The 112,930-nt window shown below is 60.9% G+C and carries 108 protein-coding genes, 6 tRNA genes and 1 pseudogene (1 of these 115 cut by a window edge); 56 read left to right on the top strand and 59 right to left on the bottom strand.

The window, feature by feature from the left end; translation table 11 throughout:
- The 6 genes and pseudogenes from xdhA to guaD all read left to right on the top strand — a co-directional run.
- Positions 1-1,021 carry the 3' portion of a xanthine dehydrogenase small subunit gene (gene xdhA, locus GNZ12_RS12755; protein ID WP_172310663.1) on the top strand. Its footprint begins 527 nt before the window's first position, so the window shows 1,021 of its 1,548 coding nt (coding positions 528-1,548); its start codon lies off the left edge, out of view; the stop codon is at positions 1,019-1,021.
- The gene (xdhB, locus tag GNZ12_RS12750; protein ID WP_172310662.1) at positions 1,021-3,468 is read left to right on the top strand and encodes a xanthine dehydrogenase molybdopterin binding subunit; all 2,448 of its coding nucleotides are present in this window, start codon (positions 1,021-1,023) and stop codon (positions 3,466-3,468) included. Before xdhA ends, xdhB begins: the two co-directional genes overlap by 1 nt.
- A gap of 117 nt (positions 3,469-3,585) precedes the next feature.
- Positions 3,586-4,614: a xanthine dehydrogenase accessory protein XdhC gene (gene xdhC / locus GNZ12_RS12745; RefSeq protein ID WP_235993706.1), complete on the top strand. Its 1,029-nt coding sequence runs from the start codon at positions 3,586-3,588 to the stop codon at positions 4,612-4,614.
- Positions 4,602-4,739, top strand: a pseudogene (locus GNZ12_RS45010) (xanthine dehydrogenase accessory protein XdhC); the annotation flags it as partial. The gene xdhC and the pseudogene GNZ12_RS45010, both read left to right, overlap by 13 nt.
- 96 nt (positions 4,740-4,835) lie before the next feature.
- Positions 4,836-5,888 (top strand): adenosine deaminase, encoded by a 1,053-nt coding sequence (locus GNZ12_RS12735; RefSeq protein ID WP_172310661.1) that lies wholly within the window; start codon positions 4,836-4,838, stop codon positions 5,886-5,888.
- A gap of 106 nt (positions 5,889-5,994) precedes the next feature.
- Positions 5,995-7,341, top strand: coding sequence for a guanine deaminase (gene guaD, locus GNZ12_RS12730; protein WP_172310660.1), 1,347 nt, complete (start codon positions 5,995-5,997; stop codon positions 7,339-7,341).
- Positions 7,342-7,445: 104 nt separating this feature from the next.
- Here the strand turns inward: guaD and GNZ12_RS12725 are convergent, their stop codons facing one another.
- Complete coding sequence (locus tag GNZ12_RS12725; RefSeq protein WP_172310659.1) at positions 7,446-8,699, bottom strand: NAD(P)/FAD-dependent oxidoreductase; 1,254 nt, start codon at positions 8,697-8,699, stop codon at positions 7,446-7,448.
- A 106-nt stretch (positions 8,700-8,805) separates the two neighbouring features.
- Here GNZ12_RS12725 and GNZ12_RS12720 point away from each other — a divergent pair, with 106 nt between their 5' ends.
- A complete protein-coding gene (locus GNZ12_RS12720; RefSeq protein ID WP_172310658.1) occupies positions 8,806-9,534 on the top strand; it encodes a class I SAM-dependent methyltransferase in 729 nt (242 codons plus the stop codon).
- Between the two features lie 79 nt (positions 9,535-9,613).
- Here GNZ12_RS12720 and GNZ12_RS12715 read toward each other — a convergent pair whose 3' ends face one another.
- The 19 genes from GNZ12_RS12715 to GNZ12_RS12625 form a co-directional block, all read right to left on the bottom strand.
- Positions 9,614-10,057 carry an excinuclease ABC subunit A gene (locus tag GNZ12_RS12715; protein ID WP_172310657.1) on the bottom strand — a complete coding sequence of 148 codons (444 nt, stop codon included), beginning with the start codon at positions 10,055-10,057 and terminating at the stop codon, positions 9,614-9,616.
- A gap of 53 nt (positions 10,058-10,110) precedes the next feature.
- Positions 10,111-10,533 carry a signal peptidase gene (locus GNZ12_RS12710; protein ID WP_172310656.1) on the bottom strand — a complete coding sequence of 141 codons (423 nt, stop codon included), beginning with the start codon at positions 10,531-10,533 and terminating at the stop codon, positions 10,111-10,113.
- A 36-nt stretch (positions 10,534-10,569) separates the two neighbouring features.
- Positions 10,570-11,799 (bottom strand): beta-ketoacyl-[acyl-carrier-protein] synthase family protein, encoded by a 1,230-nt coding sequence (locus GNZ12_RS12705; RefSeq protein WP_172310655.1) that lies wholly within the window; start codon positions 11,797-11,799, stop codon positions 10,570-10,572.
- Positions 11,796-13,022 carry a beta-ketoacyl-ACP synthase gene (locus tag GNZ12_RS12700; RefSeq protein ID WP_172310654.1) on the bottom strand — a complete coding sequence of 409 codons (1,227 nt, stop codon included), beginning with the start codon at positions 13,020-13,022 and terminating at the stop codon, positions 11,796-11,798. The genes GNZ12_RS12705 and GNZ12_RS12700 overlap by 4 nt, the downstream gene beginning before the upstream one ends.
- Positions 13,022-13,747 (bottom strand): 3-ketoacyl-ACP reductase FabG2, encoded by a 726-nt coding sequence (locus GNZ12_RS12695; protein ID WP_172310653.1) that lies wholly within the window; start codon positions 13,745-13,747, stop codon positions 13,022-13,024. The genes GNZ12_RS12700 and GNZ12_RS12695 overlap by 1 nt, the downstream gene beginning before the upstream one ends.
- Entirely contained in the window at positions 13,744-14,229 is a 486-nt protein-coding gene (locus GNZ12_RS12690; protein WP_172310652.1) for a hotdog family protein, read from the bottom strand. Before GNZ12_RS12690 ends, GNZ12_RS12695 begins: the two co-directional genes overlap by 4 nt.
- Before the next feature lie 8 nt (positions 14,230-14,237).
- Positions 14,238-15,434, bottom strand: a complete 1,197-nt coding sequence (locus GNZ12_RS12685) for a beta-ketoacyl-[acyl-carrier-protein] synthase family protein (RefSeq protein ID WP_172310651.1) — start codon at positions 15,432-15,434, stop codon at positions 14,238-14,240.
- On the bottom strand, positions 15,431-17,842 hold the full coding sequence (locus GNZ12_RS12680) for an MMPL family transporter (RefSeq protein WP_172310650.1): 2,412 nt from the start codon (positions 17,840-17,842) through the stop codon (positions 15,431-15,433). The genes GNZ12_RS12685 and GNZ12_RS12680 overlap by 4 nt, the downstream gene beginning before the upstream one ends.
- Positions 17,842-18,543 carry a LolA family protein gene (locus GNZ12_RS12675; RefSeq protein ID WP_172310649.1) on the bottom strand — a complete coding sequence of 234 codons (702 nt, stop codon included), beginning with the start codon at positions 18,541-18,543 and terminating at the stop codon, positions 17,842-17,844. Before GNZ12_RS12675 ends, GNZ12_RS12680 begins: the two co-directional genes overlap by 1 nt.
- Positions 18,531-18,962 carry an acyl-CoA thioesterase gene (locus GNZ12_RS12670; protein WP_074282518.1) on the bottom strand — a complete coding sequence of 144 codons (432 nt, stop codon included), beginning with the start codon at positions 18,960-18,962 and terminating at the stop codon, positions 18,531-18,533. The genes GNZ12_RS12675 and GNZ12_RS12670 overlap by 13 nt, the downstream gene beginning before the upstream one ends.
- Positions 18,959-20,566, bottom strand: a complete 1,608-nt coding sequence (locus GNZ12_RS12665; RefSeq protein ID WP_172310648.1) for an HAL/PAL/TAL family ammonia-lyase — start codon at positions 20,564-20,566, stop codon at positions 18,959-18,961. Before GNZ12_RS12665 ends, GNZ12_RS12670 begins: the two co-directional genes overlap by 4 nt.
- Positions 20,553-22,349, bottom strand: a complete 1,797-nt coding sequence (locus GNZ12_RS12660; RefSeq protein ID WP_172310674.1) for a glycosyltransferase family 2 protein — start codon at positions 22,347-22,349, stop codon at positions 20,553-20,555. Before GNZ12_RS12660 ends, GNZ12_RS12665 begins: the two co-directional genes overlap by 14 nt.
- On the bottom strand, positions 22,349-24,055 hold the full coding sequence (locus GNZ12_RS12655) for an AMP-binding protein (RefSeq protein ID WP_172310647.1): 1,707 nt from the start codon (positions 24,053-24,055) through the stop codon (positions 22,349-22,351). Before GNZ12_RS12655 ends, GNZ12_RS12660 begins: the two co-directional genes overlap by 1 nt.
- Complete coding sequence (locus GNZ12_RS12650; protein WP_172310646.1) at positions 24,052-24,714, bottom strand: COG4648 family protein; 663 nt, start codon at positions 24,712-24,714, stop codon at positions 24,052-24,054. Before GNZ12_RS12650 ends, GNZ12_RS12655 begins: the two co-directional genes overlap by 4 nt.
- Complete coding sequence (locus GNZ12_RS12645) at positions 24,714-24,965, bottom strand: acyl carrier protein (RefSeq protein ID WP_020069032.1); 252 nt, start codon at positions 24,963-24,965, stop codon at positions 24,714-24,716. The genes GNZ12_RS12650 and GNZ12_RS12645 overlap by 1 nt, the downstream gene beginning before the upstream one ends.
- 3 nt (positions 24,966-24,968) lie before the next feature.
- The gene (locus GNZ12_RS12640) at positions 24,969-25,268 is read right to left on the bottom strand and encodes a phosphopantetheine-binding protein (protein WP_074285858.1); all 300 of its coding nucleotides are present in this window, start codon (positions 25,266-25,268) and stop codon (positions 24,969-24,971) included.
- The gene (locus tag GNZ12_RS12635) at positions 25,243-26,037 is read right to left on the bottom strand and encodes a lysophospholipid acyltransferase family protein (RefSeq protein WP_172310645.1); all 795 of its coding nucleotides are present in this window, start codon (positions 26,035-26,037) and stop codon (positions 25,243-25,245) included. Before GNZ12_RS12635 ends, GNZ12_RS12640 begins: the two co-directional genes overlap by 26 nt.
- The gene (locus GNZ12_RS12630) at positions 26,021-26,755 is read right to left on the bottom strand and encodes a beta-ketoacyl synthase chain length factor (protein WP_172310644.1); all 735 of its coding nucleotides are present in this window, start codon (positions 26,753-26,755) and stop codon (positions 26,021-26,023) included. The genes GNZ12_RS12635 and GNZ12_RS12630 overlap by 17 nt, the downstream gene beginning before the upstream one ends.
- A gap of 648 nt (positions 26,756-27,403) precedes the next feature.
- Entirely contained in the window at positions 27,404-28,105 is a 702-nt protein-coding gene (locus GNZ12_RS12625; RefSeq protein WP_172310643.1) for a DUF4136 domain-containing protein, read from the bottom strand.
- 216 nt (positions 28,106-28,321) lie between these two features.
- On the opposite strand from GNZ12_RS12625, the gene pepN reads away from it, so the two are divergent.
- From pepN to GNZ12_RS12600, 5 genes are all read left to right on the top strand, one after another.
- The gene (gene pepN / locus GNZ12_RS12620) at positions 28,322-31,018 is read left to right on the top strand and encodes an aminopeptidase N (RefSeq protein ID WP_172310642.1); all 2,697 of its coding nucleotides are present in this window, start codon (positions 28,322-28,324) and stop codon (positions 31,016-31,018) included.
- A 199-nt stretch (positions 31,019-31,217) separates the two neighbouring features.
- The gene (locus tag GNZ12_RS12615; RefSeq protein ID WP_120303252.1) at positions 31,218-31,499 is read left to right on the top strand and encodes a type II toxin-antitoxin system RelE/ParE family toxin; all 282 of its coding nucleotides are present in this window, start codon (positions 31,218-31,220) and stop codon (positions 31,497-31,499) included.
- Positions 31,474-31,971: a HigA family addiction module antitoxin gene (locus tag GNZ12_RS12610; protein WP_216673194.1), complete on the top strand. Its 498-nt coding sequence runs from the start codon at positions 31,474-31,476 to the stop codon at positions 31,969-31,971. The genes GNZ12_RS12615 and GNZ12_RS12610 overlap by 26 nt, the downstream gene beginning before the upstream one ends.
- A 122-nt stretch (positions 31,972-32,093) precedes the next feature.
- Positions 32,094-33,110, top strand: coding sequence for a class 1 fructose-bisphosphatase (locus GNZ12_RS12605; RefSeq protein WP_172310641.1), 1,017 nt, complete (start codon positions 32,094-32,096; stop codon positions 33,108-33,110).
- Between the two features lie 55 nt (positions 33,111-33,165).
- A tRNA-Thr gene (locus GNZ12_RS12600) sits at positions 33,166-33,241 on the top strand.
- Positions 33,242-33,322: 81 nt separating this feature from the next.
- Here GNZ12_RS12600 and GNZ12_RS12595 read toward each other — a convergent pair.
- Together GNZ12_RS12595 and GNZ12_RS12590 are read right to left on the bottom strand one after the other, a co-directional pair.
- Positions 33,323-34,339: a phage integrase gene (locus GNZ12_RS12595; RefSeq protein WP_172310640.1), complete on the bottom strand. Its 1,017-nt coding sequence runs from the start codon at positions 34,337-34,339 to the stop codon at positions 33,323-33,325.
- Between the two features lie 88 nt (positions 34,340-34,427).
- On the bottom strand, positions 34,428-35,054 hold the full coding sequence (locus GNZ12_RS12590; protein WP_172310639.1) for a hypothetical protein: 627 nt from the start codon (positions 35,052-35,054) through the stop codon (positions 34,428-34,430).
- Between the two features lie 91 nt (positions 35,055-35,145).
- Between GNZ12_RS12590 and GNZ12_RS12585 the strand changes: the two genes are divergently transcribed.
- The 4 genes from GNZ12_RS12585 (at position 35,146) to GNZ12_RS12570 (ending at position 37,928) form a co-directional block, all read left to right on the top strand.
- Entirely contained in the window at positions 35,146-35,388 is a 243-nt protein-coding gene (locus GNZ12_RS12585) for a hypothetical protein (protein ID WP_172310638.1), read from the top strand.
- A gap of 3 nt (positions 35,389-35,391) precedes the next feature.
- Complete coding sequence (locus GNZ12_RS12580) at positions 35,392-35,580, top strand: hypothetical protein (RefSeq protein ID WP_172310637.1); 189 nt, start codon at positions 35,392-35,394, stop codon at positions 35,578-35,580.
- Between the two features lie 603 nt (positions 35,581-36,183).
- Positions 36,184-37,374: a phage/plasmid replication protein, II/X family gene (locus GNZ12_RS12575; RefSeq protein WP_172310636.1), complete on the top strand. Its 1,191-nt coding sequence runs from the start codon at positions 36,184-36,186 to the stop codon at positions 37,372-37,374.
- Positions 37,375-37,388: 14 nt separating this feature from the next.
- Positions 37,389-37,928, top strand: coding sequence for a plasmid mobilization protein (locus tag GNZ12_RS12570; RefSeq protein WP_172310635.1), 540 nt, complete (start codon positions 37,389-37,391; stop codon positions 37,926-37,928).
- Here GNZ12_RS12570 and GNZ12_RS12565 read toward each other — a convergent pair.
- The gene (locus tag GNZ12_RS12565; protein ID WP_172310634.1) at positions 37,925-38,218 is read right to left on the bottom strand and encodes a hypothetical protein; all 294 of its coding nucleotides are present in this window, start codon (positions 38,216-38,218) and stop codon (positions 37,925-37,927) included. The two genes, GNZ12_RS12570 and GNZ12_RS12565, sit on opposite strands and share 4 nt — an antisense overlap.
- 150 nt (positions 38,219-38,368) lie before the next feature.
- Between GNZ12_RS12565 and GNZ12_RS12560 the strand changes: the two genes are divergently transcribed.
- The 6 genes from GNZ12_RS12560 to drt3b all read left to right on the top strand — a co-directional run bounded on the left by GNZ12_RS12560 (position 38,369) and on the right by drt3b (position 45,932).
- A complete protein-coding gene (locus GNZ12_RS12560; RefSeq protein WP_172310633.1) occupies positions 38,369-38,677 on the top strand; it encodes a hypothetical protein in 309 nt (102 codons plus the stop codon).
- Positions 38,678-38,820: 143 nt separating this feature from the next.
- The gene (locus GNZ12_RS12555) at positions 38,821-39,864 is read left to right on the top strand and encodes a type IV secretion system protein (RefSeq protein ID WP_172310632.1); all 1,044 of its coding nucleotides are present in this window, start codon (positions 38,821-38,823) and stop codon (positions 39,862-39,864) included.
- A 65-nt stretch (positions 39,865-39,929) separates the two neighbouring features.
- Positions 39,930-40,994 carry a relaxase/mobilization nuclease domain-containing protein gene (locus GNZ12_RS12550; RefSeq protein ID WP_172310631.1) on the top strand — a complete coding sequence of 355 codons (1,065 nt, stop codon included), beginning with the start codon at positions 39,930-39,932 and terminating at the stop codon, positions 40,992-40,994.
- A gap of 444 nt (positions 40,995-41,438) precedes the next feature.
- Positions 41,439-42,098, top strand: a complete 660-nt coding sequence (locus GNZ12_RS12545) for a histidine phosphatase family protein (protein WP_172310630.1) — start codon at positions 41,439-41,441, stop codon at positions 42,096-42,098.
- Between the two features lie 569 nt (positions 42,099-42,667).
- Positions 42,668-43,906: an antiviral reverse transcriptase Drt3a gene (gene drt3a, locus GNZ12_RS12540; protein WP_172310629.1), complete on the top strand. Its 1,239-nt coding sequence runs from the start codon at positions 42,668-42,670 to the stop codon at positions 43,904-43,906.
- On the top strand, positions 43,899-45,932 hold the full coding sequence (gene drt3b / locus GNZ12_RS12535; RefSeq protein WP_172310628.1) for an antiviral reverse transcriptase Drt3b: 2,034 nt from the start codon (positions 43,899-43,901) through the stop codon (positions 45,930-45,932). The genes drt3a and drt3b overlap by 8 nt, the downstream gene beginning before the upstream one ends.
- Before the next feature lie 1,112 nt (positions 45,933-47,044).
- Here drt3b and GNZ12_RS12530 read toward each other — a convergent pair.
- Positions 47,045-47,245 (bottom strand): hypothetical protein, encoded by a 201-nt coding sequence (locus GNZ12_RS12530; protein WP_172310627.1) that lies wholly within the window; start codon positions 47,243-47,245, stop codon positions 47,045-47,047.
- 220 nt (positions 47,246-47,465) lie between these two features.
- Complete coding sequence (locus tag GNZ12_RS12525) at positions 47,466-48,377, bottom strand: LysR family transcriptional regulator (protein ID WP_216673193.1); 912 nt, start codon at positions 48,375-48,377, stop codon at positions 47,466-47,468.
- 128 nt (positions 48,378-48,505) lie between these two features.
- Between GNZ12_RS12525 and GNZ12_RS12520 the strand changes: the two genes are divergently transcribed.
- The 3 genes from GNZ12_RS12520 to GNZ12_RS12510 all read left to right on the top strand — a co-directional run bounded on the left by GNZ12_RS12520 (position 48,506) and on the right by GNZ12_RS12510 (position 51,162).
- A complete protein-coding gene (locus GNZ12_RS12520) occupies positions 48,506-49,621 on the top strand; it encodes an aldo/keto reductase (RefSeq protein ID WP_172310625.1) in 1,116 nt (371 codons plus the stop codon).
- A gap of 509 nt (positions 49,622-50,130) precedes the next feature.
- Positions 50,131-50,280, top strand: a complete 150-nt coding sequence (locus GNZ12_RS12515; protein WP_028200145.1) for a hypothetical protein — start codon at positions 50,131-50,133, stop codon at positions 50,278-50,280.
- Positions 50,281-50,565: 285 nt separating this feature from the next.
- Positions 50,566-51,162, top strand: a complete 597-nt coding sequence (locus GNZ12_RS12510) for a chorismate mutase (protein WP_074282501.1) — start codon at positions 50,566-50,568, stop codon at positions 51,160-51,162.
- A gap of 4 nt (positions 51,163-51,166) precedes the next feature.
- Here GNZ12_RS12510 and GNZ12_RS12505 read toward each other — a convergent pair whose 3' ends face one another.
- Complete coding sequence (locus GNZ12_RS12505; RefSeq protein WP_172310624.1) at positions 51,167-52,321, bottom strand: exonuclease domain-containing protein; 1,155 nt, start codon at positions 52,319-52,321, stop codon at positions 51,167-51,169.
- A 352-nt stretch (positions 52,322-52,673) separates the two neighbouring features.
- Complete coding sequence (locus GNZ12_RS12500) at positions 52,674-52,877, bottom strand: cold-shock protein (RefSeq protein WP_054037310.1); 204 nt, start codon at positions 52,875-52,877, stop codon at positions 52,674-52,676.
- 444 nt (positions 52,878-53,321) lie between these two features.
- Between GNZ12_RS12500 and GNZ12_RS12495 the strand changes: the two genes are divergently transcribed.
- Positions 53,322-53,570, top strand: coding sequence for a hypothetical protein (locus GNZ12_RS12495; protein ID WP_172310623.1), 249 nt, complete (start codon positions 53,322-53,324; stop codon positions 53,568-53,570).
- 528 nt (positions 53,571-54,098) lie between these two features.
- Positions 54,099-55,247 (top strand): porin, encoded by a 1,149-nt coding sequence (locus GNZ12_RS12490; protein WP_172310622.1) that lies wholly within the window; start codon positions 54,099-54,101, stop codon positions 55,245-55,247.
- 117 nt (positions 55,248-55,364) lie between these two features.
- Here the strand turns inward: GNZ12_RS12490 and greB are convergent, their stop codons facing one another.
- Entirely contained in the window at positions 55,365-55,934 is a 570-nt protein-coding gene (greB, locus tag GNZ12_RS12485; RefSeq protein ID WP_172310621.1) for a transcription elongation factor GreB, read from the bottom strand.
- Between the two features lie 120 nt (positions 55,935-56,054).
- Here greB and GNZ12_RS12480 point away from each other — a divergent pair.
- Both GNZ12_RS12480 and GNZ12_RS12475 read left to right on the top strand, forming a co-directional pair.
- A tRNA-Arg gene (locus tag GNZ12_RS12480) sits at positions 56,055-56,131 on the top strand.
- Positions 56,132-56,230: 99 nt separating this feature from the next.
- A tRNA-Arg gene (locus GNZ12_RS12475) sits at positions 56,231-56,307 on the top strand.
- A 106-nt stretch (positions 56,308-56,413) separates the two neighbouring features.
- Here GNZ12_RS12475 and GNZ12_RS12470 read toward each other — a convergent pair.
- From GNZ12_RS12470 to GNZ12_RS12450, 5 genes are all read right to left on the bottom strand, one after another.
- Positions 56,414-56,902, bottom strand: a complete 489-nt coding sequence (locus GNZ12_RS12470; RefSeq protein WP_172310620.1) for a phage protein NinX family protein — start codon at positions 56,900-56,902, stop codon at positions 56,414-56,416.
- A 116-nt stretch (positions 56,903-57,018) separates the two neighbouring features.
- A complete protein-coding gene (locus GNZ12_RS12465) occupies positions 57,019-59,373 on the bottom strand; it encodes a RelA/SpoT family protein (protein WP_172310619.1) in 2,355 nt (784 codons plus the stop codon).
- 108 nt (positions 59,374-59,481) lie between these two features.
- On the bottom strand, positions 59,482-59,685 hold the full coding sequence (gene rpoZ, locus GNZ12_RS12460; RefSeq protein WP_006025620.1) for a DNA-directed RNA polymerase subunit omega: 204 nt from the start codon (positions 59,683-59,685) through the stop codon (positions 59,482-59,484).
- 60 nt (positions 59,686-59,745) lie between these two features.
- Entirely contained in the window at positions 59,746-60,426 is a 681-nt protein-coding gene (gene gmk / locus GNZ12_RS12455; protein ID WP_172310618.1) for a guanylate kinase, read from the bottom strand.
- Between the two features lie 18 nt (positions 60,427-60,444).
- Entirely contained in the window at positions 60,445-61,368 is a 924-nt protein-coding gene (locus GNZ12_RS12450) for a YicC/YloC family endoribonuclease (protein ID WP_172310617.1), read from the bottom strand.
- A gap of 291 nt (positions 61,369-61,659) precedes the next feature.
- Between GNZ12_RS12450 and rph the strand changes: the two genes are divergently transcribed.
- From rph to GNZ12_RS12415, 7 genes are all read left to right on the top strand, one after another.
- The gene (gene rph, locus GNZ12_RS12445; RefSeq protein ID WP_172310616.1) at positions 61,660-62,400 is read left to right on the top strand and encodes a ribonuclease PH; all 741 of its coding nucleotides are present in this window, start codon (positions 61,660-61,662) and stop codon (positions 62,398-62,400) included.
- Positions 62,393-63,040 carry an RdgB/HAM1 family non-canonical purine NTP pyrophosphatase gene (rdgB, locus tag GNZ12_RS12440; protein ID WP_172310615.1) on the top strand — a complete coding sequence of 216 codons (648 nt, stop codon included), beginning with the start codon at positions 62,393-62,395 and terminating at the stop codon, positions 63,038-63,040. The genes rph and rdgB overlap by 8 nt, the downstream gene beginning before the upstream one ends.
- Positions 63,037-64,266: a radical SAM family heme chaperone HemW gene (hemW, locus tag GNZ12_RS12435; RefSeq protein WP_172310614.1), complete on the top strand. Its 1,230-nt coding sequence runs from the start codon at positions 63,037-63,039 to the stop codon at positions 64,264-64,266. The genes rdgB and hemW overlap by 4 nt, the downstream gene beginning before the upstream one ends.
- Positions 64,267-64,321: 55 nt before the next feature.
- Positions 64,322-64,411 (top strand) — tRNA-Ser (locus GNZ12_RS12430).
- A 469-nt stretch (positions 64,412-64,880) separates the two neighbouring features.
- On the top strand, positions 64,881-65,591 hold the full coding sequence (locus GNZ12_RS12425) for an SDR family NAD(P)-dependent oxidoreductase (protein ID WP_172310613.1): 711 nt from the start codon (positions 64,881-64,883) through the stop codon (positions 65,589-65,591).
- 73 nt (positions 65,592-65,664) lie between these two features.
- Positions 65,665-65,901 (top strand): tautomerase family protein, encoded by a 237-nt coding sequence (locus GNZ12_RS12420; protein WP_172310612.1) that lies wholly within the window; start codon positions 65,665-65,667, stop codon positions 65,899-65,901.
- 482 nt (positions 65,902-66,383) lie between these two features.
- Positions 66,384-67,295 carry a LysR family transcriptional regulator gene (locus tag GNZ12_RS12415; RefSeq protein ID WP_172310611.1) on the top strand — a complete coding sequence of 304 codons (912 nt, stop codon included), beginning with the start codon at positions 66,384-66,386 and terminating at the stop codon, positions 67,293-67,295.
- A 76-nt stretch (positions 67,296-67,371) separates the two neighbouring features.
- Here GNZ12_RS12415 and GNZ12_RS12410 read toward each other — a convergent pair whose 3' ends face one another.
- Entirely contained in the window at positions 67,372-68,628 is a 1,257-nt protein-coding gene (locus tag GNZ12_RS12410) for an MFS transporter (RefSeq protein WP_172310610.1), read from the bottom strand.
- 119 nt (positions 68,629-68,747) lie between these two features.
- Positions 68,748-69,674, bottom strand: a complete 927-nt coding sequence (locus GNZ12_RS12405; protein ID WP_172310609.1) for a LysR family transcriptional regulator — start codon at positions 69,672-69,674, stop codon at positions 68,748-68,750.
- Between the two features lie 161 nt (positions 69,675-69,835).
- Here GNZ12_RS12405 and mug point away from each other — a divergent pair, with 161 nt between their 5' ends.
- Both mug and GNZ12_RS12395 read left to right on the top strand, forming a co-directional pair.
- On the top strand, positions 69,836-70,393 hold the full coding sequence (mug, locus tag GNZ12_RS12400; protein ID WP_172310672.1) for a G/U mismatch-specific DNA glycosylase: 558 nt from the start codon (positions 69,836-69,838) through the stop codon (positions 70,391-70,393).
- A gap of 470 nt (positions 70,394-70,863) precedes the next feature.
- Complete coding sequence (locus GNZ12_RS12395) at positions 70,864-71,322, top strand: hypothetical protein (protein ID WP_172310608.1); 459 nt, start codon at positions 70,864-70,866, stop codon at positions 71,320-71,322.
- A gap of 28 nt (positions 71,323-71,350) precedes the next feature.
- Here GNZ12_RS12395 and GNZ12_RS12390 read toward each other — a convergent pair whose 3' ends face one another.
- The 3 genes from GNZ12_RS12390 to GNZ12_RS12380 all read right to left on the bottom strand — a co-directional run bounded on the left by GNZ12_RS12390 (position 71,351) and on the right by GNZ12_RS12380 (position 73,508).
- Entirely contained in the window at positions 71,351-71,755 is a 405-nt protein-coding gene (locus tag GNZ12_RS12390) for a RidA family protein (protein ID WP_172310607.1), read from the bottom strand.
- Between the two features lie 85 nt (positions 71,756-71,840).
- Positions 71,841-72,068, bottom strand: a complete 228-nt coding sequence (locus GNZ12_RS12385) for a hypothetical protein (RefSeq protein ID WP_172310606.1) — start codon at positions 72,066-72,068, stop codon at positions 71,841-71,843.
- Positions 72,069-72,287: 219 nt separating this feature from the next.
- The gene (locus GNZ12_RS12380) at positions 72,288-73,508 is read right to left on the bottom strand and encodes a Bcr/CflA family multidrug efflux MFS transporter (RefSeq protein WP_172310605.1); all 1,221 of its coding nucleotides are present in this window, start codon (positions 73,506-73,508) and stop codon (positions 72,288-72,290) included.
- A 247-nt stretch (positions 73,509-73,755) separates the two neighbouring features.
- On the opposite strand from GNZ12_RS12380, the gene GNZ12_RS12375 reads away from it, so the two are divergent.
- The 4 genes from GNZ12_RS12375 to GNZ12_RS12360 all read left to right on the top strand — a co-directional run bounded on the left by GNZ12_RS12375 (position 73,756) and on the right by GNZ12_RS12360 (position 77,940).
- Positions 73,756-74,352: a hypothetical protein gene (locus GNZ12_RS12375; protein ID WP_172310604.1), complete on the top strand. Its 597-nt coding sequence runs from the start codon at positions 73,756-73,758 to the stop codon at positions 74,350-74,352.
- A 411-nt stretch (positions 74,353-74,763) separates the two neighbouring features.
- Positions 74,764-76,047, top strand: coding sequence for a glutamate-1-semialdehyde 2,1-aminomutase (hemL, locus tag GNZ12_RS12370; protein ID WP_172310603.1), 1,284 nt, complete (start codon positions 74,764-74,766; stop codon positions 76,045-76,047).
- A 72-nt stretch (positions 76,048-76,119) separates the two neighbouring features.
- The gene (gene ribD, locus GNZ12_RS12365; protein WP_172310602.1) at positions 76,120-77,289 is read left to right on the top strand and encodes a bifunctional diaminohydroxyphosphoribosylaminopyrimidine deaminase/5-amino-6-(5-phosphoribosylamino)uracil reductase RibD; all 1,170 of its coding nucleotides are present in this window, start codon (positions 76,120-76,122) and stop codon (positions 77,287-77,289) included.
- Positions 77,290-77,304: 15 nt separating this feature from the next.
- Positions 77,305-77,940: a riboflavin synthase gene (locus tag GNZ12_RS12360; protein ID WP_172310601.1), complete on the top strand. Its 636-nt coding sequence runs from the start codon at positions 77,305-77,307 to the stop codon at positions 77,938-77,940.
- Between the two features lie 33 nt (positions 77,941-77,973).
- On the opposite strand, the gene GNZ12_RS12355 is transcribed toward GNZ12_RS12360, so the two are convergent.
- From GNZ12_RS12355 to GNZ12_RS12305, 10 genes are all read right to left on the bottom strand, one after another.
- The gene (locus GNZ12_RS12355; RefSeq protein ID WP_172310600.1) at positions 77,974-79,407 is read right to left on the bottom strand and encodes a TolC family protein; all 1,434 of its coding nucleotides are present in this window, start codon (positions 79,405-79,407) and stop codon (positions 77,974-77,976) included.
- A 5-nt stretch (positions 79,408-79,412) separates the two neighbouring features.
- Positions 79,413-81,581: a peptidase domain-containing ABC transporter gene (locus tag GNZ12_RS12350; RefSeq protein ID WP_172310599.1), complete on the bottom strand. Its 2,169-nt coding sequence runs from the start codon at positions 81,579-81,581 to the stop codon at positions 79,413-79,415.
- Positions 81,582-81,595: 14 nt separating this feature from the next.
- Positions 81,596-82,855 carry an HlyD family secretion protein gene (locus GNZ12_RS12345; RefSeq protein WP_172310598.1) on the bottom strand — a complete coding sequence of 420 codons (1,260 nt, stop codon included), beginning with the start codon at positions 82,853-82,855 and terminating at the stop codon, positions 81,596-81,598.
- 274 nt (positions 82,856-83,129) lie between these two features.
- On the bottom strand, positions 83,130-83,411 hold the full coding sequence (locus GNZ12_RS12340) for a hypothetical protein (RefSeq protein ID WP_172310597.1): 282 nt from the start codon (positions 83,409-83,411) through the stop codon (positions 83,130-83,132).
- Positions 83,408-83,602: a hypothetical protein gene (locus GNZ12_RS12335; RefSeq protein WP_172310596.1), complete on the bottom strand. Its 195-nt coding sequence runs from the start codon at positions 83,600-83,602 to the stop codon at positions 83,408-83,410. Before GNZ12_RS12335 ends, GNZ12_RS12340 begins: the two co-directional genes overlap by 4 nt.
- A gap of 104 nt (positions 83,603-83,706) precedes the next feature.
- Positions 83,707-84,345 carry a hypothetical protein gene (locus GNZ12_RS45760; protein ID WP_235993705.1) on the bottom strand — a complete coding sequence of 213 codons (639 nt, stop codon included), beginning with the start codon at positions 84,343-84,345 and terminating at the stop codon, positions 83,707-83,709.
- A gap of 987 nt (positions 84,346-85,332) precedes the next feature.
- A complete protein-coding gene (locus GNZ12_RS12320) occupies positions 85,333-85,587 on the bottom strand; it encodes a hypothetical protein (RefSeq protein WP_172310594.1) in 255 nt (84 codons plus the stop codon).
- Positions 85,588-85,745: 158 nt separating this feature from the next.
- Positions 85,746-87,110, bottom strand: coding sequence for an MFS transporter (locus GNZ12_RS12315; RefSeq protein WP_172310593.1), 1,365 nt, complete (start codon positions 87,108-87,110; stop codon positions 85,746-85,748).
- A 4-nt stretch (positions 87,111-87,114) separates the two neighbouring features.
- The gene (locus GNZ12_RS12310; RefSeq protein ID WP_407947694.1) at positions 87,115-87,981 is read right to left on the bottom strand and encodes an alpha/beta hydrolase; all 867 of its coding nucleotides are present in this window, start codon (positions 87,979-87,981) and stop codon (positions 87,115-87,117) included.
- Positions 87,982-88,062: 81 nt separating this feature from the next.
- A complete protein-coding gene (locus tag GNZ12_RS12305; protein WP_172310592.1) occupies positions 88,063-89,196 on the bottom strand; it encodes a C45 family autoproteolytic acyltransferase/hydolase in 1,134 nt (377 codons plus the stop codon).
- A 284-nt stretch (positions 89,197-89,480) separates the two neighbouring features.
- Here GNZ12_RS12305 and GNZ12_RS12300 point away from each other — a divergent pair, with 284 nt between their 5' ends.
- On the top strand, positions 89,481-90,359 hold the full coding sequence (locus GNZ12_RS12300; RefSeq protein WP_235993704.1) for a LysR family transcriptional regulator: 879 nt from the start codon (positions 89,481-89,483) through the stop codon (positions 90,357-90,359).
- 100 nt (positions 90,360-90,459) lie between these two features.
- Here GNZ12_RS12300 and ilvD read toward each other — a convergent pair whose 3' ends face one another.
- Positions 90,460-92,322 carry a dihydroxy-acid dehydratase gene (ilvD, locus tag GNZ12_RS12295; RefSeq protein ID WP_172310591.1) on the bottom strand — a complete coding sequence of 621 codons (1,863 nt, stop codon included), beginning with the start codon at positions 92,320-92,322 and terminating at the stop codon, positions 90,460-90,462.
- Between the two features lie 201 nt (positions 92,323-92,523).
- On the opposite strand from ilvD, the gene ribBA reads away from it, so the two are divergent.
- From ribBA to GNZ12_RS12275, 4 genes are all read left to right on the top strand, one after another.
- A complete protein-coding gene (gene ribBA, locus GNZ12_RS12290; RefSeq protein ID WP_172310590.1) occupies positions 92,524-93,660 on the top strand; it encodes a bifunctional 3,4-dihydroxy-2-butanone-4-phosphate synthase/GTP cyclohydrolase II in 1,137 nt (378 codons plus the stop codon).
- 50 nt (positions 93,661-93,710) lie between these two features.
- Entirely contained in the window at positions 93,711-94,217 is a 507-nt protein-coding gene (gene ribH, locus GNZ12_RS12285; protein WP_006050161.1) for a 6,7-dimethyl-8-ribityllumazine synthase, read from the top strand.
- Positions 94,214-94,648, top strand: coding sequence for a transcription antitermination factor NusB (gene nusB, locus GNZ12_RS12280; RefSeq protein ID WP_054037337.1), 435 nt, complete (start codon positions 94,214-94,216; stop codon positions 94,646-94,648). The genes ribH and nusB overlap by 4 nt, the downstream gene beginning before the upstream one ends.
- A gap of 89 nt (positions 94,649-94,737) precedes the next feature.
- Positions 94,738-95,934 (top strand): pyridoxal phosphate-dependent aminotransferase, encoded by a 1,197-nt coding sequence (locus tag GNZ12_RS12275; protein WP_172310589.1) that lies wholly within the window; start codon positions 94,738-94,740, stop codon positions 95,932-95,934.
- A 191-nt stretch (positions 95,935-96,125) separates the two neighbouring features.
- Here the strand turns inward: GNZ12_RS12275 and GNZ12_RS12270 are convergent, their stop codons facing one another.
- Positions 96,126-97,295 (bottom strand): lytic transglycosylase domain-containing protein, encoded by a 1,170-nt coding sequence (locus GNZ12_RS12270; protein ID WP_172310588.1) that lies wholly within the window; start codon positions 97,293-97,295, stop codon positions 96,126-96,128.
- Positions 97,296-97,902: 607 nt separating this feature from the next.
- Between GNZ12_RS12270 and GNZ12_RS12265 the strand changes: the two genes are divergently transcribed.
- Positions 97,903-99,471 (top strand): UbiD family decarboxylase, encoded by a 1,569-nt coding sequence (locus GNZ12_RS12265; RefSeq protein WP_172310587.1) that lies wholly within the window; start codon positions 97,903-97,905, stop codon positions 99,469-99,471.
- A gap of 126 nt (positions 99,472-99,597) precedes the next feature.
- A complete protein-coding gene (locus GNZ12_RS12260; RefSeq protein ID WP_172310586.1) occupies positions 99,598-100,275 on the top strand; it encodes a LysE family translocator in 678 nt (225 codons plus the stop codon).
- Positions 100,276-100,351: 76 nt separating this feature from the next.
- On the opposite strand, the gene GNZ12_RS12255 is transcribed toward GNZ12_RS12260, so the two are convergent.
- Positions 100,352-101,317, bottom strand: coding sequence for a threo-3-hydroxy-L-aspartate ammonia-lyase (locus GNZ12_RS12255; protein WP_172310585.1), 966 nt, complete (start codon positions 101,315-101,317; stop codon positions 100,352-100,354).
- Positions 101,318-101,463: 146 nt separating this feature from the next.
- Positions 101,464-101,763, bottom strand: coding sequence for a hypothetical protein (locus tag GNZ12_RS12250; protein ID WP_172310584.1), 300 nt, complete (start codon positions 101,761-101,763; stop codon positions 101,464-101,466).
- Between the two features lie 766 nt (positions 101,764-102,529).
- On the opposite strand from GNZ12_RS12250, the gene GNZ12_RS12245 reads away from it, so the two are divergent.
- From GNZ12_RS12245 to GNZ12_RS12230, 4 genes are all read left to right on the top strand, one after another.
- A complete protein-coding gene (locus GNZ12_RS12245) occupies positions 102,530-103,468 on the top strand; it encodes a Rossmann-like and DUF2520 domain-containing protein (RefSeq protein WP_172310583.1) in 939 nt (312 codons plus the stop codon).
- Between the two features lie 77 nt (positions 103,469-103,545).
- Entirely contained in the window at positions 103,546-103,866 is a 321-nt protein-coding gene (locus tag GNZ12_RS12240) for an EthD family reductase (RefSeq protein ID WP_121112413.1), read from the top strand.
- Positions 103,867-104,085: 219 nt separating this feature from the next.
- Positions 104,086-104,649 (top strand): YggT family protein, encoded by a 564-nt coding sequence (locus GNZ12_RS12235; RefSeq protein WP_172310582.1) that lies wholly within the window; start codon positions 104,086-104,088, stop codon positions 104,647-104,649.
- Between the two features lie 84 nt (positions 104,650-104,733).
- Positions 104,734-104,807, top strand: a tRNA-Gly gene (locus tag GNZ12_RS12230).
- A gap of 174 nt (positions 104,808-104,981) precedes the next feature.
- On the opposite strand, the gene GNZ12_RS12225 is transcribed toward GNZ12_RS12230, so the two are convergent.
- Positions 104,982-105,461: a hypothetical protein gene (locus tag GNZ12_RS12225; RefSeq protein WP_172310581.1), complete on the bottom strand. Its 480-nt coding sequence runs from the start codon at positions 105,459-105,461 to the stop codon at positions 104,982-104,984.
- A 3-nt stretch (positions 105,462-105,464) separates the two neighbouring features.
- Positions 105,465-105,848 carry an aggregation-promoting factor C-terminal-like domain-containing protein gene (locus tag GNZ12_RS12220; RefSeq protein WP_172310580.1) on the bottom strand — a complete coding sequence of 128 codons (384 nt, stop codon included), beginning with the start codon at positions 105,846-105,848 and terminating at the stop codon, positions 105,465-105,467.
- Between the two features lie 386 nt (positions 105,849-106,234).
- On the opposite strand from GNZ12_RS12220, the gene trmB reads away from it, so the two are divergent.
- A complete protein-coding gene (trmB, locus tag GNZ12_RS12215) occupies positions 106,235-107,023 on the top strand; it encodes a tRNA (guanosine(46)-N7)-methyltransferase TrmB (protein ID WP_172310579.1) in 789 nt (262 codons plus the stop codon).
- Between the two features lie 88 nt (positions 107,024-107,111).
- Here trmB and GNZ12_RS12210 read toward each other — a convergent pair whose 3' ends face one another.
- The 3 genes from GNZ12_RS12210 to GNZ12_RS12200 all read right to left on the bottom strand — a co-directional run bounded on the left by GNZ12_RS12210 (position 107,112) and on the right by GNZ12_RS12200 (position 109,040).
- Positions 107,112-107,948 (bottom strand): undecaprenyl-diphosphate phosphatase, encoded by an 837-nt coding sequence (locus GNZ12_RS12210; RefSeq protein WP_074282455.1) that lies wholly within the window; start codon positions 107,946-107,948, stop codon positions 107,112-107,114.
- A gap of 81 nt (positions 107,949-108,029) precedes the next feature.
- Positions 108,030-108,623: a DUF1439 domain-containing protein gene (locus GNZ12_RS12205; protein ID WP_172310578.1), complete on the bottom strand. Its 594-nt coding sequence runs from the start codon at positions 108,621-108,623 to the stop codon at positions 108,030-108,032.
- 87 nt (positions 108,624-108,710) lie between these two features.
- A complete protein-coding gene (locus GNZ12_RS12200; RefSeq protein ID WP_172310577.1) occupies positions 108,711-109,040 on the bottom strand; it encodes a YkgJ family cysteine cluster protein in 330 nt (109 codons plus the stop codon).
- A gap of 220 nt (positions 109,041-109,260) precedes the next feature.
- Here GNZ12_RS12200 and hemN point away from each other — a divergent pair, with 220 nt between their 5' ends.
- Together hemN and GNZ12_RS12190 are read left to right on the top strand one after the other, a co-directional pair.
- A complete protein-coding gene (gene hemN / locus GNZ12_RS12195; protein WP_172310576.1) occupies positions 109,261-110,643 on the top strand; it encodes an oxygen-independent coproporphyrinogen III oxidase in 1,383 nt (460 codons plus the stop codon).
- Positions 110,644-110,750: 107 nt separating this feature from the next.
- Positions 110,751-110,835 (top strand) — tRNA-Leu (locus tag GNZ12_RS12190).
- Between the two features lie 125 nt (positions 110,836-110,960).
- On the opposite strand, the gene GNZ12_RS12185 is transcribed toward GNZ12_RS12190, so the two are convergent.
- Together GNZ12_RS12185 and GNZ12_RS12180 are read right to left on the bottom strand one after the other, a co-directional pair.
- Positions 110,961-111,185, bottom strand: a complete 225-nt coding sequence (locus GNZ12_RS12185) for a DUF6900 domain-containing protein (RefSeq protein ID WP_172310575.1) — start codon at positions 111,183-111,185, stop codon at positions 110,961-110,963.
- 141 nt (positions 111,186-111,326) lie between these two features.
- Positions 111,327-112,712, bottom strand: a complete 1,386-nt coding sequence (locus GNZ12_RS12180; RefSeq protein WP_172310574.1) for an amino acid permease — start codon at positions 112,710-112,712, stop codon at positions 111,327-111,329.
- Positions 112,713-112,930 lie beyond the last annotated feature (218 nt).

The raw sequence follows: 112,930 nt of genomic DNA, 5'->3' as shown, positions 1-112,930 counted from the left end.
GCTGGACCGCAAGGCGGTCGCCGACACGCTGCGTGAGATTCAACGCCGCGACACCTTCGAATACAGCGCGCCCGACACGCGCGGCGCCGGGTTCGGCTCGCCCACCTTCCACGCACCGGTCACGCTCGACGCGTTCGCTAAACTGCGCGCCGAGCATCCGCGGGCGCGCCTGCTGGCCGGCAGCACCGACGTCGGCCTGTGGGTCACCAAGCAGTTCCGCGATCTCGGCGACATCCTGTATATCGGCAACGTCGCCGAATTAAAGACGATCGAACGCGACGCGCAGATGCTCACGATCGGCGCCGCTGTCACGCTCGAAGACGCCTACGCGGCACTCGCCGTCGATTACCCGGAAATGGCCGAGTTGTGGACGCGTTTCGCGTCCCTGCCGATCCGCAATGCCGGCACGCTTGGCGGCAACGTCGCGAACGGCTCGCCGATCGGCGATTCTATGCCGGCGCTGCTCGCGCTCGGCGCCGAAGTCATGCTGCGCCACGGCGCTAAAACCCGCACGCTGAAGCTCGATTCGTTCTACCTCGGCTATCAGAAGACCGCGCTTGCGCCTGGCGAATTTGTGACGGGGCTGCGTGTCCCGCGTCCGGCGCGCGATCTGCGTTTTCGCACGTACAAAGTGTCGAAGCGCTACGATCAGGACATCTCCGCGGTGTGCGCCGCGTTCGCGCTGCACATCGGCGAAAACGGCGCGATCAGGGAAGCCCGTATTGCATTCGGCGGCATGGCCGCGACGCCTAAACGCGCCGCGCAAACCGAGGCCGCGCTGAACGGCGCAACATGGAACGAAAGCACGGCGCGGCAAGCGATGAACGCACTCGTCGCCGACTACCAGCCGCTCACCGACATGCGCGCCTCGAGCGCCTATCGACTGAAGGTGGCGCGCAACCTGCTGTGGCGCTTCCACCTCGAAACGCGCGATGACGCGCCGCTCGCCCTCTTCGACGTGAATGCGTTCGCGTTCGAAAACGGTGTGCCGGACGCGGCCGTTGCGAAGGAGTCGTCGTGATGAACCGGACTGATGCTTTCGTCGAACATGCTGCAAAGCACGCCGTGGCTCAGGACAATGGGACCGCGATCGGCGTGTCGTTGCCGCACGAATCCGCCACGCTGCATGTGAGCGGCGAAGCGACCTACACCGACGACGTCCCCGAATTGCAAGGCACGCTGCACGCGGCGCTTGGACTCTCGCGGCACGCGCACGCGCGAATCGTGTCGCTCGATCTGGATGCCGTGAAAAAAGCGCCCGGCGTAATCGCCGTGCTGACCGCCGAAGATATCCCCGGCGAGAACAATTGCGGGCCCGTGCTGCACGACGATCCGATTCTCGCGGTGGACGAAGTGCTGTATCTCGGCCAACCGGTGTTCGCGGTGATCGCCGAAAGTCATGAGCTCGCGCGCCGCGCCGCCGCACTGGCCAAAAGCGATGACGTCGTGCGCTATGAGCCACTCGAAGTCGTCCTTATGCCCGCCGAGGCGAAAGCCAAAAAGCAGTTCGTCCTGCCGCCGATGCATCTGAAGCGCGGCGAACCCGATGCGAAAATCGCCGCCGCGCCGCATAAAATTCGTGGCACCTTCGAAGTCGGTGGCCAGGAACAGTTCTATCTCGAAGGCCAGATCGCCTACGCCGTGCCGAAGGAAATGGACGGCATGCTCGTTTACAGTTCGACGCAGCATCCGAGCGAAATGCAGCAGGTCGTCGCGCATATGCTCGGCTGGCCGGCGCACAACGTCGTGTGCGAATGCCGGCGGATGGGTGGCGGGTTCGGCGGCAAGGAATCGCAATCGGCGGTGTTCGCGTGCGTGGCGTCGCTGGCGGCGAAACTGCTGCGCCGCCCGGTCAAACTGCGCGCCGATCGTGACGACGATTTCATGATCACCGGCAAGCGCCACGACGCGGTCTACGAGTACGAAGCAGGCTTCGACGATAGCGGCCGCATTCTCGGCGCGCGCGTTGAAATCGCCTTGAGAGCCGGCTATTCCGCTGACTTGTCCGGTGCGGTCGCCACACGTGCGGTCTGCCACTTCGACAACGCGTACTACCTGTCCGACGTCGACATCGTCGCGCTGTGCTGCAAGACCAACACGCAGTCGAACACCGCGTTTCGCGGCTTCGGCGGCCCGCAAGGCGCGCTGGTAATGGAAGTCATGCTCGACAGCATCGCGCGCCAATTGAAGTGCGATCCGCTCGATGTGCGGCTCGCCAACTACTACGGCATCGGCGAACGCGACACGACGCCCTACGGACAACGCGTCGAAGACAACATCATCGCGCCGCTGACCGATACGTTGCTTGAAACCAGTGACTATCGCGCGCGCCGCGAAGCGATCGCCACATTCAATGCTAAAAGTCCGGTGCTCAAACGCGGCCTCGCGTTCTCGCCGGTGAAGTTCGGCATCTCGTTCAATGTGCCGTTCCTGAATCAGGCCGGCGCACTGGTGCACGTGTACAAAGACGGTTCGGTACTCGTCAATCATGGCGGCACCGAAATGGGCCAGGGGCTGAATACGAAGGTCGCGCAAGTCGTCGCGAACCAGCTCGGCTTGCCGCTTTCGCGCGTGCGCGTAACCGCGACCGATACGTCGAAGATCGCCAACACCTCGGCAACCGCCGCTTCAACCGGCAGTGACCTGAACGGCAAAGCCGCCGAAGCCGCTGCCCGGACCATTCGCGACCGGCTCGCCAAACTCGCGGCGAAGCAACTCGGCGGCACCGCCGACGCGGTGGAATTCGCCAACAGTGAAGTATCGGTGAACGGCGGTGCGATGCCGTTCGAGCAACTGGTCGCGGCAGCGTATCTGGCGCGCGTGCAGCTGTGGTCAGACGGGTTCTATACGACGCCGAAAGTGCACTGGGATGCGAAAACGCTGACGGGTCACCCGTTTTATTACTTTGCGTACGGCGCGGCGGTGTCGGAAGTGGTGATCGACACGCTGACCGGCGAATGGAAACTGGTGCGCGCGGATGTCCTGCACGACGCTGGTCAGTCGATCAATCCGGCGATCGATATCGGCCAGGTGGAAGGCGGCTTCATTCAGGGCATGGGCTGGCTCACCACGGAAGAATTGTGGTGGAACCGCGATGGCCGCCTGATGACGCACGCGCCGTCGACGTACAAGATTCCCGCCGTCAGCGATACCCCCGCGGCGTTCCACGTGCAGCTCTATCAGAATCAGAACGCCGAGCCGACCGTGTTCCATTCGAAGGCCGTCGGCGAGCCGCCGCTGCTGCTGCCGTTCTCGGTGTTCCTCGCGATTCGTGACGCGATCGCGGCGGCGGTGCCGGGCGCGGACAATGCACCATCGTTGCGCGCGCCGGCAACGCCCGAAGCGATTCTCGATGCGCTGGACGCGTTGCAATTGCCTGGGACGACGACGGAACCCGCGACAGGACAACCGGCCGAACAAGCAACGGAAGCGGCAATCACAGCCACAACCGCTACCACGCCGATCTAGCAACTTGACGAAACGTTAAGCAACTTTAAGCAACGGCGCGACGCGACACGAACGCGTCCCGCCACACTCAACCGGCCGCACGGACACCCCGCGCGGCCACGTATGGAGAACCGCCGGATGCAAGCCTGGCTACCTGACCTGCAACAACTGCTCGCGCACGGCGACGCCGCCGTGCTGGTGACGGTCGCGCGCGTCGAAGGTTCGGCGCCCCGCGAAGCCGGCACCAAGATGATCGTCACGCGTGATTCGGCCAAGCACACGATTGGCGGCGGGCACCTCGAATGGAAAGCCATCGAGACCGCACGTCAGGTGTTGCGCGACGGCATGCGCTCACCGCATATGCGCCGCCTCGAACGCTTCGCGCTTGGCCCGAGTCTCGGCCAATGCTGCGGCGGCGCCGTGATTCTCGCTTTTGAGCGCCTCGACATCGGCGACCTCGGCTGGATTACGTCGCTCGCGAAACGCGTGGCCGCGGGCCTTTCGACGGTGCGTAGCGTATCATTCGGCCCCGCACCGGATGCGGTGATGCTGTCCGACCCCGAACCGGGTGTCGATGCCACCGACTGCCTGCTGTGGGACGGCGCCGGCTTCGACGACAGCGGCGCGCTGCTCACCGAGACCATCGCGCCAGGCGACTTCCAGGTCGTGCTGTTCGGCGCCGGCCACGTGGGTGCCGCGCTGGTTCGCGTGCTCGCCACGCTGCCTTGCATCGTGCGCTGGGTCGACGAGCGCGACGCGCAGTTTCCGCCAGCGGAAACGCTCCATGCGCCGAACGTAAAGATCGATCCGAACGACGCGCCCGACGAAGCCATCGACCAGGCCGCGCCGCACACGTACTTCATCGTGATGACGCACAACCATGCGCTCGATCTCGAGTTGGCCGAGCGCATTCTGCGGCGTGGCGATTTCGCGTTCTTCGGCATGATCGGCTCGCACAGCAAGCGCAAGCAGTTCGAACATCGGCTGGCCGCGCGCGGCATCGATCCCTCCCAGATTTCGCGGGTGGAGTGCCCCCCCCGTGTCGGCGGGATCGTCGGCAAAGCGCCGGGGAACATCGCGATCTCCGCAGCCGCCCCGGGGTTGCCGGGCGGGGGGGGGAAAGCGGGCCCGCGCGCGGCATCGATCCGTCGCAGATTGCGCGGATGAAGTGCCCGCTCGGTGTCGACGGTATCGTCGACAAGTCGCCGGAGATCATCGCGATCTCGGCAGCCGCCCAGGTGTTGCAGGCCGTGGAGGCGAATGCGGGCGCGCATGCAGCGCAGACGGTCTGATTTGCCGCACAATCGACCTGCCGCCTCAACGCGATTGCATCCTGTCCTGCATCCCGCATCCGGCGCGAACCGACTCCAACGAACGGCTGACCGACCATGAATACAACGACCGCTACCCCTACGCCACTCATCGAGAAAACCGCTCGCGCGCCGAAGGCCGAGCTGCACATCCATATTGAAGGCTCGCTCGAACCCGAGCTGATCTTCGCGCTCGCCGAACGCAACGGCGTGAAGCTGGCGTACGACTCGATCGAAGCGCTGCGCGCCGCGTACGCGTTCACCGATCTGCAGTCATTCCTCGACATTTACTACGCCGGCGCGAGTGTGCTGCTGCACGAGCAGGACTTCTACGACATGACGATGGCGTATGTCGAACGCTGCCTCGCCGATAACGTGATTCACAGCGAAATCTTCTTCGATCCGCAGACGCATACGGAACGTGGCGTGCCGATCGCAACCGTCGTGGCCGGCATCGAACGCGCGCTCGCCGATGCGGAAAGGCGCGGCATGTCGAGCAAACTGATTCTGTGCTTCCTGCGCCATCTGTCTGAAGAAGATGCGCTCGCCACGTTTGAAGAAGCGCGGCCGCTGTTCGACCAATACAAGCATCGCCTGATCGGCGTGGGTCTCGATTCGTCCGAGCGTGGTCATCCGCCGTCGAAGTTCGAACGCGTATTCGCCCAGGCACGCGCGCTCGGTCTGAAGCTGGTCGCGCATGCGGGCGAAGAAGGCCCGCCGTCGTATATCTACGAAGCGCTCGATCTGCTGAAAGTGGACCGCGTCGACCACGGCGTGCGCAGCATCGAAGATCCGGCGCTCGTCACGCGCCTCGCCGATACGCGCGTCGCGCTGACCGTGTGCCCGCTATCGAACCTCAAGCTCTGCGTGTTCGACGACATGACCAAGCACACGCTGAAGGACCTGCTCGATCGCGGCGTCGCCGTCACGGTGAATTCCGACGATCCGGCTTATTTCGGCGGTTACGTGAACGCCAACTATTTCGCCACCATCGACGCGTTGAAGCTCAACGATGCCGAGGTCTACACGATCATCCGCAACAGCTTCGAAGCGTCGTTCGTCACGCCCGAGGAACGCAGCGAACTGATCGCGAAGCTCGACGCGCACTGGCACCCAGGCGGCCCGCATTGACGGGCCAATGAATAGCAGCCGGCGGCGGCACGGGTTCGTTTCAGACCCAGAGTAAAGCCGCCGTCTGCGCTGTTTAGCTCCTCACAAATACGGAGACGGTTTTTCCATGACTCAATCGACACAATCAGCGTTCCGCGCACAACTGCTGACCTTCAACGGCGACCCTGCGCAATCGCCCAACGCAGCAGTCTTCAACGAGGACGGCTTGCTGATCGTCGAAGACGGCCATGTCGTCGCAGCGGGCCCGTATGCCGCGCTCGCGTCGCAACTCGCGCCGGGCACCCAGGTGCAGGAGATGCGCGACAAGCTGATCGTGCCGGGTTTCATCGACACGCACATTCACTATCCGCAGACCGACATGATCGCCTCGCCGGCGCCGGGTCTGCTGCCGTGGCTCGACACGTACACGTTCCCGACCGAGCGCCGCTTCACCGATCCGGCCTACGCGCGCGATACGGCGAGCTTCTTCGTCGAAGAGCTGCTGGCGTGCGGCACGACCACCGCGCTCGTGTATTGCACGGTCCACAAGGAATCGGCCGATGCCCTCTTCACCGAGAGCGAAGCGCGCAATCTGCGCATGGTGGCCGGCAAGGTACTGATGGACCGCAACTGCCCCGAGTTTCTGCGCGACACCGCGCAATCGGGTTATGACGACAGCGCCGAGTTGATCGGACGCTGGCACAACCGTGGCCGCCAGATGTACGCGCTCACGCCGCGTTTCGCGCCGACCTCGACCGAAGCGCAACTCGAAGCGTGCGGCGTGCTGGCCGGCAAGCATCCGGACATCTTCATCCAGAGCCACGTCGCCGAGAATACCGACGAAGTGAAATGGGTTGCCGATCTGTTCCCGGGCCACCGCAGCTATCTGGACATTTACGATCATTACGGCCTGCTGCGCCGCCGCGCCGTGTACGGCCATTGCATCTACCTCGACGAGGAAGACCGCAAGCGCATGGCGCAAACCGGTACCGTCGCCTCGCACTGCCCGACCTCGAACCTGTTCCTCGGCAGCGGCCTGTTCGACTTCGACAAGGCCGACGAAGCCGGCATGCCGATCGCGCTGGCGACGGACGTCGGCGGCGGCACGTCGTTCTCGATGCTGCAAACGATGAACGAAGCGCACAAGGTCGCGCGTCTGACCGGCCATCATCTGACGGCCACGCGGATGTTCTATCTCGCCACGGCGGGCGCGGCCGAAGCACTTGATCTGGCCGACAAGGTCGGCACGTTGAAGCCGAAGTCGGAAGCCGACTTCGTTGTGCTCGATCCGCAAGCCACGCCGCTGCTCGCGCGCCGTACCGCACGCACCGAGTCGCTCGAAGAACTGCTGTTCGCGTTCGCGCTGCTCGGCGACGACCGCGCGATCTACGAAACGTATGCCGCGGGCAAGCGCGTGCATCGTCGCGACGACGTGCGTCAACCTGCACCGCGTGTGGCAAAAATCGCAGCTTGAGTGGATTCCCGAGCTGACGCCTGATCTGATTCAGGCGGTCGAATGAAAAACGGCGCTTCCTGAGGGAAGCGCCGTTTTTCATTGGCTCGTGCCGTGCAGTCCGATCAATGGTGAGTGCACACTTCGTGCAACGCATTCAGACGGCGCACCGGATCGGCGACATACGGATTCGATTCATCCCATGCGTAACCGGCCAGCACCGCGCTGATCATGCGGCGGATCGACCGCGTCTGGTCCGGATAGAAAATGATGTCCTGCAGCTCGCCCGTGTACCAGCGCTCGACAAAGGCACGGAACGTATCGATCCCCTTGCGCAACGGCACGTCGTAAGCGGCCGACCAGTCGACCTGCTCGCCATCCAGTTGCCGGTTCAACGTCTGCACCGCGAGATGCGCGGAACGCAGCGCAATCGTCACGCCGGACGAGAACACCGGATCGAGAAATTCACCGGCATTGCCGAGCAACGCATAGCCCGGTCCATGCAAACGTTCGACATTCGCCGCGTACCCGCCGATTTGACGCACCGGCATCAGGAACGGCGCGTTGCCGATCAATGGACCGAGGGTCGGCTCCTGCTGAATCAGCGCGCGCAGTTTCGCGTCGCGCTCGGCTTCCGGCACATCGAGGAAACTGGCCTCGGCCACGCACCCCACCGACGAGCGGCCGCCCGCTAGCGGAATCATCCAGAACCACACGTCGCGGCGCTCCGGGTGCGTCGCCACGCAGATTTTGTTACGGTCGGTCGCGCCGGCCGGAATGCCATCCTGCACATGCGAGAAGATCGCGGCACGTGTGGGCATGCGCGTGGGCGCTTCGAGATTCAGCAAACGCGGCAGCACACGGCCGAAGCCGCTTGCGTCGAACACGAAATGCGCCTCGACTTCATAGGCGTTGTCCGCTGCGTCGATCACGTCGAGCACCGGCTTGTTGTCCTTCCCGGCAGGTTGCATTGCGCGGACCGTATGACCGAAGCGCACCTCGGCGCCCTGCTCCGCCGCGCAGCGAATCAGAATGTCGTCAAACACCGCGCGCTCGACCTGGTACGTGGTGCCCCACCCCGGCGAATGCTTGTCGCGGAAATCGAACGCCGACGATTGGTCGCGGTAAACGAAATGCGCGCCGTTCTTGTACTGGAAACCGGCTTCGACCACCGCCTGCAGCATGCCGGCCTCTTCGAGGTAGGCCATGCTTTGCGGCAGCAGACTTTCGCCGATCGAGAAGCGCGGAAAATGCTGGCGCTCCAGCACCAGCACAGAGCGGCCTGCTTTGCGCAATAGCGCCGCTGCGACGGCGCCTGCCGGACCCGCGCCGATGATCGCTACATCGACGCTCATGCGCTTTGACGAATGTGTACTCAAGGTTGCCTCAATCGTTTGCTTGCTCTGAGCAGCGTTACGCTGCATCCTTACTTCTCGTTACAATTACGCGTCACAGCAAGAACAATATTTCGTCGGGGAGCCCAGCGTGTCGCCATCCGAAACATCCAGTGTGCCTTTCGTGCCGGAAACGGCCTTCGGGATCTGGTTCCTGCGTACTTATACGTGGGAACATCATGTTCTGCGGGTCGCGATCAACGACCTCAAACGCCTGATCGATGCGCCCTTGCCTGCCGCACCGGTCATCGTCGACGTCGGCTGCGGGCAAGGCATTTCGTTCCGCCTGCTCGCCGAGGCGTTCAAGCCCCGCCGCATTGTCGGTGTCGATTTTCACGAACCGTCGCTAACGCTTGCCGCCAATGCAGCCAACGCGTGCCGCGACAAGCTCGCCGATATCGAAGTGCTGCACGGCGACTGCGCACAATTGCCGTTGCCCGACGCCAGCGCCGACATCGTGTTCTGCCATCAAACCTTTCACCATCTCGTCGAGCAGGACCGCGCACTCGGCGAATTCCGTCGTGTGCTCAAACCGGGTGGCATCCTGCTGTTCGCCGAATCCACCGACGCGTACATCAAATCGTGGGTGATCCGACTGCTGTTCCGCCATCCCATGCACGTTCAGAAAAGCGCCGACGGCTACCTCGACATGATCCGCCGCGGCGGTTTCCGCTTCGATCAGCGCAACGTCTCGCTGCCGTATCTCTGGTGGAGCCGCGCGAAAGACTTCGGCCTGCTTGAACGCCTCGGCCTGACCCATCCGCAGCCTGGCAAGCGTCGTGAAACGCTGGTCAATGTCGCGGCGATCAAGGCCGATTGAATCTCGCCAGGGCGGTGGCAGGCTATCGCCCTGGCAAGCATCACAGCGCGCTGACTTGTGTCGCTCGCTATTTGCGTGACTACTTGCGCAGCGTCACCACATCACCCTTCAGCGCCACACCGGCGATCACCGCACCCGCACCACATGTGAACTCCGTCGCGCTCTCGCGCACTTCATTCTTGTAGTTGCTCTTGATGTTGATCACCGCGTTGCCGCCTTCCTTGCGCGCGCGTTCCTGCAATTCGATCACGGCCGAAAGGAACACGTGCTGGCACGCTTCCAGATCGCTCTTGCCGAAGGCGTTGGTCTTCTTGTTGGTCGCGAATTCACCCATCGTTTTCTCCACGGCCGGATGCGGCTGGCCAGCGAAATACAGCGCGACGTCGTCACTGACTTTGCCCGGTTCGCTTTGCAGCGCCGGCGCGACCGGATAGTTGGCGACCGTGTCGCGGGCAAAAGCCTGCGTAGCGCTCAGCGTGGCGAGCAAAGCGAACAGCGCGACAAACAGCACATTGCGTTTCATTGAGACTCCTTGGTGGTTTTTGTTGCTCTAGTGAGTTCTAAATTGGATTTGCCTTAGTTCGCTTCCAGCACGACAAGCTGGCCTCTCACCGCAATAGCGGCAGCGCTGGGGCTCACGCCGCACGTGAAGTCGGTCGACGAGTTGGTCTCGGTGCTATGAAAGCGCGTCGATACGTCGATCACGGCGTTGGCGTTGCGTTCCTGGGCGGCCGCACGCAGCTTCTGCACAGCTTCGGCAAGCGCTTCATGGCATGCATCTTCCGGGCTCAACACCTTGCGCGCGATCCGCACCGAGTAGGACACGTCGCCCAACTTGGCCGTCACTGCCGGGTGGCTCTGCTCGCCGAAATAGACCGGCACGCCGCCGCGCGACTGGCCGCCGGCCGCCGCGAGCGGCAGCGACTTCACGTCCGTGGCGCATCCCGCCTGCGTCAGTACCACCACTGCCAGCGCAGCCAGTACAAAACGTTTTTTCATTTTTATTGCCCTCGTTTTTTTAAAATCGTGGCCGTTTCAACCGCCCTGCCACCCTTCAAACATCAGGCTTGCGCAACTGCCGCCGAACCCGAATGAAATCGACATCGCCGTACCGATGCGCGCGTCACGCGTCGTGCGCACGAGCGGCATGCCATCGACGCCCGGCTCCGGCGTCTCGATGCCCGCCGTCCCCGCGATGAAACCGTCACGCATCATCAGCAACGTGTAGATCGCCTCGTGCGCGCCGCACGCGCCGAGCGGGTGCCCGGTCATGCCTTTAGTCGACGAGAACGCGGGGACGTCGCCGCCAAATACATCGATTAGTGCGCGCAGTTCCTCGACATCGCCAAGCGGTGTCGACGGTGCGTGTGTGTTGATGTAGTCCGGGCGTTTGCCCGCTTCGCCCAGCGCGCCGCGCATCGCCCGTGCGATGCCGGCCGCATGCGGCGTGACCATGCCAGCGGTGTCCGTGCAATCGCCGAAACCGGTCAGTTCGGCGTAAATACGGGCGCCGCGCGCCAATGCGTGATCGAGCGACTCGAGCACCAGCACGCCGCCGCCCGAAGCGATCACGAAGCCGTCGCGCGCCGTATCGTAGGGACGCGAAGCGTGCTGCGGCGTGTCGTTGAAACCGCGCGACAGCGCGCCCATCGAATCGAACAGCAGCGTCGTGTTGTCGTGCAGCGCCTCGCTGCCGCCGGCCAGCACGATCTGCTGGCGGCCGGTCTGGATCAGTTGCATCGCCTGGCCGATGGCGAGCGCCGACGTCGTGCAAGCCGACGACGGCGAATAGCTCACGCCTTCGAGTCCGAACACCTGCGCGACATTGGCCGACGCGGTACTGCTCATCGCGTGCGGGACCGTGTACGGCGGCACTTTGTCGACGCCGCGGGCAATCGCAATCGCAATCGCCACGTCGTAACTCGACAACGTGCCGACGCCCGAGCCGATCACCGTACCGGCGCGCGGCGAGCGCAACGTGCCGGGGTCGAGACCGGCATCGTCGATCGCTTTCTTCGCGGCGTGGCATGCAAAGCGCGCGGTGTCGCCCATGAAGCGCTCGAGCTTGCGCGCGAATGGCGGCTCCTGCGCGACCGAGGCAACGCCCGCCACCTGCGATGCGAAACCGCGCCCACGCCACGCGTCGATCCGCTCGATGCGCGAGCGGCCAGCACGCAGTGCGCCGGATACTTCGTCGAGCGTATTGCCGAGGCACGACACGATCCCCATGCCGGTGACGACCACGCGTTGCAGCGCCACGCTCATCGAACGCGCCGGAAAATCAGCGACGTATTGATCCCGCCGAAAGCAAAGTTGTTGCTCATCACATGTTCGGCGTCGATCTCACGACCTGTGCCGACGATGTAATCGAGCGGCGCACAGGCCGGATCGACGTTCTCCAGATTCAGGTTCGGCGCATACCAATTGCGTTTCATCATCTCGATGGTCCACCACGCTTCGAGCGCGCCGCACGCGCCGAGCGTATGGCCGACATAGCTCTTGAGCGAACTGATCGGCATGCGCGCACCGAAGGTCTGCGCGGTCGCATGGCTTTCGGCGATGTCGCCACGGTCCGTGGAGGTGCCGTGTGCGTTCACGTAGGCGATCGCCTCGGGCGGCAGTTGCGCGTCTTTCAAAGCGAGCTGCATGGCAAGCGCCATGGTTTCGGCGGTCGGCTGGGTCATATGCGCGCCGTCCGAATTGCAGCCGAAGCCGACGATTTCCGCGTGAATCCGCGCGCCGCGCGCCACCGCATGTTCGTATTCTTCGAGCACCAGCGTGGCCGCGCCCTCGCCCACCACGAGACCATCGCGCGCGGCATCGAACGGGCGCGGCGTGAGATGCGGCTCATCGTTGCGCGTGCTGGTCGCGTACAGCGTGTCGAACACGGCGACCGCCGGACCCGACATCTCTTCCGCGCCGCCCGCCAGCATCAGCGTCTGCTTGCCCGCCTGAATCGCTTCATACGCGTAGCCGATCGCCTGGCTGCCCGACGCGCACGCGCACGAGGTCGGGATGATGCGCCCTTTCAGATCCCAGAACAGGCTGACGTTGACCGCGGTGGTGTGCGGCATCATCTGCACGTAGCTGTTCGACGTGACGTCGCTCATCGAGCCGGTTTGAAGCATCGTGCCGAACGCGCGAATCGGCTGCACCGAGCCCGACGACGAGCCGTAGGCGACGCCCATGCGGCCGTCCTTGATGAGCGCGTCATCGGCGAGGCCCGCGTCGGCGAGCGCCAGTTCGCTCGCGCGCACCGAATACATCGACACCGGCCCCATCGAACGGGTTTTCTTGCGCGGATAGTGCGCAGGCGCGGTGAAGCCCGGCAACGGACACGCGAGCCGCGTATGCAGCGACTCGAAGTAATCCCACTCGGGCATGCGCCGGACCGCGTTCACACCCAGCCTCAGGCGCGTTTCGATTTCGTCCCAGTTGTCACCAAACGCTGTGACGCCCCCCATGCCGGTAATGACGACGCGCTTCATCACACCATCCCGCCATTGACGCCGATCACCTGACGCGTGACGTACGAGGCCGCATCCGACATCAGGAAGCCGACCACGGACGCCACTTCGGCAGGCTGGCCGACGCGGTTCATCGGCACCGTCTTCAACGCTTGCTCGAGCGGCATCTGGTCGAGCATGCCGGTTTCGATCAAACCCGGCGCGACGCAATTGACGGTGATGTTGCGCGTCGCCAGTTCGACGGCGAGCGCCTTGGTCGCGCCGATCAGGCCGGCCTTCGCCGCGCTGTAGTTGACCTGGCCGCGGTTGCCCATCACGCCTGAGACCGACGCGATCGTGACGATGCGCCCGCCCTTCCTCGCCCGCACCATCGGCATGGTCAACGGATGGACAACGTTGTAGAACGAGTCGAGACCGGTTTCGATCACGATGTCCCAGTCTTCTTCGGTGAGCGCGGGAAACGCGGCGTCGCGCGTCACGCCCGCGCTGCACACGATGCCGTAGTACGGACCGTGCGCCGCGACATCAGCTTCGAGCACCTCGCGGCACACCGCGCGCTCACGCACGTCGAATTGCAGCACGCGCGCCGTGCCGCCCTGCGCGGCGATGCCCGTTGCGACGGCTTCGGCTTCGGTGCGGCCCGTGCGGCAATGCACGGATACCGCGAAGCCGTCGGCGGCCAACTTGTACGCAATCGCACGGCCGATGCCGCGGCTTGCGCCGGTAACGAGAACACGCCGGCTCATGAACTGAAACTCCCTTCGATGAATGACTGGAAATCGGGCGGTTGAAAAACCTTGATCACGGCCTCGGCGCAACACACGTCGCCGTGGTGGATCGTGCATTCGTAGGCGCCGTGGCCTTCTTCGCTGCGCAGTAATTCTGTTGCGTGGATCAGCAACTGGGCACCGCTCGCGAACGACGGTTGCAACGCTTTGTAGCTGCGCGAGCCAAGCAGCACGCCGGGGCGCGCTCTGCCGCCGCCGCGCATGGCGAGCAATGCGACGTGCGCCGCGATGGCCTGCGCCATCAATTCGATGCCGATCCATGCGGGCATCGCGCCGTCGGCGCCAGCATGCCAGGCGTCGGCCCGTACGGTTGCTCGCGCGCTCAACGCGTCTTCGCTGAAGGTGTTCACGGCATCGATCAGCAGCATGGTGCCGCGATGCGGGATGATCGCTTCGATCGGTTGCAGGGCGAGATCCTGCATGGTGGGCGTCGGGGTCATCGCGCGTGTCATCGTCCAAGGATCAGGCTGACATTGCTACCGCCGAACGCAAACGAATTGCTCATCACATATTGCGAGCCAGCGCCGCGCGGCAGGAAGCGTTCGCTTTCGACCAGATCCAGCACCGGCAGCGCGGGATCGGCTTCGCCGTCCCACAGATGACGCGGCAGCGGCACGGGCAGTGTCACATTCCCGTGCGCCAGCGTCAGCCATGCGAAGGCGAGTTCGGTTGCGCCCGCCGCGCCGAGCTGGTGACCCGTGAGCGGCTTGGTGCCGCTCGTCGCTACACCGTTGGGGAACACCCGCGCCATCAACTTCGCTTCCATGTCGTCGTTCTTGCGTGTGGCGGTGGCGTGCAGGTTCACATAGCCAATCGCCGACGATGCGACGCCCGCATCGCCCAGCGCCGCGTGCAACGCGATTTCGCCGCCCGCGCCTAGCGGGTCGGGCGAGGAAATGTGATATGCGTCGCTCGATTCGCCGACGCCCGCGAGTCGTACTTCTGCTTCATCGCGGCTCATCAGGAACACGGCGGCGCCTTCGCCGACGTTGATCCCGCAGCGATTGCGGCTCATGGGATTGGCGCGCACGCCACTGGTCGATTCGAGCGAGGCGAAACCCTGCACCGTCAACTCGCACAACGAATCGACGCCACCCACCACGACCGCATCGCACAGTCGCAATTGCAGCAGCCGGCGCGCCGACGCAAAGGCCTTCGCGCTCGAAGTGCAAGCGGTCGAGATCGTGAACGCCGGACCCTGCACACCGAGGGCGGCGGCAGCAAACGGCGCGGCGGTGCCGATCTCCATCTGCCGGTAATTGAAATTGGCGGGCAGGCCGCCCGCCTGCGCCTGATAGACGAACGCGGCTTCGGCCGCTTCGATACCCGACGTGCTGGTGCCGAGCACCACGCCGATCCGATGCGCGCCGTAACGCTCGCGCGCCGCCTCGACGGCGGGCGCGATCTGTGCCAGCGCGGCTAGCAGCAAGCGGTTGTTGCGGCAGTCGTAACGCGCGAGCCCGGCCGGCGGCGCCAGCTCCAGCGGCGCGAGCACACTGCCGACAAACGCTTCGCCAACGCCTGTATGCGCGTTCGCCATGCCGGGTGCGTGACCAGCGGCAAGCGCTGGGACGATTGCATCGAGGTCGCCGCCGAGCGCGTTGATCATGCCTAGCGCGTGCAAATAAACTGATGGCGCCTTCATGCGACCCTCCTTGATTCCGATGGCATGCCGATCGGCGCGAGCAGCACCGATACCGCAATGCCGAGCGCGAGCGTGGCGCCGAAACTCTTCAGCGCAGGCATCGCGCTCATGCCGAGCATGCCGAACGACAACAGCGTGGTGGCTGCCGACAGCAGCACGCCCGTCCACACCGCGCCGAGATCCGCGTCCGCGCGCAAGCAGCCTTCGCGCAGAAACACCGCATAGTTTGCGCCAACGCCGAGCACCAGCATCAGTGCAAGGCAGTTGAAAAGATTGAGCGGCACGTGAACGTAGCCGAACACAGCGAGCGTGACGCCGACCGCGAGCAGCACCGGCAGCGTCACGGCAATGCCGCCGCGCACGGTGTATCGCAGCATCAGCAGGACGAGCACAAGCGCCAGCGCGCCGCCGAGCCACCAACCGCTATCCACACGATACGCACCGAATAGCTTCGAAACGCTCGCCGCCTTGTCGACAAATACGACGCCGGGCAGTGCCTGTGCGGTGGCGATCAGTGCGGGTTCATTCTGCGGCGTCACGCTTTGTGGCATCACGACTGCTGCATACGCCTTGGTTGTCGAATCGACAACGCCCAGCCACAGATGTTTGTACGGCTGCGACCACGGCGCGGCGAGCCACGTGTCGACCGTGAGCAGCGGATGCGGTTTCGCATACGCGGCGAGCCAGGCATCGGCGACTTCGTCTTTGAAGCCCGCTTGCAGCAGCGTCGCACGCAATGCGGTGGGATCGTTGAATAGGTGCTGCGCGAGCAAAGCCCGGTCTTCGTTTTGCTGTTTCGCGGACGGCACGAATTGCGCCACCGACTGATAGCTGCCGACCTGGTTCGCGGTGCCGTTCAACCCGTCGAGTTTCGCGCCCAGCGCTTCGGCGCGTTGCAAAACGATTTCCGGCGTCTCGCCGCGCACGACAAAAAACTGCGCGCTGTTATCGACGCCGACCGCCTCGCGCACTTTGTCTTCCTGCGCGACCAACGAAGGATCGCGCTGGATCAGCAGATGGATATCGTCGTCGCTCGTCAGACGCAGCCAACCGGGAATCGCCACGATCAGCAGGAGCGCCGCCACGAACCATGCGCGCTTGCCGCCGATCGTGCGGTGCCAGACCGTCAGCACACGCGCCGCCCTGGCGAACACGCGTTGCGGACTGCGCTTCGGCGCGCGCGTGAGCAGCGCGGGCAACAACCACAGCACGGACGCAAACGCCGTCGTAATGCCCGCAATCGCGAAGCATGCAATCTGCTTGAGCGCGGGGAACGGCACCCACGTGAGGATCGCGTAGCCAAGCAGGCTGGTGGCAAGCGCAACCGTCAAGGCCGGACGTACCGCACGCGCACCGCGACGCGAATCCCAATCGCGCCCGGCACCGAGATAGACCACGAAATACTGAATCGAATAGTCGACTGCTTCGCCGATCAGGCTCGCGCCGAACACCAGCGTCAACAGATGCAGTTGGCCGAACACCAGCATGGTCACCGCGAGCGCGCAGACGATGCCGAGCGCCGTCGAAACAAAACCGAGCAGCAACAGACGTGGCGAGCGGAACACCCACATCATCAGCAACGCAATCCCGCACAGCGACGCGACGCCGATCAGGTGCACCTCGTGTTCCGATGCACTGCGTGCCGATTCCGCGTAGAACACCGCGCCGGTCCTCGCCACCGACACGTCGGGAAACGCCTGCCTCAATGCGCTTTCGCCTTGTGCGAGCGCGGCGAGCACGGCGTGCTGCGTCTTCGATTCGTAGGCCGAGCCGGGCAGCGTGGCGACGATCAACACGCTGGTCGCGGTGCCGCGATGCGACACCAGCATGTTGTCTTCCAGTTCGAGATTCGACGTGGCGAGCGGCAAACCGCCGAGCCAGTGTTCGAGCCAGCCGAACGGATCGTCGGCGAGCGGCGTGGTCAGACCGCCGCGTAGCGGGCTGTAGATGCGCTGCGCGAGCGCGTCCCGCAACGTGGGGCTTGAAGCACTGCTCTGCGCAAGCGCCGCGCGGTCAGCAGGCGACAGCAAACCGAAGCGATAGGGCATGTACAACGCCGCGATCTGCGACAGATCGAACGGCGGCAATTCCGCCGTCACCGAGCCGAACGCCCCACTCTTCTGCAATGATGCGCCGAGTTGTTTCGCTGCCGCTTTCGCGTGCGCGCCATCGTTACTGGTGACCAGAAAAACCGTGCGATCACCCAGCGCGCTCGCCAGTGTATCGACCGCCTTTTCGGCGACCGGATCCGCTTCGGTGGCGGGAAGCAATGCCAGCAAATTGGTCTGCAGCGGCGACGGCCCTGCGAAACGCCAACCGCAATACAGTGCAGCGGCGAGCGCGATCAGCAGCCACGCGGCGCGCACGCCCCATGCCTGTTTCGCGGACCGCTGTTGCAGCACCTGCATTACGGCGCTCCGAGCAATCCGCGCTCGGCGGGCGTCGGTTCGGTCACCGCCACGCTCTTCGCGAAGTCGAGTTTCGTGATGTCACCATTGGCGAGCGTGATGCGCAAGCTTTGGAGGTAGTCGCCGCCATTCATTTGCAAGGCTTTGATCGACTGCGCGATTTGCGGCTGGTTCGGCGTGAGTTGCATGCGCCACTGCGCGGCGCTGCCTTCGGCCTGCACGTCGAATTGAGAGTACAGCGCCGACAGATCGCCGCCGAGCATCGCGCGCATCATCTTCGAGACCTGCGCGACGCCACGCGTGCCCTGGGCGCTGTGAGCCGTTACGCGCTGGCCGTTGGCGTCGACTTCGGCGATGCCCGCATCGGTGATCACGTAAGTGGCTTTGTACGGCGTGTCGATCTGCCAGATCACGCCACGATCGCGGAAGAACAGCAACGAGCCCGTGCTGACGAGCGGCTGCTTCATCGCGGCGAGCGTTTGCGTTTGCGTGAATTGCGCGCGGACGCCCTTGGCTTGTGCGAGGTGCGAGGCGATCTGCGAGACGAGAGCCGGGTTGCCGGCGGACTGCACGGCTTCTGCCGCGGACGCCGGGGTCTGCCATGCGGCCACGCTCAATACGCTCAATACGCTTAGCGTGCCTAGCGTGCTTAGTGCGAGCAACCCGCCCGCCGCCACACCGCGCAAGTTCATCGTCCCCATACGCGCTCCAGCTTTTCAAATACGACCGGCGGCGACACGAACTGCAATTCCTGCGTCGCGGCATCGACCGCGACCTGGATCGTGTAGCCCTTCGTCAGTCGCGTACCGGATGCGCAATCGACAATTTCGTAGCCTATTTTCAGGCGGTTCTCATGTTCGAGCAGTTGCGCGCGCACTTCGATCGCCTGGCCGTAGGTGGCCGGGCGCACATACTTCAGATGCGCCTCGACGATCGGCCACAGGTAACCCGAGGCCTGCATCTCGCGGTAGTCGTAATCGAAGGTGCGCAACAGCGCCGCGCGGCCAATCTCGAAGTACTTCAGATAGTGGCCATGCCAGCACACGTTCATCGCGTCGACGTCGTGAAACGGCACTTCGACCGTCGCGCTGGCTGTCAGCACTTTAGGGGAGCCGGTCATGCGTTCGAGCCTCCACGATAGTCGTTCAACAGATCGCACGCGGCGATGCGCGCGGTCAGCGCGCGCAGGTCGCTCTCCAGCGCGCGGTCTTCGTCGACGAACGGCGACTGCGCCGTCACGCTGTCGATAAATGCTTGCAGCGGCGCGGGAACCGGCGTGGCGCTGTCGATCTTCAAACGCAAACGGGCGGCTTGCACCGTCGCGAGCGTATGCGCGGCGGCGACCTGCTCGGTCAACTCCAGCACGCGCAAACAGTCGCGCGCGGCGATCGTGCCCATGCTGACCTTGTCCTGATTGTGCGCCTCGGTCGAACGCGAGAAGACGCTCGCGGGCATCGTGTTCTTCAACGCCTCGGCCGTCCATGCGGACGATGAAATCTGCACGGCCTTGAAGCCATGATTGATCGCGGCACGCGCGGGAGCCGCACCCGACAGATTGCGCGGCAGGCCGTTGTTGAAATTCACGTCGACCAGCAGCGCGAGCTGACGGTCCATTAGGTCAGCCAGATTGGCGACTGCGACTTTCAGCGAATCCATCGCGAACGCGATATGGCCGCCGTAGAAGTTGCCGCCGTGCAGCACGCGCTCGTTGTCGGGATCGATCAACGGATTGTCGTTCGCGCTGTTCAGTTCGTTCTCGACGTCGCGGCGCACCCACGACAAGGCATCGCGCGCAACGCCGATCACATGCGGCGCGCAGCGAATCGAATAGCGGTCTTGCAGACGATGCCCGGGCGTATCGTCGCGCCCGGTCAGATCGTCGCGAATCCATGCTGCGGCTTCGGCCTGGCCTGCGTGCGGCTTCACTTCGAACAGAGTGGCGTCAAAATGCGCGGCGCGGCCGTCGAGCGCAACGGTAGAGAGCGCCGTGAGACGTGCGGTAAGGCGCGTCAGATGATCGGCGCGCGCGAACGCGAGACAGGCGAGGCCCGTCATCACGGCGGTGCCGTTCATCAGCGCGAGCCCTTCTTTCGGCGCGAGCGTCAAGGGTGTATGACCGAGTTCGGACCAGACCTCACCCACGTTGCGCAGGGAGCCGTCAAACATCACATCGCGCTCGCCGGCAAGCGCGGCGGCCACATACGAGAGCGGCGTCAGATCGCCACTTGCACCGACCGAGCCTTCCGACGGAATGCGCGGCAACACACGATGATTGATCAGATCGGCGAGGCGTTCGAGCAACACAGGGCGTACGCCGGAAAAACCGTAAGCCAGCGAGTTCAGCCGCGCGGCGATCACCGCGAGCGTTTGCCCGTCGTCGAGATACTGGCCCATCCCGCAGCCGTGGTAACGCGTCAATTGCAACGGCAAGGCTTCGACGAGTTCCATCGGCACGTCGACCACGCACGCATCGCCATAGCCGGTGTTGACGCCGTACACGGTCGCGCCCGACGCCAGATGCCGGCGCAGAAAATCCGCGCCGCGCTGAATGCGCGCGCGCCATGCCGGATCGGCACTCAACGCAACCGGCGCGCGATGCTGCGCGATCGCGACGACCTCTTCGATCGTCAGCTTGCGCCCGCCGATCGTCACCGACGCCGCGTTTGCGCGGGCGCTCTCTTTTGCGCTGGTGTTCGGCGCCTCAATCAGATCATGTTCGGCCATGTGTGCCTCGCTTGGGGCTGGCCCAGAAATCGAAGAAGTTGAACCATTGATAAGGTGCCTTGCGGCAATAGTGTTCGAGGCGCGCCGCGTAACGCTGCGCCCACGCGGCAAGATGCTGCGCGCGTTCGCGGCGCGGCAACTCGATGCGCTCGGCGAACGGCTCGAAATACAGACGATAACCGTCGTGCTCTTTCAGGCAGAAGAACAGATAGACGGGGCAGCCCAACGCATGCGCGAGCACGTAGGGGCCTTGCGCGAACGGGGCGGTCGAGCCGAGAAATTGCGCTTCGGTCGTGCGGCCCGCTTCGCGTGCCGGCACGCGGTCGCCGACGATCACCAGCAGCTCGCCCGCATCGACGCGCTCCTGCATCATCATCGCGGTCTCGGGACCGAAGTCGCTGACTTCGAGCAGATGCCGCGCGAATTGGCTATTGGCCGACGCCAGCACGCTATTGAAGCGCCGTGCGTGTTCGGTATAGACCACGGCCGTGACTTTCGCGTAGGCACCCTGCGCGGCAAGCGCGCGGGTCATCTCCAGATTGCCGAGATGCGCGCCGATCACGAGCGCACCTTTGCCACTTGCCACCAATGCTTCGAATGCCGAAGGATCTTCGAATTTAACGTCGGTGTTGTTGACGCGGCCTGACCATGCTGCAAGCTTGTCGAAGCCCGATTGCGCGAACGCCAGCATGTGGCGATAGGCGGACAGCCAACCTGGACGTGGCGTATCGCCGTGCGGTGCGGCTTGGCCGAGATGCGTGAAATAGTTGCTCGACGCCTCACGCGCGGCGCGGCCGGTCAGCAGAAAATACGCGACGATCGGATGCAGCCAGAGCGCGGTGAAACGACGGCCGAACAGCTTGCAACTGAGCGCGAGCAACGACATGCCCAGATGGCTGCCGCGCTCGGCGATCCGCCACCAGTCCTGGGGGCTTGGTTCGCGTGATTCAGCGCGCTGGCCGGGTTCGCTCAGGTTGCTCGACTCGCCCGCTTTGTTCTGGTCGCCCTGCTTGACCGCCTCACTTGCGATAGCCGTGCGGCGTGGCATCACTTTGTGCGCGAGCAGCATCGGCAAACGCCACAGCATGCCGAACACAAGCCGTGTATGGCTGCGGCTGATGCGCACGTTGTCCCACAGCACGTCGAAATGCGAGACGCCGTCGGTTGCGTAGGTGACGCGCGTGGGAATCGAGCGGAACGCCGCGCGCCGCCAGTAGAGCCGCACGAGAATTTCGATGTCGAAGTCCATGCGCGTCGGCAATTGCACGCTGTCGATCAGCTCGCAGGCCAGCGCCAAGGGATAGAGACGGAAGCCGCACATCGAATCGCGAATCGTCAGCGAGAGCGTTTCGATCCACACCCACACATGCGTCAGATAGCGGCCGTAGAGGCGCGATTTCGGCACGCTCTCGTCGTAGACCGGGCGGCCGAGGATCACCGCGCCCGGTTCGGCAAGCGCGGCTTCGATGAAACGCGGTACGTCCGTCGCGTCGTGCTGGCCGTCGGCGTCGATCTGCAGAGCGTGGCTGTAACCCGCAGCGCGCGCGGCACGCAGTCCCGCCATCACGGCCGCGCCCTTGCCACCGTTGACCGGCAAGCGCAGCAGCGTGAGCTTCCCCGCGTACTGTTGCGCCAGCGCGGCGAGCACTTGCTGGGTCGCCTCATCGCTGCCGTCGTCGACGACAAAAATCGGCAAGCCGTGCACCGCGAGGTGGGCAACGGTCGCGCCGATCGCATCCTTGTGGTTGTAAATCGGAATGACAATGCACGCAGCGATGCCCATCATGCAGGCTCCCGATAGACGATCACGCCGGATGCGCATTCACGTCCGCCCAGCCGGTACGCGAACTGCACGCGCCCACGCGCGGCGTCGTGTGCGAGCGTGAGATTCAGCACCGCGCCCGGCGACACCGGCGCCATGAACTTGAGGCGGTCGACCGATACCAGCTCGCGCACGGCGGGCAATTGTTCGGCGGCCAGACGCATGACCCAGTGCACCTGAACGACGCCCGGCAGAATCGGCAGACCGGGGAAGTGGCCGGCGAAATGCACGAGCGTCGGCGGCACGCGCAGTTCGTAATGCAACGTGTCGGCGCTGCGGGCTTCGGCGAGCACTTCCACACCGTCCGTGCGCGGTTCGAATGCCGCCGCGACCGCGGCCACCGGTAGTTTGCCGCGCGAGTCGAACGGCAATGTGAGGCGAAAACGCCAATGACGCGGCAGCACCACCACGTCGAAATACTCAGCAAGATGCCGGCGCAGGGTTTGCGCGAGCAGCACGCGGCCTTCGGCGCGCAATGCCTCGCTGCCCGCTTCGGTCAGCGCCACCACCGCGCCGACGCGCTCGCGCGAGGCGCCTTCCAGCGGCACGATCGCCGCTTGCGCGACATACGGATGCAGCGCGAGACGTGCTTCGAGTTCCGGCAGCGACACGCGCTTGCCGTCCAGCTTGAGTACGCGATCGAGCCGGCCTTGCAGACGGAAGCGTCCGTCGGCGTCAAACGCGATTTTGTCGTCCGTACGATGCCAGCCGGTGTGATCGAGATGCGGCGAACGAACATTCAGCGCACCATCTTCGTCGCGGCGTACTTCGATGCCGGTCACCGGTTGCCACGCTTCTGTCTGGTCCTGACGGCGCCACGCAATGCCGCCGGTTTCCGTACTACCGTAGATTTCAAGCGGCGCAGCGCCATACGCGGTGGCGTATTCCTGCGCGGCTTCCACGGCGAGCGGGCCGCCTGAAGAAAAGAATGCGCGCGGCGGCGGCTTCAACGCGGCGAAGCCAGGCAATGCGGGCCAACGCGACAATTGCGCGGGCGTCGAAACGACGACCGTCGCACCGCATTGCTCGATCTGCGTTTGCAAATGCAAAGGTTCGATGCTGATCGCGCGGTCGAACGCGCGGCCTGCGGCAAGCGGCCACAACACGCGAAACAGCAAACCGTAGATGTGATGATGCGGCACGCTCGCCAGCATCGTCGCATCGCCGACCAAAGCGCCCCACTGCTTTTCGAGCGTGTGCACTTCGGCATTGAATTGCGCGAGGGTCTTGCGGATCGGCTTGGGGGTGCCGCTGCTACCCGACGTGTAGAGCGTCAACGGGGCTTGCGGATCGATCGTGTGTGAGGTGTCTAGCGCGTGTGCGACGTCGGCGTCGGCGTTTCGCACAGCAGGCGGCAGGTCGGCGTCGGTCAGCACGGCGTCGTACGCGTCGGCAAGATCGGCGAGATAGCCCGGCGTCGCATTGGCTGGAATCACCGGCTCCTTGCCGCACGCGAGCAACGCAAACAGCGCGCAGGCGAAATCGAACGGATCGTCGATACATAACGCGTAGCGTCGCGCGGCTTGCGCTTGCATCAGCGTGACCAGCGTCGAGACGCGCGCGCGAAACGCCGCGCGATCGAGCACCGTAGCGCCGTCGCGGCATACCGGCGCATTCACGACTGAGGACTCATGGCCCGCCGACAACAAATCATGCAACGCGATCATGCCGCCTCCGAACGCGCCGCTCGCGGCAGCACCACCAGATAGCGCCAGATGACCTCGGCCACCAGCAGCACGCCGATCAACCCGTAAGCGATCGCGCCGTTGTAGAGCGACCAGCTTGCACGGCTCCAGTACAGCGCCGTATAAGCGGAGAACGCGCCGTTCAGCGCGAAGAAACCGCACCACACCTGAGTCACGCGCCACGTATGGCGCACGGCGCCAGGCGGCAAATTCGGATTGCCCAGCCGTGCGAATTTTTCAATCATCGACGGCCCGCGCACAAGCGTCGCGCCGAACGCGATCAACAGACCCAGATTGACGAGCGACGGATAGAGGCGCAGCAGCAACTCGCTATTGGTGAACACGATCGCCGCCGAGGCGCAGCTCAGCAAGCCGACCACGGTCCAATCGATCGTGGAGAGCCGGCGCAGCGAGGTCGCCACCGGACCGCTGCCGGCCCAGCGTTGCAGCCACAGAATCGCAAACAGCATGCAGCCGACATAGCGCGGCGTGTCCCAGCGCCAGGCACACAGAATCAACGCGGGATAAGCGAGTTTCAGCAGGACCTGCACCACCGTTTTGGCCCAGTGGCGCTCCGTGCCGGGCGATGCCCCGGCGAGCTGGCTCGCCGTCACTTGCATTCGCGAGCGCACGGATGGCATCAGCCTTGCGCCGCCAGCAGGGATTCGACCGCACCGATCACGTCACCCACCGTGCGCACCGACTTGAACTCTTCCGGCTTGATACGGCGGCCGGTCATTTCCTGCAGTTTGATCGCGAGGTCGACAGCGTCGATGCTGTCGAGATCGAGGTCTTCGAAGAGATGCGCGTCGGGCGTCACGCGCTCCGGCTCGATCGCGAAGTTCTCTTTGAAAATGGCGCGGATGCGTTCAAGAATCTCTGCCTCGGACACGATTTATTCCCCTTTTTTTTCGATTTCGTTCACAGCGTGCGCCGCTTCGCGTTGACTCGCAACCAGCGCGGCCAGCGTGCTGATCGAGCGGAAGTGATCACGGGTGCGTTCGTCGTTCGCTGCGATGGTCAGTTGGTATTGTTTGCGCAGCACGATGCCGATCTCGAGCGCATCGATCGAGTCGAGACCGATGCCGTCGGTATCGAACAGCGGTGCATCGTCGTCGATATCGGCCGGGCTCAGGTCTTCCAGATCGAGGGCTTCGATCAGAAGCTGTTTAATTTCCAGTTTTAAAGAATCCATAATCGAACAGGTGCTGAGTAATGTGTGCTTCGATGGCGCTGGTCACGCTGCGCGCCGCGAGAGACGGTGAAGTGTCGAGGTCCGCGAATTGCTCGACGCCAAGCGGCTCGAGCACGTTCACGCGCATCCGGAAAGCACGCGCCGGCACGTCGTACCAGCGCATCTGCTTGGTGAACGCCGGCGGATCGCAATCGATCAGCACCGGCACGATGGGCGCGCCGGCCTTCAACGCCATATGCGCGAACCCGCGTGAAAACGCGTGCAGCCGGTTCGGCGCGGGGCTGCGCGTGCCTTCAGGAAAAATAATCATCGTATAGCCTGCTGCGAGCTGCCGCGCGCCGGCTTCGACGAGCTCCGAAGGGTCGGCATTGCTCACATACTCCGCCGAGCGCACGATTCCCCAGAAACACGGGTTGCCCCAGTGCGCGTTTTTCACCACGCAACACGCATGCGGCGTAAGCGACAACAGCACCATCACGTCCAGGTACGTCGGGTGATTGGCGACCACGATCGCTGGGCCGCCGACGCGCAATGCCTCGGCGCCCGACACCTCGAGTTCCATCACGCCGATGAACCGCAACACCGCGACCAGCGTGCGAAAGAACCAGTGAATCACGGTCGTCACCGCGCGCTGACGCGACGTACGATGCGGCCACAGCCAAGCAAGCGGGAACACCAGCACCGAAAACAGCACACCGCAGATGCCGAACACCACGAAGGCCATGCCCGTCGCGCAGAACCGCCAAAGGTAATCAAGCCGCGCGTTCATGCCACCTCCAATGCCAGGCCGCGCCGGCGCCTTGCCAGACGGCAGGCCGGCCCGTTTCCAGACAATGCAGCAGCGCCTGGCTCTGGGTCGCGAAACTTTCGTCCGCGCTTTCCTGGCCTGCATGGCTTGCCGCCTGCCCGCCCTCCGCGGCCTCCGGCTCACCTGCGCCGGACAACGTGCAGACCAGCTGCCGCGCCGCCGCTTCGCCGTTCAGTAGGACCGCGATCGCGCCGCCCTGCACTTCGTCTTCAATCGTGCCGTACGCTGGATCGGCGGGTTCGTCAGCGTACACCAGCAACCCCGGCGAGCCAGGCTGCGTTGCGTATTGCGCGTACGCTTCAAGCAGCGCGTAGCCGAGCGTCTCGGCACCCGCCGAGATCGCGCTGGCAGAGGAACGGTCGCCACGCGCGATGCCAAACACACCCGTCATTGCGTTCAGCACTGACAGGCTGAACGCCGTCGGCGAGACCGGCTCGCCCGCGCTGATGGTGCGCAGGATGTCCGTAGTACGCCGCAATTCGCCGTGGCGTGAAGCGAACACGACGCGGACCTCGTCCTGCGATACGCAGTCGTGCGCGACCTTCAGCGCCACCTTGGACAGCGTGCTCAGGCGACGCCGCACGATCGGCTCGATAAAGCCGATATCGGGTGCGGCAGATGCGGCAGCAGGCCAGCTAGACCAGCGAGCGACCGGAATGGTCCAGTGCAGATCGGGCATATCGGTGTTCGCGCGTAGAAGCGAGGAGAGGCTAAGGGCGCCTGACGGAATACGCAACCGTCACAGCGTATGCGCGCCGCGCGGAACGACAATCTCCAGCCGGGGGTCAATCCAATCTTCTTATCTTATATAGGGTTCAGCGAATTAACGGCACTTGACCCCGATTATTTAGGCGCCTTCGCCAATTAATCTGGTGGATTGTCTCAGGCTCCCTGTGGTCGCCGGGATCATACTGAATATTGTGGATTAAATCAGCCACAAAAGACGTATCTATCTGTATCCGTATCGCTGGTACGACCGGGACTGGACAGCGCCAAAGTGCAGGCCTGGCGGCCCTTGCACCGCCTGTGACCAGGCCGCGAAGCCGCCTGCAGCACGCTTCGCGGCCCGGCCGGACGCGAGCGGCATCCACAAATAGGCACACATGCTTTCATTTAACTTTCTGAACAAGTGTTTCGTTTCGGAACACTTCAATGCTTCGGGACCTGCCTGCTGAGTTAAGCGCCGCGTTTCCGATTTTGAGCGAAGCCGTCTTACGCAACGCTCGCCACCCGTGCTGTTAACAAAGGAAAGCGGCCCGGCAGGGATCCCCTGCCGGGCCGTATTCGATGCGCCTCGGCGAATGCCGTTGGGTGCGCCGCTCGACGCTTACTGCACGGCCTTCGCGCCCGAAGCTGACGCCGGCGCGGCCGCGGCGCCCGTCGCAGCGACTTCGTTCGACACCCCGCCGTTCTTGTCGACGGGAATCTTCACGGTATGGACCACGCCGTTGCCGAGGGGGAAGTCGGCCAGCGCACTGCGTGCCAGGTACGGCATCGCCCTCACCAGCGACGACTCGCCGTCCGAATTGCGCGCCGTCACGTTATAGACCTCCTTGCCGCTAGCCCGCTCGGTGATCCGCACGCCGAGCAGGTGCGTGAAAATCGGGTAGCTCTGATTCACGTACGCGCTCGGATACGGACCCCACGGGCCCCATGGCCCCCACGGATCGAACGGCCGGCCCCAGTACGGTGCCGGCCAGGGGTTGTAATACACCGGCTGCGCAACCGTCACCATGTCCGAGCGAATCCCGTACGACAGCCCAACCAGATAGCGCGCCGCTGAAGCGTCGACCTGACGGAACGCGTGCGTGGCGAGTTCGTTGGCAACGATACGCTCGTACGTGGTGAGTTCGAGATTGTTCTGCTGATCCGCTGCCCGTGTGAAGGCATAGGTACGGGTGGCGTCGTTGCCGCTCCAGTCGGAGAACGCCGTGACCTGGCTCGTCACGTAGGTCGTGCAGCCGGACAGCAGCACCGTCAGCGCGCCGAGCAGCAGCGCGGCCCGGCGGGTCCATCGATCGAATTTCATGGTCTACCTCGTGATGCCTGTTTTCGCCATTCTTGAGCGGGTCGGTCCGTGCACACGCTTTGCTGCGCAAAGCGGCCCCGATAATACGCTGACCAGGCGATTCGGTAAAAAGTTCGCCCCGCACAATCGGCCGAGCCTTTGTACAATGGCTCGACAAGCCCGGCTCGCGCGCCATAAGCACGCGTGACGGCTCGAGTCCCATCACTACAGAACGCCATGGCCGATACCGCAACGCCCAATGTGATCCGCCGCGCCGATTACGCGCCGCCCGCCTTCCTGATCGACACCGTCGCCCTGGAGTTCGATCTGGTCCCCGAACGCACCGTCGTCAGGAACACGATGCGGGTGCGCCGCAACCCGGACGCGTCCCACGCTTCGAATCTCGAACTGATGGGCGAACAACTCGAGTTTGTCAGCGCCGCGATCGACGGCGCCCCGTTCGCCAACGCGCATGCGCACGAGCACGGCCTCACGCTCGAGAACGTGCCGGAGAACTTCGAACTCACGCTCACCAGCATCTGCAATCCGGCGGAAAACACCACGCTGTCGGGCCTGTATGTGTCGGGCGGTAACTTCTTCACGCAGTGCGAGGCCGAGGGCTTTCGCCGCATCACTTATTTCCTCGACCGTCCTGACGTGATGGCGACCTTCACGGTCACGCTGCGCGCCAGCAAGGCCGACTATCCGGTGCTGCTGTCGAACGGCAATCTGCTCGAAGAAGGCGATCTGCCGGACGGCCGCCATTTCGCCCGCTGGGAAGATCCGTTCAGGAAGCCAAGCTATCTGTTCGCGCTGGTCGCGGGCAAGCTGGTCGCCCTCGAAGAACGCGTGAAGAGCGGCTCGGGCAAGGAAAAGCTGCTGCAGGTGTGGGTCGAACCGCACGATCTGGACAAAACCCGTCACGCCATGGATTCGCTGATCAACTCGATCCGCTGGGACGAGTCGCGCTTCGGGCTGGAACTGGATCTGGACCGTTTCATGATCGTCGCGGTGAGCGACTTCAACATGGGCGCGATGGAGAACAAGGGGCTCAACATCTTCAACACGAAGTACGTGCTGGCGAACCCCGAAACGGCAACGGACACCGACTTCGCGAACATCGAGGCAGTGGTCGGCCACGAGTACTTCCACAACTGGACCGGCAACCGCGTGACCTGCCGCGACTGGTTCCAGCTGAGCCTGAAAGAAGGCCTGACGGTGTTCCGCGATCAGGAGTTCTCGGCCGACATGGCGGGCGGCGCGACGGACGAAGCCGCACGCGCCACCAAACGCATCGAAGACGTGCGCGTGCTGCGCCAGATGCAGTTCGCCGAAGACGCGGGTCCGATGGCGCACCCGGTGCGTCCGGAAAGCTACGTCGAGATCAACAACTTCTACACGATGACGGTCTACGAAAAGGGCTCCGAAGTCGTGCGGATGTATCAGACGCTGTTCGGCCGCGACGGTTTCCGCAAGGGCATGGACCTGTACTTCAAGCGTCATGACGGCCAGGCTGTGACCTGCGACGACTTCCGTCACGCGCTCGCCGATGCGAACGGCCGCGATCTCGCGCAATTCGAGCGCTGGTACAGCCAGGCCGGCACGCCGCGCGTGTCTGTGCGTACGAAGTACGACGCCGCGCAACAGCGCTACAGCGTGACGCTCACGCAAGGCTACGGCGACGCCGCGCCGGCCGCGCGTGAAACGCAGAAGGGCCCGCTGCTGATTCCGTTCGCGATCGGTCTGATCGGCAAGGACGGTGCCGACCTGCCGCTGCAACTGGAAGGCGAAACCAAAGCTTCGGGCTCCACCACGCGCGTGCTGGATTTCACGCAGACCGAACAGACCTTCACATTCGTCAACGTCGCACAAGAACCGCTGCCCTCGCTACTGCGTAATTTCTCGGCGCCGGTGATCGTCGAATACGACTACTCGGCAGACGAGCTCGCCTTCCTGCTCGCGCACGACAGCGATCCGTTCAATCGCTGGGAAGCCGGCCAACGGCTCGCCACGCGCGAGCTGCTGACCCTCGCCGGACGCGCCACGACGGGCGTGCCGCTGCAGCTCGACGACTCGGTGGTCGCCGCGTTCGCCCGCGTGCTGACCGACGAGTCGCTCTCGCCTTCTTTCCGCGAACTGGCGTTGATGCTGCCGTCGGAAGCGTACCTGGCTGAACAGATGGCCGAATCAAATCCGGCTGCCGTACACGCCGCGCGGCAATTCGTGCGCAAACGCCTCGCGAATGCACTCAGGAAGGACTGGCTCGCCGTGTACGAAAAGCACCGCACGCCGGGTGCCTATGAAGCGACGCCGGAGGCCTCGGGTCATCGCGCATTGAAGAATCTTGCGCTTTCGTATCTCGCGGAACTGGACGATCCGGCTGAAGCCGTGCGCCTCGCGTCCGCGCAATACGACGCCGCCAACAACATGACCGACCGCTCGGCGGCGCTCTCGGCATTGCTCAATGCAGCGGCGGCGAATGGCGGCAGCGTTGAGGCGCAGCAGGCGCTGGACGACTTCTACCGGCGCTTTGAAAAGGAGCCGCTCGTCATCGACAAGTGGTTTGCCTTGCAAGCCACGCAACGCGGCAGCGCGCAACGTCCGGTGATCGAGATTGTGCGCAAGCTGATGGCGCACCCGGCGTTCAACCTGAAGAACCCAAACCGCGCACGCTCGCTGATTTTCAGCTTCTGTGCGGCGAACCCCGCGCAGTTCCACGCCGAAGACGGCTCGGGCTACGCGTTCTGGGCCGACCAGGTGATCGCGCTCGACGCCATCAATCCGCAAGTGGCCGCCCGCCTCGCCCGTTCGCTGGAACTGTGGCGCCGCTTTACGCCGACGCTGCGTGATGGCATGCGCGCGGCGCTGGAGAAGGTGGCCTCGCAGGTGAAATCGCGCGACGTGCGCGAGATCGTGGAGAAGGCGTTGGCGTGATGATCATCTGAAACTGCTTCCCACATCGAAAAGCCGGCACGTGTTGCCGGCTTTTTTTCGTCCTGAATTTCGCCATGAGGCCGCAGCGTGCGGACATCAACTTTAGCCATCTGGACGACTGTTCGGGTCGGTCTGGCAGGGTGAATGTAAACGCATTCATTTAACGGTTTACGTTTAACGCGATGCGTTATATCATCCCATGATCACGACATTCGGCGACAAGGCTACGGCGGCAATCTTTCAGGGCAAGTTCGTGCATTCACTGCCGCTTTACATGCAGGCGCTCGCACGCCGCAAGCTGCTGATGATCGATGCCGCCGAATCCATCCGCAATCTGCATGCGCCGCCGGGCAACCGGCTCGAAGCCTTGCAAGGTCAGCGCAGCGGACAGTGGAGCATTCGTATCAACGCGCAGTGGCGCATCTGTTTTCATTTTGTCGACGGGGAGGCGCTGAATGTCGAAATTGTCGACTATCACTGATTATTGGGAGACCGGCGTGGTCATCAAACGCTCCGATCTGGGCAGCATCGATTTCTCCGACATCAGCACCGGCGAAAGCATCCCGGAGATTCATCCGGGGGAGATTCTGCGCAGCGAGTTCCTCGAACCGCTCGGCATGTCCGTCAATGCGCTCGCACTTGCGCTGCGTGTACCGGCGCCGCGCATCAACGACATCGTGCGCGGCAAACGCGCCATCTCGGCAGACACCGCGCTGCGGCTCGAACGCTACTTCGGGGCGAGCGCGCAGTTCTGGCTGAATCTGCAGATCGCCTACGACCTGCGCGTCGCCACCGCGGCAGCCGGCGAGCAGATCGAACGCGAGATCGAACCAATGCCCAAGGCGAACCGCCCGAAAATGCCGAAAGTCCCTGCCGAACACGCCCGCGCCGCAGCGCTTGCCACCCGCCTCGCCGACCATGTCACGGCCATCAAGACGCGCCGCAAAGCCTGAATTTCACGGGCGTTTACAGCGCTCAGCAACACGGACGCACGCCCTTCTATCTCAAAAGCACTGAACCGACACGGCGAGCGGTTAAAATCGAGACATTCCCTAAGCCTTCCCGGAGTACAGCAATGGCTTTGCAACGTCGTACCACTCTCACGAAGTATCTGATCGAGCAGCAGCGCGAGACCAACAACCTGCCTGCCGACCTGCGCCTTTTGATCGAAGTCGTCGCGCGCGCGTGCAAGGCGATCAGCTACCACGTCAGCAAGGGCGCGCTGGGCGATGCGCTCGGCACGGCGGGCAGCGAGAATGTCCAGGGCGAAGTGCAGAAGAAGCTCGACATCCTGTCGAACGAAATCCTGCTCGAAGCGAATGAATGGGGCGGCAACCTGGCGGGCATGGCGTCCGAGGAAATGGAGCAGTTCTTCCCGATCCCGGCCAACTACCCGAAGGGCGAATACCTGCTGGTGTTCGATCCGCTCGACGGTTCGTCGAACATCGACGTCAACGTGTCGATCGGCACGATCTTCTCGGTGCTGCGCTGCCCGGACGGCCAGCAGCCCACCGAACAGTCGTTCCTGCAACCCGGCACGCAGCAGGTCGCGGCAGGTTATGCGGTGTACGGCCCGCAAACCGTGCTGGTGCTGACCACCGGCAACGGCGTGAACTGCTTCACGCTGGACCGCGAACTGGGTTCCTGGGTGCTCACACAAAGCGATATGCGCATTCCGGTCGAAACGCGTGAATACGCGATCAACGCTTCGAACGAGCGCCACTGGTATCCGCCGGTCGAGAAATACATCGGCGAGTTGAAGGCCGGCCAGGAAGGTTCGCGCCAGAGCGACTTCAACATGCGCTGGATCGCGTCGATGGTGTCCGACGTGCACCGTATCCTGAACCGCGGCGGCATCTTCATGTACCCGGCTGACAAGCGCACGCCGGACAAGCCAGGCAAGCTGCGCCTGATGTACGAGGCGAATCCGATGGCCTTCATCGTCGAGCAGGCGGGCGGCGCCGCGACCAACGGCGAGAAGCGTATTCTGGACATCCAGCCGAAAAGCCTGCACGAGCGTGTGGCGGTGTTCCTCGGCTCGAAGAACGAAGTCGACCGCGTCACCCGCTACCATCTCGAAACAAAAAAGTGATCGCAGGGGCTTGCCAAGTTCGTAAAGAAGTCCCTATAATCTCGTTTCTCCTGATGCCGGAATAGCTCAGACGGTAGAGCAGCGCATTCGTAATGCGAAGGTCGGGGGTTCGATTCCTCTTTCCGGCACCAAAAAGCATCGCAAAAACAAAGGCTTACCAAATCGGTAAGCCTTTGTTGTTTCTGCCCTGTCAACGAAGTGTCAACGCAAGCTCAAGCCGCTTCGGCCTCGCTCATCTTTGCTAATGGGTTTAACCGCTTGGCCTCCTGAAGATGCTCTGGCGACAGATGCGCATACCGCATGGTCATCGTCAGATTCGAGTGCCCGAGAATTCGTTGCAGCGTCAGGATGTTGCCGCCGTTCATCATGAAATGACTCGCGAACGTATGGCGCAAGACATGCGTGAGCTGGCCGGCAGGCAGATCGAGTGCAGCGCGCTCGACGGCCTCGCGGAAGGCGGAAAACGCCGACGAAAAAATCCGCAGTCCCCGGCCGTGCTTGTCCGCATAGGCCGAGATACGTGCCAGTAGTAGATCGTCAATCGGAACCGAGCGGGTCCTCCCGCTCTTGGTACGCGCGAACTGAATCTGACCGTTGCGAACCTGACTGCGTGTTAGCCGCTCCGCTTCCGACCAGCGAGCGCCGGTCGATAGGCAAATTACAGCGATAAGCTCGACTCCCGAATTACGCGACGCCCGTAGCTCAAACAGAAGCGTCCGAATGGACGCATCATCAAGAAACGAAAGTTCTTGCTGCTGCACCTTGAACTGCCGTAGCTTGCCTAACGGATTCTCTCGCGTCCACAGCTCCAAACGGGACAGCTCGTTAAACACGGCCCGCATCGTCGCGTGCTCGCGATTCATGTTCGACGCGCTTATCCCGGCTTCGATACGCTTCGCGCGATAGCTCGCGAACATATCGGCCGAGAAGGTATCAGCGGTTGGCTCGCCCATGTACTCGCACGCCGCGAGCAAACGGGTCTTCGTACCCTCCCCCGAATTAAGCTCGCGCCCGTGGCGGTCATACCAAAGCTCGACAAGCTTCCGCAGTGGGCGAGCATCCTTGCGTGTTGGCTCCCAATCGGGATCTTGAGCCACCTGGGTGCGCAGCCAGTTGTCATAGGCCTTTGCTTCCGCTTGCGTCTTGAACGATTTCCGAATTCGCTTCCCGCCTCGGCCACCCGGTTGTGCGTCAACCTGCCATCCACTCTCAATTCTTTTTATCGCCATGTTGGTTCAGATGTTCGGCCATTGACCGAAGTTGTTCGATTGGGTCTGCTGCACGGACGTGATCGAGTCGCTGTCGCATGAATTAGTGTTAGGGCTTGCTCCGCGTGTGTTTCCGTTTCTTTTCTCGCAAGTCAGCCATCTGCTCTCGATAGAGACGTTCTTTGTGTTCGTTTAGCAATGCTTTCGCACTGACGAGCTTCTCCGCGTACTCGGGGTCTTCAGGTTCGTCCAGCACACTGATGTCGATAGGTGCGGGCGTGCCGACGCGCTCTCTGGCTCGTGGGTTGGGAATGCCGCCGACGAACTCTCCCGCTTCCTCGCGCAGCATTGCTTCGTCTAGGCCGGCAAGGTCGAGACGTGTTGTCTTGTATCGCCGTGGGATTTGGTCGAGCTGGAAGCGAAAGTAGTCGTTCGCATTTAAGTTGACGTCCGCAAGCGTTTCCTGAACAAATTCTTCAGCCGCGCCTGGCGCTGTATGCCCGGCGTCTACGTCGGTGATACCCGTGCTCAGCCAAAACGCATAAGTTGGCCATTGGCGCGATAGCGCTTCGATCATCGGCCCAGATGGATATGTTTCGCGGTTCCAAAAACCTCGCCATGTTGCAGCAGGTATCCGCGTAATTTCCTCCAGTTCCTTATACCGGCGGTCGGCGCGGACCATGCTTTCTATGAGCATGCGAGTTCTTGCTTTTATGTCTGGAAAATTAGTTGACATGCTTTCACTGCCTAACTTAGAGTACCTATAGAGCGCTACATATGTAGCGCTCTATAGGTACTCTTGGATTGTGTCCATCGATGGAGCAATTATGGGCGATTTCCCTTCTGGTCAACAGCTTGCCGAGTCAGCTCAGTTTGTGGCTCCGGTCCCTTTTATGTCGCGCGAACGTTTCGCGAGTGTCGTCGGCCTTCCTGTCGGTGTGATCGTTGGGATGATCAACAAGGGCTATCTGCCGACCGTGGATGTTGGTCGCTACTCGTGCGTGAACGTTGCGCTCCTGATGCGTCGCTGTGGCGACGCGTCTCTCAAGCTCAGCCTTTGGGAGCTTTGATCAATGACAACGACCCTTTACCGCGTGCCCGTTCCGTATGGCGAGGACACGATCGAGGTGTATGGCGAGATGGATATGGGTTGGTACGAATGGCGCGTCGTTACGCCGACTGGAGTTACGCGTCGGGACACCAAAAACCGCGGCTACGGATGCGCTGAGATCGCGCTACGTGATGCCCTGACGGAGGCATGACTGTGGCGAAACAGCTTGCGGATAAATACACGGGCGATTTGTTGGGCAATCGTCGTGGCCGTACCGCGAAGCCCGACTCTCTTACTGGCGCGCAGCGTGCGCGCCGCTTCCGTGGAAAGCATCGGTTAATTCCCGTTACGCGTAGCGAATATTGCGAGTGGTGTGGCGCTGATCGCGCTGGCCAGTGCAGTGCATGCTCACAGGGGTGCTGACATCCATGCCAGCTTCCCCACCCGAGAAGGCGAAGCCGTTTCCCGTTCCTGCCGCGTCAGCCGGCACATCGCTTCCAGCGTGGCTTGTCCAGTTGCGCGCCGAGCGCTCGGCGGCGCTTCACGTCGTTGCGTCTGAGCGCGCCTATCGCGAAGCCACGGGCGGTCGCGTCGCCTCGCTCCCAGCGGAGAGAGGACGGACGACGCGAACGAACGAGGCTGAGCCAGTGTCACGGACATCGCTCGATGAGGCCAATGCAGAGCTGCGCGGCATGCTTTCGGACGGTTTTTTTGCCTCGCCGGGCGAGGCGGTTTTTTTTCAGGCGGGCGTGGTAGCACCGCCTGAAGGTCTCAAGTTTGAGACTCGGCATGACTCTGGGGAGGGTGTTTAAACGTGGCGTACGACACAGTGCGGTTGCGCTCTCCTTTTCTCGATCGCTCGGTGGTCGAGCGCATAGAAGGACAGTGTCTGCTGCGCTCCGGGGTGGACTGCTCAAGCGGTGAAGTCCTCTATGAGCTCTTCACGGGCGATCTGCTTGGGTCGTGGGATTCGCGGATCTCGGTGGTGCCGAAGCATGAGGAGTGGGTGGTGGACAAGAACGGTCGTCCGTCGCTGATGCTCTGCGAGCCGTACATCGTGATCGAGGCGTCGGTGCATAAGATCGTTCTCGGCCACAACGTGTACGGCGGCCCGACTGATTTTCTACGCGCTTGTCGCGACTTTGTGTGTCTCGTGTCGGATCTGTTGCAAACCGACCTGCCACCGGCTGACTGGTGGACGGTCCATCGGGTTGATGTGTCGTCCGTGTATCGGCTGTCGAAGGCTGCGTGCAAGGAGTTCTTTGACGGCGTGCAGTTGATCAATTTCCCGCGACGCAAGAAAGGGGCAGCGAAATATGCGATGGCCGTCTACTTCGCGGGCAAGACGACGACGGTGAAGTTTTATCACAAGGGCACTGAATTTCAGGTGCATGAGCGTAGCCGATTGCGCGGTTTTTTCAGGCAGGTTTTTAACCATCTGTATGGGTGCGAGGATCAGGGCAATCGTGCACGGGTGGAACGCAAGATCGATGCGCTGCAACGTCTGGCGGACAGACGTCTGCGCGCAGAGGTGGAAATTCATAGCGACAAGTTGCAATACGACTTTGGCAAAAATCCGCGAGTGGATGAGGTGTCGGACGCCTATCTAGAAAGGCTGTTCGACTCGGAGATCGAGAAGCTGCTCCGTGAGGGGAAACAAGGTATGGACACGGTTCGCGATAGCAAGTCGGTAATGCACCGGCTCAAGGCGGTTTACGGAGACCGGGCCGGAAAGCATATGTACAGCTTCTGGTCGTTTTTGTCGGTGCACGGCGATGAGGTGACGCGCGAAGAATTCAGCAAGGCGACGTTCTATCGTAATCGCAAGCGGCTCGAAGATGCGGGTGTGTCGTGGCGTGGCACGAACATCCACGTTATCGCCAATGATGGAGTGCTGCCCCACGATTTCAGTCCGGTTCGGACGGACCCACGTGTGTGCAGACTCCCGGCGCGCACCCGTGAGGAATACCAGGTAAGCCGAGAGCAATTGCGCTTAGCCGCTTGACGGTGATATCGAACATGTCAAACCGTAGCAACGGCGTACTCAGCGTTTACCTTGGACCACTTAAGCACGAATGGCAGAACTACTGCCGTTCTCATGGCGTGTCGCCTAGCGACGCGACCAAACAGGTAATTCGCAAGCTAGTCGGTCGCGAGGTGCAAGGGAAAAGTCAGATTGAGGAAGACATCTCAGTAGGTTCCGAGCCAAAAAAACGGATCGAAATTCGCTTGACGGCAAGGGAGTATCAAGCTGCCTCAGATTCGGCTGAGCGGAGTGGCTTCTCAGTGAACTCCTGGATAGTTGCTCTCTTGCGTACCCGCATGACAGAGACTCCGCAACTAGGCCAGTTCGAGCTTGAACAGCTTGCTGCATCGAACAGTCGCCTTCTCGCCATCGGGCGAAACCTCAACCAGATAACCCGCGCGCTAAACGCCCGGCCGACCGAGACGGCAAATTTTCGACCTGAAATTATTGTCGCGCTCTCCGACGCAATCCAATCGCATACGGCAGAAGTCGCCGCACTAATCCAATCAAATGTTCAACGCTGGTCCCGCTAGCCCAGGAGGTTCGTATGCAGTCGCAACTTCATTTCAGATGGTCTGATCTCAAGACGCTTGTTCCCCGAAAAAACCATCCCGTCGCACGGACGGGCGTCGCAGGCTGTCATATTGAACCAGTCTCGACCCTCCTCCTGCGAGCGAATCGCTATCGGGGATTTGGCCTGTACGTCATGACCTCTTCCGGTCCAGTCCCTGTGTTGCGCGAAGGTACAGCAGTATGGTTCAAGTCCATTACAGAAGGTGCCGATGAATTGCTCGATCTGGACGTTGACCTTGATTTCGAGCATGTTCTGCTCGACCTCGGTATGTGGGACTGCCACTTGATGCCACCGCGAGCCGATGAGCCTCGCCCTGCGAGGCCTCAATGCAGTCGCTTTGCAAGATCGGGCCTGCGGCCGTTGCGCCCCCTGGGCGCTCAATGAAAGGAGGAAGATGCCATGTTTTCGCTTTGGTTCCTGATACTGGCAACAGCAAGCTTTTTGTTTTTTATTCATTGTCTCGACTGGGCCTTCCTGATACGAAATCGCCAGCTTCTCGGCTACTTCGTCCATACCCCCACTCACTTTGCCGGTGATCTAGCGTCGATGGTCGCCTACTTCGTTTTACTAGCCTTGTGTGCACGACAGGCCCTCGGCATTGCTCATGCCGACGGGTTGTACGTAATGGCAGCTCTTACCGTTGAATTTATCGTCGGCCATCGTCGCGCGAATGCCGGGCTGCGTGCAGCAGAGGAGGAATATCAATGAAAGCGCTCCTCATATGTGCCGTGATTATGGCTCTCGTAGCGTGCAAGAAAGACGACGATGTTTCCAAAAAAGCCCGCGCGCAGGACAACCTAGCGCCGATGTCAGCAAGCCAGTTTCGCGGGAACAAATAGACAGGGAGCACCATGCCACAGACCGGACTATTCCAGTTTATTTCAGGCTCGATTGACAGTGCACTATCGGTGTTCGTCACGGGCCTCTCGTCATCCATTGCGAGCGCAATTGAACCGCTGGTCTTCGCCGCCGTCACCATCTGGATCATCATGTTTGGGTGGGCGACGCTCCGGGGGGAGGTTCAGGAGCCCGTTAGTCAGTTCGCTATTCGCGCGTTCAAGTTGTCCGCATTGCTGACGCTGGCATTGAACGCGGCTATCTACCAGGCCAACGTCGTCGTGTTTGTGAACGGATTGACTTCGGGGTTGGTGCAGACCGCGATGCCTGGCTCGAATGCAAACATATTTTCCGCGATCGATCTGGTAGACACCAAAGCGTACAACTACATGCATATGCTTTGGGAGCGAGGCACAAACCTCTTCCCGATAGGCGGGTATGCGGACCTCTTTTCTGCGGCGATAGTATTGTTTTCGGCGGGTGCCATTGAGATCGTAATGGGTGGTCTGCTGTCGCTAGCGAAAGTCGCAATTTCGCTCATGCTGGCAGTGGGGCCATTGTTTCTCGCGTGCATGGCTTTTGGGCCAACCAAGCGATTCGGAGAGGGATGGTTCGCGAAAGTAGCAAACTATGTGCTCCTCATTTTCTTTCTCGCCACGGCGGCGGCCATGTGCCTATCGATCTACTCAACGTTTGTCGACAGTATGACCGCTGCGTCCGCGAACGACAGCGCACTTGGCGATGCAATGAGTTTCCTGATTCTGTGTGGCACTCTCGTTCTCGTGGTAGTGCAACTGCCCGGCATGGCGGCAGGTATAGCGGGTGGTGCAGCAATTTCCGGCGGAACTGCAATCACGTTCGTTTCCCTCATGAGTCGCATGCTCCGAGGAAACGGCGGCGGCAAACAGAGTGAACCGTTTCCGAAGAACGGTGCAGAGGGTGGCTCCGTCGCGCGAGACGGAGGTGGAAATTCTGGACGGGCCTCTGGCGGTGGCAGCGCGCCGACTCCAGCGTACCAACGAGCCACGATCGATCGTCTGTTGGGAGGCAAGCGTTGAAAGACTGTGAACAATGTATCGATACGTTGTCTGGGACAAGAAGCGTGCACGCAGAGAGGTAATGCATGACGCTACCCAAGATCTACGTCAACGGAGTACTGCGGACATGGGGCGACGAGTTGTATGGCGACGATGTGCATGCCGTCAGGCCGCGTAAATCGGGAACGGGTCTGAAGCTTCCCCCCCGTCGTCCATCGTCCCGCACACAGCGCCGGGCATCCGGGGTCGTAAGGATTCGACAGGCGCTTGAGGCGACGACCCGGAAAGCACCGGAGGTCGTCGTCAAGATCAGTGGCGGCGGCAAGGGCATGAAGGCTATTCGCGCGCACCTCGACTACATATCGCGTAACGGTCAGGTGGCCTTGGAGAATCAGGATGGCGATATGCTTGCAGGCCGCGACGACATACGGGACCTCAAGAACGAGTTTCGATCTGGCGGCTTCGGCATTCCGGAGGAAAGTACGGTCCGTGAAGCGTTCAACATTATTTTGTCGATGCCACCGGGCACCGACAGGAACGCGGTTCACGATTCGGTGCGTAGCTTTGCCGCCGAAGAGTTCGGGGAGAACTTTCGCTATGTGTTCGCGTGCCACACGGATGAGGCACATCCCCATGTACACCTTTGCGTCATCGCCCGGTCGAACGACGGTACGAGGCTCAATCCGCGCAAGGCTGACCTGCAGGACTGGCGCGAGTCGTTCGCGGCCCACCTGCGCGAACACGGTATCGATGCCAATGCCACGCGACGCCTAGCGCGTGGGGTGACGAAAGTCCCGGTACCGCAACCTGTCGTGAACATGCAGAAGAAACGTGGTACGGAACCCGAGCGTCCACAAGCAGCTCAAGATTTGGAGGCAAGGCGCGCCAAGGCAAGAAACTGTTCAGGGACCGAGCAGAAGGTCCTGCGTGCATATGGCGCGATAGCGAGAGCTATGGCCGAGTCGGAGGACGTGCGCGACCGGAAGATGGCCATCGAAATCGTGCAATTAGTGAAGCAAATGCCTGCCGTTCAGCTCGAACAGTGCCGATCTCAACCGAACCAGCCGGACAGGCTCGCAACGCAGCTTTCCGGGGCAAAGAGGTCTCTCGAAGGGCCGCGGAGTGACGGGTCTGAGGAGCCGTCAAGGTAGCGCCCTGTCGGGAAATTTTCGACAACCCAGCGACATCAGTGCGGGCGACAATCTGTTTTAGCGCCCACCATACCGCAAACCAATTACGAAACTCGGACGCAGCATCGATCTAAGCGAATATGATAAATACCGGCGCAAGCCTATCCTGCCTTAGAACCAAACCAACCGTATTTCTTGCGCTGTCGCAATTTTTTAGCCGGTTCTCTGACTTCGGTTCTGTGGTGCCCGGCCCTGCCGAGCATTCTGAAACTAGCTCGGCAAAAGTAGGAAGGCTCCCGCCTTCCATGCGCGCCCTGCGCGACCGCTAGATACGGTCGGGACATGGTCCGGCTACGTCTGGATTTGTATTGCACAATGCAGCCCGAAACCTACGGACGCCGTTTCTTGCGCTGGCGCAATTTCTCGTGGTCCGCGACGCTGTCGAATCCCTAAACACTCGCAAATATGTCCCTACTTCGAGTTCTATCCTTCCGGCACGGTGAGAGCGCCGCTAACGCCGGACATGCGACCAGCGACCCAGCATCGATCCCTCTGACTGAAACGGGCGAAGAGCAGGCCCGTGCGATCAGCCAGCGTCTTGCCGAGCCCCCAGCCGTCGTGATCTGCTCGCCCTTTCGCCGCGCACAACGGACAGCCGCTCCGACGTTGACCAAATTTCCCACAGTGCCAAGTGAGATTTGGTCGGTTCAGGAATTCACCTACCTTGCACCGGCCAGATGCGTAGGCACGTCGGCGGAGCAGCGGCGGTCGTGGGTCGACGCATACTGGGATGCATCCAATCCAACGCTCGTGGATGGACCGGGGGCCGAGTCGTTCGCCGCCTTCATCGGGCGAGTACGCACCGCGCTGGATTGCTTCAGGCTGCTCCACGGCGCGTCAGACGTCACAGTAGCGATGTTCGGGCATGGTCAGTTTCTCCAGGCAATGCGATGGCTGATCTTGAACGGCATCGAGGTAATCGACGCTGACGCCATGCGCTCGTTCAGAATTGTCGATCAGCACTGCCCTATTCGCAATGCGGACGGCTTTGTGGCCACGTTTGACGGGCGATCATGGACGGTCGAGCAGAAATATACCGCGCTGAACAACTACCGGTTTCGTTGACAAGCAAATCGTCTTTCTTGTCAGCACGCCGCTCGGGCGGTAGTTCTTCAGCGCATCCGACGTCCACAAATTCGGAGATCGAGCTGGCCACGGCGGTAACCAAACGCAGCTAATTCGGCCATGTTCACAATCTGCGGCGCCAGCGAGCTGCAGGTTGTGAACACAGTATCAAAATCCCACCCGCTCAATTGCTGCGGTAGTTGTTCAGCGCACGCGGACGCCCCGATCCGGCGCGGCCTACGTGCTCGCGCATTCCGTGGTTGATTTTCGCTTGCGCAGTACGGCAATGATTACGAGAGACAATGCTGCGACCAAGGACCACAGCCCCGCCATCACCCGCCTTCACATGCGTCGTCGGTCGGACGGTCAGGCGTCAGCTCTACGCAGCAACCGGCCAATCGATTTTTAAAGACGAACGCTCCTTCGTCGGCCTTCGCGGACGTCCCCCAATTATTGTGCGCAAGCGCGCGTGGCGCTATATTTCTGGTGGCCGGCCGGAAACCCGGCACTCGACTCAGGCGTCAATATCAATTACGGGCGCTGGCTCCAGCGAAAGCTAGCGAAAATGCATGATCGATCAGACATTCTCAGCACGCAATTTTTTGCGCCTGACAACTCGATTAGACCCAAAGAAATACAAACTCGGACGAAATCGCCACGACTATCTCGTATCGCTCGAAAAGATAAGTGCAGAGATCCTCTCTGAGGATTTCACGTTCTCCGGCTTTTCCGTCTCCAACAGAGGAGGGAAACCGGTCTATTCCGTCACAAGTCACATTGATGATTTTGCGATTAGAAAACTGAGCGACAATCTGTCGCGCGTTTATGGAGTACAGCAGGCGAATCGGTCGGAAATAATCGGACAAGTAATTCCCCTTCTTCGCGAAAAGGTCCCTTTCTATTTGTTAAAGCTCGATATCAAGAGTTTCTACGAATGCATTGATCGTTCGGCATTATTGGAGAGAATTTCCAAGGATTCTTCTCTCTCGTTTCGTAGCAAATTACTACTCGATCAGCTACTGGGAAGCACTCGGCATTTTTCAGGCCCGGGGCTTCCTCGAGGAATAAGTCTCAGCGCCACGTTGTCGGAACTGTACATGAAGGAGTTCGATGCGAATGCTCGGAACATTGATGGCGTGTACTTCTACGCGAGATTTGTAGACGATATTTTGATATTCTCTTTTTCGAACTCCGAACCATTAAAATCTATGTTAGCCAAAGGCCTCCCTGCGGGCATGCAATTTAACGATGACAAAGAATGCCTCCTAGGATTTGATCGTAACGGGAATTGCGCAATTTTCGATGACGCGCCAGAAATTTCCTATCTTGGCTATAAATTTATCTTTCGGCCGCCGGGAACTCCGGCTTCACCTCCACATCCTCGGCTGACCATAAAGATAGCAGAATCGAAGCTCATGAAAATGAGAAGACGAATAATGCTGTCACTTTTTTCCTTCATTAAAAATAAAGATGCATCCCTTCTGAACGATCGAATCAGATTTTTGACCGGAAACTGTCAAATGAAACGTGATGGTGATGATGGAAAATTATTAACAGGGATATACTACAACTATATTCATATAGATGAATCCGGAATTCGAGAACTAAAATCCCTGACAGAGTTCTTGCGCAAAGCAATTTTATCGAAGAGAGGGGCATTCGGAAAAAATCTGCAAGCGCACCTGACACGCGAACAGCGAAGATTATTGATCTTGTATTGTTTTGAAACTGGGTTCAGAAAGAGGATTACGCACAAATCCACCCCAGAACGCCTCAAACAAATCAAGGAGTGCTGGAGGCATGTCTAAAACCACAAAAAAGATAAAATTTAAACGCAATGATTTTCTTCGAGCATTGTTGACAGATACGCTGCCGTACGAAGTGCCGCTGCTCTTTTCAAATTATGGCTATTACCGCCGCCTTCACGAAAAGGCCGACAGTACGCTTCGCGACAATTGCAAACTAGACCTACTTCCAAAAAACAAGTGGGCAGTTCCCTATTCCTATAACATCAAAAAGGACTCACTTGATTTTCGTACATTAAGTGTAGCCCATCCCGCAGTTCAGCGAGATTTTTGCGAAATTTATGAGCAATATAACCAATTAATAATTGGTCTATGTTCACGCAGCACGTATAGCCTGAGATATCCTGTCAAAGTCGCCACTCGCTACTATGAAAGACCTAGGGTCGCCAAATCATCGGTCACGGAAATTGCAGTGGAAGTTGAGGAAGACGGATTTTCACAACAAGAGAAGCACGCGTCGTCTTTTTTCTCCTATCAGCGGTACAACCTTATTCATAAATTTTATGAATCACCCGCCTTCCATGGCTTGGAGAAGAAATTCAAACATCTCAGGCGACTGGATATCTCCAAGTGCTTTAATCACATATATACACATTCAATATCTTGGGCAGCAAAGAATAAAGAGTATGGCAAGGAATTCAAAGGAGCGGACACATTCGAGGGACAGTTCGACCACCTGATGCAGCTATCCAATTACAACGAAACTAATGGCATTATTATTGGCCCAGAAATCTCCCGAATTTTTGCGGAAATAATTTTACAAAGCATTGATGTTTCTGTTGACCGACTTTTATTGGCAGAAAACTATCTGGCAGGCCGCGACTACGATATTCGCCGGTACGTCGATGACTATTTTGTATTCGCTACCGATGACAGGCTTCTTGATACGATCCAGTCAACTTTGGCAAAGCAGCTTTCTCGATTCAAGCTGTATTTAAATACGGCAAAAACCTTGTCCCAACGTCGTCCTTTCGTCACAGGCCAGACGGGGGCTAAAATCGAACTTGCATCTCTAGTTGATCGCATCTTCGAACAGCACACTCGCAGCGCCAAAGAAATGCGCTTGGCGTTAAAGGAATTTTTGGGGAAAGAGGAAGAGAAAAATTCTGCTAAACCCTTTGCGGTGAAGTATGTCGGAAATGCCGCTGCACTTGCCGCCGGATATGTTAGAGATATCAAACAGATCGTAACCAGAAGTCAAACAGATTTTGATCTGATATCGAATTATTTTTTCAGCGTTATCAGCCGAAAAACAATTGAGTTAATTAGCAGAATCAAAACGAAAGAGTGCGATCCCAAGCAGCTGGAACGACTCACTCGTTTTCTGCGAACCATCCTCGATCTTATTTTTTTTGTATATGCAATGTCTCCGCGCGTTCGCGCCACCTATCAGGTTAGTGCGCTTTGTTATTCACTCAGCGAGTTTTGTAATCTGATGCCGAAAGACTCTCGTGAGTTCATGAAAAGTCTAATGTCAGATCATATGCGCGGTATTTTGCGTGAAGCGATAGATGGGGGAGAAGGGGACAATATCGAGGTCGTAAACTTGCTCACAATTCTCCATTCTTTCGGAGATCAGTATCTGCTAACTCAGTCTGAACTACTTCATATTTATGGCGTGGAGCTGGATGAACATCAGCGGCTTCGAATAGGGCGGAGCACGTTCGGGTATTTCCAAATAGTTACCCTTCTACACTACATCGCTGAAAGCCCTCGTTTCTCGGAACTACGGGAGGCCATCTCTCAGCACGTCCAAGATAGGTTCGACGCTGAATCGTTAGACAGCATCCAGCGAAATTCGGAACTAACGATGCTAGCACTCGACTACATACGGTGCCCTTACATCTCGCAGACACGCAAGGAGCTATTTGCGAAAGAGCTGCTAAAGAAACACAACAGTGACAATCTGAAGGGACGGATTCCGTTACTTCTAGATGTTATCAACAAGGGGGACTGGTTTTTTTCTTGGCACATGCGTGACGCGCTCGGAGAGCTTCTCTGGAAAAAGGAGTTGAGGACCGCCTACTAGAAGCAGTATTATTCAGCGGGGCTTGGCATAGTCGAAGTTGACAGTTTCAGCACTGGCTTTTCTGCGGTGATATCCGGCGACTGAAGTACAGGACAGATGGGGAACATTCTTGAAGTCACGTGTGATGGAGGAGGAGTATTTCCTGCCGTCATCTGCAGCAAAGGGAGCTCACCCCTGGCGCTGTAGGCCGATGCGTTGCAACCTGGACGCTGCGTCATCGCTGCTCGTAGTCGAGCGTACGTCAACTTGACAGCGATAGCTAAGGGACACACGAATGGATGTGTCAAGTTCCCCCGAAAGGGCAAGCGCCGCCCGTTCGTCGCCAGACCTCACGGAACGCCGTAGAACAGCACTCCTTTGACGTTCGTGTAGTACCGCGTCTGAGCTCCGCTACACGTCCATGAAATCGTATTTTCAGAAATCGTGAGAGTCGGAAGCACCCTGTCTCCCGATATGCGGTTGAAAACGGTCTGCTGCTGGAACACCACGAACGGCTCGCCGACGCCGGTTCGCGAACAGCGGCAAACCAACCTGCAGCCGACGCACCCTCCTATTTCCGAACGTCAGCATGGGCCGAACTCCCGTATTTCGCAGTGACTAATTAAACGTCCGTTGTACCTTAAAAGCCGCCTCATAAGCTGCGGCGGGTCGACCGGCCGCACGGAACGCGTGATTCGCGCGATGCAGCATAAGTCACGAACATCAACCGTTGAATCCAACTGGAGCTAAGCAGTTCGTTCGCGCGGTAGTTCTTCAGCGCAGGGCGCGCCCCTCCTTCCTGCAAAGCGCCTTTTCCGTGTCAACGGACCGTCAACGCCGTTGTTATGCAAAGGTACGCAGAGTAAGATAATTTTCAGTATGTCTTTGTTTTGTAACGCAAAGTTGCGTGGGACACGCATTCGTAATGCGAAGGTCGGGGGTTCGATTCCTCTTTCCGGCACCACAAGATTCAAGCAAAAAGCCCAGTCCTCGTGACTGGGCTTTTTGCTTTCTGTTGTTGCCTTTCCCCTGCTTCCGCTTTCTGAAATCCGCGGGGGCTCACCTTAGCCTCGGTCACCGCGACTGCCGCTACTTCAATACCAACCGCGGCCATAACAAGCAGCGACTCAAGCTCATCCGCCAAAACCCAATCGATCGCATCGTGTGGTCATACCGAGATTGCGAGCGACCACCGCATCTTCAACGATCACGTTCTCAGCCGGCTTCGTGCCATACGCCAGTACCGCTTCCTGCGGCGCAGACGGAAACCACAGTATCCGGCCGGCAGACTCGATTCCGACCTGGCGTCCTTTCCAGTAGACAGCGTTTTCCATGGCGAACTCTCTGAAGGGCTAAGACAGCCATCTTCCGCGCCGGTGCCGGCGCGTCCGTTATCCACCGCACTCTGCGCCGCGGATAGTTGCTTCAATGATAGGCGGCGGCAGGATCGTGGCGAGCGGCACGCCGGCTGAAGTTGCACACACCAGGAAGCGCTGCACGGCAACCTGTCTGAAGCAACGGGGCGCGGCCTGAATCTGAAGCACCGCGCGAGTTCTACCGAGCTCCGCGCTTCTCCCTCAGAAAATCGATCAGCGCGCGTAGCTTGAACGGCATTTGCGCGCGGCTCGCCGTGTACAGATAAAAGCCCGGAAAGCTCGGACACCACGCGTCCAGCACGCGCACCAGCCGGCCGTCCTCGAGTTGCGCGTTCACGTAGTCGTCGATCACGTGCAGGAGACCCACGCCCTGCTCCGCGGCCTGCACCATCGTGCGCAAATCGTTGGTGACGAGACTCCCGCGTGTCTCGACTTCGAACACGCGCGACGGATCCTCAGGCTGCGCGAACTCCCATCGATAGATGCCGCCGCTTGTCGAGAAACGGTAACGCAGGCAATCGTGAGCAGCGAGATCGGCTGGCGTCGCAGGCGCGGGATAGCGCGCGAAGTAGGCCGCCGAGCCGGCAACGACAATGTGGATGTCTCCACCCAACGGCACCGCCACCATGTCCTGCGCGACCCGTTCGCCAAGCCGGATGCCCGCGTCGAAACCTTCGCCGACCACGTCGGCGAAACCATCGTCGAGCGTCAGGTCGAGACGGATCTGCGGATAGCGGCGCGTGAACTCGGCCAGATGCGGCAGCACCAGCAACTCGCTCGCGACCCTAGGCAAATTGATGCGCAGCGTGCCGGCGGGCTGGTCGCGGGTCTCATCGAGCGCCTCGAAGGCCGCCTGCAGTTCACCCAACGCAGGCAGCACGCGCGCGAGAAACTGCGCGCCCGCCTCCGTCAGCGCAACACGCCGGGTGGTCCGGTTGAACAGGCGCACATTCAGCTGAGTCTCGAGCGAGCGAATGCTTTGCGACAGCGCCGACGCCGTCACACCGGTTTCAGCCGCCGCGTGCGTGAAGCTGCCGTGGCGCGCCACGCACGTGAACGCCATCAGCGCCGGCAACTGGGCGGGGTCCATTGCGATCTCCATTATTAAGCCGCACTTCATAATCCTTGCAGACTGACGGCATTTTTCCAAGGAAAAAATCGGCGCACGATAGCCCCATCGATTCAACGCTTCCCACCTGACCGCTCAAGGAGACTGATATGACGATGGACCGCTACAACCTGCTCGGCCGCTCGGGCCTTCGCGTGAGCCCGATCGCACTCGGCACGATGACCTTCGGCACCGAATGGGGCTGGGGCGCCGACGAACAATCGGCGCAACGCCTGTTCGACCTGTACGTGGATGGCGGCGGCAACTTCATCGACACCGCCGACCTGTACACCGAAGGCACCAGCGAAAAATGGCTCGGCAAATTCGTCGCGCCGCGCGGTCTGCGCGACCGGCTCGTGATCGCCACCAAGTACGGCTACAACGCCGAGACCGGCAATCCGAATGCGGGTGGCAACCATCGCAAGAATCTGCTGCGCGCGCTCGACGGATCGCTCAAGCGCCTAGGCACCGACTACATCGACCTGTACTACCTGCACACGTGGGATCGCGTCACGCCGGTGGACGAAGTGATGCGCGCAATGGACGACGCGGTGCGCGCGGGCAAGATCCGCTACGTCGGCCTGTCGGATACGCCCGCGTGGTTCGCCGGGCGGGCGCAGACGCTGGCCGACTGGCGCGGCTTCGAACCGGTCGCGGCGATGCAGCTCGAGTACTCGATGATCGAGCGCAACGCCGAAAACGAGTTCGCTGATCTCGCCACCAATCTGGGCATGGGGCTCGTGCCCTGGAGTCCGCTGGGGATGGGCGTGCTGTCGGGCAAATACCGTCCGTCGCAAGGCAGAGCGGCGGGCCCGGTTTCCGGCGGCGGGCGCCTTGCGGGTATGGCGAGCGCGCCGCCGCCGGGATTCGACAAACTGACCGAGCGTAACTTTCGCATCGTTGCGGAACTGGAGGCCGTTGCGAATCTGGCAGGGCGGCCGATGGCGCAAGTCGCGCTTAACTGGTTGCATCAGAAGCGCGGCGTGTCGAGCATCATTGTCGGCGCGACCCGGCCGGAGCAGTTGCAGGAATCGCTTGGCTCGCTCGATTTCACGCTCACACCGGAATTGATCGCACGGCTCGACGCTGTCTCCGAACCTGCCCGCCCGTTCCCGTACTACATGTTCGCTGACGGTCATCAGGCGCGGATTCACGGACAGGTCGAAGTCGCCGACAAACCGGCGGCCTACTCGGCACCCGTGAAAATTCCGGCGCCGAACGCGTAAAAATCGTCCACCGCAAGCGCCGCGCTTCATCCAGAAGGCGGCGCCATTTTATTTGCGGAAAATATCCAGAAAAGTATTCTCGCTCGTCAACGAAGTCGCGCAATCGTTCGTTTACCAACAATTAGGGGGCTGAATGAACGTACTGAACCAATCGGTAATTAACGAACGTTCGGTCTAACGCAAAGAAAATCCTGCCGATGCGGCAGTGCACAAAAACCGCCGTGATTTGTTCATATCAACACATATGAACAGGCGGTGTTGTGACGCAACAGAGATAATCCGCAGAAGGTATGCGGGGTAAGGCTGGGAAGGGAACGCAGGGGATATCGAACGGTTTTGATTGACCGCGGCGAATTCAATTGTTCGCAGTCAACCGATAAATTCTATTCAAACATTCCGTTCCCATGTTGGGCTGTACCGTTAAAGCAACAAACAACATGTGAGCCGCATCAGACACTGGTGCAAAACGGGGACCGAGGCAGATAATCGGTTTGTAAAGGAGATAGATCATGGATGCCAAACCACCGAAGATTCCGACCCCGGATAAAGTTTTTAGCCCGGATCCGGAACCCGCTGGCGTCGAGTTTCTGGGTGCCGAACTGCCTGAGCATGTTCGCGCATTTTTCGACGAACAACGCAAGTCGTGCGACTCGAAGTAATTGTGCAGTGGCGCGATGCAGCATCAGCGTCCGCGCGTCCGGCGCGCGGCGAGGGTTCGCACGCGCCCCTACGATTATCTTTTGCTGCTGTCGCGGCGCGGGATACGCTTAGCTGATTGCGGCGCTTGGCTTATATAGCCCAGCGCATGGGTAGTACACGTCTCTAACAGGCATTTTAACTATCTCGGTAGTTTGTTTTTCGATCGATCCGTGCGCCCGCTTGACCCGCGCATCGTCTATTCTTCTGGTTTTTCTCTCCCGGCCAACCGGCCACTCTCGCCTTCCATGAATCGCTCGTACCGCTTTGGAGCGTCATGCGCGCTCGCGTTGTTCACCGCGCTTGCGTTCGCGCCCGCCCCTGCCGTTGCTGACGGCGACGACACCGCGCTTACCAATCTGATCGCACTGGCTTCGCAGCGCCTCGCCCTCGCGGAGCCCGTTGCGCGCTGGAAGTGGGCAAACCATCAGGCGATTACGGATACGCCGCGCGAGAACGCATTGCTCGCCGACGTCGAGAAGCGCGCCGTAGCCGCGAACGTCGATCCGGCGTTCGCGCACGCCTTCTTCCAGGATCAGATCGACGCCAGCAAGGACGTGCAGAACGCTCTGTTTGACACCTGGCGCAGCACGCGGCCGCCCGAAGGCCCCGCGCCCGACCTGGCCACCAGCACGCGGCCGCAACTGGATCGGCTGACGCAGTCACTCGTGGCCGCACTCGCGCGTGTGCAACCGCTGCGCGCCGCGCAGGATTGTCCGTCACGCGTGGCGCAATCGCTTGCTAACTGGAAATCGCTGACGCGCTACGATTCGACCCGTTCGAGCGCGTTGACGCGCGCGCTCGGCCACGTGTGCGAAGCGGGTGGAGTCGGTGCAACGGGCTGATCGGTTAAGCGAGACTCGGCACTGGCGTGCCGCTCGAGACGCTTAGTGGCATCACACGCAAGCCGCGCGCAAGATGGCTCTGCAGAAGGCGATAGGTCGATAGCTCGAAGGGTCCGGCCACGCTCGACGCGTGCAGCGCCGCCGCCTGCGCGAGCGAAGGCGCATGCCCGAAGTAACGCCACCGGTCGACAACGTGAAAAGCGCGCGCGTGCGACGCTTCTTCGCGCTCCTCAAATACGACTGGACCGTCGAACGGCCAGGGTGCATCCACCGGATCGCTCTTCGTGACGCGCGGCACCCGGTTATGGCCGGGACGCAGCGTCGCGATCCACTGCGCCTCCGCGAGCATGGCGCCCAGCTCGCCGCCGGTCGCCCGCCACTCGACACGCCGCACTTGCTGCGCGAGCCGCATATCCTTCGCCGAACGCCGCTCACCCGTCAAATGCGAACGCAGCCGCTGACGCACACGTACGCTTCGCCCCACATACAACGGCAGATCGCCTTCTCCATAGAACGCATAAACACCGCATCCGGCCGGCGCAGTGTCGAGCAGATCTTCGGTGATGTCGCCGGCCAGCCGGTAGCGCCGGGTGGCGCGCTCGATCTGTGCCTGCAAAACGTCCAGCGGTACAAGACCGCCATGCAGACGTTGCCAGAACTGCCAGATCAGATCGGCGTCGGCGAGTGCGCGGTGACGATCGGACGGCACGAGGCCATGACGTTCCACCAACGCGTCGAGCCCGTGGCGCTTTTCCGCCGGAAATAACGCGCGCGACAGGCGCACGGTGCACAGCACATCCGGATCGAACGCGAGTCCGGCCCGGCGAAACTCCCCGCGCAGAAAACCGCGATCGAAACTGGCGTTGTGCGCGACGAACAGTTTGCCGTTCAGGCGCTCAAACAAGGCTGGCGCGATGGACTCGAACGTCGGCGCGCCCCGGACCATCGCGTTCGTGATGCCGGTGAGCTGCTGAATGAATGAAGGAATCGGTTGCTGAGGGTCGACCAGGCTGCTCCAGCGTGACACGCCGGCCGGTCCTATTTCGACCACGCCGACTTCGGTGATGCGATGCTCGCTGGTCGAGCCGCCGGTGGTTTCAAGATCGACGAAGACGATCGGCACATCTAGGGCCGTTTCCGGCAGAAACTGTTCAGACATGGAAAGGAATATTTTGGACGCGTGGCTTTGCGGCAAGTATGCACCAGTTAGCCGCCGCGCACCCAGCCAGCGTTTCTTTGCCGCCGGCGCCGGGCGGCGCAAAGACTGCATTCCTGCTTGATCCACAACCCGCTCGCAATCTGCGAATTATTATGTTTTTACGACGCCGATTTGAAATTCAAAAGGCACCATTTCACCCCCATCCCCCTCGCCAAATTAATCCGGACCAGATAGTTAATCGCTTCAGCCACAGCCATAATAATGAATAACCATAAAAAAAGCCTTCGCGTTTCGCGAAGGCTTTTGGGCGATCAGGCTGCCCGGCAACGCGCGCGGAGCAGCGCAGTGCGACTTAAAGCGGCTGGATGTTCGCCGCTTGCTTGCCCTTCGGGCCTGCCTTGACCTCGAAGGAGACGCGCTGGCTTTCCTTCAGCGACTTGAAACCTTCGGTGCGGATCTCCGAAAAGTGCGCGAACAGGTCTTCGCCACCCGAATCCGATGTAATGAAGCCAAAGCCCTTAGCATCGTTGAACCATTTGACGATACCAGTTTCCATATTCCAGTTTCCCTCGAGGATTTATCAAATTCGGGCATTGCCCTCAAGCTGCATTTCATGATCACTTCATCTGTGATTGAGCATTTTATAAAGGCCCCTGAACGACCAGATCTGGCGATTGAAATTCAGCATTGCCGTTATACGGGGAACGAAGAATCACCGTCAAGCGAATTTTTCATATACCCTCAGCACGCAGCGCAATAAATCAATGCCAGATGAATCTGGAGATCACGAAAGCATATTCAGCAGAAATCGAAGAATCCTCCACGTCAATATTACTCATTCAATATCGAATGCGCTCGAAATCGGGAAAAATTTCAGCATGCCGGTGAGAATATGTAACAAGACATGTATTTAGTAAGTGTTTGTCCGAGTTGTTGCACCGCACTCATGGCAGCATGATGGAAATCAATAGCGAGAAGTCATGCGCGTCAGGAGATCACCATGCTGTTCAGTCAATTTCGCCGCCTCATCACCTGGCTCGCCCAATCGCAAGTAAAGACCGTTCCCGCTCAATCCGGGCCCGTCGCCGCGTTACCTTCGGCCTTCGAGTTCGATCCCATGTGGCACGGGGATCACTGGCAAAACCTGCTGTCGTCCCCCATGGACGCGCGCCACTATGTGATGGAAGACTGGAGCGTCTCGGTGGCGACCGACTGGAGCGAAGTGGATGGTGCTGCGCCCGCGCACTGACTGACGTCCACGAATCCGCAACCGGAAGGCAAAAAAAAGCGCGACTGGGAAGTCGCGCCGACAAAGGTTTGGAGATCTTTTTCGTCAACGAAAAAGTCTGCTTCGGAAAGCAGAGGTTTCAGTATAGCGGCTTAGACGACATCGATTATTCGCATAATCGACAATCATCTGTTGCTATTGCGACAACAATCATTTTTACGATTTATTGCGTTGTTTTTTTGCATCGATTACTGTAGCAAATGAGCAACGCGATTCGACTGATTTGCTTTTCATCCTCCCTCAATAACGCTGCAAGCCTTTATCGGCAAGGCTTGAGCGGCATTCGCCCATCGTTTCATATCCAGTAATACTTTATTGCGAAAATCGGAATGCCCGCTTCTTGAGCGTCTATCTACACTCTGCCTAATCGGAAACCGGCGCGTTTGGAGTACAGCGCGCTTCTCATGCGGATTTCGCCTCTCGCAGCGCCCGCGTGAAGGTCTCCTTAAGCCTGGGTTCAATACCCACTCTTGCTCTCGGAGTTACAAGATGAAAAAGACACTCATGGTCGCGGCCCTCACGGGCGTTTTTGCAACGGCAGCACATGCCCAGAGCAGCGTCACGCTGTATGGGTTGATCGATGCCGGCATCACCTATACGAATAACCAGCACGGTCACAGCAACTGGCAAGAAACGAGCGGTTCGGTGAACGGCAGCCGTTGGGGCTTGCGTGGTTCTGAAGATCTGGGCGGCGGCCTCAAGGCGATCTTCACGTTGGAAAACGGCTTCGGCATCAATGACGGCACGCTGAAACAAGGCGGCCGTGAATTCGGCCGTCAAGCGTTCGTCGGTCTGACGAGCGACCAGTTCGGCGCTGTGACCCTCGGCCGTCAATACGACAGCATGGTCGACTACGTGGGTCCGCTGGCACTCACCGGCACGCAGTACGGCGGCACGCAATTCGCGCACCCGTTCGATAACGACAACCTGAACAACTCGTTCCGCGTCAACAACTCGGTCAAGTATCAGAGCGTGAACTACGGCGGCTTCAAGTTCGGCGCCCTGTACGGCTTCTCGAACCAGGCTGACGGTTTCGCCAACAATCGTGCTTACAGCGCGGGCGCATCGTATAACTGGGGCGGCCTGAACGTCGCTGCCGCTTACCTGCAACTGAACAGCAACGGCGCAACCGGCGCGGCTGCGGCATTCAATTCGGGCGGTGCAGTGTCGAGCGACAACACGTTCTTTGCTGGGCGTCAGCAAACGTGGGGCGCAGGTGCTAACTATGCGTTCGGCCCGGCAACGGTCGGCCTCGTGTACTCGCAAACGAATCTGTCGAGTCTGGCTGGCATCGGCGCGGGCGCGTCGGGTCAATCGGCCGGAATCGGATTCGCCAACCCCAGCAGTGCCCACTTCCAGAACTTCGAAGCTAACGCTCGCTACGCGCTGACGCCGGCAGTGAGCATCGCCGGTTCGTACACGTACACGCGCGCAAGCCTGGCTGGTACGCGTCCGCACTGGAACCAGTTCAACTTGCAAACGGCGTATGCGCTGTCCAAGCGTACGGACGTGTACCTGCAAGGCGAATACCAGCAAGCCAACCAAAACGCCATCGTCGATGCCGACATCAACGGGCTGAGCGCTTCGAACAACAACAAGCAAGTCGCTGTGACCGCTGGTCTGCGTCACCGCTTCTAAAGCAGTTGGCAACAACACCTGCAGTATCGAAGGCGCCGTTCGCGGCGCCTTTTTTATGCCGTACTGAGGTCTGGCGCGCGCCCTCGCCCGCCTCATCCGATACGCCAATGCATTGGCCTAGCCGCCGGTATCAGGCGGCGGATATTTGACGTCCAATATATCTATCGGCTGCGGGCCGGCCGGTGTGTACAAAGTCACCGTATCGCCGATTTTCGCCTTGAGCAGCGCCCGCGCGATCGGTGAGATCCAGCTCACGTGGCCAACGTCCAGATCGACCTCATCGACGCCGACGACCGTCAGGGTATGCACTTCGCCATCGACCGTCGCGTACTCAACGGTCGCACCGAAGAAAACCTGATCGACGTTTTCCTGTTTGCTGCTATCGACCACCTCGGCGATGTCGAGGCGCTTGGTCAGAAAGCGGATCCGCCGGTCGATTTCCCGCAGACGGCGCTTACCGTAGATGTAGTCGCCGTTTTCCGAGCGGTCGCCGTTCGAGGCCGCCCATGACACCAGCTTGACCACCTCCGGCCGCTCGACATCGATCAGATGCAGCAGTTCATCGCGCATACGCCGGTATCCGGCGGGCGTGATGTAGTTTTTCGTACCCGGCGGAATTTCGGGCTGGGCGACGTCGAGATCGTCGTCATTCTCTTCACTCGACTCTTTGACAAAGGCCTTGTTCATGATGGTCCATTAACTGCAGCAAGCGACTGCCTATCAAGGGTACACGATCAGGGCAATGAGACAAATCGCAGTTACGTGCTTCCCTTTTTGAAAACCTTTGCTATAATCTCGTTTCTGCGTGCGGCTGTAGCTCAGTTGGATAGAGTACTTGGCTACGAACCAAGGGGTCGTGGGTTCGAATCCTGCCAGCCGCACCACTTATTCGAGGGCCTCCCTCCGGGGAGGCCCTATGTTTTACCCCGGTTTTACACAAATTTCATCGCGTATCATTGAAATTAGCGTCACCTGTTTAGCGTGCGGCTGTAGCTCAGTTGGATAGAGTACTTGGCTACGAACCAAGGGGTCGTGGGTTCGAATCCTGCCAGCCGCACCACCTATGAAGGGCCTTCCGATCGGAAGGCCCTTTGTTTTTGCGTGGCCGGTTCTCCTTAATCCGGTCCGCCCCGCCAAGCCCGCAGGCCCGGGCGGTGTCACCGCTGCTATCGCGGTATCGACTGAATATCACCGATCTGTCCGTCGGGACTCGGCACGTCCTCAAAAGAATCCTCCTCCGTTTCCTCGCCGATCAGCGCCGCTCGCGGGCCAGTCACAGCCTGCGCCTGCCACAACACCTCGTCCACACTATCGCCGAAACGGCTTTCGACAAACGCCCGCAGCAGCGCGACCCGTAACGAGTCGCCCCGCCCTTCCACGGGTCGATGGCCGCCTTCGAATTCGGCGATGCAATGTGCCGCGCCATGAACGGCCCGTTCACGCAGCTCCAGCCGCTGCGCGCGTTCCAGCACCGCAGAGGCCGCTTCCCATGATGTGGACGGCGTGAAACGGCCATCCCATGGGCGGCCGCGGTCGATGCCGCGGATCGAGACGGTTTCGCCGCTGTCGGTAAAGAAGATTTCGCGCACGAAGTCGTGCAGGCTGCGGGCGACCCAATAGTCGAGCGCCAAGCCGGTGAGGTCAGCTACTTTCATAAGCGTTCTCCCTGAAGTTCCAGTGAGACTCGCTGGCGCAGGTGCGTTCAGATTCGAACGAGGTCCGCCTGAGGCGGCCAGACGTTCTCGTCGAGCAGCCCTCAGCCAGCCTCAGATCAGTAATCCGCCCGTTCGCGGTCGATCCGCATCCCGCCGTCGTGACGGTGATGCCCTTCCTCGCTCGGCCGCTCACGCGCAATACGCATCACGTCCGGATTCGTACGCACGCGGCGCATGACGTTGGCGAGATGGACGCGATCGCTCACCTGGATCACGAAGCGCAGCACCGTGGATTCCTGCGACAGGTCTTCGTCCATCGCGATGTGGACGATGTTCGCATCCGCCGACGTGATGTCGGCAGCCACGCGGGCGAATACGCCCTTGGTGTTCTTGACCAGCACCTTCACCGCGACGTCGAACAGACGCCCCGGCTGCGGCGCCCACGCCACGTCGATCCAGCGGCCCGGATCGCGCTTGTGGATACGCTGCGCGACGCGGCAATCCGTGGTGTGAATGGCCATGCCGAGGCCGATGCCGATGTAGCCCATGATGTCGTCGCCCGGAATCGGACGGCAGCACGCGGACAACTGCACCGACATGCCTTCGGTGCCGGTGATGACGACCGGCGGTGCATGCGGCGCTGTGCCGTCGCGCGAGCCGTCGTCGTCGGCATCGCGGCCGCTCATCAGCACTTCGATACGCTTGGCCATGACCGCGGCGACACGCCGCCCAAGACCGATATCCGCGAAGATTTCCTGACGGTTCTTGTTGCCCGTCCACTGCACGAGTTTTTCCCAGGCTTCCGGCGTCACGTCCGACAGCGCCAGCCCGTAGCCCTTCAGCGCCTGGTCGACGAGACGCTCGCCGAGCTGTACAGACTCGTTCAACCGCATCGTCTTTAAATAGTGGCGGATCGCCGAACGCGCCTTGCCCGTGCGCACGAAACCCAGCCACGCCGGATTCGGCTTCGAATACGGCGCCGTGATCACTTCAACAATGTCGCCGCTCTTCAGCTCAGTACGCAGCGGCAGCAGTTCGTTATTGATCTTGACTGCGACGCACTGGTTGCCCAGGTCGCTGTGGATCGAATACGCGAAGTCAAGGGCGGTGGCACCGCGCGGCAGCGCCATGATCTTCGACTTCGGCGTAAACACGTAGACCGCATCCGGGAACAGATCGATCTTGACGTGTTCCAGAAATTCGCTCGAATCGCCCGCTTCGCTCTGAATGTCGAGCAGCGACTTGAGCCACTGGTGCGCGCGTTTCTGCACATCGTTCAGATCCGCGCCGCCGTTCTTGTACAGCCAGTGCGCAGCGACGCCCGCTTCGGCAATCTCGTGCATCTTGCGCGTGCGCACCTGGAACTCGATCGGCGCGCCAAACGGGCCGACCAGCGTGGTGTGCAGCGACTGATAGCCGTTCACCTTCGGGATCGCGATGTAATCCTTGAACTTGCCTGGCACCGGCTTGTAAAGCGCATGCAGCGCGCCGATGCAGGTGTAGCACTCGAGCGCGCTTTCGACCACCACACGGAAGCCGTACACGTCGAGCACCTGCGAGAACGACAACTGCTTGTCGCGCATCTTCTTATAGATACTGAAGATGGTTTTTTCGCGGCCGGTGACTTCGGCGTTGAGCTTCGCGTCGGCAATCGCGCGCTGCACCGACTCCAGAATCTTGCCGACCACCTCACGCCGGTTGCCACGCGCGGCCTTGACGGCTTTTTCGAGCGTGGCGTAGCGATGCGGGTTGAAGTTCGCGAAGCTCAGGTCCTGCAGCTCGCGATAGGTATTGTTCAGGCCAAGCCGGTGCGCGATCGGCGCATAGATGTCCAGCGTTTCGCGCGCCACGCGGCGGCGCTTTTCATGCGGCACCGCGCCCAGCGTGCGCATGTTGTGCAGCCGGTCGGCGAGTTTGACCAGAATGACGCGGACGTCCCGCGCCATCGCGAGCAGCATCTTGCGGAAATTTTCCGCTTGCGCCTCTTCGCGATTGCGAAACTCCATCTTGTCCAGCTTTGACAACCCGTCGACCAGTTCCGCGACCTTTGCGCCGAATCGCTCGGCGAGTTCGGCTTTGGTCACGCCCTGGTCTTCCATCACATCATGCAGCAGCGCCGCCATGATCGACTGGTTGTCGAGATTCCAGCCGGCGCAGATTTCGGCGACGGCAACAGGATGCGTGATGTAGGGTTCGCCACTCTGGCGATACTGGCCGAGGTGGGCTTCGTCGCTGAAATGGAACGCCGCCTTGATGTCCTTGATCTCTTCCGGCTGCAAATAGCCGGACAAGGCGGACGTCAGCTTGGCGATCGAAACGACGTCATGCCGGCGCGGTTGCTCCGGCGTGGCAGTCGGCCCGAACAGATGGCGAAACGACTGTTCGAGCACTGCGTCGATGTACTTCCGTGCAGACGAGGGCGAGTCAGCGTCGTGTTCCACTTCCGTGGCGGTGGGCGGGGTAGCACTCATTTTCGCCTCCGTAGCGGTTAGGGTTGGACGCCGGTCTGCACGTTGATGCAACTAGGTGTGGCAAAAAGGCCTGGCAAATACGGGCAATCGAAAACGGAACAGTGCGCCTTAAACCGGCACCTTCTTCAGCATTTCGACGCCAACCTGGCCAGCTGCGATTTCGCGCAGTGCGACGACGGTGGGCTTGTCGCGGCTTTCGATCTTCGGCGTGTGGCCTTGAGCGAGCTGACGCGCGCGATAGGTTGCGGCAAGCGCGAGTTCGAAACGGTTCGGGATCTGTTTGAGGCAGTCTTCGACGGTAATGCGGGCCATGTTGGGTTCCTTCTCAGTATGTTGCTTATTCTACCTTATGTGCTCGACACACCGCCGCGTTCACGCGTGTGGCAGGTGGATACCGAGCTGCACGAAAAGCTGCGTGTGGCGCGCGTATTGCGAGGCGAAGCGCGAACGCGTCGCGGCCACGAGGCACCGCAGTTCACCGAGCGCGCGATCGAAGTTGTCGTTGATCACGACGTACTCCGCTTCGGCCGCGTGCGCCATCTCGCTGCCGGCTGCGAGCAGACGGCGCGTAATCACGTTCGGTTCGTCCTGGCCGCGCTTTTTCAAACGCTCTTCGAGCGCATCCAGCGACGGCGGCAAGATGAAAATTTCAACCGCGTTGTGAAACTGTTTCTTCACCTGTTGCGCGCCTTGCCAGTCGATTTCGAGCAGCACGTCATGGCCGCTCTTCATCTGCTCCTCGATCCACACGCGCGAGGTCGCATAGTAGTTGCCGTGCACTTCCGCGCTTTCCAGAAACTCGCCAGTCGCGTGACGCGTCAGGAAATCGTCGACCGTCGTGAAGTGATAGTGCTCGCCGTCCTGCTCCTTCGGACGCGGCGGGCGCGTCGTGTACGAAATCGACAGACGGATCGCGTTGTCGCCGGCGAGCAGCGCGTTCACGAGCGTCGACTTGCCCGCGCCGGAAGGCGCGACCACCATGAACAGGTTGCCGGGATAAGCACCGGCGTAAGGGTTGCGCGGTGCGCTGGTTTCGCGTGTGTGGTCGGTCATGTTATCGAGGCTCCTGCCCTACTCCAGATTCTGTACTTGCTCGCGCATCTGTTCGATGAGCAGCTTCAGGGTCATTGACGAATCGGCCAGTTCCTTCGCGGCCGCCTTCGAGCCGAGCGTGTTCGCTTCGCGATTCAGTTCCTGCATCATGAAGTCCAGGCGCTTGCCGACCTTGCCGCCCTTCTCGATCACATGACGCGTTTCGTTCAGGTGAGCCGTGAGGCGCGACAGTTCTTCGGCGATGTCGATGCGGATGCCGTACATCGTCACTTCCTGACGAATCCGTTCGTTGATTTCTTCGCGCGAGACGGTCGTCGTCGCCGTATCGGGCGCGGCGATACCGAGCGCTTCCTGCAGACGTTCGACGATCTTCTGCTGATGCTTGGCGATCAGTTCCGGCACGAGCGGCGTGATCTTCGTGACGATCATTTCCATCTCGGTGACGTTGGCGAGCAGCACCGTCGCCAGTTGCGCACCTTCGCGGGCACGCACGTCGATCAGATCGGTAATCGCCTGCTTGCCGCATGCCAGCACCGCGTCGCGCAGCACTTCCGGCGCCACGCCGGTTTCGGCCAGCACGCCCGGCCAGCGCAGAATTTCGCCGGTGCGCAGACGCCCTGCTTCCGGAAAGGTCGACAGCACGGTGCGCTCGAGCAGCGCGAGTTGCGTCAGCGCATCGCGACTAACCGACCCCGCGTTAGCCGACTGTTCGCTGCGTTGCAGGTTGATACGGATATCGACCTTGCCGCGCGAGAGCTTGTTCATCAGCATTTCGCGCAGCGTCGGTTCGCAGACGCGCACGTCTTCCGGCATGCGGAAGTTCAGATCGAGAAAGCGCGAGTTCACCGTGCGCAGTTCGACCGATACGCTCACGCCGCCTGTGCCTGAGGCCGGGACGAGTTCGCGCGTGGCGCTCGCATAGCCAGTCATGCTGTAGATCATCGTATTTCTCGCGATTGTGGCCATGCGTTTGACGATGGCCGGAGAGTCGAATCGCCCGGCGTGTACGAGACGCGGAGCGGAGAATCCGCATTATCCCATTTTTACCGACGAGGCCGCTTCGTACGCGGGCCGCACCCGGGCAACACGAGCACCGCCACGCGCGAAGTGCTACCCCGCGCAAAGCCCCGGCACATGCAGGCAGCCGTCCGACGGACAGGCCGCCCCGCGCCCGGCGCGATCGGCGGTAAAATCGCGCTTTCCCTCCTGCTTTTCTTCCCTACCGATCCCAACATGACCAATAACACCCAACGCCCCAGCGGCCGCCAGGCCAATCAGCTGCGCGACGTGCGCATCACGCGCCACTACACGAAGCATGCGGAGGGCTCGGTACTGGTCGAATTCGGCGACACCAAGGTCATCTGCACGGCGAGCATCGCCGAGAGCGTGCCGTCGTTCCTGCGCGACCGCGGCCAGGGCTGGTTGACCGCCGAATACGGCATGCTGCCGCGCGCCACGCATACCCGCAGCGACCGTGAAGCGGCGCGTGGCAAACAAACCGGCCGCACTCAGGAAATCCAGCGTCTGATCGGCCGTGCACTGCGCTCGGTGTTCGATCTCGAGAAGCTCGGCGCGCGCACGCTGCATATCGATTGCGACGTGATCCAGGCCGACGGCGGTACGCGCACGGCCAGCATCACCGGCGCGTTCGTGGCCGCGCATGACGCGGTGGCCAAATTGCTGGCTGCGGGGCGCATCGAAAGCTCGCCGATTACCGACTACGTCGCAGCGATTTCGGTCGGCGTGTACGACGGTTTGCCGGTGCTGGATCTCGATTACGACGAAGACTCGCAATGCGACACCGACATGAACGTGGTGATGACGGGCGCGGGTGGCTTCGTCGAAATTCAGGGCACGGCTGAAGGTGTGCCGTTCTCGCGCGATGAAATGAATTCGCTGCTGGATCTGGCGAGCGACGGCATCAACACGCTGATCGCGAAGCAGAAAGAAGCGTTGGAGCAAAAGAGTGAGTGAGGTTCGTCAAGGCAACGGCGCGGTTGCGTCTGACTCGCCGTTGAAGAAAGTCGTGCTGGCGTCGAACAACGCGGGCAAGCTGCGCGAGTTCGCGGCGCTGCTCGGCGCAGCCGGCATCGAGTTGATTCCGCAGGGCGCGCTGAACGTGCCGGAAGCGGAAGAACCGTATCCGACTTTCGTCGAAAACGCGCTGACCAAGGCGCGTCACGCAGCGAAGCTCACCGGCCTGCCCGCCCTCGCCGACGATTCCGGCCTGTGCGTGCGCGCGCTGCGTGGTGCACCCGGCGTTTTTTCGGCGCGCTACGCGCAGCTTGCAGGCGGTGAAAAGAGCGACGCAGCGAACAACGCGCAGCTCGTTTCAGCCTTGCAGGGCGAAACCGATCGTCGCGCGTACTACTACTGCGTGCTGGCGCTCGTGCGTCATGCGGACGATCCCGAACCGCTGATCGCCGAAGGCCGCTGGCACGGCGAAATGCTGGATGCGCCGCGCGGCAAGCATGGCTTCGGGTATGACCCGTACTTCTTCCTGCCGTCGCTGAATGCGAGCGCTGCGGAACTCGAACCAGCGGTAAAGAACGCCAGCAGCCATCGCGCGATTGCATTGCGCCAACTGCTCGCGCGTTTGACGGAGGAAGCGTGATTCCGATTAAACAGGCGCCCGCCGATATCGGCAACGGCGTCATCAAGGCATTTACGTCGCCGGGCAGCATTCGTCTGACGTCGTTGCCGCCATTGGCGTTGTATGTGCACTTTCCCTGGTGCGTGCGCAAATGCCCGTACTGCGATTTCAACTCGCATGAATGGAAAGGCGACACGTTCCCGGAAACCGAGTATCTCGACGCTTTGCGCGCCGATCTCGAATTGGCGCTACCGCTTGTGTGGGGCCGCCAGGTGCATACGGTGTTCATCGGCGGCGGCACGCCCAGCTTGCTGTCGGCAGCCGGGCTCGACCGTATGCTGTCCGACATCCGCGCGCTGCTGCCGCTCGACGCCGACGCGGAAATCACGCTCGAAGCCAACCCGGGTACGTTCGAAGCTGACAAGTTCGCGCAATTTCGCGCGAGCGGGGTGAATCGCCTGTCGGTGGGCATCCAGAGTTTCAATGAAGCGCATCTGAAGGCGCTCGGCCGGATTCACGACTCGACGCAAGCACGCCATGCGGTCGAAGTGGCCGCGACCACCTTCGACAACTTCAATCTCGATCTGATGTTCGCATTGCCGCAGCAGACGCTCGCGGAATGTCAGGCTGACGTGGAGACGGCGTTGTCGTTCGCGCCGCCGCATTTGTCGCTGTATCACCTCACGCTCGAACCGAACACGCTGTTTGCGAAATTCCCGCCGGCGCTCCCCGACGACGATGCTTCCGCCGACATGCAGGACTGGATTCACGAACGCACGACGGCCGCCGGTTATGAACGCTACGAGGTGTCCGCGTATGCGCAGCCGCATCGGCAGAGTAAGCACAATCTGAACTACTGGCGCTTCGGCGATTATCTCGGCATCGGCGCGGGCGCGCATACCAAACTGTCGTTTCCGAACCGCGTGCTGCGTCAGGTGCGCTATAAGCATCCGACTACCTTCATCGAGCAGGCGATGGCCGGCACGGCCGTGCAGGAAGAGCATGAGGTCGGACCGCGCGATCTGCCGTTCGAGTTCATGTTGAACGCCCTGCGGCTGGTGGAAGGGTTTCCGGTGCACCGCTTCATCGAGCGCACGGGGCTGTCGATGACCTCGATCGAACCGGCTTTGCAGGAGGCTGAACGTCGCAAACTGATTACACGCGACCACGAAAAGATTGCGCCCACACCGCTTGGCCAGGCCTTCCTGAACGATCTGCAGGCGCTGTTTCTGAAAGATCCGCAGTAATTCCAGATCCGCCAAGCCCCGCAACGAGGATTTTTCAGGTTACAATTTCCGGCTTGGAGGTGTGGCCGAGCGGTTTAAGGCACCGGTCTTGAAAACCGGCGAAGGAGTGATCCTTCCGTGAGTTCGAATCTCACCGCCTCCGCCACCACACCTGTTCAGAAGTTCTCGCACAATCCCGCAAAGCCCATCACAACAAGGCTTTGCGGCGACTTCACCCCTCCCCGAGCGTTCCAGAAAGGCCGTCACATCACAGGCGATTCGCTTGATGCGGCATGGCCCGAGTTCGCCCTGTCAGTACCGCAATAGACCGTCCCGGCCGAGCGCACGAAAAGCGACACGGCAGCGGTCGCCCATCGGCACCCCACGAAGCGCGGCAATCGTCCACGACGCCTGGCGAGTGTCCACGGATCTCGCGCTCAATTCTCCAGATGTCCGTCCACCATGGGCTGGCCGCCAAGCACGGCGGCCGCAGGACGCATTTGTACCTGGCAAGCATGACTGTTTGTCCATGGCGGGTATTCGAGTTCAGCGCCAATGCGCCTAGATTTCATACCCATCGGAGCCCGTGGCCCGATCAGCATCTGATCCCAAACATCTCATCTGGAGGCTCAATCATGAGCACATCACAAAAAGTTGTCGTCGTTACCGGCGCATCGCAAGGCATTGGCGCTGAACTGGTCAGCGCGTTCCGCAAGCTCGACTATCGCGTCGTCGCAACCGCACGTTCGATCAGGCCCACCGACGACCCCAATATCGTGACCGTCGCAGGCGATATTGCCGACCCCGCTACCGCGCATCGCGTGATTTCCGAGGGCGTCGCCCGCTTTGGCCGCATCGACACGCTGGTCAACAACGCTGGCATCTTCATCGCCAAGCCCTTCACCCGCTATACCGCGGAAGACTACGCGGCTGCTATCGGCGTGAACGTCTCCGGCTTCTTCTACATCACACAACTGGCCATCGCCGAGATGGAAAAGCATGCCAGCGGTCACGTGATCACCATCACGACCAGTCTGACCGACCACGCAGTCGACGGTGTACCCTCGGTGCTGGCATCGCTGACCAAGGGCGGCCTGAATTCGGCCACCAAATCGCTTGCCATCGAATACGCAAAAAGGGGTATCCGCGCCAACGCCGTCTCGCCGGGCATCATCAAGTCACCGATGCACCCGCAGGATACGCATGCGGCGCTCGGCGCACTGCATCCGATGGGTCACATGGGCGAGATGAGCGATATCGTAGGCGCTGTCCTTTATCTGGATGCGGCGCCGTTCGTGACCGGCGAAATCCTGCACGTGGACGGCGGCCAGAGCGCCGGCCACTGATAACGGGTCACTGATTCCCCCGGGCGCCGCTGGCCGGCGCCCTTCAAGTCAACCAACGATCACAGAGGGCAACATGCCTTTCGTCACCATTCAGGTTACCCGCGAGGGGTCCAAACCCGGCAACGATTCCGTCACTGCCGACGAAAAAGCCCAGCTCATCGCAGGCGTCAGTCAGTTACTGCTCGACGTGCTCAACAAGCCGCTCGAATCGACCTTTGTTGTCATCGAGGAGGTGAACACTGAGAACTGGGGCTGGGGTGGATTGCCGGTCGAACTCTATCGCAAGCAGCGAGGCCAGAAGCCGGCCTGAACATCGGGACCTGTCCGGCGATTCAGGCCAGGTGGTCTTCGTCGAATGAACGCTGGGCGCAACGGGAGCGGGCAAAGCCCCCTTCCCGTGCGCCCCTATTCATCTGCAACGCGGAACAACATCGATCGCCTTGCCCGCTAGTCCGCGAATTTCGGCAATCGGTTAGTACTCTCCTTCATTTCGAACTCCAGCTGGGTCATCAACCCGGCCGCTGGCTGCCAGTGCAGGCATGCTGGCACCGATCGCCGGCGCGCGAATGATCGGCTTTTCGATACCCAGTCAACGCAGTAAGGCGGGATGGTCTGTCTGGTTGATCATGCCGCGTCCTCCTCGATGCCCCTCGCGCTATATCCTGATATTCTGTACGGCCCCTTGTGCCGCACCGAAGGCGACCGCGCCGCCCGTTGCGTTCACTCCGCGGCCGTTCCGGGCGCCCTTCTACCCGAGCAAAAAAGCGCGATAGCGAAGGTCGTCGAGAGCCTATGCAGCGTCAATTTGAAGATGTCCTTCTGGGCAGTATTGAACTGTTCTGTCTCGCGGCTGAACTCGAGAGTTTTACGCTTGCCGCGACCGCCGCAAGCGTGACGCCGGCCGCCGTCAGCCGTTCAGTCGCGCGTCTGGAGGCGCGACTCAATGTGCGCCTGTTTGTGCGGACAACCAGACAGATCCGGCTGACGGATGCAGGAAGGCGATACTTCGAACAATGCCGGCAGGCGCTTAGCCTGCTGACCGATGCCGAGCGTGAAGCAACCGGGCAGCAAACCACACCGACAGGCGTATTACGGATCAGCATGCCGACACCGTATGGCCACTATCGGGTGCTTCCCCTGCTTGCAGACTTTCGTGCGCGCTATCCCGGCGTCACGGTCGAAGCGCACCTCAGCAACCGCAATATCGACTTTGCGGAAGAAGGCTTCGATCTGGCCATTCGCGGACGTGCGCCGAGCGACTCCGGTCTGATCGCGCGAAAGATCGAGGATGCGGAACTGGTGGTGGTCGCTTCGCCGGCTTATCTGCGCAGCGCCGGCAAACTGGAAACGCCGGATGATCTGATCAATCACGACTGCATCCAGTATGCGCGGCCAAGTACCGGCCGCAATCTCCTGTGGGTGTTCAACCAGAAACGCAAGGAGACAGAAATGATGACGCACGGTGGTTGCGGGTCGTCGGGCGATGTGCTTTCCGGGGTGACCCTGGCGCGCCATGGGGCGGGCATCTTTCAGACCTATCGCTTCATCGTCGACAAAGACATCGCCGACGGAACGCTCAAGGAATTGCTCATCCCTTATGGCGGTTGTTCACGACCCTTCGTCCTGATCTATCCGCACGCGCGGCATCTGTCGTCGCGCGTACGGAGCTTCGTCGACTTCCTGATGGAAAGACTAGGATCGTAGCGTGTCAGTCCGACCGTGAATACGCGACACGCGCGTTGTGCGTGACTGACATCGTCCAATTCGGCACTCGGGCCGGCTAACGCATACGCGCCCATTGAGCGAGCCCGGCACAGGTGGCCAGCAATGCGCCGGTGACGAAAAACACCGAGTGCAGTCCAAACAGGACCCCGATCTGGCCACCGATCACAGGGCCGATCACCTGGCCGCTAAACTGGGCCGATTGCAGATAGCCGAGCATTTGACCGGTCCTGCTCTCATCGACCGACTGTCTCGCCAGCTTGGCAATGGCGGGCAACAGGCCAGCGAGCGTCATGCCCATCAATACGCGCAATCCGGCGAGTTGCCACCACTGGGTGACGAACGCTTGCGGGACCATCACCAGACCAGTGAGCACCAGGCAGCCGATGATGACATTCCAGCTGCCGATGCGGTCAGCAAGCGCGCCAAGCCGGGCCGCCGTCAGGACGCTGCCCAACGCGGAACACGCCATCACCACACCGGCGATGCGCGCCAGATGATCCGTTCCAACATTCAGGCTCCCGATATAGACGGTGATGATCGGCTCGATCGACATATTGGCGAGCAGGACCATCATCGCCGTCACGAGGATCGTCGCCACGACCACGTAATCCGTGCGACGAGTGGGCGCGACGGTCGTATTGGCGCCCCGCCCCCTGGCGTCAGTAGCCGGATGAAAGTCCTCCTTCACGACGAAGATGGTGAGTAGCGCGGCAATGGCGATCATCGCGCCGCCGGCGAAAAACGTGCCGCGGATTCCGATCCATCCCGGCAACAGTCCGCCGATCAGTGGCCCGATCAGGTTGCCCGCAAGCGCGCCGGTCGACAGAATGCCCAACGCCCAGCCGGCCCGCTCACGCGGCGCCTGCGTGCCGACCATGACGGTGGAGGCCGACGCATAACCGCCGACGAGCCCGGCGATCAGTCGCAGCCCGACCAGTTCATAGACGTTATGCGCCATGCCGATCAGCGACATCACGACGGCCATGCCGAGCGCCGCGCGAACCAGCATCGGCTTGCGGCCATAGCGATCGGCAAGACGCCCCCAGAGCGGCGCGGTCACGGCTGTGCCAAGAAACGTCGCACCGAACGCAACCCCGGACCATTGGATAACCGCCGACTGGGATTCGACGCCGAGCTGGCGCACGTACAACGGCAGGAACGGCAACAGCATGCTCAGACTGACTAGCGTTGTGAACGACCCGATCACGCAGACGGCAAGATTGCGCCGCCAGTAAGTCTCGTTGCGCTCGGTATAGCCGCGCAAAGCCCCCTGCAAAGGGTTTGATGAGGAATGAGCGATCGCCTGTTCCATAACTGCCTCCCGAATACGGGCGCCCGCTGGGTACCCTGCCAATGATGGGAGTCAGTCTAGATTGAATCGAATTGAGGGAGAATCGCCGTCATACGGAAGACATTCTTCCGCCGCAAGGTTCAATCCGTATCGGTGAAGTGTTGCAGTTGCTCGAAATGCTGGCGCAGACGCGGTGCCGCGAAATCGACAAAAGCGCGCACCTTGAGGACCGACAGGCGTCCGTGCGGCGTCAGGAGGTGAACCGGGAGAGGTGAATGCTCGCTATCGCGCAACACGATCTTCAGCGACCCGTCCTTGACCTGTTCGGCAATGTGATACGAAAACATCCGGGTGACGCCGTGGCCGGCGACTGTCGAAGCGATCGCCGCCCGGATCGTGTTGACGATAAAGCGCGGGGCCAACTGCACGACCTGAGGAATCGCCGAACGGCCGGACGGCGGAAAGCTCCAGGAATCCAGCCCGAAATGCGTCATCGAGACGATCTGATGATGCGCGAGATCGGCCGGTTCGTTGATGGCGGGATGGGTGGCGAGGTACTGCGGCGAAGCCGCGACGACGCGGCGGACTTCGCCCACCGGTATCGCGATCAGCGTCGAGTCCGCGAGATGCGCGATACGCAGCGCCACGTCGATTCCTTCGTCGATCAGGCTAACTGGACGGTCGAGCAGTTGCAGGCGGATCGGAACAGCGGGATGGCGCTCGATGAAATCGTCCAGTATTGGCCGCAGCACGTCCTCACCGGCGGCAACAGGCGCGGTCACGGTCAGCAGCCCCCGCGGCGCCGACCGCTCGTCTGCCACCAGCAAATCGGCCTCCTCGAGATCGGTCAGGATGCGCCGGCAGGCCGATGCATAACGTTCGCCCGCCGCACTCAGCCGGATCGTCCGCGTCGTCCGGTGCAGCAGCGCCGTTCCGGTGTGCTCTTCGAGGAAGGCGATGGCGCGGCTCACCGCCGCCGGGGATCGCCCGAGCCGACGTCCGGCACCAGCCAGGCTGCCTTCGTCCAGCGTGGCCACGAACACCTTCATTGCGTCGATCCGGTCCATATGTTTAGCGTAGGTCCTCGATGTCAACCGCACTTCCAAACCGCCACCGACGCGGTTATGCAGCGTGAGCGTCGAGTATAAAGGTGCTCCCCAGTATGCAATCAGAAGACGGTATCGTTGAGGTAGCCTGTTGCTCCCGCGCGGCGACTCGAATGGACTTCATGAAAAGGCTTACACCATCCGTGACTCACTCCGATTCACTTCAAGGTCTGCCCGATATCCTTGAACCGGGTTTATCGGTCGTGTTTTGCGGCATCAATCCGGGCGTCCAGGCGGCATCGAGCGGCCGGCACTTTGCCGGCAGAGGCAATCGGTTCTGGCGCGTGGTTCATCTTGCAGGCTTTACGCCTGAACAGATTAGTCCCCAGGACGACCGCACACTTTTGCAATATGGCTGTGGCCTGACAACCGCGGTCTCGCGTCCGACTGCACGGGCCGGCGAACTATCGCAATGGGAATTCAAAGCGGCAGCGACGGAATTCGAGCGGAAGATTGAACGATATGCGCCGCAATGTGTTGCCTTCCTCGGAAAGATGGCGATCTCCGCCATGTCCGGCGAGCGCGACATCCACTGGGGCCTGCAACCGGCAGCATTCGGCGGTGCCCGCGCATGGGTGCTGCCAAATCCCAGCGGCCTGAACCGGACATTCAGCCTCGACGCACTGGTGATGGCCTATCGGGAACTTCGTCTTGCCGTTGCGCCGGTTGGTTCGGTTTGAAGAACTCGCACAGTGATTGCGCAACGTGTCAAACGGGTAAGCAACTGTAAATGGAGCCCGATTAGACCGGGGTTTCGTAATTTGCTGTCACACGGCAGGCCGAACGAATCCCTCGCCCGGTTCCTCCAAGTCATAAACAGGGAGGAATCATGCTCAAATTACTGGTTGCGATAGGTTTCGCACTGGGCCTTTCCGGATGTATCGTCGCACCGCCGTACGGTTACGCGCCGGCATACGGATATGCCCCCGGCTACTATGCTGCCCCGAGCGTCAGCGTGGGGGTTGGCGTTGGCGGTTATTACGGCGGCCGCGGGCGGTGGTAATTTCTGGCTAAGCTCGTTCTTGACCGAGCTCGTACCAGCCAATCTCTCGGCACCGCCCGCATTAAGGGGAACCCCTCCCTCAACATTTCGCTCCCATGGTCGATATCAGGACTATCTGTGCCGTCAGCACACGCCAGGGAGTCGCTCATGAAAGTCCGTACTTTAGCCGTTGCACTGATTTGGGTCGCCGCGAGCGCGGGCGTATCGTCCGCGCTTGCAGGCACGTCAACGACGCCGTCCGAAGACGATAGCGCAACGGTGTTCGGCTCAGCGAGGCTGTCGAATCTGCAAGACGTCGGCGGCAGCGCGAAAGCTGGCGCGTCGGCGGCTATCGTGGGCGCCAATGCGCTGCGAGGCGCAAGCGGCAACATCGGCGTGAACCTCGCAGCCGGGGCGCTGAATGCGCAGGCCAACCAGATCGCCCTCATCAGCACACCGCAGGCCGCGATCGCCTCACAACAGAATCTGCATACCGTCGCGCAGTTGACGGGCAACACCACCGCGAAACTCGGCGCCGGTTCGCTGGTGGCAGTGAGCGGCAACGTCGGCGTGAATATCGCGTCCGGCGTGGGCAATGCCCAGTTCAACGGGCTCGTGATTCACTGAACCGGCCACGCCTCGGCACCGCAACGGCTTAAACCAGCGCGGTTGCCTCGACCTCGACCAGCAAGCCGTAATGCAGGTGCGGGACCGGCACGACGGCACGCGCCGGTCGCGCCTCGCCTGCCCAACGCGCGTAAATCTGATTGAAGCTCGCCCAGTGTTCGACATCGGCGATACAGACACGCACCTGCACCAGTTGCGCAATGCTGCTGCCGGCGCCTTCGAGCGCCGCCTGCACATTCGCCAGCACCTGTTCGGCCTGGACTTCGAACGAGGCTTCAGCGAGCTTCTCGCCCTGTGCGTTGATCGGCAACTGTCCCGAGACGAAAACAAAACCATTCGCGATCGCGACGTGACTGTAATGACCGCCCGGCTTTGCCAAAGCAGCGGGATTGTCCATGTGCGGCAGACGCGGGTCTTGCTGGCTAACAGCCATGAATACAACTCCAAAAGGGATGGCGCCTTCGCGGCGTATGACTACGCGCAGGACGCTGCATGCCACCCACTGTGCGTGTCACACGCTAAGCAGGCACATCCAGCTTCTCACGCGCATCGGCGCAACGGCGATTCAGGTCGCGATGTATCAACTGGCTGTCGAGCAGCGCCGATACATCAGACAAACCGTAATCAAAGCGCAAGACGTATTCGATGTCTGTGTAATCGTGATAGGCGCCGCTGTCTGCCAGCTTCTGCGCTTCGGCGAAGGCGGCATGTTGCCGCTCGCCGTTCATCAAATCTCTGATCGCCATGATTGCCGCTCCGAGGAACAGTGGCTCCATCATAGCAATGCAAATCGGATCGCACGGTAGCGCGCGCGCAACACCTGGTGTTTTCCGTAGACACGCTGGTTAGCGCGGGACGCAGACGCAAACTTGCCGCGCGTTTCGGCTAAGGAACAACGATCCGCCTTGAGCAACGGATTCCCGCCTGAAACAACCTCATACAGCCACAAGCTGCCACAAGCAGCCTCAAACGGCAGCGACGGGCACCTTCATTCCGTGCCATTTGACGACCAGAATCCGGCCGACATAACACAACACGCCAGCAACGCCCACGACGATGCCCATGCCTTTGGGCGAGCCATCCTGCCAGAGTCCGACTGCGAGGCTCGCCAACGCGCCGAGCGCCAATTGCACGGCGCCGAACACGGCGGCCGCGGCGCCGGCATTCACGGGATACCGATGCATCAGATCGGTCGTGCAGTTAGCGGACAACAGCCCCACCACCCCGACCACGAAGAACAGGCCGAAGACGATCGACCACAACCCGCCCCACCCCGTCAGCGAGACAAGACAGACGAACAGGGACGCGATGCAACTCACGGTCGCGGCGAACGAAATGATCGGTAGCGAGCCGAGCCGGCCGACGAGGCGCGTATTCATGAAGTTGCCGAACATGATGCCGACGATATTCAGCGCGAACAGAAAGCCGTAATGCTGCGCCGATACATGGAAATATTCGATGTATACGAACGGCGTCGCGGTGATGTACGCGAACATCGACGCGAACGCCATGCCGCCGCACAGCATGTTCCCCCACGCCACCGGATCGCGCAGCAACTTGCCATATGCACCGAACGATTTCAGCAGCGCCGAATGCGCACGCTTTTCGGGCGGCCACGTTTCCGGCACCTTGAGAAACGCGGTCACCGCGCACACCGTACCGAATAGCGTCAACACGACAAAGACGACACGCCAGCCGCCGAGCAACAGCAACTGACCGCCGATCAGCGGCGCGAGCAACGGCCCGATCGACGTAACAATGGCGAGCATCGACAGCACGCGCGCGGCATCGGTCGGCCCGTGCGCGTCGCGGGCGATTGCGCGCGCCAGCACCGAGGCCGCGCCCGCGCCGAGCGCCTGCACGAAGCGGAACGTCACTAGCGAACCGATCGAAAACGACAGCGCGCAGGCCACGCTCGCCAGCGCGTACATGATGATGCCGCCGAGCAACACGGGCCGGCGGCCATAAGTGTCCGACAGCGGACCATAGAGCAGCATGCCGATCGAAAAGCCGAACATGAAGCTGGTGAGCGTGGTTTGCGCGGCGCCGGTGCTGATGGCGAATGCCTGCGCGATCGTCGGCAGGCTCGGCAGATACATATCGATGGAAATCGGCCCGCATGCGGCGAGCGCACCGAGCAACAGAATCAGCCGGCCATCGGGCCGGCTTCTGGTGACATGAGACATGGGAATCCAGATGAAGCGCCGCGCCGTCATCGGCAGCGAAACGCGGTGAAACGGGGAAAACAGCAACTTGACGGCCCCAATTGTACGCGACGGCTAAACCATCCTCCGCGCCGTGCCTGGCTGGGCGGGCCACGCATGCGCCGCGGCAGGCGCGCCGCCGATCAGTTAAGCTGCCGCCAGAACGCTTCCTGGCGTGACACAGACCTGTCCGCTGCGCCCTTCCACACTGTCCTGCCCCGCCTCTGACATGACTGCTTTCCTGCTGATCTGGAGCCCGAAGAAATGGCCGTGGCCCGAGTTACCTGACGTGGCGAAGCGGGTCGCCGCGGGCGTAGCGGTGGCTGACGTGTGGGGTTGCGGATTTGCCCGCGGCATCCTGCCGGGCGACCGCGTGTTCCTGCACCGTGTCGCCGAGGAACCCAAGGGCATTTTCGGCTCCGGCTATGTCACGCGTGCGCCGTACGAAGTCCCCGACCCGGCGACGAAGCGAGGTTACCGGTTGTGCATCGACTTCGTGTACGACTGGGTGGTCGACGCCCACGAGGGCGTCGTGATTCCACGCGAGATGTTGCGCACGCACCCGTTTTCGGTGCAAACATGGGACGCGCAAAGCTCGGGCACGGTGATCAAGCCGATCGCCGAAGGCGCGTTGGAAAAGCGCTGGGCCGAGCTCACGGGTAAGCGCAAACCGCCTCAGCTTGACGTGCCGACGGGCCTCATTCGCTCCAGCAAGGTAACAGCTCACAAGGCGGCAGCGGAAAAAACCGCGGCAGAAGGTCGCGCGAAGACGAATGCGGAGCCTGCGACGAAGCAACCGGCAGCGAAACGCGTACACAAGGTCTAAGCGCCGACCCAGGGTTGGTGAAGTACCGCTACAGCACGCGCAGCGCCGCTGGAAGTATGACTGCCTTGTCACCAGGGTTGAACGTGCGAGAACACAGATTCCAGATGCACCACTACCGTGGCTGCGCGGGGGACCCGCTTATGAGCTGGCGGTGTGAGCCGCTTTCTTTGCTTATCTTTCTTTGCGGCGGCAAAGAAAGTAAGTGCCGCCCCGCACAGGGGCAACGCTAATAGACCAATAACAATTCAAGGAAAGGCCCAAGAACCAGCATCTCACCCCCAGCACAGGGGCAAACCCAAAACCCCTTCCCCCCGACTCCGGTACAATTTCCCCACCAAACCCACAGCGCCGCGCGAAGCGCAAGAACCACAGCCCCCGCGCCGCTGCGCAACCCAAATTCCAGCCATCACCATGTCCAAAAACGAGATCCTCTTCGAGCGCGCGCAGCGCACCATCCCCGGTGGCGTGAACTCGCCGGTCCGCGCATTCCGATCGGTAGGCGGCACGCCGCGCTTCATCGAGCGCGCCGAAGGACCATACTTCTGGGACGCGGACGGCCAACGCTATATCGACTACATCGGCTCATGGGGCCCGATGATCCTCGGCCACGTCCACCCGGAAGTACTGGAAGCGGTCCAGCGTGTGCTGGCCAACGGCTTCTCCTTCGGCGCGCCGACAGAATCCGAAATCGAAATCGCCGAAGAAATCTGCAAGCTGGTCCCGTCGATCGAACAGGTCCGCATGGTATCGAGCGGCACCGAAGCGACCATGAGCGCACTGCGCCTCGCACGCGGCTTCACGAACCGCAGCCGCATCGTCAAGTTCGAAGGCTGCTACCACGGCCACGCGGACAGCCTGCTGGTCAAAGCCGGCTCGGGCCTGCTCACGTTCGGCAATCCGACTTCGGCGGGCGTGCCGGTCGATATCGCCAAGCACACCACGGTGCTCGAGTACAACAACGTCGCTGAACTCGAAGAAGCGTTCAAGGCGTTCGGCAATGAGATCGCCTCGGTGATCGTCGAGCCTGTGGCGGGCAACATGAACCTCGTGCGCGCCACGCCTGAATTCCTGCAAGCCTTGCGCCGCCTGTGCACCGAGTACGGCTCAGTACTGATTTTCGACGAAGTGATGTGCGGCTTCCGCGTCGCCCTGGGTGGCGCGCAAGAGGTCTACGGCATCACGCCGGATTTGACGTGTCTGGGCAAGGTGATCGGTGGCGGCATGCCGGCGGCAGCCTTCGGCGGCCGGCGCGACATCATGGCTCACCTCGCGCCGCTCGGCGGCGTCTACCAGGCGGGCACGCTGTCGGGCAACCCGATCGCCGTCGCCGCGGGTCTGAAGACGCTGCAACTGATCCAGGCGCCGGGCTTCTACGACACGCTTTCCGCCCGCACCACGCGTCTCGCGCAAGGTCTCGCGACTGTCGCGCGCGAAGCGAAGGTGCCGTTCGCGGCCGATTCGCTCGGCGGCATGTTCGGCCTCTACTTCACCGAATCGGTTCCGACCAGCTTCGCCGAAGTCACAAAGAGCGACGTGCCGCGCTTCAATGCGTTCTTCCACAAGATGCTCGACGCGGGTGTGTACTTCGCGCCGTCGGCGTATGAAGCGGGCTTCGTTTCGATCGCTCACGACGACGCGATCATCGACGCCACGATCGACGCAGCGCGCGGCGCATTCGCCTCGCTCGCGGCCTGAGGCCAACGAGACACAGAAGCCGCCGAAACCCAGACTCAATACTGCCTAGCCACCGCACCCGACCGGATACCGATGTTTTCGCAAACCGACTTCGTCCATATGGAACGCGCGCTCGCGCTGGCCAAGCGCGGCATGTATACGACTGATCCGAATCCGCGCGTCGGTTGTGTGCTTGTCAAGAACGGCGAGGTGATCGGCGAAGGCTTCACGCAACCGGCCGGCCAGGATCATGCCGAAGTGCGCGCGTTGAAGGACGCGCGTTCGCGCGGCCATGATCTGCGCGGCGCCACGGCTTACGTGACGCTCGAGCCGTGCAGCCATTTCGGCCGCACGCCGCCGTGCGCGCATGCGCTGATCGAAGCACAGGTCGAGCGCGTGGTCGCGGCGATGGAAGACCCGAATCCGCAAGTCTCCGGGCGTGGCCTCGCGATGCTGCGCGACGCCGGCATTGAAGTGCGTTGCGGGCTGCTCGCCAACGAAGCGCACGAACTGAACATCGGCTTCGTGTCGCGCATGACGCGCGGCCGCCCGTGGGTCCGCATGAAAGTGGCGGCTTCGCTGGACGGCCGCACCGGCTTGCCGTCGGGCGTGAGTCAATGGATTACCGGCGAAGCGGCACGCGCCGATGGTCACGCTTGGCGCGCCCGCGCATCGGCGATCCTGACGGGCATCGGCACCGTCAGGGAAGACGATCCGCGCATGACCGTGCGTGCCGTCCACACGCCTCGCCAGCCACAACGCGTGCTGATCGACAGCCAGCTCGACGTGCCGCCTGAAGCGCAGATCCTGGCCGGCGCACCCACGCTGATTTTCTGCGGCAATCTCGATGAGCGTCATACCGAGCGAGCGAGCGCACTGCGTGATCGCGGCGCGGAGATCGTGCAACTGGCGAACCCAGCGGGCAAGGTCGACCTGCCCGCTGTGCTGAAAGTGCTCGGCGAGCGTAACGTGAACGAACTGCACGTCGAGGCGGGCTACAAGCTGAACGGCTCGCTGCTGCGCGAAGGCTGCGTCGACGAACTGCTGGTCTATCTCGCGCCAAGCCTGCTCGGCGTAGACTCGATGAGCATGTTCAATCTGAACGCGCCGGAAACGCTCGAAGGCCGCATGCAACTGAATTTCCATGCAGTCGACCGGATCGGCGACGATCTGCGGATTCTCGCGCGCTTTGTGCCCCGCGCCGAGCCGCAACCGGCACCTGAAGCCGGGACCGATTCCGCCCCCCAACCCACTTCGAATTGATCAAGGATTAGCACGATGTTTACAGGAATCGTCGCGGCAGTCGGCCGCATCGAATCAGTCAAACCCCTCGGCACCGATGGCGATGCGGGCGTGCGCCTGAACGTCGAAGCCGGCGGCCTCGATCTCGAAGACGTCCAGCTCGGCGACAGCATCACGATCCAGGGTGCCTGCATGACGGTCGTGGAAAAGGCCGCGCATTCGTTCGAAGTGGACGTGTCGCGCGAAAGCCTGAACTGCACGGTCGGTCTGGGCGAGCCGGGCGAAGTCAATCTCGAGAAAGCACTGCGCGCGCACGACCGGCTCGGCGGCCATATTGTCTCCGGCCACGTGGACGGCCTCGGCACGGTCACGCGTTTCGCGCCGGTCGGCGAATCGCACGAACTGCGCGTGCTGGCGCCGCGCGAGATCGGCCGCTATCTGGCTTTCAAAGGCTCGATCACGGTTAACGGCGTAAGCCTGACGGTCAATTCGGTTAATGATCGCGACGACGGCTGCGAATTCTCGATCAATCTGATCCCGCACACCGTGCAGGTGACGTCGCTCAGGAATTTGCGCGAGGGGTCGCCGGTCAATCTGGAAATCGATCTGATTGCGCGGTATGTGGAGCGGATGCTCAGCACGTCTCAGGACGGCCATAAGCCGTTGAAATAAATTGACTTTCCAAGAATCGGCCGTGTACTGTCCCTAAGGAGACCAGAACCCAAGGTTCCCGAGGCTTAAAGCCAGTCTTAGCCGGGAGGTCCGCCACTTCGAGACGGCAAGCACGCGCTGCTTGCGCGCATCGGTCAGCGCCACCTGAGCATTCAGCAGTTCCGTGAATGTACCGACGCCCTCCCTGTAGCGCCCACGTGCAATTTCGAGCGAGCGCTCGGCAGCGGTAAGCAAATCCTGAGAGATTCCAAGGTTCTCCGTGTTTGTCAGCAAACTTTCGTAACTCTTCCATACGTCAAGCGACACCTGTAGTTCCGTGTTTTGCAGGTTCGCCTCTTCGGCATCGGCCTGCTGCTCTGCCTGTTCGACCCGATAGCCCGATGCGAAGCCTTCAAAGAGAGGAATCGTCAACTGGATACCAATCGTGCTCCCCCTGCTACCTGTAACGGGAAGCTGTTCGGGTTGCTGCTGATACGACGGATTATTTGCGGTGAGGTTACCCACAAGCGAAATAATGGGCCGGCCCCCCGCTCGCACTGAATCGACGTTCGCGCGTGCGGCTTCCAATCGGGCGCGCGCAGCAAACAGTTTAGGCTGCAGTGTCTTCGCTTCGTCAATCAGTTGATCCACGTTTTGCGCAAATGCCGCATTGTCGACCGCCGGCTCCGTCGAACTGATCCTTATAGGCGTATTCGCGTCGAGTCCCATCGCGGTCGCAAGCGTTCCAGTGGCGGCTGACACGTTACCTTCAGCGCTCACACGGTCGAGCACCGCGCGCCGGTAGGTCGTTTCAGCCTGCAACTGGTCGCTCATGGCGCCAACGCCGCCACCGTGCTTTGCGGTTGTATCGGCGAGACTGTCGTGTGCCGTGCTCTCCGTCGCGCGCGCGGCTTCGAGTGATGCCTGTGCATCACTAAGGTCGTAGTAGGCTTGAGCAGCCATAAAAAAGATGGCCTGGAGCGTATCGTCCTGTGCCGCGTTTGCGGCGGCCAGCAGAGCCCGCGCCTGACGCAAATCAGCACTGCGCTTTCCAAAATCGAACAGTACCCAGCCGAAGTTCAACATTCCATAGCGGCTCGACGAATTTTGCGATGAAGCAATCGAACCCGCACCGAGGGCACTTGCGTTGTAGGTTGTCGCCAGTGTGTCACGCTCGATGCCCGCCGTCGCATCGAGCGTTGGCAGGTAGGCGGCCTCACTCACCCCAACAGCTGCCGCCTGAGCACGTACGTTCGCCCATGCCTGCCTCGTTCGCGGGTTCGCGCAGATCGCTTGCAGCAGCACGTCTTGCAGACCCAGCGCACGATCCGCCGCTTCGGGCAGACATGATTCGTTCATCAGGAGAGGCCCAGCCGGAGAACCTGATATGGTCTGCTTCGTCCCGTAAATGTCTAGCCACTGGGCGCTCGCGGTCCGCGCGAGACACAGGACCACCATGCCCGCGGCGAGAAGGAGGCGATGCGACATGGACCTCACCGACCAGACACTGCGACGTCCGCGCCGGGTGTCGTTGATGCAGGTGCTGACGTCCGTCGATCGTAGGCCACCTTGCCCGCGTCAAGGACAATGACCCGTGACGCGGACGCGATTGTTTCGGGGCGGTGTGCGACGATCAGGCGAGTCATCTGAAGCGCGCTCACCGCAGCATTGACCTGCTGTTCACGCTGGACGTCCAGGTGACTCGTTGCCTCGTCCAGCACGAGAATCCTGGGACGTTTGTAGAGCGCCCGCGCAAGCAACACGCGTTGCTTTTGCCCACCCGACAGGACCGTACCCATGTCTCCGACTAGCGTGTTGTAGCCCATCGGCATCGCGACGATATCCGAGTGGATTGCGGCGAGCCGTGCGCATTCGGCGATCCATTGGGAATCAGCCTGCGGATCGAAAAAACAGATATTGTCGGCAATCGATCCGGCGAACAGAACGTCGTCCTGCAAGACCGTACCAACGAGCGAGCGCAGCCGCTCGATGCCAAGGCGGTCAACATCAATACCACCTATGCGCACCGTACCGGCAGTCGGTCTGAGAATGCCGAGCAGCACATTGACAAGCGTAGTCTTGCCGCATCCTGACGGCCCGACGACGGCGACTGATTCGCCTGGTTCGATGCGAAACGAGACGCCGTTTAGAACCTGCGGCTCGCCTTCGGCGTACTGGAACGTCAGATTATCGGCCTCAATGCTTGGCACAAGGTTATCCCCTTCTCCCGGCACATGACGCATGACCGTATCGGGTTCAGGTTGTGCGAAGGCAATATCCGCCAGGCGCTCGCCCTGGAGTTGCAACATCTTGACCTCGAAAAACCTGTCGATAAGGCTGCTCACGCGACCGTCAAACTGCATCTTGTATGCGTTGAATGCCATGAGCGCGCCAACAGTGAAACGACCGTCGAGTACAAGCCTTGCGCCTAGCCAGACGATGCAGATGCCCTCAATTCCGAACAGCAGTCCGTTCAATTGCTGGAAGACCAGTTGCAGCTTTTGCACACGCAGGCCTGCATTGATCTGTTCAACCAGGAGTGTTAGCCATCCCGCCCGCCGCTCGCCCTGACGGTTAAACAGTTTGATCGTCTTGACCCCGCGAACCGTCTCCAGAAAATTGGTCTGTTGCTTCGCCGTATGCACGATCTGTTTGCCACTAGCCTGACGTAACGGCGAATACAAGGCCCACCTCAACAGACCATAGAGAAGCATTGTCCCAAGCGCGACCATGCCGAGAATGGGACTGTAGACGAACATCATGGCGAGTGTGATTATCGTCATCACACCATCAATGATCGCCGTCAGAAACGAGGTGGTAAGGGTCTGCTGGATTGTATCGATTGAGCTGAAACGCGAAACGACGTCGCCGAGGTGCCGCCGCTCAAAATATTGAACCGGCAGGCTCAGGAGGTGAGTAAACATGTTCGCACGCCATTGCACGTTTAACGTTGTGCCGAAGTAAATCAAGGCCCAGGCCCGAACGGCGCTCGTAGCCTGCTGCATCAGCAGCAAAAGGCCAAAACCCAGTGCCAGTAACGTCAACAGATCGCGGTCCGCGGCGACGATCACATCATCGATCACCCATTGCAGAAAAAACGGTGACACTAGCGAGAACACCTCCAGCGCCAGGGCTAACACCAGGACTTGCCCGAGCGAGCGATATAACCCTGCGACCGGCCCAATCAATGTTCTCAGCCTGACGGCTGGGTCCGCATCACGAGGTTTGAAACTGCCGGTGGGCCACAGCTCAAGAGCGACGCCGGTAAACGAGCGCGACACTTCCTCGAACGTCAACTTGCATTCACCCCGCGCCGGATCGTGAATCGTTACACCGCGGCTATTTACTTCCCGAAGCACGACAAAATGACTGAAGTTCCAGTGCAGGATGCACGGCAGACGCAACTGGTTCAGGCTGCTCAGCCCCAGCTTGAGCGGACGGGTGCCGAGTTCAAGACGCCTCGAAATTTCGATAACGCGGTTGAGGGATGCGCCCTTGAGCGACAGCGAGAACTGGCCACGCAGTGTTGCGATATCGACGTGATGGCCGTAGTAACCCGCGATCATCGCGAGACAGGCTAGCCCACATTCCGCAGCCTCGGTTTGCAGGATGATCGGCAACTTGCTACCAATGCCGAAGGAAAGACGATCCAGAAGGGACATGAGTTGAAGTCGGGTTAGAGTTTGCCGGTCATACTGTAAAGTGGCTCAAGCACCCATTCGTAAAGGCGGCGGCGTTCCTGCAAGATATCCGCCTGGAGTGTCATGCCAGCCTCCAGCGCTTGCGGCTTGCCGTAAGCCGTAACGGTCTGTGATTTCAGCGCAACGGTGATCCGGTAATACGTGCGGTCACTCGCACTCTGGATACCACTTGTCGCGAGTTCGGCTGCAGACAGCGCGGTGCGCGCGATGGAGACTACGCTTGCCTGGTATTGTCCAAACTTCTGATACGGAAATGCCTGATAGCGAAGCAAAACGGGATCGCCGACACGTACAAAACCGATAGCGGCACTCGGCACAAACAGATAAGCCCGCCAGTGCGTGCCTTCAGGCACGATGCTCACGAGTGGTTGTGCAATGTCCACTGTCTGCCCGGGTTGTGCGATCACAGCAGTGACGGTACCAGCCTCGGGGGCGGAAATGACAAACTCGCGCTTTGCCTCGCTCTCGATCACAGTCTGGTCAACGGCGATCACTTCCCGTTGAATCTGTGCAATCTGGTTCTGATGCTGAAGAGACGATTCCGCAAGACTGCTGTTTGCCTCATGCAGCGACTGCATCATGCCTGTGCGGTCGCGCTCCAGACTCTCAAGCTTTGACTGCTGGTCAAGCAGGTCGGCCTGATGCTGCTGGGCCTGGTCCTTCGAAATGTAGTCTTTAGCAAGCAGGTTCTCATAACGGCTAGCCGCATCTGCTGCAATGGAGGTGCGGGTACGCTGCGAAACCAGTTGACTCTCAACGCGCGAGAGTTCGGCGCGCAGACTGGTGATTTTGTCCTGCAAGGTTTCGCGCTCGTCGGCCTGCAAGACGTGAGTCTTATCGATTTCCTGTAGCAGTGACTCTTTGCGCTGTCGTGCTTCCTGAATAAGCGCGGCCTGTGTATCTCCCGCCGTGCTTTGTAAGTCGGTCGAGATCGTGTACAGCGACTCTCCGGCATTAACAGACTGTCCTTCGGCCGCATTCAGTTTCAACACGACGCCAGCCTGTTGCGCGTATACCTTGACAAGACCGCCATCAGGCGTGATTACGCCTTCAACTGATGTTCGGCGCGTATAGCTACCGAAGACGAAAAGCAAAATGATGCAGGCTGCCATACACGCTTCAATTGCCGTGAGAAACTTAAAGGACAGCGGGCGGATCAGGAGAATCTCGCCAACTACCCGGGAGCCTTGCGCGTTTTGCGCCTCGCTACGGAAGAGTGTCGGTCGCTGAGGCATTAGTGCTTTTATAAGTCTGTATGGTTAGCTGTTTTTACTTCCGGTGGGCAGTCGATTCCGATTAGAAGGGCATCTGCTCAAGCATCGAAATCAAGCGAGTTTTTCACGGTCACTTATAAATCGAAAAACTGCCATATTAATTCGTGGATACGGCCCGAAATTTCAAATCGACTTTGCGTGAACACTTAGACAATTTGTTGATTAGTTCGCCCCCTTAAAGTATCCGCAGAGCAAATATTCCCCAGCAGTGCTGGGGAATATTTGCTATTTATCTTTATTTGCCGCCAGTAACGCGCTTGAGACCACCAACTACGGCCCCACCAAGCATCCCCGCGATACCAGCAGCACCCCAATTACCACCCAAATAGCCTGCGGTAACCGCTGAGCCAACTCCACCATATACTGCATTGGTTAAAATTGCATAGACTATACCGCTTACAGCACCAGCATCTTGGTTTGGCTGGCCTTCTTGCTCCATTCCTCCGGACACGAATAAAATTTCGTGGTCAGTCAACTCCCGAAGATAGTGATTGCTGATTTCAATAGAATGATTCATTGGTTATTTCCTTTTCTATTAGCATAGTCAAAAAAAACCTCAGCCAAAACAACGGATAATACACCCACCACAACACTTTTCCATATTGATCCGTCCAGGATTTCAATCCTTCCTAAAATAAAATTTATCGCCACACCAAGCAGAAAAATCAAAACGATTTTCGCCATAATTTCATTGAAATTAATTTTCATATGCGATATTTTGAAGTAAACATAAATTCTTTGTGTAATCGACTTTGAAAATCGAGCGTTAAGTACCCAACGCTGTCAGGAGCTGCGTAACGCCGAAATGCCAGTTAACGCTGACCGGAGTGGAAAAGCTGACCTTGGAACAACTGGGTATGAATCATCGCCATCGCGACATCCGCACGCGCGCATCGGTGCTCCTGCTGATGAGGAACGGCCCGCCAGCGCCGGCTTCTGCGGATCGCCCGCTGTTCAACGGAACGGGTCACCGCGAGGCTTGCCTCAAGAGATCGAACCGAATCCACAGTGTCGACGCAGCGTGCTCGGTGCGTTCGACTTCGGAAAGAACACACTGATCCACGACCGATATCGACACCGTCAAAGGTCCGGACGTGACGCGATTTATTGACAACCTGCTCGCCCCCGGAGAGGGGTAGCCGCCCGCGATCGTCCTGGACAATGCCAGCACCCATCAGGCTACCGGCGAAGCGACTCGAGAATATTGGCTGATCGATGATAGAGCACTCCTGTTCCACCTGGCTGCCCACAACCCCGAACTCAACATGATCGAGATCGTCTGGCGACACCTGAAATATCAATGGCAACGTTTCATCACCGAAGACACAATCGGTACCGGATTTGCCGATCTCCGGACAGGCTACGGGACCAAATTTCGAATCAATTTGAAACGACTGAGCCTGGAGAACATCGCTCAGGTTTCCGGCGGACGCCCTCGAGGATAGATACACAAGGTTAAATCCCTCCCTGTGTTTTGCCCCTCTCGAACCAATCTGACCGAAACCACCTAATTTGCATTTCGAAGATCTCGAAACCAGTCGTCTAGAAATTATTTAAAATATGCAAACGCCCCGACGCCACCTCAACCTCCCAATACCCGCTTCGCTACCCAATCCGCTTTATTGCATCTTGTTAATTAAAGGTCTCATAGCGCTCTGCACCAAACGTCATCACGATTACCTAACAAGCCCCTTTTCAACCTGAAACTGGGGAGTCGGCGCGCAATAGATGCACCTCTCGCAAAAAACGTTTCCGTCGGAATGAGAGTAATCCGGGCCCCAAACTCAATATTGTCGCCCCGTCAGTAGCCCCGTTAACGAACGCACGTCCCCAGCCGCCAAACAACGAATTCCTATTCGCAAAGGCATAGATCGTCCCACTTAAGCGACAAGTGATCCTCCAGCCCAAAACTTTGGAAGCAAAGAAATTTGTTGAATACCCCATCCTTCCTAAATTTATAGTTCTCTCAAGAAGGTTCTGCCGATGCCTTCAGGCGAATTTATCATCTAACTTTTTTTGACGCCATATCTTTTTTTAGAAGCCGGTCTCTTTATAACTTCACCATTTCGGGGTGCACCAATATTACATGCCGACAGTTACGTATGAATAATGTAATATTAAATCAAAATGCATGAAAACGGATCCATCTCCTCAGAGTCACAACAAAGGTTGCGAAGTTTATTCGCGCGACATCCGCCCCCCGAATAATCTCAGCTGCCGAAGATCGTCGGCATGACGAATTATGCAAGAGCGAGGATAGTACGGCGTCGATTGCGTTTGAGACTGACCGCCATAGCGCCCGCCAGATCATGTTATAGGCGCGATCGTGGACATAACCACGCAACCTGAACGCGTCAAATGCAAGAGTTCTCGGCCAATTCAACTGAAAGATGGTTGGAGCGCCGCTACGGCAGACACCACGCGAAGGTAACTGACTATCATCCGCGCTCGAACAGCAACTCTTCAATGCCGCTAGACTCATCTGAAACCCAAAAATAGCAGCGCACCGCGCAATTAATGGGGTGATCCGGCGAAGCACCGCGCTCAACGTCAAGCGGATTGCCCCCAGCATACTGGCGCGCACGCTTGTGATTCACGACCCGATGGATAGGGTCGTCCCGTTTGAGCACGGCGCAAGCTACGCCTGCCTGGTAGAAGATGCGCAGATAGTGTCCGTCAATGGGTGCGGTCATTTCCGCATCCTGCAGTCTCCCGAAGCTATACGACTCACCGTCGAGTTTCGGGTCGCCTGTGAGCCGCAGCCTTTGCCTGCAGCGCTGAGTCATGATGGACTGACCACTACTTGAAAACCGCGCCTGCTTTGACGAAGAAGTGTTTCACGCTTGCCAGTTCAGGTTCGGCCCGCTTCGCTCGACCCTGAACCATTCGCTGCCAACGCCGCACTGCTTCGCCGCTGAATGCGGTCGTCCCGCAACACCCGGCGCCCCGTGCGCGTCGCCAGCACGAGCGAGATCGCCAACACGCTGGTGCCGAACAGATAGCTCGGCGGGATGAAACGGGCGTCCGTGAACCGCGACACCACCGAAATATACAAAGGCGCCAGCCCGCCAAACAGCATCACCGCGGTGTTATATGCGATCGCCACACCGGTCGAACGCCCCTGCACCGTGAAGATCTGCACCAGCATCCCCGGATGCGCGGCCCCTTGCAGCGTCACGAACAGCATGCCAATCAGCTGCACCACCATCAGTCTCGTTTCTGTCGGTGAGTCCAGCAAATACCAGAACAGCGGAAACACACACGTCAGCCAGCCGGCAATAAAGAAACAGAACAGCCGATAGGCGCCGATACGGTCCGCCAGCTTGCCGAATACCGGCGAGAGCACGCACGCCATGATGCTCGTGACGAACACCGCTTGCAGCGAAGAGCTCAAGGACAGATGCAACTGGTACTGCGCGTAGTTTGGCAAATACGCGTTCCATACGTAGTTCAGCGAAGTACCGGCAATCATCACGCCCATGGCGCAGACGAGCGCGTCGCCATTCTCGCGGGTGAATTCGCGCATGCGCTGGCCCAAGGGCGCCCGCGCTGCCGGACGTGCCTGCATCCGGTGAAACTCTTCCGACTCCGCGACATGATGCCGGATGTAAAAGCCGAGCGGCCCGACCAGTGCGCCGATCAGGAACGGCACGCGCCATCCCCATTCCGCCATCTCGGCATGCGACAGATGCCTCGACAGCAGATAGCTGCACCCCGAGGACAGCATCGCCGCGATGCCCAACGACAGCATGTTGAAACTGCCGTAGAACATCTTCTTGCCCGGCGGCGCCACCTCGTAAATCGTCACCGACGACAGCGCAAACTGCGCACCGACCGCGAATCCTTGCACGAGGCGGCCGATCACCACCAATATCGGCGCGGCGATTCCCAGTGTCGCGGAGCCCGGCGTCAGAGCCAGCAACAGCGAACCCACCGACATCGCGACCATGATCCACGACAGCGCCTTGACGCGCCCTGCACGGTCCGCATACATGCCCATCACGACGCCACCAATCGGTCTCACGAGAAACCCGACGGCAAACGTCGCGAATGTCAGCAGCATTGATTCATCGCGACCGGCGCCGCCAAAAAACGCCCGCGCGATCATGCCCGAAAAGTAGCCGTACACCATGAAGTCGAACCATTCGAACGTGCCGCCAAGCACAGTCGAAAAGATGACTTTCCGGATCTTTGTCTCCTCGCTGTCGGTATACATGTTTTTATTCTCCGACGCGCATCTCGCGCAGTATCCGCGCAAAAAAGTCCTGAACCACCTCGACGACCTGCATGCCGTTGTGCGCGATATTGTCCAGCTCGTCAAAGCGCACCTGGATGTCGGCCGCTTCGAATGATGCCTTGAGGGTCCTGAGCCGCTCCGGCCGCGTCGCCCCGGCGTCGTTGATGCCGGGCAAATACATCGGGCTGTCCTCGGGCACCGTGATTTCCCAGGTTTCAAGATCGGCCCGGCCAACCACCATCTGCACCGGAACGCGCTGCAACGCAGCGACGTCGAACGGCTTGCCGAAGTGCCGCTCGAAGCCGCCGACTCCCAGCCACCAGTCTTTCGATTGATCGAGCACGGTGACGTTACCCGGCGCGCCGATGCACGCGGCCCACAGGCGCTCGGGATGAACGTAGGCAAAGCGGTTGACGTACTGTCCACCACCTGAGTAGCCGAACAGCGCGAATTTGTCGAAACGCTTGCCGTAGCGCTCGCCGACTTCGCTCACCATGTCCAGCAGCACCTTGTCGTAACGGATATCGCCTTCAATGAGACGCTTGAAGCCGTTGCGCTCGCCATCGCCGCGCACACCCACCGGAAAGAGCGGGCATAGCACGATGCAGCGATTCCAGCGGCCAAACGGAGCGAACGCATCGCGGTATTGGGTGAATTGCCGTCCCGTGCCATGCATTACGACGACCAACTCGACATCGTTATCAGGCGTCAGTATTTCGTGCGGCACATACAACGCGTAGGGAAAGCGGGGATCGTGCCGGCTGGCATAGACCGTGGTCGAGTCCAGGTCGTACAGCGCCTTCGCTTTCTCGTGACCGGGGCTGGACGGCTTCTGGGCAATATCAAGCATCTGTCATTCCTCCAACACAGACTCAAACATGTCGTGGGCGCCTCAAGCGGGATGCAAGGCGCACGCGCGGGCAACGGTCGTTCACGTCGCTTCGTACAGCGGCTCGTGGTCCAGGCTGTAACGGGTAAAGATCCGATTAAGTGCGGGCAGTGGCGCGACATCCATCTCGGCGTTGCCCGGATGCATGAGGATCATCGCAACCGTCGCCGTCATCGTGTGCCGCGTGCCCATGCGTGGCGGACGGCATACCGAGTGCGGCGTGCCGAAGTTATCGAACAAGGCAGCCTTGACTGCGTTGCGATCCACCTTGGGTGCCGCGTTCAGCAATTGACGCACGCGCCAGTCGCGGTAATAGCTGTCCGGAGAGTTCTCGCAGCCCGTGTCGAGGAGCTTCGTGCGGGCGATCGGACTCATCCAGTGGTTCGCGTGCACGATCAACTGATCGTCGCCCGGATAGATCGGGAAAGCCTCGTTCGGCGCACACTCGAAATCGATGCCGAAGCCTTCGGCCATGCCGAGCATGATGTTGTTCGAGCATGATTTCGGCGTTGTGGCGATCACGCGCAGCGCGTTGGCGAACACCGGTTCTTCAAGCACGCGTCGGCGCAGCAGCGAAAGCGGCACGCCGAGCTGGGTAAAGTCGCGGTCAGACTCGAGATAGTTCGCCGTGATCGACACGCCGGCGGCATTCAGCCCGCTGCGCGCAAGGCCGCCTGCCTCGACGAACGTCAGGAAGTCGGGGCCGTCGTCGTTGCGCACACGCAAGACGATGCCGGTATCGACACAATCGGCCTTCCAGTCCCAGTTCTGCGCGTGGATCAGTTGCCCAGTCGCCGAACGCGAAGGCAGCACCAGCACGCCCGTGCAGCCGTCTTCGTCCTCGGCGTCAGCCGGCATTGTCTTTTCCACACGCGCCTTCGCCAGCACCTCGGTACGGGCGTTGATCATCACGATGTCCTCGTAAGACACCTCGGCACCGGCGGCGATGCCCCGCATTTCTTCCAGATACGCCGGCTGAAACTCGCCGATGGCCTGTTCGAGCGAACGGATCAGCGCCATCTGCGACGCTTCGCTGTAGCCGATATTGCGCAGCGTCTGCCCATATCGGGAAGCGCTCAAATGCACGCGCGCGGCCACCGCGCGGCCGTATTGCACGCCGCGGTCATACGGTTTGCCGGACACACTGACAAAAGGAAATTGCTGGATTTGCGACATCGTGTGGGACTCCTCACCCTGGAAAGCACCGAGTCAGTCGAACGCGTCGAAGGTCGCGAAGAGGCTAACTACGGGCACCACGCCCGGTCCGCTACGCGTCAGCGCTGCTGGCATCGGCTCAACTTGATGAACCGATTCTCGGGCGAGAGAAATAAAATAAAAAGCGTTATTTTCTTGTCGCAAAGGAAAGATTTTTTTTCGTATTATGCGATCATGCAACGCACGGCGGCACCGGGAAAACGCGTCGTTTGCGCCCTTCCCGGCCGCCTTTCAGGAGGTTTTGCATGAGTGAAATTCGTATGCTCCGGACGTTTCTGGCGATCGAGAAACACGGAACAATGGCCGCAGCAGCCGATCGCATGGCGCTCACGCACGCCGCCGTCGGCGCGCAGATGCGCACGCTGGAACGTGTGTGCCAGCGGCAGTTGTTCGACCGCAGCGGACGCAGCATCCAGTTAAATGATGCCGGCCGCTCGATCATCGAGCAGGCGCGCATGGTAGTCGCCGCCTACGACTCGCTGCTGCGCGGCGTGGCCGACGAGCGCAGCTTCGAGGGTTCGATCACGATAGGCTCGACCGTTTCCTCAATGGGCTTTCTGGCGGCAAACGTGATCCGCTTGAAGGTGTCTTACCCTGGCCTGAATGTGCGCCTCACGCATGGCAGCACCCCGGACCTGGAACGTCAGGTGCGTGCCGGAGAGATCGACGCGGCGGTGATCATCAGTGAGCCGAGGGCGACCACGTTGCCCGAGTTGTGGGAGCGTCTGTACGACGAACCCCTGGTGCTGCTGGCCAATCCGGCGATTGCGCCGGCCGACGCGCCGGTGACCTCGCTGCTCAAGCGCTTCCCGTTCATTGGCTTCGAAGCGACATCGCTCACCGGCGCACATGTCACCAGCCTGCTGCGCCGCTTGCGCGTGGAGGTCAACCTCGTGCTTGAAATGAACTCGATTGCTGCGATTGCCGATCTGGTGCGGCAAAACGTTGGGATATCGATTGTGCCGCGCCTGCGGCATGCCGCGTGGGACGATGACCCACTCTTGTATGTAAAACCGATTCCCGGCACCACGTGGCGCCGGCATATCGGCTGGTACGAGTTTGGCCGGCAGCCGCTGGCGACAGCGATCGTTAAGAATCAGTTGCTGTCAGCGCTGGCGCAGTAGGTTCGAGCGGTTGAAAAACGCGGGCGGCGTCCGTTGCGGACGCCGCCCGTCTTCACGGCTCGTGCTTCAACGAGCCGGTCGGATACGCTTCAGTTCCATCTCACTTGCGCTTCAATTGCGAGAGGTCTCGCACGGCGCCGCGGTCGGCGGAGGTCGCCAGCGCCGCGTAGGCCTGCAAGGCTTGCGACACCACGCGTTCACGATTCACCGGCATCCAGGCCTTGTCGCCGCGTGCCTCCATGGCTGCGCGACGGCGTACCAGTTCCTCGTCCGACACCACCAGGTGCATCTTGCGGTTAGGAATGTCGATCTCGATCACATCGCCCTCTTCCACCAGACCGATCGTGCCGCCTTCGGCTGCTTCCGGCGACGCATGCCCGATCACCAGCCCTGACGAACCGCCGGAGAAGCGGCCATCGGTAAACAGCGCGCAGGTCTTACCCAGGCCCTTGGATTTCAGATACGACGTGGGGTAAAGCATTTCCTGCATGCCGGGGCCGCCCTTGGGGCCTTCGTAACGGATCACGACCACGTCGCCCGCTACGACCTTGTCGCCCAGAATGGCTTCGACGGCGTCGTCCTGGCTCTCGAAAACGCGCGCGCGCCCGGAGAAGATCCATTGTGATTCGTCGACACCCGCGGTCTTGACGATGCAGCCCTTCTCCGCGAGGTTGCCGTAGAGCACGGCGAGGCCGCCGTCTTTCGAATACGCGTCCTGCTTGCTGCGGATGCAGCCGGTCTTGCGGTCGGTATCCAGCGACGTGTACGTGGCTTCCTGGCTGAACGCAACGGTAGTCGGAATGCCGCCAGGGGCCGCGCGGAAGAATTTCTGCGCTTCTTCACCCGCGCTGCCGGCGACGTCCCACTTGGCGATCGCATTGCCCAGCGTGCCGCTATGCACGTTGCCGCAAGACAGATCCAGCAGCTCCGCGCGGGCCAGTTCGCCGAGAATGCCGGGAATGCCGCCGGCACGATGCACGTCTTCGATATGGAATTTGTCGGTGGCGGGTGCCACTTTGCACAGGCACGGCACCTTGCGCGAGATGCGATCGATGTCGGACATCGTGAAATCGACACCGCCTTCCTGCGCCGCTGCCAGCAGGTGCAGCACGGTATTGGTCGAACCGCCCATGGCGACGTCGAGCGCCATAGCGTTCTCGAACGCCTGCTTGCTGGCGATGCTGCGCGGCAGGACCGACGCGTCTTCTTCCTGATAGTAGCGGCGGCACAGGTCCACCACGAGACGGCCAGCCTGTTCGAACAGGCCCTTGCGCCATGCGTGCGTGGCGACGATCGTGCCGTTGCCGGGCAACGCCAGGCCGATCGCCTCGGTCAGGCAGTTCATCGAGTTCGCGGTGAACATGCCCGAGCAGGAACCGCACGTCGGGCAGGCGCTGCGCTCGATCTCCGCCACTTCGGCGTCGCTGACCCTGGAGTCGCCCGCCTTGATCATCGCGTCGATCAGGTCGATCTTGGCGATCACCTGGCCGTCCGTCGGCGATTTGACCTTGCCCGCTTCCATTGGACCGCCGGAAACGAACACGACGGGGATGTTCAGGCGCATGGCGGCCATCAGCATGCCCGGGGTGATCTTGTCGCAATTGGAAATGCAGACCATGGCGTCGGCGCAGTGCGCGTTGACCATGTATTCCACCGAGTCGGCGATCAGCTCGCGCGAAGGCAGCGAATAGAGCATGCCGCCGTGGCCCATGGCGATGCCGTCGTCCACCGCGATGGTGTTGAATTCCTTGGCCACACCTCCCGCCGCTTCGATTTCCTTCGCAACCAGCGCGCCCAGATCGCGCAAATGCACATGGCCCGGCACGAACTGGGTGAACGAGTTCACCACCGCGATAATCGGCTTGCCGAAATCGTCGTCTTTCATTCCGGTAGCGCGCCACAAGGCGCGGGCGCCGGCCATGTTGCGGCCATGAGTCGATGTGCGTGAGCGATAGTGCGGCATGATCTGTCTCGAACGTTTAGCGGGGGAAATTGTTGTCTGGAAGCGGCCCTCGCGGGCGCGACGAATTATAGCAACGTCACCCTGTCAAACCTCCACCAGACAAGCCAACTGCCCGGCCAAACGGCCTATGCCATCCGGCGCAGGCGACGCGGGCGCGCGCGTGGCGTAAAATACGCGCTTTCTTCGAAAAACTCCGCCAACATGACGCTCGCCTCCACTCAAGAGATCATCGCCGAACTGAAAGCAGGCCGGATGGTGATCCTCGTCGACGAAGAAGACCGCGAAAACGAGGGCGATCTCGTGATCGCCGCCGAATTCGTCACGCCGGAAGCGATCAACTTCATGGCCCGCTACGGCCGCGGCCTGATTTGTCTGACGCTCACGCAGGAACGCTGCAAGCTGCTGAACCTGCCGCTCATGACCTATCGCAACGGCACGCAGTACGGCACGGCCTTCACCGTCAGCATCGAAGCAGCCGAAGGCGTGACCACGGGCATTTCGGCGGCCGACCGCGCCCGCACCATCGCCACGGCGGTCGCGGCGGACGCCAAGGCCGACCACATCGTGCAGCCAGGCCACGTGTTCCCGATCATGGCGCAGCCCGGCGGCGTCCTGGTGCGCGCCGGCCACACCGAGGCCGGCTGCGACTTCACCGCGCTGGCAGGTCTCACGCCGGCCGCGGTGATCTGCGAAGTCATCAAGGACGACGGCACGATGGCGCGCCTGCCAGACCTGATGGAATTCGCCAAAGAGCACGATCTGAAAATCGGCACCATCGCGGATCTGATCCACTACCGCAGCCTGACCGAATCGATCGTCGAGCGCATTTGCGAACGCACCATGCAAACCGCGCACGGCGCGTTTCGCGCGGTGATGTATCTCGACCAGCCGAGCGGCCAGCCGCATATCGCGCTGGTGCGCGGCACGCCGAACCCGGAGCACGACACGCCGGTGCGCGTGCACGAGCCGCTGTCGATGCTGGATCTGCTCGAAGTCGGCAAGTCAACGCACTCATGGACGCTGGACGCGGCCATGAAAGAGATCGCCCAGCGCGACCTCGGCGTGATCGTGCTGCTGAACTGCGGGGATTCGAAGGATCATCTGGTCGACGTATTCAAGGCGTTCGACTCGAAAGAGAAAGCCGAGGCGCTCAAACGCCGGCCGGTCGACTTCAAGACGTACGGCATCGGCGCGCAGATCCTGCGTGAGCTTGGTGTCGGCAAGATGCAGGTGCTGTCGAACCCCCGTAAGCTGGGCAGCATGTCGGGCTACGGCCTCGAAGTCACCGGCTTCGTCCCCATGCCGGGCAGCACCGCACAGGCTCCGCAACAAGGCTGATCCGACCATTCACGCGCTTAAGCGCCAACTCAAAACACTACGGAATTCACATGGAAATCGGACAATACCAACCGAATCTCGACGGCGACGGACTGCGTATCGGCATCGTCCAGGCGCGTTTTAACGAACCCGTCTGCAACGGTCTCGCGGATTCGTGCATCGAAGAACTCGAACGCCTCGGTGTGACCGGCGAAGACGTGCTGCTGGTTACCGTGCCGGGCGCGCTGGAAATCCCGCTGGCGCTGCAAAAGCTCGCCGAAAGCGCGCAATTCGACGCACTGATCGCGCTGGGCGCGGTGATTCGCGGCGAGACGTACCACTTCGAACTGGTGTCGAACGAAAGCGGCGCGGGCATCACGCGTATCGGCCTCGATTTCGGCATTCCGGTCGCGAACGCCGTGCTGACCACGGAAAACGACGAGCAAGCCGTCGCGCGTATGACCGAGAAGGGTCGTGACGCAGCACGCGTGGCCGTCGAAATGGCGAACCTCGCCGTCGCGCTCGAACAACTCGGCGGTGACGACGAGGAAGAAGACGAAGAAGAGGAAGAGGCATGAAGAGCGCACGCCGACGCTCCCGCGAACTGGCCACGCAGGGGCTTTACCAGTGGCTGCTGTCGGGCTCGCCCGGCGGTGAAATCGACGCGCAGCTGCGCGGCGCGCAAGGTTTCGACAAGGCCGACCACGAACATCTGGACGCCATCCTGCACGGCGTGATCCGCGATTCGGAAGCGCTCTCCGCGGACATCGCACCGTGCCTCGACCGCCCGATCGACCAGCTTTCGCCGGTCGAACGCGCCGTGCTACTGGTCGCCGCGTTCGAGTTGAAGAATCACGTCGATATCCCCTATCGCGTGGTCATTAACGAAGCGGTCGAACTCGCCAAGACGTTTGGCGGCGCGGACGGCTACAAGTACGTGAACGGTGTGCTGGACAAGCTGTCGGCACAACTGCGCGCTGCTGAAACGCAGGCGGCTCGCAAGCATTGAGCGTAGGGTGCTTGCAAGGACGGCGCTGCGCGCATGAACCTATGTGCGCAGCGCCGTCCCGCTTTTGCTTCTGAACTGGATTTGATCGTATGAACTCCATGACCGAACCCTTGGTGCGGCTTGCTGCCCGCGTCGACGCCATCCAGCCTTTCTATGTGATGGAGCTGGCCAAGGAGGCCGCGCTGCTCGAGCGCGATGGGCGCGACATCATACACATGGGAATCGGTGAACCCGATTTCACCGCCCCCGAGCCGGTCATCGAGGCGGCCGCGAGCGCCCTGCGCCGCGGCGTCACGCAATACACCAATGCGCTCGGCCTGCACGCGCTGCGCGAGGCGATCTCGGCGCATTACGCTGAGTTCTGCGGCGTCAGCGTCGATCCGGCGCGTATCGTCATCACCGCCGGCGCGTCTGCCGCGCTGCTGCTGGCTTGCGCGGCGCTGGTTGATCGCGACGATGAAGTGCTGATGCCCGACCCGTGCTACCCGTGCAACCGTCATTTCGTGATCGCGGCTGAAGGCAAGCCGGTGATGGTGCCAAGCGGGCCGGCCGAACGCTTTCAGCTGACTGCCGCCGACGTCGAGCGCCTGTGGAACGAGCGCACCCGTGGCGTGCTGCTGGCGTCGCCGTCGAACCCGACCGGCACGTCGATCGAACCCGCTGAGCTCGAACGCATCGTCAAAACCGTGCGGGCCCGTGGCGGCTTTACGATCGTCGACGAGATCTATCAGGGCCTGAGCTACGACGCGAAGCCCGTCTCGGCACTCTCGTACGGTGACGACGTCATCACGGTCAATAGCTTTTCGAAGTACTTCAACATGACCGGCTGGCGTTTGGGCTGGCTGGTGGTGCCGCCCGGCATGGTCGGCGCGTTCGAAAAGCTCGCGCAGAACCTGTTCATCTGCGCGTCGGCACTCGCGCAGCATGCGGCGCTGGCCTGCTTCGAACCGGAAACGATCGCCATCTACGAAGCGCGCCGCCTTGAATTCAAGCGCCGCCGCGACTTCATTGCACCGGCGCTCGAATCGTTGGGCTTCTCGGTGCCGGTGATGCCTGACGGCGCGTTCTATGTGTACGCCGATTGCCGCACGGTCGCGCATCAGGCGGCCGGAGACAGCGCGGCGCTAACCAAGGCGATGCTGCACGAAGCAGGTGTGGTGTTGGTGCCGGGCATGGACTTCGGCACGCACGCGCCGAAGGACTACATCCGGCTATCGTATGCCACCGCCCTGCCGAAGCTGGAAGAAGCAGTGGAGCGGCTGGCGAAGCTCTTCGGACGGCATTGACCGAACAGGCATAAGCGCTGTGGGGTTGAGCCCCCAAAAGGTCCGGCGCGGCGGATTGCAATGCCTGTGACGCGGGCCTCACAGCCGAGCAGGCCACCGCAAGTGCCAGCCGCAAAAGGAAAAGGACACTCGAGGTGTCCTTTTTTATACCTGCCGCCGTCTCATGCCAGGCAACCTGCGTTACATCAACATCAAGCGCCCAGCTCCGAGGCCGATGCCACATGCTTGGTGGCATTGGAACTGGCGTCGTCCTGATCGGACACCGGCGCTTTCACGGGCGCTGCCGCGCTCAACGGATGCCCGCCATCCAGCGTCACCTGCACGCGTTTGCCGTTAGTCGATGCAGCCGGCGCCGTGTTCGACGCCGTCAAAACCGGCGCCTGCGGTGCGTTGATCGGCACCTTGCGGCCACGCGCCACATCGCGCAGACGACCACGCTCGGCCATCACCTTGGCGCCGTAGCCGCCGTCGTCCTGCGAGGTCGAGCCGACGTAGAGACGCAAACCACCCGGCAGCGAACCGCCGCGTGAGATGCAATCCTTCAGCACCAGCGCACCCACCTTGATGTTCGCCAACGGTTCGAGCGCAGCGCTCTGGCCACCGAAATACTGGAATTTGTCAGAGTGAACCTTAGACATCACCTGCATCAGGCCCTGCGCACCCACGCCGCTCTCGGCGTACGGGTTGAAGCCCGATTCGATTGCCATCACGGACAGCAGGAGAAGCGGGTCGAGACCGACTTCGCGGCCGGTGTCGAACGCTGCCTTCACGAGCTCGCTAACGGGCTCCTGAGCGACGCGATAGCGCCGCGCCAAGTATGAAGAAACCAGATCCTGCTCGCGGGCCGAGACCAGCACATGATCGTCGCGCGCGTCGGCCGAGACGCGCTGCGCCGGGATCAGCCGCGCCAGTGCGGACACGCTCTGCATGGTGCGCGGGTCGAGGCCGTTCAGCGCCGCCACCACGCCCGTGCCGGACGTGCCGGTGCCGTCGAAGGCACCGTCGTAGCTGGTATTGCTGGCGGTGACGGGACTGTTCGCACCGCCAGTGGCGTCGCTACTGGTCGAATTCGCGGACAGCGCCTCGTCAGAGGACGCACGAGGCGGCCCGAAAGCCGGCAGCGGGTTGCCCTGCAGCAGACGGGCGGGACCGGCCTGCACAGCGGCGGAAATGACCGGCATCAGCTTGGCGGCAAGGGTGCCGCGCAAAGCTGGCATCAGCCACAGCGTAACGGCCAGCACGACGGCGATACCACCGACGATGCTGAACAGGTGATGACTCATTCGCGTCCCGCGACGCAACGCACCACGCACAACTTGCGCGATACGCTCATCGGGACGCCACGATAACCAGGCGTTCATTCAGATCTCCCATGTTGCATGATCCGCGAACTCCGCCAGTTGAACAGGCGGTAACACACGTTCGCAGAGTCAAGACATCGCGCGCACTGTCTGGTTAGGGCAGCAGCGACGTCGGGAAAACGGCATATACCGTTTGTGGGGAGCCATCTTGAAAAGAGGCCCGCGGCATGCCAAAAAACATGCAGGCGGAGGCTCCCACGCGAAAAACCAGCGTCAACAGGCGCTGGCGAGAACTTCAGTAAGACCGCCAAATACCGTGCAGGGGGTCGGCAAGCGGTGACGCGTTGCGTCTGAAGGGACCGGGGGCGGTGGTAAAAAGGTTCACGCCCTGCAACCAATGTGGACGGATTCTATGCAGGGTTTTATAGATCGTCAACACTATAAATAAGCAAATCTATAACTAATTGTAATAATGAACAGTGTTCAGTCCGCCGAAAACCGCGCGGCGCGCGCTTCTTGAGCTATCTCAATTACCCCTTCCAAAGTTGACCGTTGGGCCAATCTACGTGCGCCCGCCAACACAGGTAAAATCGACAATCGTTTTGGCCCCGCGAAGCCCCGCGGCGCCCTTCCTTTTTGCCGCTTGCGCGGCTCTCTACCGCACCAGATGAAATACAAAGACCTGCGCGATTTCGTCGGCCGTCTCGAAACGATCGGTGAACTGCGCCGCATCTCGCAAAACGTCTCGCCCGTCCTGGAAATGACCGAATTGTGCGACCGCGTGCTGCGCGCGGGCGGTCCGGCGTTGTTGTTTGAGAGCCAGCAGCAGCACGCGTTCCCGGTCCTCGGCAACCTGTTCGGCACGCCGCGGCGCGTCGCGCTCGGCATGGGGATCGACGCGCAAGCGGGTGAAGGCGATGGCGCGGCGCTGGAGTCGTTGCGCGACGTCGGCCGCCTGCTCTCCGCATTGAAGGAACCGGAGCCGCCGAAGGGGCTCAAGGACGCGGGCAAACTGTTCTCGCTCGCGAAGGCGGTTTGGGACATGGCGCCCAAAACGGTGAGCGCGCCGCCCTGCCAGGAGATCGTCTGGGAGGGCAGCGACGTCGACCTCGGAAAGCTGCCGATTCAGACCTGCTGGCCGGGCGATGCGGGGCCGCTGATCACATGGGGCCTGACCGTCACAAAAGGCCCGAATAAGAGCCGACAAAATTTAGGCATATATCGCCAGCAACTGATCGGGCGTAACAAACTGATCATGCGATGGCTCGCCCATCGCGGCGGCGCACTCGATTTTCGCGAGTTCGCGCTGCAGAATCCGGGCAAACCGTATCCCGTGGCCGTGGTGTTGGGCGCCGACCCCGCGACCATCCTCGGTGCGGTCACGCCGGTCCCTGACACGCTCTCTGAATACCAGTTCGCCGGACTGCTGCGCGGCGGCCGCACCGAACTCGCGAAGTGCATCACGCCAGGCGTCGACGGCTTGCAGGTGCCCGCGCGCGCGGAGATCGTTCTGGAAGGCTTCATCTATCCACAGGAAGGCACGCCCTCGCCCGCGCCCGCAGGCGCGCCGCCACGGCCGCTCAAAGGCGCCTCAGCGGCTTACGAACATGCGCTGGAAGGCCCCTATGGCGACCACACCGGCTATTACAACGAGCAGGAGTGGTTTCCCGTCTTCACGGTCGAGCGCATCACCATGCGGCGCGACGCGATCTACCACTCCACCTACACCGGCAAACCGCCCGATGAGCCCGCCGTGCTCGGCGTTGCACTCAACGAAGTGTTCGTGCCGCTGTTGCAGAAGCAGTTCACCGAGATTACCGATTTCTATCTGCCGCCCGAAGGATGCAGCTACCGGATGGCGATCGTGCAGATGAAGAAGAGCTACCCCGGCCACGCCAAACGCGTGATGTTCGGCGTGTGGAGCTTCCTGCGGCAATTCATGTATACGAAATTCATCGTCGTGGTCGACGAGGACGTGAATATCCGCGACTGGAAAGAAGTGATCTGGGCCATCACCACGCGTATCGATCCGGCGCGCGACACCGTGCTGGTCGACCGCACGCCGATCGACTATCTGGATTTCGCCTCACCGGTGGCCGGTCTCGGATCGAAGATGGGACTTGACGCGACCAACAAATGGCCTGGCGAAACCGATCGCGAATGGGGCCGCCCAATCGAGATGGACAAGGCGGTCAAACAACGCATCGATACCTTGTGGGATGAGTTGGGACTGTAAAAACAGATCCCGAATCACACTCTGGAATTTTTAGGATTCTGTCGGCATCGAAGCGATCCCGTCACCCGCCGGATCGCTCGCGCGCGAACAAGTCTGAATAACAAAACTGATGGAGCGGTTGCGCGGATGCATGCCTTTTCAATGATGTCGGATGGTTTTTTTCTGTCGTTGTCGTTGTGTCTGGATATCGGTCTCGTCAACGTCGCGATGATTTCGTTGACGCTGTCGCACGGCTTCAAACCGGGCTTCTGGTTGGGCCTCGGTTCCTGTTTCGGCGATCTGGTTTATGCTGCGCTCGCGCTTGCGGGAATGGCTGCGCTGCTGCAATTCGAATCGGTGCGCTGGGTAGTGTGGATCGGCGGCGCGGCGATCCTGCTGTTTCTCACGTGGAAGATGGCGCGTGAAGCACTGTTCCCGGCGTCGGCACCGGCCGTTGCCGGAGAAGCGGACGCCAAAGCGTCACATCTTTCCCCATGGCGCGGTTTCTTGCGCGGCGTATTGCTGGCGATGTCGTCGCCTTCGGCGATTCTGTGGTTCGCCGCAGTCGGCGGCGCGCTTATCGCGAAAGCCGGCGCCACCAGTGTGACGACTGCGCCGGTGTTCCTCGGCGGCTTCTTCCTGGGTGGCTTGTGCTGGACGATCTTTCTCTGCGGACTCGGCAGCCACGGCCGCAAACGCGCCGGCACCGGCTTGCTGCGCGCGTGCCACGTGTTGTCGGCGCTGCTGTTCGCGTACTTCTCGTATAGCGTGATCGTGAACGGGTATCACGATCTGATCGTGCAAACCGCCCCGGTGGCAAGCTAGAAAAAACGGCTCGCCATAGCGAGCCGTGTTCCATCGATTTCAACGTGTGCCGCGCGGCGTAAAGCGGTAAAGCCTATCAGGCGAGATACTGCGCCAGCTTCGCCAGATCGACGTTGCCCCCACTCACCACCACACCCACGCGCTTGCCCTTCACCGGCACGATGCCGTTGAGCACGGCAGCCGCGGCGAGGCAGCCCGTCGGCTCGACCACGATCTTCATGCGTTGCGCAAAGAAGCGCATGGTCTCGATCAACTGCTCATCGCTAACCGTTTCGATTTGCGCGACCAGTTTCCGGATGATGGCGAACGTGTAGTCGCCGAGGTGCGTGGAGGCAGCGCCGTCGGCAATCGTTCGCGGCGCATCGATATGCACGATCTCGCCGCGCGCGAGCGATTGCTGGCCGTCGTTGCCGGCTTCGGGCTCGACGCCGATCACGGTGCACGCCGGGCTCAATGCCGCCGCCAAAAAAGCGCTGCCGCCGATCACCCCCCCCCCGCCGAGGCAAACGAACAGCATGTCGAGCGGGCCGGTTTCTTCGATCAACTCCTTCACCGCCGTGCCCTGCCCCGCGATCACGTGCGGATGGTCGTATGGCGGAATCAGCGTCATGCCACGCTCTTCAGCGAGCCGCCGGCCGATCTCTTCGCGATTCTCGGTGTAGCGGTCGTAGCTGATCACTTCGCCGCCATAGCCCTTGGTCGCCGCGACTTTGGCAGCGGGCGCGTCGTGCGGCATGATGATCGTCGCGTGAATCCCCGCAAGGCGCGCCGATAGCGCGATCGCTTGCGCGTGGTTACCCGACGAGTACGTCAGCACACCCGCTTTGCGTTGCTCCTCGTTGAAATGCGAAATCGCGTTGTAGGCGCCGCGAAACTTGAAGGCGCCCATGCGCTGAAAATTTTCGCACTTGAAGAACACCGACGCGCCCGTGCGCTCATTGAACGTGCTTGAGGTTAGAACAGGGGTACGGTGGGCGACGCCGTCGAGACGCGCAGCGGCGTCGAGTACGTCGTCGAAAGTGGGGGCGGGAAGCGCTTGCATCGGCGAAATTCTCCAGAGCGGGGGCGAAATAGCCATTCTCCCAGCTTCGCCAGTGCTTTGGTATGCCGCAGTAAAAACACAAACGGCGTAACCCGGCGATCAAGCCGGCGTTACGCCGTCAACACCTCTCTGCGCGCTTCTTGCGATCAGCGGCGATAGTAGCCGTGGCCGTAATACCCACGGTAATAGCCGTGGTGATAATAAGGACGGCCATAGCCACCGTAATACCCACCCACCACGACTGCCGGCGGCGCGTAATAGCCCGGGGCATACACCACCGGCGGAGGCGGCGGCGCGTAATAGACCGGCGGCGGTGCTGCATAAACCGGATAGGCGGGTGCGATTGGAATGCCAATACCGATACCGACGGAGACATGCGCTTCCGCAGCGGTAGCGAACCCCACGCCGAGCGCGGCGGCAACGACAAACGGAACGATCTTTTTCACTTTTATTCTCCTGGCGCGGCCCACTAAGGTCGCCGACTTCGCATGCGTTGCATGCTATGAAATCAATGTATCGAAAAAGACCGCGCCGAGATGTTCGCATTTGTTGCAAATTGCAATTGGCGGCAATGGGTCGGAATGTGCACCGGCGCAGCGCCGGCCAGACACGTCGTGCAACGGACCGAGAACTAAGGGTTTGCCAGCGGTCGAGCGGACGCAAATCCACTGCTTTGCGGGTCTCGCGGCTTCGCGCCCTCACTTGTCAGTAATCTTTGATTACAAATTAGCTTCAATTCTGACGGCTCAAATGAAAAATGCCCGGCGCAATCGCACCGGGCATTTCTTACACGTGAGCAGACGGTATTTCAGCCTACCTTCACATAGGCGAATTCTCTGGAGACGTTGGGCGGGACATACGCGCCGCTGATACACACGCGTGGCGTCAGACGCTTCTTCTGATCCCACCAGCGACGGCGCTGCGAGTGCGTCAAGAACCGCAAGTGCTTTCGGTAAGAAAAAATATTCATCGTTACCTCCCGAATCTGACTGCGAGACGAAAAACCCAGAACAGCAACTGCCAAACCGGCTCATGGAGAAATTGTGAGCAGTTTTCGGACCCGCGGGGCGCGCGCGCCCGGATGACCGACCAGAGGCGCCATATCGCGCGCGCACTGATCAGAGGAATGCCGGCGCCGGGACACGCCACTGCTGGACGGATGCGCGATACTTCTGTTTTCTCTTTCAAGTATCCCGTCTGGAGCAGGCAACCATGTCCCAGCCCTCTCTGCCGCGCCTCGGCTTCATCGGTGCGGGCCGGCTCGCGCGCTGTCTTGCGCTAAGCTTTTCACGCGCCGGCTATCCCGTCACGGCGGTGGCGAGCCGCACGGCAGCCTCGGCCAGCCGGCTCGCCAGTCAAATCGAGTATTGCGCGGCATTCGACGATCCACAACAGGTCGTCGACGCCGCAGACATCGTCTTTTTAGCCGTTCCCGATGACAGTATCGGTACGTCAGCGCACACTCTGCGGTTCGCGGCGGACGCGGCAAGCGGCCCACACGGCAAAGCGCTCGTGCATTGCAGCGGCGCCTCGCCGGTCGAATTGCTGGCCCCGGCACGCGACCAGGGCGCCTCGATCGGCGGATTTCACCCACTTTACCTCTTTAGCGGCGATCTCGCCGACATCGACCGTATCGCCGGTTGCTCGGTGACAATCGAGGCCGACGGCGCGCTCAAGGACGCGCTAACGGCGCTGGCCGTCGCCCTGCGCTGTCATCCGCTGTCGATTCCAGCGGGCGGCCGCATGCTGTATCACGCCGCCGCGCATTACGCCGCCAGTTTCGCGCTGTGCAGCCTCGCAGAATGCGTCGCACTATGGCGCACGCTGGGCTTTGCCGAAGACGACGCACTGCGCGCACTGCTGCCGATGCTCTCCGGCACTATCGAAACCGCCCGCGACAAAGGCCTGCCCAACGCGCTCGCCGGCCCCGTGTCGCGTGGCGATACGGGAGTCGTGGAAAAGCAGTTGGCACTGCTGGAAGGCCTCGGCGGCGACCACGCCGCGCTGTACGGTTTGCTGTCGCGGCGTGCGGTCGGACTGGCCGAACGCGGCGCCAATCCGCCTGCTGCAATCGAGGCGATTGCCGAAGCGGTGGAAGAATCGCTCAATCGATCGCTGAATCAGGCCGCAGCAGGTGCAAGCGTCAAGTAAGGCGTGATAATGTGACGTCCGGCGCCGCGCGCAATCCGCCAGCGCCGCGCTTCGGGACCAACAGACGAGAACGCACAATGATCAAGGTCAGCATCCTTTATCCGTACCGGGAAAACGGCCACTTCGACGTGGACTACTACTGCGTCACGCACATGCCGCTCGCGGCGAAGCTGTTCGGGCCGTCGCTGAAAGGCTGGTCGGTCGACGTCGGCATCAATGCCGGGCCGCCGGGAACGCCGCCGCCGTATGTCGCTGCAGGTCACTTTCTGTTCGAAAGCGCGGACGACTTCTACAAGGTCTTCAAGCCGGCCTCGGAACAGCTGGTTGCCGACATTCCGAATTACACGGACGGCGGCAATGGCACGATTCTGATCAGCGAAATCAAGATTTCTGTGTGATATCCCGTGGCCGGGTTCGGCCTGGCCGGCATGCGGTTCGCCGACTAGACTGACTCGAGCATCTGGAAATTGATCCACCGCGTCCCCATTTGTGACGCGTCACGCGCCCTCCCGCGGGAACGGCGCAGGCAATCTAAATGAACCCGCCGGCGCACCGATCGGTCCGCGCCGGCACCCGCGGCCGATCGACGGCCGTCATCCGAAGGATAAGGACACGAGATGTTTGGCGATATCGCCCGCTTTCTGCTCAATACCGTCTTTACGCTGTTCGGCGCCGCGTTGCTGCTGCGCGCATGGCTGCAGGTCGTGCGTTTGCCGCCGTACAACCCCGTCTCGAACGCCGTGCTGCAAGCCACCAACTGGATCGTGCTGCCTTTGCGGCACATCCTGCACAGCACCCGCAACATCGACTGGGCGAGTCTTGTCGCCGCCTTGATTGCGGCCATCATTTATGTGGTGCTGATGGTGGTGCTCACAGGCGCCGATCCGCTCACGCTCGTGCCGACACTGCTGATCGTCGCTGTGCTGACGGTCATCAAGTGGGCGCTGAATCTGATCATCTGGATGACGATCCTGATGGCGCTGCTGTCGTGGCTCAATCCGCGCTCGGCGGCCATGCCCATTCTGTACCAGCTGACCGCGCCGTTCCTGAATCCGCTGCGCCGCGTGGTGCCGCAACTTGGCGGCATCGACCTCTCGCCGATTCTGCTGTTCGTGATCGTGCAGGTGCTGCTAATGGTGGTGACGCGTGCGGCTGTTCAGTTGACCTACTTCGTGATCTGAACGGCGCTGCGCGCGCCTTGTGGCAAGGGCGGTGGCAGCGCGATTTGCGCTAACCGCCCCTTCCCGAGTAGAATCATGCGCTCTGCGGGCGTCGTATAATGGTAATACCCTAGCTTCCCAAGCTAGAGCCGTGGGTTCGATTCCCATCGCCCGCTCCAGATTCTTTTCAGCCCGCCTGGCGATCGATCAGGCGGCTTCGCGAAAGGGTCTGAGTCTGCTGCAGAGTCTGTCGCATTTCCCGCCAGCCATACCCTCCCAGCCTTTGATCCGAGAAGACGCACAACGACGCGATGAGCCGGCGCGGTGTCAACACGCCATTGCGCGAGCCGCCACTAGTTCTTCGCAGCCTTCTCAACCACCTTAACCAGTTTGAAGCTGTCTTTGTCCAACGCGTAGTAGTACGTCCCGCCACCCTCTTCATTCCTGCTGCCGTGAACCACCAGCAGGCGGCTGTCGCGCCGGAATTCGATCGGCTCCTGCACATCCACGTCCCAGCAGCACACCGTAAAAGGCAGCCACGTGACGCGGCCGGTCTTCGCATCGATCACCACAGTGGACACGCAGGACGTCCCGCAGCCCCAGCTTGCCAGCACGTAGTGCCCGGCGAAGTTCGGCTTCTGCCGGCTGGCTTCGCGGATACGCGTCGCATATTCCTTGTCGTCCGCGGATACGAGCCGCACTTTCGCCGCTTTGCCCGCAAATGTGTCGTTCACCGCGAAGTCTTCAAAGCGCGGCACACCGGCATCAGCGGCTTGCGCGACGCTCATCCAGCACATGGCCGACACGAAGCCCATCAATAGAAACTTTTTCATTGCTCAATACCAGTGGTGTTTTTCCCAGAACAGCCGCGCTGATGCAGCGGTGTGATACCGCCCGAGAATATAGCGAATCCCGCCCTGACATTCCTCAACGGCATTACGCAACGATTTTTCGCCATTCGGATTCAATTCATATTGAGGCCGCAACAACTGATAAAGCCCGCGTGCGGACGACTTCCCATTGCGCACGTCCACCACGCCGCTCGACTCCTGCGCCATGAGCCACAGTAAATCGTTGCATTGCGTGAGCGGAACGCCTTCAATGCCCATAGCTTTGCGAAGTGCATTCTGGGAGGTGGTCGGAACCGCAGTTGGATCGATAGCGACCCTATCCGTTTTGGCGGCTTTTGCCTCACGATGATTGTGTACGTGTTTGCCCATAGTGGATTTTCGTTTTGATAATCGTTGCAACGGGATGGCTTACAACGCGATTAAATCATACGAATGGCAATCACGGTTATGAAAACGTAATATTGATGCCGGTTTCAGCCCCCTTCAAGCCCGCCACCGTCTGGACGCACCCTTTTCGGGTGTGCTACCTTACGCGCACTCGTAATGCCCGCTCCACCTTCCTGCTGAGCCGTCAGCAGAATCCCGCACGAGCCGCCTCCCATGAAGGCGGCTTTTTTGTAGTGGCAGCGGCCATGCATGCCGATTCGAGCGAACCGCCGCGCCTGCGAACTGCGGCCCGTGCCGCGCAAGCGCAAACGTGCCTCGCAACGCGCCATGCAAGCCGCCATGCCCTCACCCTTGTAGCAGTATCGACAATGATCCACGATCCAAACGACGCCGGCCTGCCGGACGAACTTCCGCCGGCTTCCACCGAAACCGAAGGCCAACCGGCCGATACCGGCACCGACGCCCCGCAAGAAGAAACCTTGCATCGACGCCGTATTCGCAGCTTTGTCACGCGTGCGGGTCGCGTGTCGACCGGCCAGCGCCGCGCGATGGACGAACTCGGTCCACGTTTCGTTGTGCCCTTCACGCCAGAGCAACCCGACTGGAATAGCGTGTTCGGCCGCGCTGCGCCGCGCGTGCTGGAAATCGGATTCGGGATGGGCGCGACCACTGCGGAGATCGCCTCGCACCGCCCTGACGACGACTTCCTCGGCGTCGAAGTGCACGAGCCAGGCGTAGGCGCGCTGCTGAAGCTGATGGGCGAGCAGGACCTGTCGAACATCCGCATCATTCAGCACGACGCGGTCGAAGTCCTCGAACAGATGATTGCGCCAGACAGCCTCGACGGCGTTCATATCTTCTTTCCAGACCCGTGGCACAAGGCGCGCCACCACAAGCGCCGGCTGATCCAGCCGAAGTTCGTCGCGTTGCTGGTTTCGCGTCTGAAGCCGGGCGCCTATCTGCATTGCGCGACCGACTGGCAAAACTACGCCGAGCAGATGCTCGAAGTGCTAGGCGCCGATCCCGCGCTGGACAATACCGCCGACGACTACGCGCCGCGTCCCGACTATCGTCCGGTGACGAAGTTCGAGCGCCGTGGGCTACGGCTCGGGCATGGGGTGTGGGATCTGGTGTTCAGGAAGCGCGCCGCGTCGTAAAACTGCACGCAACGACTCGCTCGCCATAAGAAAAAGGTCCGCAAACAAACGCGGACCTTTTTTCATGAGCCGAACGACAAGCGGAGACTCAGTCCGCCCAGCTCAATGCGCCGCTATAGCCCACCAGCAGGATCAACAGACCGAAGCCGATCCGGTACCACGCGAACACGGTGAAATCGTGCGCGGAGATGTAGCGCAGCAGCCAGCGCACGCAGGCGAAGGCGCTGATGAAGGCAGCCACGAAGCCGAGCGCGAAACTGCCGAGCGCGTCGACAGACAGTAAATGCCAGTCTTTATAGAGCTCGTACGCCGTCGCACCGAAGATGATCGGAATCGCGAGGAAGAAAGAAAACTCCGTAGCCACACGCCGCTCGAGGCCAAACAGCATCCCGCCGATGATCGTCGAACCCGAGCGCGACATGCCAGGTATCAGCGCGAAACATTGAGCAAGGCCGACTTTCAACGCATCCAACGGGCTCAAATCGTCAACGTGCTGAACGCGCGCCGCCGCGTCACCGCGTGCTCGTTGGCGCGCTTCCGCCCACAGGATCACCACCCCGCCCACCACCAGCGCGAACGCGACGGGCACCGGCGAAAACAGCGCCGCCTTGATGGCCTTTTCGAACAGCAAGCCGAGCACGACGGCCGGAATCGTCGCAATGATCACATTCAGCGTAAAACGCCTTGCGTCGGGCCGGCTGGGCAAGCCGACCACCACGCTGCCGATGCGACGGCGAAACTCCCAACACACGGCCAGAATCGCGCCAAGCTGGATCACGACATCGAAGGTTTTCGCGTGGTCATCCGTGAAATTGAGCAGACTGCCCGCGACGATCAAATGGCCGGTGCTCGACACCGGCAAAAATTCCGTCAACCCTTCGACGACGCCCAGAATCAGCGCCTTGCAAGCCATTAGCCAGTCCATCCGTGACCCTCATCGCTGTAGATAGTCGATATGAACAGGGTCAACACGGTGCGCGCGCGGCCCTGCCGGCCGCGCGCAGCGTCATTTCTCGACGATTTGTACGCGTATGCCGTTTGTAAGGATTGTGATTGTACCGGGTTCGTAGTTCACGCCGGCAAATTGCAGTTGTTCGGGCTTGAAGGTGTAGATCGGGTAGTTGGTCAGCAACTGCGTGGCAAGCACGGCCGCTGCGGCGTTGATCTGCTGCGTGTAAGCCTGCGCGCCGCCGCTCACGCTGACGTTGTCGACATTCGGCGACTTCAGCACGACCGATTTGCTGGCGGCGTCATAGGCCAGTTCGCTCGACAGCGTGAAGACGCCGTCGACCGGCTGCGGCATGAACGGGCTCACGAGCCGCGCATCAAGTTTCACCGAGACGCGGTTCGCGTCCGGCAGGAAGCCGACCACCGGATTGGTCAGCGCGACCTCGAACACTTGCGAAACCGTGCGCTGATATGGGAATTTGCGCTGCACCGCCTCCTGCACCTGCTGCTGCGAGAACGTGTAGTGCGACGGAATGAACGGAAAGATGGGCGTCGCGCAGGCCGCCAGCGACACGGTGATGCCAAGCGCGGTAGAGCCTGTCAGTGCGGCAAGCAGGAAGCGGCGCCGGGTCGGCGCTGCGGGTCGAGTCATGCGAAATCTCCTGTGGAAGCCTTTTCGACCATGCGGTTACGTTGGCTTGTTTGTCCGGGTGGATGACGTAGCGGAACCGTCCGCGCGCTATCGGCGCACCGCCGGTTCCGGTTGCGTCTGCGTTTCAAGCTGGGTGAGCCATGCGAGTGCTTCGCCGCGGCTCGCGCCGCACATTTCCACCTGCGGTTGCAGACCGGAACAGCACGCCGGCCGCTCCGGCAGGCCGAAGATCGCGCAGCGCAGATCGTCGCCGAGTTGCACGCAGCGCACGCCCGCCGGCTTGCCATTCGGCATACCAGGGATCGGGCTCGAAATCGACGGCGCGATACAGCACGCGCCGCAATCGGGACGGCACGCATGACCGGCCACATCGAATGGGAACTCGCGCTTCACAATGCTATTCGGCACATCAGTCACGACATTTTTCCTGAACTCAAAAACAGACAACGCAACACCAGACCCGCATTGTGCCATCGCATCCCGTGCGACCTTTTTACACAATCCGGCAACGGGTCGCTCACGTAAACTGGACGGATACGAAAGGCCACGCTCAAGAGGCGTCTGCGCTGTTCGATCCGGTCCCGAGAATCCGCCGGCTCGTGCCTCTTCAAGGGTGGCTGTCAAACCCGAGCGCCCCATGACCACCGCCAACACGCTATTCCGCCCCGACCTGCTCGCCAAATACAACGCGAACGGTCCACGGTATACGTCCTATCCGACCGCCTTGCAGTTCCGCGACGCGTTCGATCCCGCCGACTATTTGCGCGCCGCGGACCCCGGGGCTTCTGCCACCGACCTCTCCCTGTACTTCCACATCCCCTTTTGCGACACCGTGTGCTTCTACTGCGGTTGCAACAAGGTCGCCACGAAAAACCGCGCGCACGCGCGTCCCTATGTCGAGCACCTGAAGCGTGAAATGGCTTTGCAGGCGGCGTGTTTCGACACGCGGCGCCCCGTGTCGCAATTGCATTGGGGCGGCGGCACGCCCACCTTCCTGTCGCACGATGAAATGGCGGAACTGATGGCAACGGCGCACGAGCACTTCACGTTGCTGCCCGATACCGAAGGCGAATATTCCATCGAAGTCGATCCGCGCGAAGCCTCGCCCGAGACCGTTGCGCATCTGCGCACGCTCGGCTTCAACCGGCTCAGTCTCGGCGTGCAGGATTTCGATCCGGTGGTGCAGCAGGCGATCAATCGCATTCAGCCGCTCGAGATGACCGCGTCGGTGATGCAAGCCGCGCGTGACACGGGGTTCCACTCGATCGGCGTCGATCTGATTTACGGGCTGCCGCATCAAACGGTCGACAGCTTCAGCCGTACGCTCGACACGATGATCGAGCTCGCGCCCGATCGCCTTTCGGTGTTCGCGTATGCGCATATGCCGCAGCTCTTCAAGATGCAACGGCAGATGGACGAGGCCACGCTGCCCTCACCTGACGTACGCCTCACGATCCTGCAACGGGTGGTCGAGCGGCTCACGGGCGCGGGCTATGTTTACATCGGCATGGATCACTTCGCGCTGCCCACAGACGAACTCGCGCGCGCGCAAGCACAGTGCACGTTGCATCGGAATTTCCAGGGGTACAGCACGCGGGCGGAATGCGATCTGATCGGTTTCGGCGCGTCGTCGATCGGCAAAGTCGGCGACGTGTACGCGCAGAACATTAAAGACCTGCCCGGCTATGCCGCGGCAATCGATGCGGGCAAGCTCGCGATCACGCGCGGCGTGCGCCTCACCGCGGACGACCGTCTGCGTCGCGATGTGATCACGCAATTGATGTGCAATCTGGAACTGCGCTTCGATGAATTCGAAGCCGCATACGGCATCCGCTTCGCCGATACGTTCGAGCCGGAACTGGAGCGCTTGCGCGGCTTCGAGCAGGACGGACTGGTGTCGATAGGCGGCAGCACGCTCGAAGTGCAGATGGCCGGGCGCATGCTCGTGCGTAACATCGCAATGGTGTTCGACCGCTATCTCGGCCAGCAAGCGCTCGAACGTTTTTCACGCACGGTTTGATGGCTGAGCAGGAGAAGAAGGCAACCGGCTTGCCCGTCGTCGAATTTTCCGCCATAATCTGCGTCTTCGCCGCGCGCCCTACTTGCGACGCGTGCGCTTGAAGACCTGCCCAGGTGGTGAAATTGGTAGACGCAGGGGACTCAAAATCCCCCGCCGCAAGGCGTGCCGGTTCGATTCCGGCCCTGGGCACCAAAAAAGATTCGAGAGCAGTACCGTGTAAAATCAAAAAGCCCCGCCCAGCCATGCTGCGCGGGGCTTTTTGTTGCCCTGCCTTTATTGCCCTTCGTAAAGCAACGAAATCAGGCATTGAAACCGCATTACTGGTGTTGGTCTGCAAGACTTCCGTTCGAACTCACTCGACGGCCGGTCATGAGGCCAGCATCGTAAGCCGCTTCCAGCGCTCTCGCGAGGCTATTGACGCGCACGATGCGTAAATCCGCGCTCGCCTTGCCGCTCAGTTCGAACGTCGCGATGCCGAGCGTTTCATGCGCGATCGATAGCAACAAGTCCAAACGTGCGTCGTGTTCGATGATGGTGTTCATGGTCGGCTCCTGACATGCGACATTGCACTTATCAGCTTAGGCAATAATTGCCTAAGCAATATGTGACGTTCCGCCGCATATTGAAGCTCTTCTCGACATTGGGCGGTCCGACGCCAACGGCCCCGGCGCCCATCATCCGCCTTACTGCCTTGCCACTCGCGCACCGCCATGCATCGCTGCGCGCCGGCGCTTGAACACATAGCCGGCCCACATCACGACCAGCCATGCGGGCACGAGCCACACCGAGACCGACAGGCCCGGCGTCATCGCCAGAATCACGAGGATCAGCGCCATAAAAGCGAGGCAGATCCAGTTGCTGACCGGGAACCAGAACGACTTGAACACGAGCGTCTCGCCTGCCGCCACCATCGCCTTGCGCGACTTCAGATGCGTCAGGCTGATCAGCGCCCAGTTCAACACCAGCGCGGCCACCACCAGCGCCATCAGCAAACCGAGCGCTTCGGCCGGAATCAGATAGTTGATGATCACGCAGGTGAACGTGGCGAGCGCCGACAAGCCAATCGCCATATACGGCACGCCACGGCGGTCGACCATCATCAGCGCGCGCGGTGCATTGCCCTGTTCCGCGAGACCGTAGAGCATGCGGCTATTCGCATACACGCCGCTGTTGTACACCGACAGCGCCGCGGTCAGCACCACCACGTTGAGGATGTTCGCGGTCAGCGTCGAGCCGATCTGCGAGAAGATCATCACGAACGGGCTGCCGCCGGCCGCCACCTGATTCCACGGATACAGCGAGAGCAGCACCGCCAGCGAGCAGATGTAGAAAATCAGAATCCGGTAGATCACCTGATTCACGGCCTTCGGAATGCTCTTCTGCGGGTCGGCCGCTTCAGCGGCTGTAATGCCGATCAACTCGAGGCCGCCGAACGAAAACATGATGACCGCGAGCATCATGAACAGGCCGTGAAAACCATGCGGGAAAAAGCCGCCGTCGGCCCAGAGATTGGTGATCGAGGCTTGCGGCCCGCCGTGGCCGCTGATCAGCAGATAGCCGCCGAACAGGATCATGCCGATCACCGCCACGACCTTGATGATCGCAAACCAGAATTCGGTTTCGCCGTACGCTTTGACGTTGGCGAGATTGATCGCGTTGATGATGGCGAAGCACACCAGCGCCGAGACCCACGTGGGCACCCCCGGCCACCAGTAATGCACGTAGGTGCCGACTGCGGTCAGCTCGGCCATGCTCACGAGCACATACAATACCCAGTAGTTCCAGCCGGACAGGAAGCCGGGAAAGTCGCCCCAATATTTGTACGCGAAGTGGCTGAACGAACCGGCAACCGGCTCCTGCGCCACCATTTCACCAAGCTGGCGCATGATCATGAAGGCGATGATGCCGCCGATCGCGTAGCCGAGAATCATCGACGGGCCGGCTGCCTTCAACACGCTGGCGGAGCCGAGAAACAAGCCGGTGCCGATCGCCCCGCCCAGCGCGATCAGCTGGATGTGGCGATTCTTAAGCCCGCGCTTCAGGCCGTCTTGCTGCTGTGCACTATTCAAAATTGCGCCCCAGTGTATGGATATCGATCACCTGATCGGACTTATGGTCCGCTTCGGCAGAACCTGAAATTTTACCGCGCCCGAAATTAGCTCAATACTGGGAGCAACCCGCGCTTGGTTCTGCGCCGCACTTAACGGCAAGGATAGTGATTGTCACTGGCGTGGTGCTTCGGTATGTTGCCCTAGTCAAGGTTTCAGCCTTCGGAGATTCAACATGT

The sequence above is a fragment of the Paraburkholderia solitsugae genome (assembly GCF_013177695.1).
GTDB lineage: Bacteria > Pseudomonadota > Gammaproteobacteria > Burkholderiales > Burkholderiaceae > Paraburkholderia > Paraburkholderia solitsugae.
This window is presented reverse-complemented; position numbering and strand designations above follow the sequence as displayed.

Bases quoted from the DNA above. Each gene is read 5' to 3' on its own strand.
- GNZ12_RS12590 (WP_172310639.1), bottom strand. From the start codon at position 35,054: ATGTCAACTAATTTTCCAGACATAAAAGCAAGAACTCGCATGCTCATA.
- GNZ12_RS12390 (WP_172310607.1), bottom strand. From the start codon at position 71,755: ATGGCTGTTAGCCAGCAAGACCCGCGTCTGCCGCACATGGACAATCCC.
- GNZ12_RS12235 (WP_172310582.1), top strand. From the start codon at position 104,086: ATGTTTGGCGATATCGCCCGCTTTCTGCTCAATACCGTCTTTACGCTG.
- GNZ12_RS12580 (WP_172310637.1), top strand. From the start codon at position 35,392: ATGACAACGACCCTTTACCGCGTGCCCGTTCCGTATGGCGAGGACACG.
- GNZ12_RS12335 (WP_172310596.1), bottom strand. From the start codon at position 83,602: ATGAAAATTAATTTCAATGAAATTATGGCGAAAATCGTTTTGATTTTT.
- guaD (WP_172310660.1), top strand. From the start codon at position 5,995: ATGACTCAATCGACACAATCAGCGTTCCGCGCACAACTGCTGACCTTC.
- GNZ12_RS12340 (WP_172310597.1), bottom strand. From the start codon at position 83,411: ATGAATCATTCTATTGAAATCAGCAATCACTATCTTCGGGAGTTGACT.
- GNZ12_RS12530 (WP_172310627.1), bottom strand. From the start codon at position 47,245: ATGGAAAACGCTGTCTACTGGAAAGGACGCCAGGTCGGAATCGAGTCT.
- rpoZ (WP_006025620.1), bottom strand. From the start codon at position 59,685: ATGGCCCGCATTACCGTCGAAGACTGCCTCAAACAGATCCCGAACCGT.
- ribBA (WP_172310590.1), top strand. From the start codon at position 92,524: ATGACGCTCGCCTCCACTCAAGAGATCATCGCCGAACTGAAAGCAGGC.
- GNZ12_RS12265 (WP_172310587.1), top strand. From the start codon at position 97,903: ATGAAATACAAAGACCTGCGCGATTTCGTCGGCCGTCTCGAAACGATC.
- GNZ12_RS12510 (WP_074282501.1), top strand. From the start codon at position 50,566: ATGAATCGCTCGTACCGCTTTGGAGCGTCATGCGCGCTCGCGTTGTTC.
- GNZ12_RS12470 (WP_172310620.1), bottom strand. From the start codon at position 56,902: ATGAAAGTAGCTGACCTCACCGGCTTGGCGCTCGACTATTGGGTCGCC.
- GNZ12_RS12610 (WP_216673194.1), top strand. From the start codon at position 31,474: ATGTCGAAATTGTCGACTATCACTGATTATTGGGAGACCGGCGTGGTC.
- GNZ12_RS12415 (WP_172310611.1), top strand. From the start codon at position 66,384: ATGCAGCGTCAATTTGAAGATGTCCTTCTGGGCAGTATTGAACTGTTC.
- GNZ12_RS12585 (WP_172310638.1), top strand. From the start codon at position 35,146: ATGGGCGATTTCCCTTCTGGTCAACAGCTTGCCGAGTCAGCTCAGTTT.
- GNZ12_RS12650 (WP_172310646.1), bottom strand. From the start codon at position 24,714: ATGCCATCCGTGCGCTCGCGAATGCAAGTGACGGCGAGCCAGCTCGCC.
- GNZ12_RS12615 (WP_120303252.1), top strand. From the start codon at position 31,218: ATGATCACGACATTCGGCGACAAGGCTACGGCGGCAATCTTTCAGGGC.
- GNZ12_RS12320 (WP_172310594.1), bottom strand. From the start codon at position 85,587: ATGACCGCACCCATTGACGGACACTATCTGCGCATCTTCTACCAGGCA.
- GNZ12_RS12260 (WP_172310586.1), top strand. From the start codon at position 99,598: ATGCATGCCTTTTCAATGATGTCGGATGGTTTTTTTCTGTCGTTGTCG.
- GNZ12_RS12405 (WP_172310609.1), bottom strand. From the start codon at position 69,674: ATGGACCGGATCGACGCAATGAAGGTGTTCGTGGCCACGCTGGACGAA.
- GNZ12_RS12220 (WP_172310580.1), bottom strand. From the start codon at position 105,848: ATGGGCAAACACGTACACAATCATCGTGAGGCAAAAGCCGCCAAAACG.
- GNZ12_RS12605 (WP_172310641.1), top strand. From the start codon at position 32,094: ATGGCTTTGCAACGTCGTACCACTCTCACGAAGTATCTGATCGAGCAG.
- GNZ12_RS12630 (WP_172310644.1), bottom strand. From the start codon at position 26,755: ATGCCCGATCTGCACTGGACCATTCCGGTCGCTCGCTGGTCTAGCTGG.
- GNZ12_RS12225 (WP_172310581.1), bottom strand. From the start codon at position 105,461: ATGAAAAAGTTTCTATTGATGGGCTTCGTGTCGGCCATGTGCTGGATG.
- GNZ12_RS12255 (WP_172310585.1), bottom strand. From the start codon at position 101,317: ATGCAAGCGCTTCCCGCCCCCACTTTCGACGACGTACTCGACGCCGCT.
- GNZ12_RS12700 (WP_172310654.1), bottom strand. From the start codon at position 13,022: ATGAAGCGCGTCGTCATTACCGGCATGGGGGGCGTCACAGCGTTTGGT.
- GNZ12_RS12350 (WP_172310599.1), bottom strand. From the start codon at position 81,581: ATGTCCCTTCTGGATCGTCTTTCCTTCGGCATTGGTAGCAAGTTGCCG.
- GNZ12_RS12545 (WP_172310630.1), top strand. From the start codon at position 41,439: ATGTCCCTACTTCGAGTTCTATCCTTCCGGCACGGTGAGAGCGCCGCT.
- gmk (WP_172310618.1), bottom strand. From the start codon at position 60,426: ATGACCGACCACACACGCGAAACCAGCGCACCGCGCAACCCTTACGCC.
- drt3b (WP_172310628.1), top strand. From the start codon at position 43,899: ATGTCTAAAACCACAAAAAAGATAAAATTTAAACGCAATGATTTTCTT.
- GNZ12_RS12360 (WP_172310601.1), top strand. From the start codon at position 77,305: ATGTTTACAGGAATCGTCGCGGCAGTCGGCCGCATCGAATCAGTCAAA.
- GNZ12_RS12315 (WP_172310593.1), bottom strand. From the start codon at position 87,110: ATGTATACCGACAGCGAGGAGACAAAGATCCGGAAAGTCATCTTTTCG.
- GNZ12_RS12685 (WP_172310651.1), bottom strand. From the start codon at position 15,434: ATGAAGGCGCCATCAGTTTATTTGCACGCGCTAGGCATGATCAACGCG.
- GNZ12_RS12665 (WP_172310648.1), bottom strand. From the start codon at position 20,566: ATGGCCGAACATGATCTGATTGAGGCGCCGAACACCAGCGCAAAAGAG.
- GNZ12_RS12345 (WP_172310598.1), bottom strand. From the start codon at position 82,855: ATGCCTCAGCGACCGACACTCTTCCGTAGCGAGGCGCAAAACGCGCAA.
- GNZ12_RS12275 (WP_172310589.1), top strand. From the start codon at position 94,738: ATGAACTCCATGACCGAACCCTTGGTGCGGCTTGCTGCCCGCGTCGAC.
- GNZ12_RS12635 (WP_172310645.1), bottom strand. From the start codon at position 26,037: ATGAACGCGCGGCTTGATTACCTTTGGCGGTTCTGCGCGACGGGCATG.
- ribH (WP_006050161.1), top strand. From the start codon at position 93,711: ATGGAAATCGGACAATACCAACCGAATCTCGACGGCGACGGACTGCGT.
- hemL (WP_172310603.1), top strand. From the start codon at position 74,764: ATGTCCAAAAACGAGATCCTCTTCGAGCGCGCGCAGCGCACCATCCCC.
- trmB (WP_172310579.1), top strand. From the start codon at position 106,235: ATGATCCACGATCCAAACGACGCCGGCCTGCCGGACGAACTTCCGCCG.
- GNZ12_RS12525 (WP_216673193.1), bottom strand. From the start codon at position 48,377: ATGGACCCCGCCCAGTTGCCGGCGCTGATGGCGTTCACGTGCGTGGCG.
- GNZ12_RS12715 (WP_172310657.1), bottom strand. From the start codon at position 10,057: ATGAAACGCAATGTGCTGTTTGTCGCGCTGTTCGCTTTGCTCGCCACG.
- GNZ12_RS12710 (WP_172310656.1), bottom strand. From the start codon at position 10,533: ATGAAAAAACGTTTTGTACTGGCTGCGCTGGCAGTGGTGGTACTGACG.
- ribD (WP_172310602.1), top strand. From the start codon at position 76,120: ATGTTTTCGCAAACCGACTTCGTCCATATGGAACGCGCGCTCGCGCTG.
- GNZ12_RS12520 (WP_172310625.1), top strand. From the start codon at position 48,506: ATGACGATGGACCGCTACAACCTGCTCGGCCGCTCGGGCCTTCGCGTG.
- GNZ12_RS12655 (WP_172310647.1), bottom strand. From the start codon at position 24,055: ATGATCGCGTTGCATGATTTGTTGTCGGCGGGCCATGAGTCCTCAGTC.
- GNZ12_RS12385 (WP_172310606.1), bottom strand. From the start codon at position 72,068: ATGGCGATCAGAGATTTGATGAACGGCGAGCGGCAACATGCCGCCTTC.
- GNZ12_RS12735 (WP_172310661.1), top strand. From the start codon at position 4,836: ATGAATACAACGACCGCTACCCCTACGCCACTCATCGAGAAAACCGCT.
- hemN (WP_172310576.1), top strand. From the start codon at position 109,261: ATGACCACCGCCAACACGCTATTCCGCCCCGACCTGCTCGCCAAATAC.
- GNZ12_RS12185 (WP_172310575.1), bottom strand. From the start codon at position 111,185: ATGAACACCATCATCGAACACGACGCACGTTTGGACTTGTTGCTATCG.
- GNZ12_RS12245 (WP_172310583.1), top strand. From the start codon at position 102,530: ATGTCCCAGCCCTCTCTGCCGCGCCTCGGCTTCATCGGTGCGGGCCGG.
- GNZ12_RS12495 (WP_172310623.1), top strand. From the start codon at position 53,322: ATGCTGTTCAGTCAATTTCGCCGCCTCATCACCTGGCTCGCCCAATCG.
- GNZ12_RS12680 (WP_172310650.1), bottom strand. From the start codon at position 17,842: ATGCAGGTGCTGCAACAGCGGTCCGCGAAACAGGCATGGGGCGTGCGC.
- GNZ12_RS12515 (WP_028200145.1), top strand. From the start codon at position 50,131: ATGGATGCCAAACCACCGAAGATTCCGACCCCGGATAAAGTTTTTAGC.
- nusB (WP_054037337.1), top strand. From the start codon at position 94,214: ATGAAGAGCGCACGCCGACGCTCCCGCGAACTGGCCACGCAGGGGCTT.
- GNZ12_RS12310 (WP_407947694.1), bottom strand. From the start codon at position 87,981: ATGCTTGATATTGCCCAGAAGCCGTCCAGCCCCGGTCACGAGAAAGCG.
- GNZ12_RS12670 (WP_074282518.1), bottom strand. From the start codon at position 18,962: ATGACCGGCTCCCCTAAAGTGCTGACAGCCAGCGCGACGGTCGAAGTG.
- GNZ12_RS12555 (WP_172310632.1), top strand. From the start codon at position 38,821: ATGCCACAGACCGGACTATTCCAGTTTATTTCAGGCTCGATTGACAGT.
- GNZ12_RS12420 (WP_172310612.1), top strand. From the start codon at position 65,665: ATGCCTTTCGTCACCATTCAGGTTACCCGCGAGGGGTCCAAACCCGGC.
- greB (WP_172310621.1), bottom strand. From the start codon at position 55,934: ATGAACAAGGCCTTTGTCAAAGAGTCGAGTGAAGAGAATGACGACGAT.
- GNZ12_RS12705 (WP_172310655.1), bottom strand. From the start codon at position 11,799: ATGAGCGTGGCGCTGCAACGCGTGGTCGTCACCGGCATGGGGATCGTG.
- GNZ12_RS12425 (WP_172310613.1), top strand. From the start codon at position 64,881: ATGAGCACATCACAAAAAGTTGTCGTCGTTACCGGCGCATCGCAAGGC.
- GNZ12_RS12450 (WP_172310617.1), bottom strand. From the start codon at position 61,368: ATGATCTACAGCATGACTGGCTATGCGAGCGCCACGCGCGAACTCGTC.
- GNZ12_RS12205 (WP_172310578.1), bottom strand. From the start codon at position 108,623: ATGACTCGACCCGCAGCGCCGACCCGGCGCCGCTTCCTGCTTGCCGCA.
- rph (WP_172310616.1), top strand. From the start codon at position 61,660: ATGACCAATAACACCCAACGCCCCAGCGGCCGCCAGGCCAATCAGCTG.
- GNZ12_RS12570 (WP_172310635.1), top strand. From the start codon at position 37,389: ATGTCAAACCGTAGCAACGGCGTACTCAGCGTTTACCTTGGACCACTT.
- GNZ12_RS12550 (WP_172310631.1), top strand. From the start codon at position 39,930: ATGACGCTACCCAAGATCTACGTCAACGGAGTACTGCGGACATGGGGC.
- xdhC (WP_235993706.1), top strand. From the start codon at position 3,586: ATGCAAGCCTGGCTACCTGACCTGCAACAACTGCTCGCGCACGGCGAC.
- GNZ12_RS12270 (WP_172310588.1), bottom strand. From the start codon at position 97,295: ATGAACGCCTGGTTATCGTGGCGTCCCGATGAGCGTATCGCGCAAGTT.
- mug (WP_172310672.1), top strand. From the start codon at position 69,836: ATGAAAAGGCTTACACCATCCGTGACTCACTCCGATTCACTTCAAGGT.
- GNZ12_RS12625 (WP_172310643.1), bottom strand. From the start codon at position 28,105: ATGAAATTCGATCGATGGACCCGCCGGGCCGCGCTGCTGCTCGGCGCG.
- GNZ12_RS12305 (WP_172310592.1), bottom strand. From the start codon at position 89,196: ATGTCGCAAATCCAGCAATTTCCTTTTGTCAGTGTGTCCGGCAAACCG.
- GNZ12_RS12240 (WP_121112413.1), top strand. From the start codon at position 103,546: ATGATCAAGGTCAGCATCCTTTATCCGTACCGGGAAAACGGCCACTTC.
- GNZ12_RS12395 (WP_172310608.1), top strand. From the start codon at position 70,864: ATGAAAGTCCGTACTTTAGCCGTTGCACTGATTTGGGTCGCCGCGAGC.
- GNZ12_RS12505 (WP_172310624.1), bottom strand. From the start codon at position 52,321: ATGTCTGAACAGTTTCTGCCGGAAACGGCCCTAGATGTGCCGATCGTC.
- GNZ12_RS12500 (WP_054037310.1), bottom strand. From the start codon at position 52,877: ATGGAAACTGGTATCGTCAAATGGTTCAACGATGCTAAGGGCTTTGGC.
- GNZ12_RS12565 (WP_172310634.1), bottom strand. From the start codon at position 38,218: ATGCTCGAAATCAAGGTCAACGTCCAGATCGAGCAATTCATCGGCACC.
- GNZ12_RS12210 (WP_074282455.1), bottom strand. From the start codon at position 107,948: ATGGACTGGCTAATGGCTTGCAAGGCGCTGATTCTGGGCGTCGTCGAA.
- GNZ12_RS12640 (WP_074285858.1), bottom strand. From the start codon at position 25,268: ATGGATTCTTTAAAACTGGAAATTAAACAGCTTCTGATCGAAGCCCTC.
- GNZ12_RS12690 (WP_172310652.1), bottom strand. From the start codon at position 14,229: ATGACCCCGACGCCCACCATGCAGGATCTCGCCCTGCAACCGATCGAA.
- GNZ12_RS12595 (WP_172310640.1), bottom strand. From the start codon at position 34,339: ATGGCGATAAAAAGAATTGAGAGTGGATGGCAGGTTGACGCACAACCG.
- GNZ12_RS12380 (WP_172310605.1), bottom strand. From the start codon at position 73,508: ATGTCTCATGTCACCAGAAGCCGGCCCGATGGCCGGCTGATTCTGTTG.
- drt3a (WP_172310629.1), top strand. From the start codon at position 42,668: ATGATCGATCAGACATTCTCAGCACGCAATTTTTTGCGCCTGACAACT.
- ilvD (WP_172310591.1), bottom strand. From the start codon at position 92,322: ATGCCGCACTATCGCTCACGCACATCGACTCATGGCCGCAACATGGCC.
- GNZ12_RS12300 (WP_235993704.1), top strand. From the start codon at position 89,481: ATGAGTGAAATTCGTATGCTCCGGACGTTTCTGGCGATCGAGAAACAC.
- GNZ12_RS12355 (WP_172310600.1), bottom strand. From the start codon at position 79,407: ATGTCGCATCGCCTCCTTCTCGCCGCGGGCATGGTGGTCCTGTGTCTC.
- GNZ12_RS12660 (WP_172310674.1), bottom strand. From the start codon at position 22,349: ATGGGCATCGCTGCGTGCATTGTCATTCCGATTTACAACCACAAGGAT.
- GNZ12_RS12695 (WP_172310653.1), bottom strand. From the start codon at position 13,747: ATGAGCCGGCGTGTTCTCGTTACCGGCGCAAGCCGCGGCATCGGCCGT.
- GNZ12_RS12490 (WP_172310622.1), top strand. From the start codon at position 54,099: ATGAAAAAGACACTCATGGTCGCGGCCCTCACGGGCGTTTTTGCAACG.
- GNZ12_RS12410 (WP_172310610.1), bottom strand. From the start codon at position 68,628: ATGGAACAGGCGATCGCTCATTCCTCATCAAACCCTTTGCAGGGGGCT.
- GNZ12_RS12675 (WP_172310649.1), bottom strand. From the start codon at position 18,543: ATGGGGACGATGAACTTGCGCGGTGTGGCGGCGGGCGGGTTGCTCGCA.
- GNZ12_RS12560 (WP_172310633.1), top strand. From the start codon at position 38,369: ATGTTTTCGCTTTGGTTCCTGATACTGGCAACAGCAAGCTTTTTGTTT.
- xdhB (WP_172310662.1), top strand. From the start codon at position 1,021: ATGAACCGGACTGATGCTTTCGTCGAACATGCTGCAAAGCACGCCGTG.
- GNZ12_RS12375 (WP_172310604.1), top strand. From the start codon at position 73,756: ATGACTGCTTTCCTGCTGATCTGGAGCCCGAAGAAATGGCCGTGGCCC.
- GNZ12_RS12465 (WP_172310619.1), bottom strand. From the start codon at position 59,373: ATGAGTGCTACCCCGCCCACCGCCACGGAAGTGGAACACGACGCTGAC.
- pepN (WP_172310642.1), top strand. From the start codon at position 28,322: ATGGCCGATACCGCAACGCCCAATGTGATCCGCCGCGCCGATTACGCG.